This window comes from Streptomyces sp. NPDC014864 (genome assembly GCF_043081525.1).
Classification (GTDB): Bacteria; Actinomycetota; Actinomycetes; order Streptomycetales; family Streptomycetaceae; genus Streptomyces.
The window spans coordinates 1-113,713 of sequence record NZ_JBIBWT010000012.1 but is presented as its reverse complement, the minus strand read 5'-3'; the positions used below and the strand labels follow the sequence as shown (position 1 = coordinate 113,713).

Annotated in this window: 101 protein-coding genes and 2 riboswitches (1 of these 103 cut by a window edge); of the genes, 31 read left to right on the top strand and 70 right to left on the bottom strand. The window is 72.5% G+C overall.

The features are described from left to right. A protein-coding gene (locus ACF1A5_RS22285; protein ID WP_392194598.1) for an alkaline phosphatase D family protein crosses the window boundary here: on the top strand, positions 1-1,367 show its 3' portion. Its footprint begins 316 nt before the window's first position; 1,367 of the gene's 1,683 nt are visible here — the last part of the coding sequence; its start codon lies beyond the left edge, outside the window; its stop codon occupies positions 1,365-1,367. A gap of 12 nt (positions 1,368-1,379) precedes the next feature. Here ACF1A5_RS22285 and ACF1A5_RS22280 read toward each other — a convergent pair whose 3' ends face one another. After that, the gene (locus tag ACF1A5_RS22280; protein ID WP_392194597.1) at positions 1,380-1,949 is read right to left on the bottom strand and encodes a dienelactone hydrolase family protein; all 570 of its coding nucleotides are present in this window, start codon (positions 1,947-1,949) and stop codon (positions 1,380-1,382) included. Positions 1,950-2,154: 205 nt separating this feature from the next. Here ACF1A5_RS22280 and ACF1A5_RS22275 point away from each other — a divergent pair, with 205 nt between their 5' ends. Continuing rightward, entirely contained in the window at positions 2,155-3,279 is a 1,125-nt protein-coding gene (locus tag ACF1A5_RS22275; RefSeq protein ID WP_392194596.1) for a mechanosensitive ion channel family protein, read from the top strand. Positions 3,280-3,304: 25 nt separating this feature from the next. Here ACF1A5_RS22275 and ACF1A5_RS22270 read toward each other — a convergent pair whose 3' ends face one another. The 6 genes from ACF1A5_RS22270 to ACF1A5_RS22245 all read right to left on the bottom strand — a co-directional run bounded on the left by ACF1A5_RS22270 (position 3,305) and on the right by ACF1A5_RS22245 (position 9,381). Further along, the gene (locus ACF1A5_RS22270; protein ID WP_392194595.1) at positions 3,305-4,045 is read right to left on the bottom strand and encodes an SDR family NAD(P)-dependent oxidoreductase; all 741 of its coding nucleotides are present in this window, start codon (positions 4,043-4,045) and stop codon (positions 3,305-3,307) included. A gap of 64 nt (positions 4,046-4,109) precedes the next feature. Beyond that, positions 4,110-5,699 (bottom strand): Na+/H+ antiporter, encoded by a 1,590-nt coding sequence (locus ACF1A5_RS22265; protein ID WP_392194594.1) that lies wholly within the window; start codon positions 5,697-5,699, stop codon positions 4,110-4,112. A gap of 146 nt (positions 5,700-5,845) precedes the next feature. After that, positions 5,846-6,319, bottom strand: coding sequence for a GNAT family N-acetyltransferase (locus ACF1A5_RS22260; protein ID WP_392194593.1), 474 nt, complete (start codon positions 6,317-6,319; stop codon positions 5,846-5,848). Beyond that, positions 6,316-7,260 (bottom strand): RluA family pseudouridine synthase, encoded by a 945-nt coding sequence (locus ACF1A5_RS22255; protein ID WP_392194592.1) that lies wholly within the window; start codon positions 7,258-7,260, stop codon positions 6,316-6,318. The genes ACF1A5_RS22260 and ACF1A5_RS22255 overlap by 4 nt, the downstream gene beginning before the upstream one ends. A gap of 81 nt (positions 7,261-7,341) precedes the next feature. After that, complete coding sequence (lspA, locus tag ACF1A5_RS22250; RefSeq protein WP_392194591.1) at positions 7,342-8,034, bottom strand: signal peptidase II; 693 nt, start codon at positions 8,032-8,034, stop codon at positions 7,342-7,344. A 165-nt stretch (positions 8,035-8,199) separates the two neighbouring features. Beyond that, positions 8,200-9,381, bottom strand: a complete 1,182-nt coding sequence (locus ACF1A5_RS22245) for a TraR/DksA C4-type zinc finger protein (protein ID WP_392194590.1) — start codon at positions 9,379-9,381, stop codon at positions 8,200-8,202. An 881-nt stretch (positions 9,382-10,262) separates the two neighbouring features. On the opposite strand from ACF1A5_RS22245, the gene ileS reads away from it, so the two are divergent. Beyond that, positions 10,263-13,400 (top strand): isoleucine--tRNA ligase, encoded by a 3,138-nt coding sequence (ileS, locus tag ACF1A5_RS22240; RefSeq protein WP_392194589.1) that lies wholly within the window; start codon positions 10,263-10,265, stop codon positions 13,398-13,400. 251 nt (positions 13,401-13,651) lie between these two features. On the opposite strand, the gene ACF1A5_RS22235 is transcribed toward ileS, so the two are convergent. From ACF1A5_RS22235 to rsmH, 16 genes are all read right to left on the bottom strand, one after another. Beyond that, positions 13,652-14,827 (bottom strand): DivIVA domain-containing protein, encoded by a 1,176-nt coding sequence (locus tag ACF1A5_RS22235; RefSeq protein WP_392194588.1) that lies wholly within the window; start codon positions 14,825-14,827, stop codon positions 13,652-13,654. A 53-nt stretch (positions 14,828-14,880) separates the two neighbouring features. Further along, the gene (locus ACF1A5_RS22230; RefSeq protein ID WP_392194587.1) at positions 14,881-15,165 is read right to left on the bottom strand and encodes a YggT family protein; all 285 of its coding nucleotides are present in this window, start codon (positions 15,163-15,165) and stop codon (positions 14,881-14,883) included. Between the two features lie 48 nt (positions 15,166-15,213). Beyond that, a complete protein-coding gene (locus ACF1A5_RS22225; protein ID WP_392194586.1) occupies positions 15,214-15,855 on the bottom strand; it encodes a cell division protein SepF in 642 nt (213 codons plus the stop codon). Between the two features lie 129 nt (positions 15,856-15,984). Then, positions 15,985-16,704: a YggS family pyridoxal phosphate-dependent enzyme gene (locus ACF1A5_RS22220; RefSeq protein ID WP_392194585.1), complete on the bottom strand. Its 720-nt coding sequence runs from the start codon at positions 16,702-16,704 to the stop codon at positions 15,985-15,987. Between the two features lie 6 nt (positions 16,705-16,710). After that, positions 16,711-17,439 (bottom strand): peptidoglycan editing factor PgeF, encoded by a 729-nt coding sequence (gene pgeF / locus ACF1A5_RS22215; RefSeq protein ID WP_392194584.1) that lies wholly within the window; start codon positions 17,437-17,439, stop codon positions 16,711-16,713. Beyond that, entirely contained in the window at positions 17,436-18,632 is a 1,197-nt protein-coding gene (gene ftsZ, locus ACF1A5_RS22210) for a cell division protein FtsZ (RefSeq protein WP_392194583.1), read from the bottom strand. Before ftsZ ends, pgeF begins: the two co-directional genes overlap by 4 nt. A 278-nt stretch (positions 18,633-18,910) precedes the next feature. Then, positions 18,911-19,705, bottom strand: coding sequence for a cell division protein FtsQ/DivIB (locus ACF1A5_RS22205; RefSeq protein ID WP_392194582.1), 795 nt, complete (start codon positions 19,703-19,705; stop codon positions 18,911-18,913). Between the two features lie 27 nt (positions 19,706-19,732). Continuing rightward, on the bottom strand, positions 19,733-20,821 hold the full coding sequence (gene murG, locus ACF1A5_RS22200) for an undecaprenyldiphospho-muramoylpentapeptide beta-N-acetylglucosaminyltransferase (RefSeq protein WP_392194581.1): 1,089 nt from the start codon (positions 20,819-20,821) through the stop codon (positions 19,733-19,735). A 6-nt stretch (positions 20,822-20,827) separates the two neighbouring features. After that, positions 20,828-22,261, bottom strand: coding sequence for a putative lipid II flippase FtsW (gene ftsW / locus ACF1A5_RS22195; protein ID WP_392194580.1), 1,434 nt, complete (start codon positions 22,259-22,261; stop codon positions 20,828-20,830). Between the two features lie 72 nt (positions 22,262-22,333). After that, positions 22,334-23,752 (bottom strand): UDP-N-acetylmuramoyl-L-alanine--D-glutamate ligase, encoded by a 1,419-nt coding sequence (murD, locus tag ACF1A5_RS22190; protein WP_392194579.1) that lies wholly within the window; start codon positions 23,750-23,752, stop codon positions 22,334-22,336. Further along, on the bottom strand, positions 23,734-24,804 hold the full coding sequence (gene mraY / locus ACF1A5_RS22185) for a phospho-N-acetylmuramoyl-pentapeptide-transferase (protein ID WP_392194708.1): 1,071 nt from the start codon (positions 24,802-24,804) through the stop codon (positions 23,734-23,736). The genes murD and mraY overlap by 19 nt, the downstream gene beginning before the upstream one ends. Beyond that, complete coding sequence (murF, locus tag ACF1A5_RS22180; protein ID WP_392194578.1) at positions 24,804-26,219, bottom strand: UDP-N-acetylmuramoyl-tripeptide--D-alanyl-D-alanine ligase; 1,416 nt, start codon at positions 26,217-26,219, stop codon at positions 24,804-24,806. Before murF ends, mraY begins: the two co-directional genes overlap by 1 nt. Positions 26,220-26,223: 4 nt before the next feature. Then, entirely contained in the window at positions 26,224-27,879 is a 1,656-nt protein-coding gene (locus tag ACF1A5_RS22175) for a UDP-N-acetylmuramoyl-L-alanyl-D-glutamate--2,6-diaminopimelate ligase (protein ID WP_392194577.1), read from the bottom strand. A gap of 72 nt (positions 27,880-27,951) precedes the next feature. Then, positions 27,952-29,904: a peptidoglycan D,D-transpeptidase FtsI family protein gene (locus ACF1A5_RS22170; protein WP_392194576.1), complete on the bottom strand. Its 1,953-nt coding sequence runs from the start codon at positions 29,902-29,904 to the stop codon at positions 27,952-27,954. 5 nt (positions 29,905-29,909) lie between these two features. Then, on the bottom strand, positions 29,910-30,506 hold the full coding sequence (locus tag ACF1A5_RS22165) for a septum formation initiator family protein (protein ID WP_392194575.1): 597 nt from the start codon (positions 30,504-30,506) through the stop codon (positions 29,910-29,912). 82 nt (positions 30,507-30,588) lie between these two features. Then, positions 30,589-31,545, bottom strand: coding sequence for a 16S rRNA (cytosine(1402)-N(4))-methyltransferase RsmH (gene rsmH, locus ACF1A5_RS22160; RefSeq protein WP_392194574.1), 957 nt, complete (start codon positions 31,543-31,545; stop codon positions 30,589-30,591). A gap of 447 nt (positions 31,546-31,992) precedes the next feature. Between rsmH and ACF1A5_RS22155 the strand changes: the two genes are divergently transcribed. The 4 genes from ACF1A5_RS22155 to ACF1A5_RS22140 all read left to right on the top strand — a co-directional run bounded on the left by ACF1A5_RS22155 (position 31,993) and on the right by ACF1A5_RS22140 (position 37,623). Further along, positions 31,993-32,538, top strand: coding sequence for a beta-class carbonic anhydrase (locus ACF1A5_RS22155; protein ID WP_392194573.1), 546 nt, complete (start codon positions 31,993-31,995; stop codon positions 32,536-32,538). A gap of 281 nt (positions 32,539-32,819) precedes the next feature. Next, positions 32,820-33,857, top strand: coding sequence for an AAA family ATPase (locus tag ACF1A5_RS22150; protein ID WP_392194572.1), 1,038 nt, complete (start codon positions 32,820-32,822; stop codon positions 33,855-33,857). Continuing rightward, positions 33,857-35,254, top strand: coding sequence for a DUF58 domain-containing protein (locus ACF1A5_RS22145; protein WP_392194571.1), 1,398 nt, complete (start codon positions 33,857-33,859; stop codon positions 35,252-35,254). The genes ACF1A5_RS22150 and ACF1A5_RS22145 overlap by 1 nt, the downstream gene beginning before the upstream one ends. Continuing rightward, the gene (locus tag ACF1A5_RS22140) at positions 35,251-37,623 is read left to right on the top strand and encodes a DUF3488 and DUF4129 domain-containing transglutaminase family protein (RefSeq protein ID WP_392194570.1); all 2,373 of its coding nucleotides are present in this window, start codon (positions 35,251-35,253) and stop codon (positions 37,621-37,623) included. The genes ACF1A5_RS22145 and ACF1A5_RS22140 overlap by 4 nt, the downstream gene beginning before the upstream one ends. Positions 37,624-37,715: 92 nt before the next feature. On the opposite strand, the gene ACF1A5_RS22135 is transcribed toward ACF1A5_RS22140, so the two are convergent. The 3 genes from ACF1A5_RS22135 to ACF1A5_RS22125 all read right to left on the bottom strand — a co-directional run bounded on the left by ACF1A5_RS22135 (position 37,716) and on the right by ACF1A5_RS22125 (position 40,090). Continuing rightward, on the bottom strand, positions 37,716-38,108 hold the full coding sequence (locus ACF1A5_RS22135; protein WP_392194569.1) for a DUF3040 domain-containing protein: 393 nt from the start codon (positions 38,106-38,108) through the stop codon (positions 37,716-37,718). A 277-nt stretch (positions 38,109-38,385) separates the two neighbouring features. Beyond that, entirely contained in the window at positions 38,386-39,156 is a 771-nt protein-coding gene (locus ACF1A5_RS22130; protein WP_392194568.1) for a methyltransferase, read from the bottom strand. 370 nt (positions 39,157-39,526) lie between these two features. Further along, positions 39,527-40,090 carry an SAV_6107 family HEPN domain-containing protein gene (locus ACF1A5_RS22125; protein WP_392194567.1) on the bottom strand — a complete coding sequence of 188 codons (564 nt, stop codon included), beginning with the start codon at positions 40,088-40,090 and terminating at the stop codon, positions 39,527-39,529. Positions 40,091-40,340: 250 nt separating this feature from the next. Here ACF1A5_RS22125 and ACF1A5_RS22120 point away from each other — a divergent pair, with 250 nt between their 5' ends. The 4 genes from ACF1A5_RS22120 to ACF1A5_RS22105 all read left to right on the top strand — a co-directional run bounded on the left by ACF1A5_RS22120 (position 40,341) and on the right by ACF1A5_RS22105 (position 45,933). Continuing rightward, complete coding sequence (locus ACF1A5_RS22120; protein WP_392194707.1) at positions 40,341-41,105, top strand: ATP-binding cassette domain-containing protein; 765 nt, start codon at positions 40,341-40,343, stop codon at positions 41,103-41,105. Then, positions 41,077-43,161, top strand: coding sequence for a YhgE/Pip family protein (locus ACF1A5_RS22115; protein ID WP_392194566.1), 2,085 nt, complete (start codon positions 41,077-41,079; stop codon positions 43,159-43,161). Before ACF1A5_RS22120 ends, ACF1A5_RS22115 begins: the two co-directional genes overlap by 29 nt. Positions 43,162-43,289: 128 nt before the next feature. Continuing rightward, positions 43,290-43,919, top strand: a complete 630-nt coding sequence (locus ACF1A5_RS22110; protein WP_392194565.1) for a TetR/AcrR family transcriptional regulator — start codon at positions 43,290-43,292, stop codon at positions 43,917-43,919. A gap of 502 nt (positions 43,920-44,421) precedes the next feature. Further along, entirely contained in the window at positions 44,422-45,933 is a 1,512-nt protein-coding gene (locus ACF1A5_RS22105) for a phytoene desaturase family protein (protein WP_392194564.1), read from the top strand. A 90-nt stretch (positions 45,934-46,023) separates the two neighbouring features. Here the strand turns inward: ACF1A5_RS22105 and ACF1A5_RS22100 are convergent, their stop codons facing one another. The 6 genes from ACF1A5_RS22100 to ACF1A5_RS22075 all read right to left on the bottom strand — a co-directional run bounded on the left by ACF1A5_RS22100 (position 46,024) and on the right by ACF1A5_RS22075 (position 51,193). Further along, positions 46,024-47,007: a hypothetical protein gene (locus ACF1A5_RS22100; RefSeq protein ID WP_392194563.1), complete on the bottom strand. Its 984-nt coding sequence runs from the start codon at positions 47,005-47,007 to the stop codon at positions 46,024-46,026. 56 nt (positions 47,008-47,063) lie between these two features. Continuing rightward, on the bottom strand, positions 47,064-47,987 hold the full coding sequence (metF, locus tag ACF1A5_RS22095) for a methylenetetrahydrofolate reductase [NAD(P)H] (protein WP_392194562.1): 924 nt from the start codon (positions 47,985-47,987) through the stop codon (positions 47,064-47,066). 308 nt (positions 47,988-48,295) lie between these two features. Further along, positions 48,296-48,955, bottom strand: a complete 660-nt coding sequence (thiE, locus tag ACF1A5_RS22090; protein WP_392194561.1) for a thiamine phosphate synthase — start codon at positions 48,953-48,955, stop codon at positions 48,296-48,298. Between the two features lie 145 nt (positions 48,956-49,100). Beyond that, positions 49,101-49,466, bottom strand: coding sequence for an Rv2175c family DNA-binding protein (locus ACF1A5_RS22085; protein ID WP_356187738.1), 366 nt, complete (start codon positions 49,464-49,466; stop codon positions 49,101-49,103). Positions 49,467-49,529: 63 nt separating this feature from the next. Then, positions 49,530-50,786, bottom strand: a complete 1,257-nt coding sequence (locus tag ACF1A5_RS22080) for an NAD(P)/FAD-dependent oxidoreductase (protein ID WP_392194560.1) — start codon at positions 50,784-50,786, stop codon at positions 49,530-49,532. Positions 50,787-50,818: 32 nt separating this feature from the next. After that, positions 50,819-51,193, bottom strand: a complete 375-nt coding sequence (locus ACF1A5_RS22075) for a hypothetical protein (protein WP_392194559.1) — start codon at positions 51,191-51,193, stop codon at positions 50,819-50,821. 53 nt (positions 51,194-51,246) lie between these two features. Beyond that, positions 51,247-51,358: riboswitch (TPP riboswitch) on the top strand. Between ACF1A5_RS22075 and thiO the strand changes: the two genes are divergently transcribed. The 5 genes from thiO (at position 51,356) to ACF1A5_RS22050 (ending at position 56,716) form a co-directional block, all read left to right on the top strand. After that, positions 51,356-52,609 (top strand): glycine oxidase ThiO, encoded by a 1,254-nt coding sequence (gene thiO, locus ACF1A5_RS22070; RefSeq protein ID WP_392194558.1) that lies wholly within the window; start codon positions 51,356-51,358, stop codon positions 52,607-52,609. Its footprint overlaps the riboswitch before it by 3 nt. Further along, on the top strand, positions 52,606-52,806 hold the full coding sequence (gene thiS / locus ACF1A5_RS22065; RefSeq protein ID WP_392194557.1) for a sulfur carrier protein ThiS: 201 nt from the start codon (positions 52,606-52,608) through the stop codon (positions 52,804-52,806). The genes thiO and thiS overlap by 4 nt, the downstream gene beginning before the upstream one ends. Before the next feature lie 3 nt (positions 52,807-52,809). Next, positions 52,810-53,604 (top strand): thiazole synthase, encoded by a 795-nt coding sequence (locus tag ACF1A5_RS22060; RefSeq protein ID WP_392194556.1) that lies wholly within the window; start codon positions 52,810-52,812, stop codon positions 53,602-53,604. A 124-nt stretch (positions 53,605-53,728) separates the two neighbouring features. Beyond that, positions 53,729-55,657, top strand: coding sequence for a Stk1 family PASTA domain-containing Ser/Thr kinase (gene pknB / locus ACF1A5_RS22055; protein WP_392194555.1), 1,929 nt, complete (start codon positions 53,729-53,731; stop codon positions 55,655-55,657). 168 nt (positions 55,658-55,825) lie between these two features. Beyond that, the gene (locus tag ACF1A5_RS22050) at positions 55,826-56,716 is read left to right on the top strand and encodes a deoxyribonuclease IV (RefSeq protein WP_392194554.1); all 891 of its coding nucleotides are present in this window, start codon (positions 55,826-55,828) and stop codon (positions 56,714-56,716) included. Between the two features lie 42 nt (positions 56,717-56,758). Here the strand turns inward: ACF1A5_RS22050 and ACF1A5_RS22045 are convergent, their stop codons facing one another. Then, positions 56,759-57,403 carry a sulfite oxidase-like oxidoreductase gene (locus tag ACF1A5_RS22045; protein WP_392194553.1) on the bottom strand — a complete coding sequence of 215 codons (645 nt, stop codon included), beginning with the start codon at positions 57,401-57,403 and terminating at the stop codon, positions 56,759-56,761. Positions 57,404-57,557: 154 nt separating this feature from the next. On the opposite strand from ACF1A5_RS22045, the gene bfr reads away from it, so the two are divergent. After that, complete coding sequence (gene bfr, locus ACF1A5_RS22040; RefSeq protein WP_392194552.1) at positions 57,558-58,076, top strand: bacterioferritin; 519 nt, start codon at positions 57,558-57,560, stop codon at positions 58,074-58,076. Positions 58,077-58,086: 10 nt separating this feature from the next. Here bfr and ACF1A5_RS22035 read toward each other — a convergent pair whose 3' ends face one another. From ACF1A5_RS22035 to ACF1A5_RS22025, 3 genes are all read right to left on the bottom strand, one after another. Next, entirely contained in the window at positions 58,087-58,377 is a 291-nt protein-coding gene (locus ACF1A5_RS22035; RefSeq protein ID WP_392194551.1) for a bacterioferritin-associated ferredoxin, read from the bottom strand. A 151-nt stretch (positions 58,378-58,528) separates the two neighbouring features. Then, complete coding sequence (locus ACF1A5_RS22030; protein ID WP_392194550.1) at positions 58,529-59,881, bottom strand: class II 3-deoxy-7-phosphoheptulonate synthase; 1,353 nt, start codon at positions 59,879-59,881, stop codon at positions 58,529-58,531. Between the two features lie 127 nt (positions 59,882-60,008). Then, positions 60,009-61,238 (bottom strand): glycoside hydrolase domain-containing protein, encoded by a 1,230-nt coding sequence (locus ACF1A5_RS22025; protein ID WP_392194549.1) that lies wholly within the window; start codon positions 61,236-61,238, stop codon positions 60,009-60,011. A 107-nt stretch (positions 61,239-61,345) separates the two neighbouring features. On the opposite strand from ACF1A5_RS22025, the gene ACF1A5_RS22020 reads away from it, so the two are divergent. Both ACF1A5_RS22020 and ACF1A5_RS22015 read left to right on the top strand, forming a co-directional pair. Then, positions 61,346-61,447, top strand: coding sequence for a trp operon leader peptide (locus ACF1A5_RS22020; protein ID WP_392194548.1), 102 nt, complete (start codon positions 61,346-61,348; stop codon positions 61,445-61,447). Between the two features lie 127 nt (positions 61,448-61,574). Beyond that, entirely contained in the window at positions 61,575-63,455 is a 1,881-nt protein-coding gene (locus ACF1A5_RS22015) for an anthranilate synthase family protein (RefSeq protein ID WP_392194547.1), read from the top strand. Here ACF1A5_RS22015 and ACF1A5_RS22010 read toward each other — a convergent pair. The 5 genes from ACF1A5_RS22010 to ACF1A5_RS21990 form a co-directional block, all read right to left on the bottom strand. Next, positions 63,407-64,402 carry a 2-hydroxyacid dehydrogenase gene (locus ACF1A5_RS22010; protein WP_392194546.1) on the bottom strand — a complete coding sequence of 332 codons (996 nt, stop codon included), beginning with the start codon at positions 64,400-64,402 and terminating at the stop codon, positions 63,407-63,409. The two genes, ACF1A5_RS22015 and ACF1A5_RS22010, sit on opposite strands and share 49 nt — an antisense overlap. 90 nt (positions 64,403-64,492) lie before the next feature. Then, positions 64,493-65,521, bottom strand: coding sequence for a 6-phosphofructokinase (locus ACF1A5_RS22005; protein WP_392194545.1), 1,029 nt, complete (start codon positions 65,519-65,521; stop codon positions 64,493-64,495). Between the two features lie 154 nt (positions 65,522-65,675). Continuing rightward, on the bottom strand, positions 65,676-66,353 hold the full coding sequence (locus ACF1A5_RS22000; protein WP_392194544.1) for a response regulator: 678 nt from the start codon (positions 66,351-66,353) through the stop codon (positions 65,676-65,678). Then, the gene (gene macS / locus ACF1A5_RS21995) at positions 66,350-67,639 is read right to left on the bottom strand and encodes a MacS family sensor histidine kinase (RefSeq protein ID WP_392194543.1); all 1,290 of its coding nucleotides are present in this window, start codon (positions 67,637-67,639) and stop codon (positions 66,350-66,352) included. The genes ACF1A5_RS22000 and macS overlap by 4 nt, the downstream gene beginning before the upstream one ends. Positions 67,640-67,699: 60 nt before the next feature. Next, entirely contained in the window at positions 67,700-68,479 is a 780-nt protein-coding gene (locus tag ACF1A5_RS21990) for a lysophospholipid acyltransferase family protein (protein ID WP_392194706.1), read from the bottom strand. Positions 68,480-68,657: 178 nt separating this feature from the next. Here ACF1A5_RS21990 and ACF1A5_RS21985 point away from each other — a divergent pair, with 178 nt between their 5' ends. Next, on the top strand, positions 68,658-69,437 hold the full coding sequence (locus tag ACF1A5_RS21985) for an alpha/beta hydrolase (RefSeq protein WP_392194542.1): 780 nt from the start codon (positions 68,658-68,660) through the stop codon (positions 69,435-69,437). Continuing rightward, complete coding sequence (locus tag ACF1A5_RS21980) at positions 69,430-70,023, top strand: hypothetical protein (protein WP_392194541.1); 594 nt, start codon at positions 69,430-69,432, stop codon at positions 70,021-70,023. Before ACF1A5_RS21985 ends, ACF1A5_RS21980 begins: the two co-directional genes overlap by 8 nt. A gap of 34 nt (positions 70,024-70,057) precedes the next feature. On the opposite strand, the gene ACF1A5_RS21975 is transcribed toward ACF1A5_RS21980, so the two are convergent. From ACF1A5_RS21975 to ACF1A5_RS21950, 6 genes are all read right to left on the bottom strand, one after another. Next, on the bottom strand, positions 70,058-70,804 hold the full coding sequence (locus ACF1A5_RS21975; RefSeq protein WP_392194540.1) for an endonuclease/exonuclease/phosphatase family protein: 747 nt from the start codon (positions 70,802-70,804) through the stop codon (positions 70,058-70,060). Between the two features lie 134 nt (positions 70,805-70,938). After that, positions 70,939-71,892, bottom strand: a complete 954-nt coding sequence (locus ACF1A5_RS21970) for an ROK family glucokinase (protein ID WP_392194539.1) — start codon at positions 71,890-71,892, stop codon at positions 70,939-70,941. A 132-nt stretch (positions 71,893-72,024) separates the two neighbouring features. Further along, positions 72,025-72,549, bottom strand: a complete 525-nt coding sequence (locus ACF1A5_RS21965; protein ID WP_392194538.1) for a DUF5304 domain-containing protein — start codon at positions 72,547-72,549, stop codon at positions 72,025-72,027. Positions 72,550-72,606: 57 nt separating this feature from the next. After that, positions 72,607-73,776: an ArsA family ATPase gene (locus tag ACF1A5_RS21960; protein ID WP_392194537.1), complete on the bottom strand. Its 1,170-nt coding sequence runs from the start codon at positions 73,774-73,776 to the stop codon at positions 72,607-72,609. 77 nt (positions 73,777-73,853) lie between these two features. Beyond that, positions 73,854-74,297 (bottom strand): SRPBCC family protein, encoded by a 444-nt coding sequence (locus ACF1A5_RS21955; RefSeq protein ID WP_392194536.1) that lies wholly within the window; start codon positions 74,295-74,297, stop codon positions 73,854-73,856. Positions 74,298-74,455: 158 nt separating this feature from the next. Then, positions 74,456-75,253: a metallophosphoesterase gene (locus ACF1A5_RS21950; protein WP_392194535.1), complete on the bottom strand. Its 798-nt coding sequence runs from the start codon at positions 75,251-75,253 to the stop codon at positions 74,456-74,458. Between the two features lie 316 nt (positions 75,254-75,569). Here ACF1A5_RS21950 and ACF1A5_RS21945 point away from each other — a divergent pair, with 316 nt between their 5' ends. Continuing rightward, a complete protein-coding gene (locus ACF1A5_RS21945) occupies positions 75,570-77,366 on the top strand; it encodes an AMP-dependent synthetase/ligase (RefSeq protein ID WP_392194534.1) in 1,797 nt (598 codons plus the stop codon). A 132-nt stretch (positions 77,367-77,498) separates the two neighbouring features. Here the strand turns inward: ACF1A5_RS21945 and ACF1A5_RS21940 are convergent, their stop codons facing one another. The 6 genes from ACF1A5_RS21940 to ACF1A5_RS21915 all read right to left on the bottom strand — a co-directional run bounded on the left by ACF1A5_RS21940 (position 77,499) and on the right by ACF1A5_RS21915 (position 84,170). Next, on the bottom strand, positions 77,499-78,641 hold the full coding sequence (locus tag ACF1A5_RS21940) for a glycosyltransferase family 4 protein (protein WP_392194533.1): 1,143 nt from the start codon (positions 78,639-78,641) through the stop codon (positions 77,499-77,501). A 117-nt stretch (positions 78,642-78,758) separates the two neighbouring features. Continuing rightward, on the bottom strand, positions 78,759-79,949 hold the full coding sequence (locus ACF1A5_RS21935; protein ID WP_392194532.1) for a hypothetical protein: 1,191 nt from the start codon (positions 79,947-79,949) through the stop codon (positions 78,759-78,761). A 32-nt stretch (positions 79,950-79,981) separates the two neighbouring features. Beyond that, positions 79,982-80,995, bottom strand: coding sequence for an NlpC/P60 family protein (locus tag ACF1A5_RS21930; protein WP_392194531.1), 1,014 nt, complete (start codon positions 80,993-80,995; stop codon positions 79,982-79,984). 246 nt (positions 80,996-81,241) lie between these two features. Then, on the bottom strand, positions 81,242-82,282 hold the full coding sequence (locus tag ACF1A5_RS21925; RefSeq protein ID WP_392194530.1) for an NlpC/P60 family protein: 1,041 nt from the start codon (positions 82,280-82,282) through the stop codon (positions 81,242-81,244). Between the two features lie 238 nt (positions 82,283-82,520). Beyond that, on the bottom strand, positions 82,521-83,870 hold the full coding sequence (locus tag ACF1A5_RS21920) for an NYN domain-containing protein (RefSeq protein ID WP_392194529.1): 1,350 nt from the start codon (positions 83,868-83,870) through the stop codon (positions 82,521-82,523). A gap of 60 nt (positions 83,871-83,930) precedes the next feature. Then, positions 83,931-84,170 carry a hypothetical protein gene (locus ACF1A5_RS21915; RefSeq protein WP_392194528.1) on the bottom strand — a complete coding sequence of 80 codons (240 nt, stop codon included), beginning with the start codon at positions 84,168-84,170 and terminating at the stop codon, positions 83,931-83,933. 231 nt (positions 84,171-84,401) lie between these two features. Between ACF1A5_RS21915 and ACF1A5_RS21910 the strand changes: the two genes are divergently transcribed. Continuing rightward, positions 84,402-85,079, top strand: coding sequence for a rhomboid family intramembrane serine protease (locus ACF1A5_RS21910; protein WP_392194705.1), 678 nt, complete (start codon positions 84,402-84,404; stop codon positions 85,077-85,079). After that, positions 85,076-85,357: an Lrp/AsnC family transcriptional regulator gene (locus ACF1A5_RS21905; protein ID WP_037931200.1), complete on the top strand. Its 282-nt coding sequence runs from the start codon at positions 85,076-85,078 to the stop codon at positions 85,355-85,357. The genes ACF1A5_RS21910 and ACF1A5_RS21905 overlap by 4 nt, the downstream gene beginning before the upstream one ends. A 46-nt stretch (positions 85,358-85,403) precedes the next feature. Here ACF1A5_RS21905 and ACF1A5_RS21900 read toward each other — a convergent pair whose 3' ends face one another. The 6 genes from ACF1A5_RS21900 to ACF1A5_RS21875 all read right to left on the bottom strand — a co-directional run bounded on the left by ACF1A5_RS21900 (position 85,404) and on the right by ACF1A5_RS21875 (position 92,638). After that, positions 85,404-86,783, bottom strand: coding sequence for an aminotransferase class V-fold PLP-dependent enzyme (locus ACF1A5_RS21900; protein WP_392194527.1), 1,380 nt, complete (start codon positions 86,781-86,783; stop codon positions 85,404-85,406). A 201-nt stretch (positions 86,784-86,984) separates the two neighbouring features. Beyond that, positions 86,985-87,101, bottom strand: a riboswitch (SAM riboswitch). 85 nt (positions 87,102-87,186) lie between these two features. Continuing rightward, positions 87,187-88,251 carry an anthranilate phosphoribosyltransferase gene (gene trpD / locus ACF1A5_RS21895; RefSeq protein ID WP_392194526.1) on the bottom strand — a complete coding sequence of 355 codons (1,065 nt, stop codon included), beginning with the start codon at positions 88,249-88,251 and terminating at the stop codon, positions 87,187-87,189. A gap of 134 nt (positions 88,252-88,385) precedes the next feature. Continuing rightward, entirely contained in the window at positions 88,386-90,041 is a 1,656-nt protein-coding gene (locus tag ACF1A5_RS21890) for a cytochrome bc complex cytochrome b subunit (RefSeq protein ID WP_392194525.1), read from the bottom strand. Continuing rightward, the gene (locus ACF1A5_RS21885) at positions 90,038-91,096 is read right to left on the bottom strand and encodes a Rieske 2Fe-2S domain-containing protein (RefSeq protein WP_392194524.1); all 1,059 of its coding nucleotides are present in this window, start codon (positions 91,094-91,096) and stop codon (positions 90,038-90,040) included. Before ACF1A5_RS21885 ends, ACF1A5_RS21890 begins: the two co-directional genes overlap by 4 nt. Continuing rightward, positions 91,093-91,902 (bottom strand): c-type cytochrome, encoded by an 810-nt coding sequence (locus ACF1A5_RS21880; protein WP_392194523.1) that lies wholly within the window; start codon positions 91,900-91,902, stop codon positions 91,093-91,095. Before ACF1A5_RS21880 ends, ACF1A5_RS21885 begins: the two co-directional genes overlap by 4 nt. 124 nt (positions 91,903-92,026) lie before the next feature. Beyond that, entirely contained in the window at positions 92,027-92,638 is a 612-nt protein-coding gene (locus tag ACF1A5_RS21875; protein ID WP_356192853.1) for a heme-copper oxidase subunit III, read from the bottom strand. Between the two features lie 202 nt (positions 92,639-92,840). On the opposite strand from ACF1A5_RS21875, the gene ACF1A5_RS21870 reads away from it, so the two are divergent. Next, positions 92,841-93,242 carry a hypothetical protein gene (locus tag ACF1A5_RS21870; RefSeq protein ID WP_392194522.1) on the top strand — a complete coding sequence of 134 codons (402 nt, stop codon included), beginning with the start codon at positions 92,841-92,843 and terminating at the stop codon, positions 93,240-93,242. Positions 93,243-93,361: 119 nt separating this feature from the next. Here the strand turns inward: ACF1A5_RS21870 and ACF1A5_RS21865 are convergent, their stop codons facing one another. The 4 genes from ACF1A5_RS21865 to coxB form a co-directional block, all read right to left on the bottom strand. After that, entirely contained in the window at positions 93,362-94,717 is a 1,356-nt protein-coding gene (locus ACF1A5_RS21865; protein WP_392194521.1) for an Ig-like domain-containing protein, read from the bottom strand. 130 nt (positions 94,718-94,847) lie between these two features. Next, positions 94,848-95,246 (bottom strand): cytochrome c oxidase subunit 4, encoded by a 399-nt coding sequence (locus tag ACF1A5_RS21860; RefSeq protein WP_392194520.1) that lies wholly within the window; start codon positions 95,244-95,246, stop codon positions 94,848-94,850. Further along, entirely contained in the window at positions 95,243-96,967 is a 1,725-nt protein-coding gene (gene ctaD, locus ACF1A5_RS21855; RefSeq protein WP_392194519.1) for a cytochrome c oxidase subunit I, read from the bottom strand. Before ctaD ends, ACF1A5_RS21860 begins: the two co-directional genes overlap by 4 nt. Beyond that, entirely contained in the window at positions 96,964-97,923 is a 960-nt protein-coding gene (gene coxB / locus ACF1A5_RS21850) for a cytochrome c oxidase subunit II (RefSeq protein WP_392194518.1), read from the bottom strand. The genes ctaD and coxB overlap by 4 nt, the downstream gene beginning before the upstream one ends. 295 nt (positions 97,924-98,218) lie before the next feature. Between coxB and ACF1A5_RS21845 the strand changes: the two genes are divergently transcribed. Then, positions 98,219-99,601 (top strand): cysteine desulfurase/sulfurtransferase TusA family protein, encoded by a 1,383-nt coding sequence (locus ACF1A5_RS21845; RefSeq protein WP_392194517.1) that lies wholly within the window; start codon positions 98,219-98,221, stop codon positions 99,599-99,601. Between the two features lie 13 nt (positions 99,602-99,614). Here ACF1A5_RS21845 and ACF1A5_RS21840 read toward each other — a convergent pair whose 3' ends face one another. Beyond that, complete coding sequence (locus tag ACF1A5_RS21840) at positions 99,615-100,589, bottom strand: carbohydrate kinase family protein (RefSeq protein WP_392194516.1); 975 nt, start codon at positions 100,587-100,589, stop codon at positions 99,615-99,617. A 134-nt stretch (positions 100,590-100,723) separates the two neighbouring features. On the opposite strand from ACF1A5_RS21840, the gene ACF1A5_RS21835 reads away from it, so the two are divergent. After that, a complete protein-coding gene (locus tag ACF1A5_RS21835) occupies positions 100,724-100,936 on the top strand; it encodes a hypothetical protein (RefSeq protein ID WP_392194515.1) in 213 nt (70 codons plus the stop codon). Between the two features lie 268 nt (positions 100,937-101,204). Beyond that, entirely contained in the window at positions 101,205-103,103 is a 1,899-nt protein-coding gene (locus ACF1A5_RS21830) for a hypothetical protein (protein ID WP_392194514.1), read from the top strand. A gap of 97 nt (positions 103,104-103,200) precedes the next feature. Here ACF1A5_RS21830 and erpA read toward each other — a convergent pair whose 3' ends face one another. Then, positions 103,201-103,557, bottom strand: a complete 357-nt coding sequence (erpA, locus tag ACF1A5_RS21825) for an iron-sulfur cluster insertion protein ErpA (protein ID WP_100572291.1) — start codon at positions 103,555-103,557, stop codon at positions 103,201-103,203. Between the two features lie 253 nt (positions 103,558-103,810). Here erpA and nadA point away from each other — a divergent pair, with 253 nt between their 5' ends. Continuing rightward, on the top strand, positions 103,811-104,995 hold the full coding sequence (gene nadA, locus ACF1A5_RS21820) for a quinolinate synthase NadA (protein ID WP_392194513.1): 1,185 nt from the start codon (positions 103,811-103,813) through the stop codon (positions 104,993-104,995). Positions 104,996-105,090: 95 nt separating this feature from the next. Here nadA and ACF1A5_RS21815 read toward each other — a convergent pair whose 3' ends face one another. From ACF1A5_RS21815 to ACF1A5_RS21795, 5 genes are all read right to left on the bottom strand, one after another. Beyond that, positions 105,091-108,198, bottom strand: coding sequence for an efflux RND transporter permease subunit (locus tag ACF1A5_RS21815; protein WP_392194512.1), 3,108 nt, complete (start codon positions 108,196-108,198; stop codon positions 105,091-105,093). 279 nt (positions 108,199-108,477) lie between these two features. Then, positions 108,478-109,158, bottom strand: a complete 681-nt coding sequence (locus ACF1A5_RS21810; protein WP_392194511.1) for a response regulator — start codon at positions 109,156-109,158, stop codon at positions 108,478-108,480. Then, entirely contained in the window at positions 109,155-110,375 is a 1,221-nt protein-coding gene (locus ACF1A5_RS21805) for a sensor histidine kinase (protein ID WP_392194510.1), read from the bottom strand. The genes ACF1A5_RS21810 and ACF1A5_RS21805 overlap by 4 nt, the downstream gene beginning before the upstream one ends. A gap of 179 nt (positions 110,376-110,554) precedes the next feature. Continuing rightward, positions 110,555-110,833 (bottom strand): hypothetical protein, encoded by a 279-nt coding sequence (locus ACF1A5_RS21800; RefSeq protein ID WP_392194509.1) that lies wholly within the window; start codon positions 110,831-110,833, stop codon positions 110,555-110,557. Positions 110,834-110,938: 105 nt separating this feature from the next. Then, positions 110,939-111,730 (bottom strand): PspA/IM30 family protein, encoded by a 792-nt coding sequence (locus tag ACF1A5_RS21795; protein ID WP_356193273.1) that lies wholly within the window; start codon positions 111,728-111,730, stop codon positions 110,939-110,941. Positions 111,731-112,016: 286 nt separating this feature from the next. Here ACF1A5_RS21795 and ACF1A5_RS21790 point away from each other — a divergent pair, with 286 nt between their 5' ends. Next, complete coding sequence (locus ACF1A5_RS21790; RefSeq protein ID WP_392194508.1) at positions 112,017-112,616, top strand: DUF3043 domain-containing protein; 600 nt, start codon at positions 112,017-112,019, stop codon at positions 112,614-112,616. An 83-nt stretch (positions 112,617-112,699) separates the two neighbouring features. Then, positions 112,700-113,401 carry a class I SAM-dependent methyltransferase gene (locus ACF1A5_RS21785; protein ID WP_392194704.1) on the top strand — a complete coding sequence of 234 codons (702 nt, stop codon included), beginning with the start codon at positions 112,700-112,702 and terminating at the stop codon, positions 113,399-113,401. Positions 113,402-113,713: the final 312 nt, after the last annotated feature.

The window sequence follows — 113,713 nt, the reverse complement described above, 5'->3', positions numbered from 1 at the left end:
CCAGCGTCGTCGCCCAGGGCTCGACCATGGCGACCGCCGCGAGCGACCACACGGTCAAGGCCGACGTCCGGGGGCTCGCGCCGGCCACCGACTACTGGTTCCGCTTCTCGGCCGGCGGCACCGACTCGCCGGTGGGCCGGACCCGCACCGCGCCCGCGGCCGACGCGGCCGTGCCGGGCCTGCGCTTCGGCGTGGTCTCCTGCGCCAACTGGGAGGCCGGCTACTTCGCCGCCTACCGCCATCTCGCGGCCAGGAACGACCTGGACGCCTGGCTGCACCTCGGCGACTACATCTACGAGTACAAGTCCGGCGAGTACGGGACCCGGGGCACGGTCGTCCGGCCGCACTCCCCCGCGAACGAGATCCTCACCCTCGCCGACTACCGCACCCGGCACGCCAGGTACAAGACCGACCCCGATCTGCAGGCCCTGCACCACAAGGCGCCCGTCGTCGCCATCTGGGACGACCACGAGTTCGCCGACAACGCCTGGTCGGGCGGCGCGGTCAACCACACCGAGGGCGCCGAGGGCACCTGGGGAGCGCGCCAGGCGGCCGCCAAGCAGGCCTACTTCGAGTGGATGCCGGTCCGCCCGGCACTCGCGGGCACCACCTATCGGCGGCTGCGCTTCGGCAAGCTCGCCGACCTCTCCCTGCTCGACCTGCGCTCCTTCCGCTCACAGCAGGCGTCGTCGGGCAGCGGCTCGGTCGACGACCCGGACCGCACGCTCACCGGGCGCGCCCAGCTCGACTGGCTGAAGACCGGGCTGAAGGCGTCCGACACCACCTGGCGGCTGGTCGGCAACTCGGTGATGATCTCGCCGTTCGTCGTCGGCTCCCTCTCCGCGGACCTGCTCAAGCCGCTCGCCAAGCTGCTCGGGCTGCCGCAGGAGGGCCTCGCCGTCAACACCGACCAGTGGGACGGCTACACCGACGACCGCCGCGAGCTGCTGGCGCACCTGCGGGCGAACGCCATCCGCAACACGGTGTTCCTGACCGGCGACATCCACATGGCCTGGGCGAACGACGTCCCGGTGGACGCCGGCACGTACCCGCTGTCCGCGTCGGCGGCCACGGAGTTCGTGGTCACCTCGGTGACCTCCGACAACCTCGACGACATCGTCAAGGTGCCCGAGGGCACCGTCTCGGCGGTCGCCGCGCCGGTGATCCGCGCCGCCAACCGCCATGTGCACTGGGTCGACACCGACCGCCACGGCTACGGCGTCCTGGACATCACCGCCGACCGCGCGCAGATGGACTACTACGTCCTGTCCGACCGCACCAGCCCGAACGCCACCTCGGCCTGGACCCGCTCGTACCGCACCCGCAACGGCACGCAGAAGGTCGAACGGACCTACGACCCGGTGTAGCCGCGGTCGGGGCTACAGCGTGCCGAGGAAGCCGAGCGCCACCCGCCAGGTGGCCTCGGCGGCCTCCTCGTCGTAGTCCGGCAGGTCGGGGTCGGTGTAGAGGTGACCGGCCCCGGCGTACCGGTAGACCTCCACGTCGGCGCCGGTCCGGCGCATCTGGAGGTACCAGGCGCTCAGCCAGTCGTCCGTCTCGAACGGGTCCGGTTCGGCCACGTGCAGCTGGACGGGCAGCTCGTCCACCGACGCACCGGGCGCGATGTCCGACGTGCCGTGCAGGAGCAGCAGGCCGCGGGCCTTGTCGTCGCCGAGCGCGAGGGTCTGCGCGATGGAGGCGCCGAGCGAGAACCCGGCGTACACCAGGCCCCGGTCCGAGTACGGCGCCGCCGCGAGGACGGCCCGCTCGAGCAGCTCGTCCTTGCCGATCTCGTCCTTGTACGCCATGCCCTCCTCGACCGTGTCGAACGTCCGGCCCTCGAAGAGGTCCGGGGTCCACACCTCGTGCCCGGCGGCGCGCAGCCGCTCCGCGGCCCGGCGCACGGCGGGCCGGAGGCCGAAGGTCGAGTGGAAGAGCATGATGTTCATGAGGCCATGGTGCCAGCCGGGTACGGCAGCGCCCCACCACGCCGCCGGGGCCCGCGCCGCGGATCCGCGCCGGGACACCCGTGCCGGGAGATCGGTACCCGGAGATCCGTACCGGGAGATCCTCGCCACACCGCCGGGCGCCCTACCCGCGATCGCCGCGAAGACACATGTTCATGTCCCGCCGTCGCCGGTTAGGTTCGCAGGCATGGAGAACGTACTCCGCCCACTGTTCGTCGTCGGCGGCTCGGTCGTCCTCACCCTGGTCGTCGGCTGGGCCACGGACCTTCTGCTGCGCAAGGCCGATTCACGGCACCACGAGACACCCTTGTGGGGCCTGCTGCGCCGTGCCCGCGTGCCCTACCAGCTCGTCCTGTGCTCGGCTCTGCTGAGAGGGTCCTACGACCAGGCGAAGCTGCTGGAGGCCCACCGGGTCGGCATCGGCCGGACGCTGTCCCTGGTACTGATCGGGTCCGCCGCCTGGCTGGTCATCCGTATCGCGGCGGCGGTGGTCGAGACGTCGTACTCGCGCTACGCCCGGTTGCACCGGGACCCCGCCCGGGTGCGCCGGGTGCGGACCCAGGTCGAGCTGATCATGCGCGTGGTCTCGGCGATCGTCATCGTGGTGGCCATCGCCTCCATGCTGCTGACGTTCCCGGCGATGCGCGCGGCCGGTGCCTCGCTGCTGGCCTCGGCCGGCATCCTCGGCATCGTCGCCGGTGTCGCCGCGCAGTCCACCCTGAGCAACATGTTCGCGGGACTGCAGATCGCCTTCGGCGACATGGTGCGCATCGGCGACACCGTCGTCGTGGACGGCGAGTGGGGCACGGTCGAGGAGATCACCCTGACCTTCCTGACCGTGCGGACCTGGGACGAGCGCCGGATCACCATGCCGGTGTCGTACTTCACCTCCAAGCCGTTCGAGAACTGGTCCCGCGGCACCCCGCAGATGACCGGCACCATCTTCTGGCAGCTCGACCACAGCGCGCCCGTCGAGGCGATGCGCGAGCGGCTGCGCGACATCCTGCGCCACTGCCCGGCCTGGGACGGCCGCGCCTACGGTCTGCAGGTGACGGACACGACGCCGAACACCATCGAGGTGCGGGCGCTGGTGACCGCCAAGGACGCGGACGACATCTGGACGGTGCGGGTGGCGGTGCGCGAGGAGATGGTGCGCTGGCTGTGCGAGGAGCACCCCTACGCGCTGCCCCGCGTCAACACGGCGGGGGCGGTGCCGCCCCCGCGCCGTGCCGACGGCCGGCGCGAGTCCTACGAGGGCGCGCTCTGGCGCGGCTTCGAGAAGCCCGCCGCGCAGGGCCGCGGCCGCGGCTGAGCGCCCGAAGCCGTCCGCAGGGGTCTCAGTGGCCGCGCTCGGCGCCGCCGTTGACCTGGATGATCTGCGAGGTGATGTGGCCGGCGGCCGGGGAGGCCAGCCAGTGCAGCGTGGCGGCCACGTCCCCGGGCGTCCCGGCGCGGCCGTTCGAGGTCTCCGCGATGCGCTGGGCGCGCCGCTCCTCCGGCATCCCGTCCCCGAAGAAGTCGGTGTCCTCGATGTACCCCGGCGCGACCGCGTTCACGGTGATGCCGCGCGGGCCGAGCTGCCGGGCCAGGTCGTGGACGTAGGGGTGCAGGGCGGCCTTGGCGGCCGCGTAGGCACCGCTCCCGGAGCCCCGGTAGGCGGCGATGGAGCTGAGGAACAGCACCCGGCCGCCGGGTTCGGCGAGCCGGACCTTGAGCGCCTCGGTGAGCAGGACGGCGGTCAGGGTGTTGAGCCGGAAGTTGACGAGCCAGTCGTCGGCGAGGAGCTCGAGCGGGTCTTCGCGCTCGCCCCGGGGTTCGAGCTGTCCCGAGCCGCCCGCGCTGTGGATCAGCACGTCCACCGCGCCGAGCTCGTCGGCCACGAAGCGGGCGACCTTGCGCACCCCCGCCACCTCACCGACGTCGGCGGCGCAGGTCAGCGCGCCGGGCACGCCCGCCTTCTCCAGCACCTCGGCCCGCCGCCCGAGCAGCAGCACCCGGTCCCCTTCGGCCGCGAAGGCCCGCGCCGCGGCGAGCCCGATTCCCGTACCGCCACCACTGATCACGACGTTGCGAGTCATGATCCGAGCCTACAAAGGGGGCCCGCGGGCGGCGGGTGAACGCGCGTTCCGACGCGGCGGCCGGTCACCGCAGACTGCGTACGTCCAGGTGGCGCAGCACCCGGTCCACGATCTCCGGGTCGGCCCCCTCCTCGCTCCGCGCCGCCAGCACCTCGTGCCGGGCCGCGCTCAGCATCTCGTTCTGGATGCGGCGGGTCTGTTTCAGCCGCCGCACCCGGTGCTGGTGCGCCTCCCGGCGCTCGTCGTCGCCGATGTCCGGGCTGATGCGCACCCCGATCTCGAAGGCCCGCCGCAGCATCTGCTCCGCCAGGTCCTCCGGCAGGTCCTCGACCTGCTCGATCTCCCGCAGCCGACGTTTGGCGGCCTTCGCCGCCCGCACCGCGAGCTGCTTCTCGAACGCCGCCTCGCGCTCCGTGTCGGCCTGCACCCCCAGCCGCCGCACCAGCCACGGCAGGGTCAGTCCCTGGAGCACCAGGGTGGCCATGATCACGCCGAAGGCGATGAAGACGATCTCGTCACGGTCCGGGAAGGGCGCCCCGCTGTCCGTGGTCAGCGGGACGGCCAGCGCCAGCGCCACCGACGCCACCCCGCGCATCCCCGCCCACCACATCACGACGGTCTCCCGCCAGCTCAGCGGGATCTCCTCGTCGTAGTCGCCGCGCAGCGCGTGCAGCCGCTTGGTGAGCCAGGTGGCCGGGAGCAGCCACAGCAGCCGTACCAGCACCACCACCGCGACCACCGCGGCGGACCAGCCGAGCAGCTCGCCCCACCGGCCGCTCGCCGTCCGGACGGCGTTGTGCAGTTCGAGCCCGACCAGGCCGAAGGCGACTCCGGTGACGAGTGTGTCGACGACGTTCCACACCGTGTGCCCGGCCAGCCGCCTCATCACGTCGTCGGCGTGGGTGGCGTACTCGGCCAGGAACAGCCCCGTGGTGAGCACGGCCAGGACGCCGGAGCCGTGCAGTTCCTCGGCCAGCACGTAGGAGGCGTACGGCACGAGCAGGGTGAGGCCGATCTGCAGGGTGGGGTCCTCCAGCAGGTCCATCAGCCGGTTGGTGCCCCAGCCGAGGGCCAGTCCCACGACGACCGCGACGACCGCCGAGAGGATCAGGTCGAGACCGGCCCGCCACGGCGAGAACTCCCCGCTGATCGCGGCGGCGATCGCGACGTGGTAGAGCACGATGGCCGTGACGTCGTTGAACAGCCCCTCGCCCTCGAGGATCGACACCAGGCGGCGCGGCAGCCCGAGCCGCCCGGCGACCGAGGTCGCCGCCACCGGGTCGGGCGGCGCGACCAGCGCACCGAGCGCCACCGCGGCGGCGACCGGGAGGCCGGGCACGATGGCCTGGGCGACGGCGGCGACGCACAGGGTGGTGACGAACACCAGTGCCACGGCGAGCAGGAAGATCGGCCGTTTGTTGGCGGTGAACTGGCGCCAGGAGGTCCGGCGGACGGCGGCGTACAGCAGCGGCGGCAGCAGCGCGGGCAGGATCAGGTCCGGCGGGATGTCCACGTTCGGCACGAAGTCGGGCAGCGCGAGGGCGACCCCGAGCAGGGCCATCAGGACGGGGGACGGCACCCCGAGACGGTCGGCGACGGGGACACTCACCACGGCCCCGAGCAACAGCACGAACAGCAGGGCCAACTGATCCACGGCCGGCGCTCCGTTGGTGGTTCCAGATTGTTCACACAGCAGACCTCAAGCCTGCCACGTACCGGTTCCCACCTGCGCTTCGGCGACACCGACCGAAAGGGCGGCCCGGCGGGGGCGAACCGGAGGGAGGGGGCCGGAGGAGGGGGCTAGAGGGAGCGGCGCATCGCGCGGTGCGGGATGCCCGCGTCCGGGAACTCGGGGCCGTACGCCACGTAGCCGAGACGCTCGTAGAAGCCGAGCGCGTGGGTCTGCGCGTGCAGGTCCACCGCGGTCAGGCCCCGCGCGCGTGCCGCGTCCTCGACGGCCCGGACCAGGGCCGCGCCGACGCCCAGCCCGCGGGCCTCCCGGGCCACCGCGAGCCGCCCCAGCGACCCCACCGACGGCTCACCGCCGGTCTTGGCGGCGGCCGCCTCGCCGTACAGCAGCCGCCCGGTGCCGAGCGGCAGCCCGTCGTCCCGGACGGCGAGGACGTGCAGCGCGACGGCGTCGTACGCGTCGTACTCGATCTCCTCGGCGACGCCCTGCTCGGCCACGAAGACCTGCTTGCGCACCGCGAAGCACGCCTCGCGGTCGGCCGGGTCCTCGGCGACGCGGACGTCGTACGGCGCGGCCGGGCTCATCCGTACGTCTCCTCGCGGACCTGGTCCAGGGCCTTTTGCAGGTCCGCGGGGTAGTCGCTGGTGAACTCCACCCACTCGCCGTCGCCGGGGTGCTCGAAGCCGAGCCGGACCGCGTGCAGCCACTGGCGGGTCAGGTGCAGCCGCTTGGCGAGCGTCGGGTCGGCGCCGTACGTCACGTCGCCGACGCACGGGTGGCGGTGGGCGGCCATGTGGACGCGGATCTGGTGGGTGCGCCCGGTCTCCAGCTTCACGTCGAGCAGGGAGGCGGCGCGGAAGGCCTCGATCAGGTCGTAGTGCGTCACCGAGGGCTTGCCGTCGGCCGTGACCGCCCACTTGTAGTCGTGCTGGGGGTGCCGGCCGATCGGCGCGTCGATGGTGCCGCTGGTCGGGTCGGGGTGGCCCTGGACGAGCGTGTGGTAGCGCTTGTCGACCGTGCGCTCCTTGAACTGGCGCTTGAGCGAGGTGTACGCGCGCTCCGACTTGGCGACCACCATCAGGCCGGAGGTGCCGACGTCGAGGCGGTGCACGATGCCCTGTCGCTCGGCGGCGCCGGAGGTGGAGATGCGGTAGCCGGCCGCGGCCAGCCCGCCGATCACCGTCGGGCCGCTCCAGCCGGGAGACGGGTGCGCGGCCACACCCACCGGCTTGACGATCACGACCACGTCCTCGTCGTCGTGCACGATCTCCATGCCCTCGACCGGCTCGGCGACCACCTGCACCGGCGCGGGCGCCTGCGGCATCTCGACCTCGAGCCAGGCGCCGCCGCTCACCCGCTCGGACTTGCCGACCACCGTGCCGTCGACCAGCACCTTGCCCGCGGCGGCCAGCTCCGCCGCCTTCGTACGGGAGAAGCCGAACATGCGGGAGATGGCGGCGTCGACGCGCTCGCCCTCCAGGCCGTCGGGCACGGGCAGGGTACGGATCTCGGGAATCGTGCTCACCCGTCGAGTATGCCGGACGGCACCGACCGCCCTGTCCCCGGTCCGGGAGGCCGCCCGTCCCCGGCCGCGGGGTCCGCCGACTCAGTCCTTGTGCACGGTGCCGTCCGGGTCCAGGCCCCGGAAGGACAGCAGCACGATCAGGATGCCGCCGCAGACGATCGCCGAGTCGGCGAGGTTGAAGACGGCGAAGTGCTTGGGGGCGATGAAGTCGACGACCGCGCCCTCGAAGACACCGGGCGCGCGGAAGATCCGGTCGGTGAGGTTGCCCAGCGCCCCGCCGAGCAGCAGGCCGAGCGCGATCGCCCAGGGCAGGCTGTAGAGCTTGCGGGCGAGCCGGGCGATCACCACGATCACGGCGGCCGCGATCATCGTGAAGATCACGGTGAAGGCCTCGCCGAAGCCGAAGGCCGCGCCCGCGTTGCGGATCGCCTCCAGCTTGAGCCAGTCGCCGACGATCTCGATCGACGCGTGGTGCTCCAGCCTGGCGACCACGATCATCTTGCTGATCAGGTCGAGGGCGTACGCGAAGGCCGCCACCACGAACAGGACGGCGATCCGCCGCCTGCCCCGGGGCAGCTCGGCCGCGGCCGGCCCGTCGCCGGCCGCTCCTGTGGCTCCGGCCGCCCCCGTGCCGTCCGCGCCGGACCCTCCGGCCGGGGCCTGTGCCCCCTCGGCACCGGAGCGCCCGCCCGCGTCCCCGCCGGGGCGTTCCCGCCCGGCCCGCGCCGCGTCCGGGGTGTCCGGCGTACCGATGATGCGCTCCGCCTCTGCCACGTGAGTCCCTCAACCTAGGTACCTGACTGGGACGAGAGTACGGCACCCCACCCCCGCCCCATGTGCTCAGGCAGGCTTCCGGCGGGGCCGGTCGGCGCCGCGGCGGCCCGGACGGCGTCCTCCCGGCGCACGGGGCGGCCGTCCGCCCGCGTGCGGCCGGGCCGGTCAGTAGCGGCGCTCCTGCTTCTGCTTGCACTCCACGCACAGGGTGGCCCGTGGGAAGGCCTGCATACGGGCCTTGCCGATCGGGTTCCCGCAGTGCTCGCACAGGCCGTACGTGCCCGCGTCGAGGCGGTCCAGGGCGCGCTCGGTCTGCAGGAGCATCTCGCGGGCGTTGGCGGTGAGCGCCATCTCGTGCTCGCGGGCGATGTTCTTGGTGCCGGTGTCGGCCTGATCGTCGCCCGCCCCGTCCCCGGAGTCCCGCATCAGGCCCGCCAGGGAGGCCTCGGAGGAGCTGATCTCGGAACTCAGCCGCTCCATCTCGGACTGCAGCTCCGCACGGGCCTCCTCGACCTCCTCCGGGGTCCAGGGGTCCTCGCCCGGGCGCACGGCGAGGTCGCCGGGCTCCACCGCGCCGGCCCGGGCCTTGGGAACGGCGGTCTGCGCCGTCGTGGCCGTGCCAGGAGTCTTCTTCGCAACCACCGTCGTCGCTCCCGTCTGCTGCGCGGTCTGGGCCGCGCCCGCCTTCTCGGCCGTCTTCCCGGCCGCGCTCTTCTTGGTCGTGCCTTTGGCCGTGCTGGTCCTGCTCGTGCCCGTCCCGGTCGCGCTCGTCCTGGTGGCGCTCTTGGCCGTGCTCGTCCTGGTCGTGTTCTTGGCCGTACTCTTCCCGGCGGCGCTCGTGTCAGCCGCGGTCTTCCCGGCCGGGGTCTTCCCGGCCGCGGCCTTCTTCGCCGTGGTCCTCTTCACGGCCCTCTCCGCGGTGGCCTTCTCCGGCGCCGCCTTCCTCGGCGAGGTCTTCCCCACCGTGGCCTTCCCGGCCGCCGTCTTCCCGGCCGTCGTCTTCCCGGCCGTCGTCTTCTTGGCAGCGGCCTTCTTCGTCCCGGCGCTCTTCGCCGTCGTCCTCGCGGGCGCCTTCTTCGTCTCGGTCTTCGTCGTCCCGGTCCTCTTCGTCCCGGTCTTCTTCTCCTCGGCCGTCTTCTCGTCGGCCGTCTTCTCGTCGGCCGTCTTCACCTCGGCCGTCTTCGTCCGGGTCTTCTGCGTCCCGGTCTTGTCCCCCTCGGACGCCCGCACCGTCCTCGGCGTCCCCGCCGTCCCGGGTGTCTTCCCCGCGCCCGCCTTCCCGGTGGCCACCGTCCTGTCCGTGCCCGCCGGATCCCGCGTCGCCCTCGTCGTGGCCGCCTTCTTCATGGCCGCCTCCTTCGCGACCGCGTCCCCGGACGTGGCCGTCCTCCCACGCACCGCACCGCACCGCTCCCGGCCGGCCGCGTGGCCGTCCCGGCGGCCACCGTGCCGGTGCCGACGGCGGCCGCCCGCACCGCCTTGCGCGGTCTCGCCGGCTCGGCGGTCCCGGCCGGGCCACCGCCGTGACCACGGGCGGTCCTCTTCCCTCGTACGTCCTTGGCCGCGCCGCCGGAGGCACCCGTGGACCTGCCGGACGCCGACTGCTCGGCGGTCTTCTTCGCCACCATGGCCGCGGCCCCTTCACATATTGTGATCTTGCGCGCGAATCGTGCTGGGACGATAAATCGACTCGAGTCCCGCGGCAACGGGGCACGCCGCCCGATTCGCCCGCCTCGCGCGCACCGCCCGGGCGGCATGCCACCGTTGTGCCCAGCTGTCCGACCGGTAATCCGACCGGCCACATGCCCCGCGATCCGAACCGGCGCACCGCGCCATTCGGGTCAGTGCCCGCCCGCCGGGCCGCAGGACACGGCCCGGGAAAACCGGTCGGCCGCCGTCCCCGGAGCGCCGTACACTGGGCGGAGCGAGAAGCGTGGATGGGGACGAGTAGCGGCGTACGCAGCCCAGAGCGACCCGGGGACGGTGGGAGCCCGGGGGCGAGCGCGACGTGAAGATCACCCCGGAGCCGCCGGAAGAACACCCCCAGCGCAGGCGGGGGCCAGTAGAACCGGCATCGCGATCCCAATGAGGGGGCTCGTTGGTGCGGAAGGCGCACCGGGGAGCCAAGGAGGGTGGTACCGCGGGAGCGCGCCGCACACGGCGTAGGCAGCAAGCAGGCTCTCGTCCCTCCGACGGAAGGCAGAAAGTCCGTTGGAGGAAGCTCGCTGATGACAGCGCCGACGTACCGCCAGGTGCCCGCCCAGGTCGACCTGCCCGCGCTCGAGCACGCCGTGCTCGACTTCTGGCGCGAGCAGAAGATCTTCGCCAAGACCCTGGAGCAGTCCGAGGGCCGGCCCGAATGGGTGTTCTACGAGGGCCCGCCCACCGCGAACGGGATGCCCGGCGCCCACCACATCGAGGCGCGCGTCTTCAAGGACGTCTTCCCCCGCTTCCGCACCATGCGGGGCTACCACGTGGCGCGGAAGGCGGGCTGGGACTGCCACGGCCTCCCGGTGGAGCTGGCGGTCGAGAAGGAGCTCGGCTTCAGCGGCAAGCAGGACATCGAGGCCTACGGCATCGCCGAGTTCAACGCCAGGTGCCGCGAGTCGGTGACCCGGCACACCGACGCGTTCGCCGAGCTGACCACCCGCATGGGCTACTGGGTCGACCTGGACGACGCCTACCGGACCATGGACCCGGAGTACGTCGAGTCGGTCTGGTGGTCGCTGAAGGAGATCTTCCGCAAGGGCCTGCTGGTGCAGGACCACCGCGTCGCCCCCTGGTGCCCGCGCTGCGGCACGGGCCTGTCGGACCACGAGCTGGCGCAGGGCTACGAGACGGTCGTCGACCCGTCGGTCTACGTCCGCTTCCCGCTCACCTCCGGCCCGCTCGCGGGTGAGGCGGCGCTCCTGGTGTGGACGACGACCCCCTGGACGCTGGTCTCCAACACCGCGGTCGCCGCGCACCCCGAGGTGACCTACGTCGTCGCGACCGACGGCGAGGAGAAGCTCGTCGTCGCCGAGCCCCTCGTCGGCAAGGCGCTCGGCGAGGGCTGGGAGCCGACCGGCCAGACCTTCACCGGCGCCGAGATGGAGCGCTGGACCTACCGGCGCCCCTTCGAGATGGTGGAGTTCACGGAGCCCGCCCACTACGTGGTCAACGCCGAGTACGTCACCACCGAGGACGGCACGGGTCTGGTCCACCAGTCCCCCGCCTTCGGTGAGGACGACCTCCGGGTCTGCCGCTCCTACGGCCTGCCGGTGGTCAACCCAATCCGCCCGGACGGCACCTTCGAGGAGGACGTCCCGCTGGTCGGCGGCGTCTTCTTCAAGAAGGCGGACGAAAGGCTCACCGAGGACCTCCAGACCCGCGGCCTGCTCTTCCGGCACCTGCCCTACGAGCACAGCTACCCGCACTGCTGGCGCTGCCACACCGCGCTGCTGTACTACGCGCAGCCGTCCTGGTACATCCGCACCACCGCGATCAAGGACCGCCTGCTCCAGGAGAACGAGAAGACCAACTGGTTCCCGGACACGGTCAAGCACGGCCGCTACGGCGACTGGCTGAACAACAACATCGACTGGGCGCTCTCCCGCAACCGCTACTGGGGCACCCCGCTGCCGATCTGGCGCTGCGAGGACGACCACCTCACCGTCGTGGGCTCCCGCGCGGAGCTGACCGAGCTGACCGGCACCGACCAGTCGTCCCTCGACCCGCACCGCCCGTACATCGACGAGGTGACCTTCGCCTGCCCGCAGTGCGCGAAGACCGCCACGCGCGTGCCGGAGGTCATCGACGCCTGGTACGACTCGGGTTCGATGCCGTTCGCGCAGTGGGGCTACCCGTACAAGAACAAGGAACTGTTCGAGTCCCGCTACCCGGCGCAGTTCATCAGCGAGGCCATCGACCAGACCCGCGGCTGGTTCTACACGCTGATGGCGGTCGGCACCCTGGTCTTCGACAAGTCCAGTTACGAGAACGTCGTGTGCCTCGGCCACATCCTCGCCGAGGACGGCCGCAAGATGTCCAAGCACCTGGGCAACATCCTGCAGCCCATCCCGCTCATGGACCAGCACGGCGCGGACGCGGTCCGCTGGTTCATGGCCGCCGGCGGCTCCCCGTGGGCGGCCCGCCGGGTCGGTCACGGCACGATCCAGGAGGTCGTCCGCAAGACGCTCCTCACCTACTGGAACACCGTGGCCTTCCAGGCGCTGTACGCCCGCACCTCCAACTGGGCGCCCAGCGCCGCCGATCCGGCCCCGGCCGACCGCCCGCTGCTCGACCGCTGGCTGCTGAGCGAGCTGCACGCGCTGACCGACCAGATGACCGGGGCGCTGGAGGCGTACGACACCCAGCGCGCCGGCAAGCTGCTGTCCGCCTTCGTCGACGACCTGTCGAACTGGTACGTGCGCCGCTCGCGCCGCCGCTTCTGGCAGGGCGACAAGGCCGCGCTGCGCACCCTGCACGAGGTGCTGGAGACGGTGACGCGGCTGATGGCGCCGATCACCCCGTTCATCACCGAGCGGGTCTGGCAGGACCTCGTCGTGCCGGTCACCCCGGGCGCCCCGGAGTCGGTGCACCTGACGTCCTGGCCGGAGGCGGACCTGACCGCCGTCGACCCGGAGCTGTCGCGGCAGATGGTGCTGGTGCGCCGGCTCGTGGAGCTGGGCCGTGCCACCCGCGCGGAGTCGGGGGTGAAGACGCGTCAGCCGCTGTCCCGGGCACTGGTCGCGGCCGCGGGCTTCGAGTCCCTGGACAAGGAGCTGCACGCGCAGATCACCGAGGAGCTGAACGTGGCGTCCCTGGCCTCGCTGAGCGAGGTCGGCGGCTCCCTCGTGGACACCACCGCGAAGGCCAACTTCCGCACCCTGGGCAAGCGTTTCGGCAAGCGCGTCCAGGACGTGGCGAAGGCCGTCGCGCAGGCGGACGCGGCCGCGCTGTCCCTGGCGCTGCGCGAGGGCACCGCGTCGGTCGAGGTCGACGGTGAGACGGTCGCCCTCGCACCGGACGAGGTGATCATCACGGAGACCCCGCGTGAGGGCTGGTCGGTGGCGTCCGACGCGGGCGCCACGGTCGCGCTGGACCTGGAGATCACGGAGGAGCTGCGCCGCGCGGGCCTGGCCCGGGACGCGATCCGGCTGATCCAGGAGGCGCGCAAGAACAGCGGCCTGGACGTCGCGGACCGCATCGCGCTCCGCTGGACCTCGACGGACCCGGCCGTGGCTGCGGCCCTGGGCGAGCACGCCGGCCTCATCGCCGAGGAGGTCCTCGCCACGGACTTCGCGCAGGGCGAGGCGGACGGCGGCTACGGCGAGCCCTTCACCGACGAGGGCCTGTCCCTGACCTTCCGCCTGCGCAAGGCGTAACCGGTCGAACGGAGGCCTGGGGCACCGGAACCGACCGGGTGCCCCAGGCCTCCGCCTTTCCGGGTCCTCGGGGCGCCTCCTCCGCCTCGGCCCGCCCGGCTCACGCCGCCCGACGCCAGCCGCACGACGCAGGGCGCACGACGCAGGGCGCACGACGCAGTCAACGCGCGTAAAAAGGGCGGGGCCCCGGATACGTGATCCGGGGCCCCGCCCTGTGAACGCTGCCGACGCCTAGGGCGTACCACCAACTGTCAGTTGTCGTCCTCGTCGATGAGGAACCCGCGCATCGGCGAGGGAGCCTGCCCCATCGGGGAGGGGCCCTGCGGACGCACCGGCGCCATCGGCTGGGTCATCGCCGGGGACATCTGCTGCTGGCCACCGTAGGACGGACCGGACGGACCGGGCCCGCCGCCCATCGTCTGGTTGCCGCCACCGTACGACGGGGCACCCGCTCCGGCCGGAGCCATGGAGGGCGCCGGGGACGGCGGCAGCGACGCGGTCGCCGGGGTGCGCGGCGGGGCCAGCGAGTCGTCGGCCTGGGTCTCCAGCTGGCGCAGCTGCGACTCCAGGTAGGACTTCAGGCGGGTGCGGTACTCGCGCTCGAAGCCGCGCAGGTCCTCGACCTTGCGCTCCAGCGTGGCGCGGGCGGACTCCAGGGAGCCCATCGCGACGCGGTGCTTCTCCTGCGCGTCCCGCTCCAGCGCGTCGGCCTTGGCGCGCGCGTCACGCTCCAGACCCTCGGCGCGGCTGCGGGCCTCACCGACGATCTTGTTGGCCTCGGAACGCGCCTCGGCGATCGCCTGGTCGGCGGTCTGCTGGGCCAGCGACAGAACGCGCGCGGCGCTGTCGCCACCGGGACCCTGACCCATCGGTCCGGGACCGCCCATGGGTCCGCCCATCGGACCGGGACCCATCTGGCCCTGCATCGGGCCCTGGCCCATCGGACCCTGACCCATGGGGCCCTGACCCATCGGACCCTGACCCATGGGACCCTGACCCATCGGACCCTGACCCATGGGGCCCTGACCCATGGGGCCCTGACCCTGCGGACCCTGACCGCTGGGGCCGGCGGGCAACTGCGGGGCACCGCTGGGCAGCTGGGGCGGGCCACCCATGGGGCCACCCATCTGCTGCTGCGGCGGGCCCGATATCCCGGCGGGGACCGGAGCGCCCGGACCGCGCATGCCCTGCTGCTGCGGATGCTGCTGCTGGTCCTCCGGAGGCTTGCGCATGTTCTGCTGGTTCTGGGCAGCAGCGCGCGTGGCCGCAGCCAGTTTGGCGCGCAGGTCCTCGTTCTCGCGGAGCAGGCGCGTCAGCTCGGCTTCGACCTCATCGAGGAAGGCATCGACCTCGTCCTCGTCATAGCCTTCTCGGAGGCGGACGGTCGTGAACTGCTTGTTCCGCACGTCCTCGGGGGTCAACGGCATCTCTTCACCTCAACGTAGTCGTCGGCGTTCGGCAAGACGGTAGTTCACATCGCTCACAGCCGGCTCACGATAGAGATCAGGATGTAGACGATGATCATCAGCACGAAGAAGGACAGGTCGAGCGCCACGCCCCCGAGACGCAGCGGCGGGATGACCCGCCGCAGAAGCTTGAGCGGTGGATCGGTGACAGTGTAGGTGGCCTCCAGAATGACCACCATCGCCTTGCCGGGTTGCCACGAGCGGGCGAACTGGAAGACGTAGTCCATGACCAACCGGAAGATGAGCACGATCAGGAAGCACATCAACGCGATGTAGATCACGTCCAGGAACACGCTCATGACTCGTGCTTCCCTCTCCCCTGTTCCCTGTGCCTGTCGGTCTGCGTCTTAGCTCTGGTTGAAGAACCCGCCCTCTGCGATACGGGCCTTGTCCTCCGCCGTGACATCGACGTTAGCAGGCGACAACAGAAACACCTTCTGCGTCACCCGTTCGATGCTGCCGTGAAGACCAAACACCAAACCGGCCGCAAAGTCGACAAGTCGCTTCGCATCTGTGTCGTCCATCTCAGTCAGATTCATGATCACCGGAGTGCCCTCACGGAAGTGTTCCCCGATGGTACGGGCCTCGTTGTAGGTCCGGGGGTGAAGCGTGGTGATCCGGTACGGCTCACGTTCCGACACGACCTTGGGCATGATCACCGGCGCGTTCTTCTCCAGGCTCTGACGTTCTTGTGTGATGGATGCCACGGGCGCGATGCGCGCCGGACGTCCCGATTCCGCCGGGAGCGAAGCGGCGTGGGGAATCGGGTCGCGCGGCGCCGGAGGCTGCACCGCTCGTACCGGTTCGTCCCTTTGTGGCTGGTGTGTTACGTGCGGCTGGTGCGGCGGCTCGTGCCGCCGCCGGTCCCGCTCGGGCTCCGGATCCAGCTCGGGTTCGAAGTCGTCATCGGGGTCGAAACCCCGGCCGTCGTACCCATCGTCCTCCACGAGGCCGAGGTAGACCGCCATCTTGCGCATCGCGCCGGCCATGCTCTGAGTCCTCCGCTCTGTGGTGGATCATCGGCTGACGACTGCCAAGTCCCGCGATCCACGAGGTCTTTGCGCCGTCTTCGGCGGTATTGACCATATTTTCTGCTGTGGTCCGACTTCCTGGCGACGTTACCCGAGCCCGGGGCGGACTCCGAGTACCGCAGTGCCGACGCGCACATGTGTCGCCCCGGCGGCCACGGCCTCCTCGAGATCCGCACTCATCCCTGCCGAGACCATGGTTGCAGCCGGATGAGATCGGCGCAGGTCGGTCGACAAATCCATGAGCCGTTCGAAGGCGGCCCGTTGACGCCCCGCGTACTCGCCGGTGAGCGGGGCCACGGTCATCAGGCCGTCGAGCCTCAGCGCCGGCGCGCCGGCGACCAGATCGGCCAACTCCGCGACTCCGCCGGGGGCCACTCCGCCCCGCTCCCCGCGCCCGCTCGCGTCCGCGTCGAGCGCGACCTGCAGCAGGCACCCGACCTCGCGCCCCGCCCGCTCGGCCTCCTTCGACAGCGCCGTCACGAGCCGCGCCCGGTCGACGGACTGCACGACGTCGGCGTAACCGACCACGGATCGCACCTTATTGGTCTGAAGTTGACCGACAAAATGCCAAATGAGGGGCAGATCCTCACATTCGGCGGCCTTGGGGGCCGCCTCCTGGTCCCGGTTCTCGGCGACGTGACGCACACCGAGTTCCGACAGCATCCGCACATCCGACGCCGGATACGTCTTGGTGACCACGACGAGGGTCACCTCCTCGCGGGGCCGGCCCGCGGCCGCGCACGCGGCGGCGATGCGTTCCTCCACCTTCGCCAGGTTCGCGGCGAGTTCGCCCTTACGGTCCGTCATGCCCCATCAGTCCAGCCAGACATAGCTCGCGAGCCGCCCGGTGGTGCGGTCGCGACGGTACGAGAAGTGATCGCGTGACTCCAGCGTGCACACCGGTGACTGCTGCCGGTCGCGCACCCCGAGACGCTCCAGCTGCGCATGCGCTCCGGCGCTCACGTCGACGGCCGGAGTGCCCCAGCTCGTCTCGGAGTGCGCCGCCGGCTCGACGGCGGCGACCTCGGCGCGCATCGTCTCCGGCACCTCGTAGCACCGTCCGCAGACGGCGGGTCCGGTGCGGGCGACGATCCGGGCCGGGTCGGCACCGAGTTCCACCATGGCGCGCACGGCGGCGGGCACGACCCCGGCGACCATCCCGGGGCGCCCGGCGTGCGCCGCGCCCGCCACCCCGGCGACGGGGTCGGCGAGCAGCACCGGCGTGCAGTCGGCGGTGAGCACGGCGAGGGCGAGACCCCGCCGCGCGGTGACGATCGCGTCGACCTCGGGCGCGGGGTGGTCCCCCCAGGGGGCGTCGACCACGGCGACGTCCGCCCCGTGCACCTGGTTCATCCACACCACCCGGGCCGGGTCGAGTCCGAGTGCCCCGGCGGCCCGTTCGCGGTTGGTGCGCACGGCGTCGGGGTCGTCACCGACCGCTCCGCCGAGATTGAGCTCCTCGTACGGAACGGCGCTCACCCCGCCCCACCGGTCGGTGAAGGCGAAGTGCGCGCCGTTCACGGTGTCGCGCTGTCCTATCACTTCAGGAAGTCCGGTACGTCCAGTTCCTCGGCCGCGCTGTCCGAGTAGGTCCGCGACGGCGGGATCGGCGGGGTGACGGCCGGGAGCTCGGTCACCGGCTCCGGGGCGACGGGCTCCGGCTCCTCCTTCGGCGTCACGCTGCCGAGCGAACCGAAGGTCGGGCGGCTCTCCGGCTGCCGCGCCGGGGCCGGCTCCTCGCGCTTGGCCGCGGACGAGCCGAGGACGTTGTCCCGCCGGGCCGGCGGCTGACCGCCGTCGAATCCGGCCGCGATCACGGTGACCCGCACCTCGTCCCCGAGGGCGTCGTCGATGACCGCGCCGAAGATGATGTTGGCCTCGGGGTGGGCGGCCTCGCTGACCAGTTGGGCGGCCTCGTTGATCTCGAAGAGGCCGAGGTCGGAGCCGCCGGAGATGGAGAGCAGCACGCCCCGGGCGCCATCGATGGACGCCTCCAGGAGCGGCGAGGAGATCGCCATCTCGGCCGCCGCCACCGCGCGGTCGTCGCCGCGGGCCGAGCCGATGCCCATCAGGGCCGAACCGGCCTCGGACATGACCGACTTGACGTCGGCGAAGTCGAGGTTGATCAGGCCGGGGGTGGTGATCAGGTCGGTGATGCCCTGCACACCGGACAGCAGCACCTGGTCCGCGGACTTGAACGCGTCGAGCACGCTGACCTGGCGGTCCGAGATGGAGAGCAGCCGGTCGTTGGGGATGACGATGAGGGTGTCGACCTCTTCGCGCAGCTCTGCGATGCCGTCCTCGGCCTGGTTGGCCCGGCGCCGCCCCTCGAAGGTGAACGGGCGGGTGACCACGCCGATGGTGAGGGCGCCGAGCGAGCGCGCGATGTTGGCCACGACGGGCGCGCCGCCGGTGCCGGTGCCGCCGCCTTCACCGGCTGTCACGAAGACCATGTCGGCCCCCTTGAGGACCTCCTCGATCTCCTCGCGGTGGTCCTCGGCGGCCTTGCGGCCGACGGCCGGGTTGGCGCCGGCGCCGAGTCCGCGGGTCAGTTCGCGGCCGACGTCGAGCTTGACGTCGGCGTCACTCATCAACAGCGCCTGCGCGTCGGTGTTGATGGCGATGAACTCGACGCCCTTGAGACCGACCTCGATCATCCGGTTGATGGCATTGACACCACCGCCGCCGACACCGATGACTTTGATGACTGCGAGGTAGTTCTGCGGTGCTGCCACGTCGAAGGCCTCTCGCCTCGAGTTACGTGTCGTCGCATCACGGCCTTGCCGCGATCCGACGACTGATGCCGAATGGGACGGTCCGAACGCCGACCCGAACCCTAACGCTGAAGTTTAGGGTTACCAGTGTGCCTGTTCCCTGGACTCTTCCGAACAGGACACTAAGTCGACAAGTGGCGCACGTTCAACGAACACGCCGAACCTCCCGTTTTTCTTTTCACCCTATGTGATCAGGCATAGCGGTGCCCAGCCAGGGTGCTGGCCTGCGCGGATGTGCGTCAACTCCCCGCTGACGCGGGCGCGGTGGGGACGCTGACGTCGAAGTGCCGCGCGTTCGGCGCCGCTTTCATCAGGGCGGTGAGTGCGCGGGCCTTGTCGCGGCCGCCGTCGCCACTGCCCCAGGCGACGGTTCGGCCGCCGTTGAGCTCCAGTGAGATGTCGTCGTAGGTACGGACCTTGAGCACGCGGGTGTCGCGGGCGACCGCGGCCGGAATACGGCGGGCCACCGCGACCGCCTCGCGCACCAGCCGGCTCTCCGGGAAGCGCCGCAGGCTCGCGGCCGCGGATCCCGAACGGGAAAGGGACATTTCCAGGACGGGCACGCCTTTCGGCGCCCGCGGAACCGTGGCGAAACGGACACCGATGTGGTCCACTTCGACGAACTTTCCGCCCTTTTCCTCCACCAGAACCGGAGTGCGCTCACTCACTTTCAGCCCGATTCCATGGGGCCATGCGCGAACGACGTCGATCGAGTCAATTCGGGGCAGCGCACGGCGAAGACGCGTCTCGATCGCGTCGGTGTCCACGGAGACCAGTGGCGCGCCGACCGGCACGTCGGCCGCCGCGCGCACCTGGGCGGGCGTCAGCACCCTCGTCCCGGAGACGGACACGTGCTCCACGCGGGTCCACCGCGAGCCGTAGAGCAGCCAGAGGGAGCCGGCGGTGAGGATCAGTACGACAACCGCCAGGACGACGATCGTACGAGGGCGGGGGCTTCGCCGTCGGCGGGCCGGGGGCGGGCCGGACGACTCCTGCTGGCGTTCACCGCGCTCGGCGGTCGTCGGTCCGGCCACGCTTGCTGCCCTTCCGTGCATATGGTCCTAACGGCGCGAGGCGATCGCCTCGTGCACCATGCCGACGAGCAGGTCGTCGGCGTCCCGGCGGCCGAACTCCCCGGCGGCGCGGGACATCTCGTACAGCCGGTGCGGATCGGCGAGCACGGGCAGGACGTTCTGCTGCACCCACTCCGGGGTGAGTTCCGCGTCGTCGACCAGCAGGCCGCCGCCGGCCTTGACCACCGGCTGGGCGTTCAGCCGCTGTTCGCCGTTGCCGATGGGCAGCGGGACGTAGGCGGCCGGGAGTCCGACGGCGGAGAGTTCGGCGACGGTCATCGCGCCGGCCCGGCAGAGCATCATGTCGGCCGCGGCGTACGCGAGGTCCATCCGGTCCAGGTAACTTACCGGGATGTACGGGGGCATTCCCGGCATCTGGTGGACCTGCGGCAGTTCGTTCTTCGGGCCGACCGCGTGCAGGATCTGGATGCCCGCCTGCTGGAGGTAGGGCGCGACCTGCTGGACCACCTCGTTGAGCCGGCGGGCGCCCTGCGAGCCGCCGGAGACCAGGAGCGTGGGCAGGTTGGGGTCGAGCCCGAACATCGCGCGCGCCTCGGGGCGCACGGCGGCCCGGTCGAGGGTGGCGATGGAGCGGCGCAGCGGGATGCCGATGTAGCGGGCGTCGCGCAGCTTGCTGTCCGGAGTGGAGACGGCGACCCGGGCCGCGTAGCGCGAACCGATCTTGTTGGCCAGGCCGGGGCGGGCGTTCGCCTCGTGGATGACGATCGGGACGCCGAGCCGCTTGGCCGCCAGGTAGGCGGGCAGGGCCACGTAACCGCCGAAGCCGACGACGGCGTCCGCCTTGGTCCGCTCCAGGATCTGCTCGGCGGCCTTGATCGTGCCGCGCAGCCGGCCCGGGACGGTGATCAGCTCGGGGGTGGGCTTGCGCGGCAGGGGCACGGCCGGGATCAGCGCCAGCTCGTAGCCCCGCTCCGGGACGAGCCGGGTCTCCAGACCTCGCTCCGTGCCCAGGGCTGTGATCCCCACGGTCGGGTCCTGCCTGCGCAGGGCGTCCGCGAGGGCGAGCGCGGGCTCGATGTGGCCCGCGGTACCTCCGCCGGCGAGTACGACATGCACCGAAATTCACCGCTCTCCGGACGAGCGCGCCGCCGAGGCGCGCCGTCGCATCGTGTTCCATCTCCGAGGCTCCCGGCCGGGTTCCCGCCCGGAGCCCCGCTCAGGCGTCCGGCCGGACGTCCGATCGGGCTTCCGGCCGGACTTCCGGTCGGCCGCAAAGCCTCCCGCCCGCTTTCTACCAAAGCGAGGTTGCCGCATCGCAAGCGCCGCCCGCGCAGCGGGCTCGTCCCGCGCGAAGGCGATCAGCAACCCGATGGCGAACATGGTCGGCAGCAGGGCGGATCCTCCGTAGGAGAACAGCGGGAGCGGGACGCCGGCGATCGGCAGCAGACCGAGCACCGCACCGATGTTGATCACCGCCTGCGCGGTGATCCACGTGGTCACGCCTCCCGCGGCGTACCTCACGAAGGGATCCTCCGTGCGTCCGGCCACGCGGATGCCCGCATAGCCTAGAGCCGCGAACAGGGCGAGCACCGACAGCGTCCCCGCCAGACCCAGTTCCTCACCGGTGACGGCGAAGATGAAGTCCGTGTGGGCTTCGGGCAGTTGGCCCCATTTTTCCACACTCGCGCCGAGCCCGGAGCCGAAGATCCCGCCGGAGGCCAGCGCGTAGATGCCGTGCACCGCCTGCCAGCACGTCCCGCCCGGCCCGAGGTCCGTGGCTCCGATGCAGGCGAGCCGGTCCATGCGGTTCGGGTTGGTCTTGATCAGCAGCCCGCCGATCGCGGCGGCGACGGACAGCACGCCCACGAAGAGGCGTGTGGGCGCCCCCGCCAGCCACAGCAGGCCGAAGAGGATCGCGGTGAGGATGATCGCGGTGCCCATGTCGCCGCCGAGCATGATCAGGCCGAGCAGCAGGAAGGTCACCGGCACGAGCGGCACCAGCATGTGCTTCCACTGCGTGAGCAGCCTCTTGTCCTGCTTGCGCGCGATCAGGTCGGCGCCCCACAGCACCAGCGCCAGCTTGCCGATCTCGCTGGGCTGGATCTGGAAGGAGCCGCCCAGCGAGATCCAGTTCTGGTTGCCGTTGACCGACATCCCTATCCCCGGCACCTGCACCAGCGCCATCAGGAACACCGCGCCCGCCAGGATCGGGTAGGCGAGGGCCCGGTGCAGCTTGACCGGCATCCGGGAGGCGGCGAGCAGCAGCCCGGCCCCGAGGACGGCCGCGAGCAGCTGCTTGCGGAAGAAGTACGAGCCCGGCAGCGCCATCTGCAGCGCCGTGATCTGGGAGGCCGAGTAGACCATCACCAGGCCCAGCACGGTGATCAGCAGACTGCCGCCGAAGATCAGGTAGTACGCGGTCAGCGGCCGGTCCCAGGCCTTGCGGGCCCGGATGAGGAAACGCCGCAGAGGATGCTCGCGGGGCGTGCGGGGGGTCGCGGGCCGGCCCGCCGCCCGCTGCACGGGCGGCCGCCGGCCGGTGCGGCTACCGGGCATCGGCACCTCCCCTGTACGTCGGCCTTGACGGTCGCACGCGTTCCTCCCGAAGTCGCCCGGCGGGCGGCCGGGTCAGGCGCCGAGCTCGCGCACCGCCTGGGCGAACGCGTCACCGCGCCTGTTGTAGTTGGCGAACATGTCCATGGAGGCGCAGGCCGGGGCCAGCAGCACCGTGTCGCCGGGTCCGGCGAGCCGCTTCGCCTCCTGGACGGCCTGGAGCATCGCCCCAGTGTCGGTCCGGTCGAGGTCGACGACGGGTACTTCCGGGGCGTGTCGCGCGAGGGCTTCACGGATCAGGGCGCGGTCGGCGCCGATGAGCACCACACCCCGGAGCCGCTTCGCCGACCTGGCGACCAGCTCGTCGAAGGTGGCGCCCTTCGCCAGACCGCCCGCGATCCACACGATCGACTCGTAGGCCGCCAACGACGCTTCTGCCGCATGGGTGTTGGTGGCCTTGGAGTCGTCCACGTACGCCACGCCGTCCACGTCGGCGACGTGCGCGATGCGGTGGGCGTCCGGGGTGAAGGCCCGCAGCCCGTCCCGTACGGCCTGGGGCGGTACCCCGAAGGCGCGCGCCAGGGCCGCGGCGGCAAGGGCGTTGGCGACGTTGTGCGGGGCCGGCGGGTTCACGTCGGCGACCTCGGCGAGCTCCTGGGCGTTCTCGTGCCGGTTCTCGACGAACGCGCGGTCCACCAGGATGCCCTCCACGACGCCGAGTTGGGACGGCCCGGGGGTGCCGAGGGTGAAGCCGATCGCCCGGCAGCCCTCCTCGACGTCCGCCTCGCGCACCAGGTCCTCGGTGGCCTTGTCGGCGGCGTTGTAGACGCAGGCGACCCGATTGCCCTCGTAGACACGGCCCTTGTCGGCGGCGTAGGCCTCCATGGAGCCGTGCCAGTCGAGGTGGTCGGGCGCCAGGTTGAGCACCACCGCGGAGTGCGCCCGCAGCGAGGGCGCCCAGTGCAGTTGGTAGCTGGAGAGCTCCACGGCGAGGACGTCGTACCGCTCCTCGCCGAGCACGGCGTCCAGCAGCGAGACGCCGATGTTGCCGACGGCGGCCGTGCGCAGGCCCGCCGCCGTGAGGATGGAGGCGAGCATCTGCACGGTGGTGGTCTTGCCGTTGGTGCCGGTCACCGCCAGCCACGGCGGGGCGTCCGGGCCGCGCAGCCGCCAGGCCAGTTCGACGTCGCCCCAGACCGGTACGCCCGCCCTGCCGGCGGCGAGGAACAGCGGCTTGTCCGGCTTCCAGCCGGGCGCGGTGACGATCAGCTCGGTGCCCTCCGGCAGGGTCTCCCCGTCACCGAGCCGGACCGTGACGCCGAGCGCCTCCAGCTCCGCGGCCTGCGCCCGGGCCCGCTCGTCGTCGCCGTCGTTGACGACGGTGACGTTCGCGCCGAGCCCGTGCAGGACCTTGGCCGCCGGGACACCCGAGACGCCGAGTCCGGCGACGGTGACGTTCTTCCCCTGCCAGTCGGTCACTTGTCCGCTGCCCATCCCGCGTAGAAGAGGCCCAGTCCGACGATCACACAGATGCCCTGGATGATCCAGAAGCGGACCACCACCAGGACCTCGGACCAGCCCTTGAGTTCGAAGTGGTGCTGCAGTGGCGCCATCCGGAAGACGCGCTTGCCGGTCAGGCGGAAGGAGCCGACCTGGATGACCACCGACATGGTGATCAGGACGAACAGGCCGCCGAGCAGCGCGAGCAGCAGCTCGGTGCGCGAGCAGATCGCCAGGCCGGCGAGCACGCCGCCGAGCGCGAGCGAACCGGTGTCGCCCATGAAGATCTTGGCCGGCGAGGTGTTCCACCACAGGAAGCCGAGGCAGGCGCCCATCAGCGCGGAGGCGACGACCGCGAGGTCGAGCGGGTCGCGGACCTCGTAGCAGGCGCCCGGGTTGGTGAGGGTCTGCGCGTTGGCGCAGGACTCCTGGAACTGCCACACGCCGATGAAGGTGTAGGCGCCGAAGACCAGCACGGAGGCGCCGGTGGCCAGACCGTCCAGACCGTCGGTGAGGTTCACGCCGTTCGACATCGCGAGGATCATGAACAGCGCCCAGACCACGAACAGCACCGGGCCGATCGTCCAGCCGAAGTCGGTGATGAACGACAGCTTGGTGGAGGCGGGGGTGTTGCCGCGGTTGTCGGCGAACATCAGCGCGAGCACGGCGAACCCGATGCCGACGATCAGCTGGCCGGTCATCTTCGCCTTGGCCCGCAGACCCAGCGAACGGCGCTTGACGATCTTGATGTAGTCGTCGAGGAAGCCGACCAGGCCCATGCCGACCATCAGGCCGAGCACCAGCAGGCCCGAGTAGGTCGGAGGGTAGCCGGTGATGACCTTGGACAGGAAGTACGCGGCGACCGTCGCCAGGATGAAGGCGATGCCGCCCATGGTCGGCGTACCGCGCTTGCTGGCGTGCTCGCGCGGGCCGTCGTCGCGGATGTACTGGCCGTAGCCCTTGCGGGCGAGAAGCTTGATCAGCAGTGGTGTGCCGACCAGCGTCAGGAAGAGGCCAATGACACCTGCGAACAGGATCTGCTTCATCATCGGGCGGCGACCTCACCCTCGGCACCGGTCTCCAGCAGCGCCTGGGCAACGCTCTCCAGACCGACCGAACGGGACGCCTTCACGAGAACGACGTCTCCCGGGCGCAACTCGCTGCGCAACAGGTCGACCGCCGCCTGTGCGTCGGACACGTGCACCGACTCCTCACCCCACGAACCCTCGTTATATGCGCCCAGTTGCAGCCAGGACGCTTCCCTGCCCCCGACCGCGACGAGCTTGCTGACGTTGAGCCGGACGGCGAGCCGTCCGACAGCGTCGTGCTCGGCGAGCGCCTCGTCCCCGAGCTCGGCCATCTTGCCGAGCACCGCCCAGGTCCGCCGTCCCCTGCCCATCGCGGCCAGCGCGCGCAGGGCGGCCCGCATGGACTCGGGGTTGGCGTTGTAGGCGTCGTTGACGATGGTCACGCCGTCCGGGCGCTCGGTGACCTCCATCCGCCAGCGGGAGAGGGAGCCCGCCTCGGAGAGCGCGGTGGCGATCTCTTCCGCGGACATGCCCAGCTCATGGGCGACGGCGGCCGCGGCGAGCGCGTTCGACACGTGGTGCTCACCGTACAGGCGCATGGTCACATCGCTTGCACCGGAGGGTGTGTGAAGCCTGAATGAGGGCTGTCCGGTGTCCGTGAGTCTTACGTTCTCGGCGCGTACGTCCGCTTCGTCGCTCTCTCCGAAAAGGACCACCCTCGCCTTCGTACGGGAGGCCATGGCCCGGACCAACGGGTCGTCGGCGTTGAGGATCGCCGCCCCGCCCTCCTCCGCGGCGGGCAGCGCCTCGACCAACTCCCCCTTCGCCTGGGCGATCTGCTCGCGGCCGCCGAACTCGCCGATGTGGGCGGTGCCGACGTTGAGCACCAGGCCGACCTTCGGCGGGGTCAGGCCGGTGAGGTAGCGGATGTGGCCGATGCCGCGGGCGCCCATCTCCAGCACGAGGAACTTCGTCTCCTCGGTGGCGGTCAGGGCGGTCAGCGGCAGCCCGATCTCGTTGTTGAGGGAGCCGGGCGTGAACACCGTCGGCGCCTTGCGGCCCAGCACCTGGGCGATGAGGTCCTTGGTGCTGGTCTTGCCCGCGGAGCCGGTGAGGGCCACCAGGGTCGTGCCGAGCCGACGCACCACATGGCGGGCGAGGGCGCCGAGCGCGGCCTGGACGTCGTCGACGACGATCGCGGGCACGCCGACGGGACGGGAGGCCAGTACGGCGACCGCGCCCGCCTCGACGACCGCCCGCGCGAAGTCGTGGCCGTCCACGCGCTCCCCGACGAAGGCGACGAAGAGGCTGCCGGGCCCGGCCTCCCGGGAGTCCCGGACGACGGGTCCGGTGACCTGGACGGACGGATCCGGTATGTCGTGCGTCTGCCCGCCGACGACTGCTGCGATCTCGGCGAGGGAGAGGGCGATCACAAGTTCATCCCTGGGTCTGCTGGATAGCTTCGCGAAGCACCTGGCGGTCGTCGAAGGGACGGATCACGCCGGCGATGTCCTGGCCCTGCTCGTGGCCCTTGCCCGCGACCAGCACGGTGTCCCCGGGCCGCGCGCGGGAGACCGCGGCGGCGATCGCGGCGGCCCGCTCCTCGAAGAGGACCACCTCGCCGCGCTCGTGCGCGGGCACGGACGCCGCGCCCTGGAGCATGGTCGCGAGGATCGCCAGGGGGTCCTCGGAGCGGGGGTTGTCGGAGGTCAGTACGGCTGTGTCGGCGAGCCGGGCCGCCGCCGCGCCCATGGGGGCCCGCTTCGTCCGGTCGCGGTCGCCGCCACAGCCGATCACGATGTGCACCTGGCCCTTGGTGACCTTGCGCAGGGCCTTGAGGACGGACTCGACGGCGTCGGTCTTGTGGGCGTAGTCGACGACGGCGAGGTAGGGCTGTCCGGCGTCCACCCGCTCCAGGCGGCCGGGCACGCCCGGCACGGCGGCGACTCCGTCGGCGGCGGCCTGCGGGTCGAGGCCCGCGGCGGCCAGGGCGACGATCGCGGCGAGGGTGTTGGCGACGTTGAAGGGGCCCGGCAGCGGCGACCTGGCGGCGATCCGCTGTCCCTCGGGGCCGATCACGGTGAACGTCGAGTCCAGGGGCCCGACCTCGACGTCCTCGGCGCGCCAGTCGGCGTCGGGGTGGCCCTCGGCGGAGAAGGTGACGACCGGGACGGTGGCCTCCCGGACCAGCCGGCGCCCGTACTCGTCGTCGTGGTTGACCACGCCGAGCCTGCTGCGCAGGGGCGTGAACAGCTGCGCCTTGGCCTGGAAGTAGTCCTCCATGCCGGAGTGGAACTCCATGTGTTCCGGGCTGAGGTTGGTGAACACGCCGATGTCGAAGACGCAGGCGTCGACACGGCCGAGGACCAGCGCGTGGCTGGAGACCTCCATGGCGACCGCCTCGACGCCCCGCTCGCGCATCACCGCGAACAGGGCCTGCAGGTCGGTCGCCTCGGGGGTGGTGCGCTCGGACTTGATGCGCTCGTCGCCGATGCGCATCTCGACGGTGCCGATCAGTCCGGTGGACCTGGCCGTCCTCAGGCCGCCCTCGACGAGGTAGGCCGTGGTGGTCTTGCCGGAGGTGCCGGTGATGCCGATCTGGAGCAGGTCGCGGCCGGGGTGGCCGTAGATCGTGGCCGCCAGCTCGCCCATCCGCCCGCGCGGGTCGTCGACGACCAGGACCGGCAGGCCGGTCGCGGCGGCGCGCTCGGCGCCGGTCGGGTCGGTCAGCACGGCGACGGCGCCCAGGCCGGCCGCCTGCGTGACGAAGTCGGCGCCGTGCATGCGGGCGCCGGGCAGCGCGGCGTACAGGTCGCCGGGGCGCACGGCGCGGGAGTCGTGGGTGATCCCCGTGACCTCGGCGGCGCCCTCGGGGGTGGCGGCACCCAGCTGTCCGGCGAGCTCCGCGAGGGGTGTGGCGGAGACCTGGGCCGGTCGCGGCGGTCCCGGATACGTCACGGAAGCGCCCTTCTGGGTGGTTTGGGACTGATCAGCGTGTGGCACGGCGGTGAGCGTACCGGGCGTACCCGCTCCGGAGCGAAGTGAGGGCCTGGGCGGGGTGGGGTTCCCGGGGCCGGAGGTGTTCGTTGTCACGGGCTGTTTCCTGATCGGTGTGCAGCGGCGGTGCGGTCGCGTGGTGTCCGGTGGTGCGGGGCTCGGGGACGGTCACGGCTTGAAGTCGACGGGCAGGTTCGCGGCCCGCGCTCCGGTCGGCGGCACCTGGAGCGTCTTCAGCGCGAACTCCATGACCTGCTTGTAGACCGGGCCGCAGATCTGGCCGCCGAAGTAGCTGCCCCTGGTGGCGTTCTGGATGGCGCAGTACACGGTGACGCGGGGGCTGTCCGCGGGGGCGAACCCGGCGAACGACGAGGTGTAGCCGCGGTATCTGCCCGTGGCCGGATCCACGCGGTTGGCCGTACCCGTCTTCCCCGCGACCCGGTACCCCGGGATGCGCCCCTTCACGCCCGTGCCCTGCTCGTCGTCCACCACGGACTCCAGCATCCGGGCGAGCTGCTTGGCCGTCGCGGCGCTGACCACCCGCGACTTCTCGGGCTTCGGGACGGGGGTGAAGCGGCCGTCGGCGCCCTTGGCGCCGCGCACCAGGGTGGGCTGCACCCGGACGCCGTCGTTGGCGATCGTCGAGTAGACGGACGCCGCCTGCATCGCGTTGATGGAGAAGCCCTGGCCGAAAGGGATCGTGTACTGCTGCGAGGTGGACCACTTGTCGGGCGGCGCGAGGATGCCCCTGGTCTCGCCGGGGAAGTCCAGTCCGGTGTAGCGGCCGATGCCGAACTTGCGGAGGTAGGAGTAGAGGACCGTGTTGGCCTCCGCCTGGGTCTTCCCCAGCTGCCCGGTGGCCAGGATGGTGCCGATGTTGCTGGACTTGGCGAGCACGCCGTTGAGCGTCAGGTACCAGGTGTCGTGGTCGACGTCGTCCTGGAAGAGCCGGTCGCCGCGGTGCAGCCGGTTGGGCACGACGACGTGGGTGAGCGGGGTGGCCGCGTTCTCCTGGAGGACGGCCGCCATCGACATGACCTTGGCGGTGGAGCCGGGCTCGAAGGCGTCCTGGACGGCGGCGTTGCCGAGCGCGGCCGGGTTCGCCCGGGACAGGTCGTTGGGATCGAAGCCCGGCGCGTTGGCCATGGCGAGGATCTCGCCGGTCCGGGTGTCCTGCACGATGACGTAGCCGCGGTCGGCCCCGGACTTCTTCACCTGCTCGCTGATGGCGTTCTGCGCGGCCCACTGGATGTCCCGGTCGATGGTGAGCTCGACGTCGGCGCCGGGCACCGCGGGCGTCTCGGTGGAACCCGCGGTGGGCACCTGGCGGCCGCCGGACTGGGCGTAGCGGACCTGGCCGGCCTTGCCGGACAGCTGCTTCTCCAGCTGCTGTTCGACACCGCCGCCGCCCTTGCCCTCGGCGTTGACCCAGCCCAGTATCCCGGCGGCGAGGTCGCCGTTGGGGTACACCCGCTTGCTGCTGGGGTCGGCGAAGACTCCGGCGAGGACGTTGACGGTGGACTTGTCCGCCTGGGACTTCTTCACGAGCGCGGACTTCAGGTCCTTGATCTGCTTCCAGACCTGCGGGGTCCGGCGGCGCGCCAGCAGCACGTAGCGCGTGTTCGGCGTGCGCAGCTTCCGCGCGATCGTGTCCTGCTCCTGGCCGAGGATCGGGGCGAGCAGCGCGGCGGCCCGTTCGGGCCCGTCGCCGACCTTCAGCTCCCCGCGCGTGAACATGGTGGGGTCGGCCGTGATGTCGTCGGCGTCCACGCTGATCGCGAGGGCCACGCCGTTGCGGTCGGTGATGCCGCCCCGCTCGGCGGCGAGCGTGTGGACGACGTACCGGTTCTCGTCGGCCTTGGCGGCGTAGGCGCTCGCGTCGACGGCCTGCACCTGGAGCAGCCGTACGACGAACACGAGCAGCACCAGGGTCAGCGCCAGGGCGACCATGCGCAGCCGCGGGCGGGGGCTGCCGAGCCGGAGGACGCGCGACGCCGGGGGGCGGCGCGGGCCCGGGCGGCGGGCCGGGCGGGCGCCCGGGCCGGGGCGCTGGCCGCCGCGGGGGCGGGCGGGCCTTGCGGGTCCGGGCACGCGGCGGCGCGGCGGTTCCCTGTCGGACACTTCCGTCACCTGCCGGAGGTCGTGGTCGAGGCGGGCTGGGGCGGGGGCGCGGCGGCGGGGGCGGACGCGACCGGGGCGGAGGGCGACGCGCTGGCGGGGGCCGTGGGCGACGCCGTACCCGCCGCCGTCGGCGGAGTGGTCGCGGGTACGGCCGGCCGGGTGCCGTCCGTGGCGGCCGGCGACGCCGTGAGGTCCTCCGGCGGCCGTACCGACACCGGCACGTCCTCCGGATCGGGCTCGGGGGCGGGCGACGGGACGCCCTTCACGGTGCCGTCGGGGCTCAGGAAGGCCGGGTCGCCGCCGGGCACCATGCCGAGTTGGCGGGCGCGGCGCTGGAGGGCGTCGGGGGCGGAGTAGGAGTCGATGTCGCGCTGGAGGGCCTGCTCCTCGTCGGTGAGGTTCTTGGTGTCCTTCTGCAGGTCGTCGAGCTGGAACGCGCCCTCGCTGAGCGCGGAGTTCAGCACCAGGAGACCGATCAGGCCGCCGCCGAGGAGGAGCACGACGAGGAGGACGAACGGGGTGCGGGCGGCCTGGCCGCCCTTGGCCGGGAGGAGCCGCGCGAGCCGGGCGGCACGGCCCCTCAGTTCGGGTCTGCTGCTCACCGGTCCCCCCGATTTCGCCGTTCCCACTCGCCCACCGCGCGGGGGACGGCGCCGCACGCGTACGGCCGCCCCGTCAGCTCCCTCACTCGACGTCCTCCCTGATGCGCTCGGCCCCGCGCAGCCGGGCCGGTGCCGCCCGCCGGTTCTCGGCGATCTCTTCCTCGGTGGGAAGTTCGGCACCGCGCGTCAGCAGCTTGAGCCGGGGCTGGTAGCGCTCGGGGACGACCGGCAGTCCGGGCGGGGCGGTGCTGGTGGCACCGGCCGCGAACACCTGCTTCACCAGGCGGTCTTCGAGCGAGTGGTACGACAGTACGGCGATCCGGCCGCCGACGGCGAGGGCCCCGACCGCGGCCGGGATCGCCCGCTCCAGGACCGCCAGTTCGCCGTTGACCTCGATGCGCAGCGCCTGGAAGGTGCGCTTGGCCGGGTTGCCGCCGGTGCGCTTGGCGGCCTGCGGCAGGGCGTCGCGGATGAGTTCGACCAGCCGGGCGCTGGTGCTGAAGGGCTCCTTCTCGCGTTCGCGCACGATCGCGGCCACGATCCGCTTGGCCTGCTTCTCCTCGCCGTAGGCCCGCAGGATGCGGACGAGTTCACCGGGCGGGTAGGTGTTGAGCACCTCGGCGGCGCTCATGCCGGTCGTCTGGTCCATGCGCATGTCCAGCGGCGCGTCCTGGGCGTAGGCGAAGCCGCGGTCGGCCTCGTCGAGCTGCATGGAGGAGACGCCGAGGTCGAACAGGACGCCCTGGACGCGCGCGAGGCCGAGCCGGTCGAGGACCTCGGGCAGCTCGTCGTAGACGGCGTGCACCAGGGTGGCCCGGTCGCCGAAGGGGGCGAGCCGCTCGCCGGACAGGCGCAGCGCCTCCTTGTCGCGGTCGAGGGCGACGAGCCGCGCCTCGGGGAAACGGGTGAGCAGGGCCTCACTGTGGCCGCCGAGGCCGAGTGTGCAGTCGACGACCACCGCTCCCGGCCGCTCCAGGGCGGGCGCCAGCAGGTCCAGGCACCGCTGGAGCATCACGGGGACGTGTCGGCTCTGACTCAAGGGGCCCTCTCAGGTCCGGCGCGGGCCTACGCACCGCCGGGTCCCCGCCCTCCCCCGGTGGACGCCGGGGGTGCCCCCGGTGAGGGGGAGGCCCGCCGGCGCCGGAAGCGTCGGCCGACCGGCAGCGGGAGAAGGCCGAGCCGTACGTACGCGCCGCGCACGTGGGGAGACCGTCCGCGCGGGTGCCGGGGTCTCCGGGGAAAAGCAGTCCAGCAGGGAGGGCCGCGCCTCCCGCTTCGCGTCACTTTAGTCCACCCTGTCTCGCGGTCAATCAACCGGCCTGCGCGTCGCCCGCCGGAGCGTCGGCGACACCGCGCGGGGCGAAGGTTCACCCGTTCGGCTGCCGGGTCGCGATCCGTGTGGAGTCGCTCACAACAAGCCACGGAGGCCTTCTTTGTCCCCTCTCACAGCAGGACCGGACCGGGGGTGACCAGTAACGTCATGGGTATGACGACTTCTGCAGCAGTTCCCGCCGGATCCGATGGAGCCATAACGGGCGGCACGGTCACGGACCGTCTCGTCGAGGCCAACCAGCACTACGCCGACGCGTTCACCGACCCCGGGATGGACGCCCGGCCCGTCCTGCACGTCGCGGTAGTGGCCTGCATGGACGCCCGACTCGACCTGCACAAGGCGCTCGGCCTGCAGCTCGGCGACTGTCACACCATCCGCAACGCGGGCGGTGTCGTCACCGACGACGTGATCCGCTCGCTGACCATCAGCCAGCGGGCGCTCGGCACCCGCAGCGTGGTCCTCATCCACCACACCGGCTGCGGCCTGGAGTCCCTCACCGAGGAGTTCCGGCACGACCTGGAGATGGAGGTCGGGCAGCGTCCCGGGTGGGCGGTGGAGGCCTTCCGGGACGTCGACCAGGACGTGCGCCAGTCGATGCAGCGCGTGCGCACCTCGCCGTTCCTGCTGCACACCGACGACGTGCGCGGCTTCGTCTTCGACGTCAAGACGGGTCTGCTGCGCGAGATCGACCCCGCCTGACCCTCCGACCGCCCGACCCGCCCGGCCCACCCGACACCCCGCTCACATCACGCCGTCACCGTCGACAAAAGGCCGTAAGGCCCGACATATCGCAGCCACTTGTCCGCAGGCGAGTGACACGAACCGGTAACGGCAACAAGAATGCGGGGGTGACAACACGCGTTTTACCGCGTGAGGTCCGTGTTCAGGGGTGGGCCGGTCCGCACCGCGGTGTGTCGGCCCGGGAAACATTGGGGTATCCCTGCTCGTCCAGAGCTTGGGTAAGGGCCGAGGAGGGCCGGGTGACGACCTATGACGATCGAGCGAGCCTCACTGATCTGACCGCCACTGTGGAGCGCGTCCGCAGTTCGGTGGAGGGAGTGATCGAGGGCAAGCCCGAGGTCGTACGGCTTTCACTGACCGTGCTGCTCGCCGAGGGGCATCTCCTGATCGAGGACGTGCCCGGGGTGGGCAAGACGATGCTGGCCAAGGCGCTGGCGCGGTCCATCGACTGCTCGGTGCGGCGCATCCAGTTCACGCCCGACCTGCTGCCCTCGGACATCACCGGCGTGTCCATCTGGGACCAGCAGCGCCGGGACTTCGAGTTCAAGCCCGGCGCGATCTTCGCGCAGATCGTGATCGGCGACGAGATCAACCGCGCCTCGCCCAAGACCCAGTCGGCCCTGCTGGAGTCGATGGAGGAGCGCCAGGTCACCATCGACGGGCAGACCTACGAACTGCCCAGCCCCTTCATGGTGGTGGCCACGCAGAACCCGGTCGAGATGGAGGGCACCTACCCGCTGCCCGAGGCCCAGCGCGACCGCTTCATGGCCCGCGTCTCCATCGGCTACCCCAGCGCGGACGCCGAGGTGCAGATGCTGGACGTGCACGGCGGGGTCAACCCGCTCGACGACCTCCAGCCGGTCGCCCACGCGCACGAGATCGTGAAGCTGGTCGAGGCGGTCCGCGGCGTCCACGTCGCCGAGACGGTACGGCGGTACGCGGTCGACCTGGTCGCCGCCACCCGCACCCACCCCGACCTCAGACTCGGCGCCTCGCCGCGCGCCACCCTGCACCTGCTGCGCGCCGCGAAGGCCTCCGCCGCCCTCGGCGGCCGGGAGTACGCGCTGCCGGACGACGTGCAGGCCCTCGCCGTGGCCGTGCTGGCCCACCGGCTGCTGCCCACCGCCCAGGCCCAGCTCAACCGGCGTTCGGCGGAGCAGGTCGTGCAGGAGATCCTGCAGAACACCCCGGTGCCCGCGGCGCCCCAGCAGCAGAGCGGCTTCGGCCTGGGCCGGGGCACGGCGGCGTTCGGCCAGCAGCCGCCGCGGCGGCTGTGATGGCGGACGCGGGGACGGCGCGTGCGGAGGCCGACCGGGGCGACCGAAGCGGCGTACGCACCGCGCTGGCCGGTCTGACCACCCGCGGACGCTCCTTCCTGGCCGCCGGCGTGGCGGCCGCGCTCTGCGCCTACGTCCTCGGGCAGAGCGATCTGCTGAGGGTCGGCCTGCTGCTCGCCGCGCTGCCCCTGCTCTGCGCGGCGGTGCTCCACCGCACGCGCCACCGGGTCGCCGGCAGCCGCCGCCTGTCCCCCGCGCGCGTGCCCGCCGGCAGCGAGGCCCGGGTGCATCTGCGGATGGAGAACGTCTCCCGGCTGCCCACCGGCCTGCTGATGCTCCAGGACCGGGTGCCGTACGTGCTCGGGCCGCGGCCCCGCTTCGTCCTGGACCGGGTGGAGCCGGGCGGTCGCCGCGAGGTGTCCTACCGGGTCCGCTCCGACCTGCGCGGCCGCTATCCGCTGGGCCCGCTGCAACTGCGGCTGACCGACCCGTTCGGGATGTGCGAACTGACCCGGTCCTTCTCCGCGTTCGACACCCTGACCGTCGTCCCGCGCGTGACACCGCTGCCGCCGGTACGGCTGAGCGGCGAGGCCAAGGGGTACGGCGACGGGCGGCAGCGCTCGCTGGCCCTGGCGGGCGAGGACGACGTCATCCCGCGCGGGTACCGCCACGGCGACGACCTGCGCCGTGTGCACTGGCGCTCCACCGCCCGCTACGGCGAGCTGATGGTGCGCCGCGAGGAGCAGCCGCAGCGCGCCCGCTGCACGGTGCTCCTGGACACCCGGTACATCGCCTTCCGGGGCGCCGGCCCGGACTCGGCCTTCGAGTGGGCCGTCTCGGGCGCCGCCTCGGTGCTGGTGCACATGCTGGAGCGGGGCTTCTCGGTGCGGCTGCTCACCGACACCGGCGCCTCGGTGCCCGGCGAGGGCTCCGAGGGGTTCGCGGGCGCGAGCCAGGAGTCGGCGGACGCGGCCGGGCTGATGATGGACACCCTCGCGGTGATCGACCACTCGGACGGGGCGGGCCTGTCCCGGGCGTACGACACGCTGCGCGGCGGCAACGAGGGGCTCCTGGTGGCCTTCCTCGGCGACCTCGACGAGGAGCAGGCCGCGGTGGTCGCCAGGATGCGCCAACGCGGCGGCGCGGCTGTCGCGTTCGTGCTGGACAGCGACGCGTGGGTGCGGGAGCGCACCGACGTGCCCGGACCGGTGCACGGCACCGGGGAGCGGCTGCGGATGCTGCGCGAGTCCGGGTGGACGGCGGTGGAGGTGCCGCGTGGCGCCTCGCTGGAGGAGGTGTGGCACCAGGCGGACCGGGAGCGTACGGGCGTCGGCGCCGCGAGCAGGACGGGCTTCGGCACGGCGGGCGTGGCGGGCCACGGGGAGGGGCGGTCATGAGCGGCCGGACACGACTGGCGCTGTGTGCCGCGGCGGCCACGCTGATGGCGGCCTGCGCGCTGCTGCCGCTGGTCTCGCCCATGACATGGCTCCTGCAGGCCACGGTGCTGCTGGCGGCGCAGACGGGCGTGGGCGTGGCGGCCCGGCGGGTGCCGCTGGCCCGGACGCTGACGGTGGCCGCGCAGGCCCTGGTCACGCTGCTCCTGCTGACCCTGGTCTTCGCGCACGGGCAGGCCGTCGCCGGGCTGCTGCCCGGTCCGGACGCCTTCCGCCGCCTGGCCGGTCTGCTGCAACTGGGCGCGCAGGACGTCGGCCGGTACGCGATCCCGGCCCCGCTGTCCGACGGCATCCGGCTGATGCTCGTCGGCGGGGTCCTGCTGATCGGGCTGATCGTGGACACCCTCGCGGTGACCTTCCGCAGCGCGGCCCCGGCGGGTCTGCCGCTGCTCGCGCTGTACTCGGTGGCGGCCGGGCTGTCCGACGGGGACGACTGGCTGAGCTTCCTGGTCGCCGCGGGCGGCTATCTGATGCTGCTGCTGGCGGAGGGCCGGGACCGGCTCTCGCAGTGGGGGCGGGTGTTCGCCGGGGCGGCGCGCGGCGCGGGCGGGGAGGCCGGCGGGGCCACCGCGCCGGTGCGCACCGGGCGCCGGATCGGCGCGGCCGCGCTGGCGGTCGCCCTTCTGCCGCTGCCGGCGATGGGGGGCGGCCTGCTGGACAACGCCGGTGACGGCATCGGCTCCGGCAGCGGGAACGGCGGCACGATCTCCGCGGTGAACCCGCTGGTGTCGCTGCGCGACAGCCTGAACGTGGACGAGGACCGCACGGTCATGTCGCTGCGCACGAACGCCGGTGACGTCTCCGACCTCTATCTGCGGATCGTCTCCCTGGACGACTTCGACGGCACCACCTGGAAACCGTCCCAGCGGCACATCGTCGGCGTGCCGGACCGGTTCCCCGCCCCGGCCGGCCTCGACCCCAAGGTCGGCCGTACGGAGATCACCACCTCGATCGCGGCGGCCGACTGGTACGCGCAGGACTGGCTGCCGATGCCGTACCCGCCCAGCGAGGTGCGCATCAAGGGCAGTTGGCGCTACGAGCCGGTGGGCATGACGCTCGTCGGCGACCACGGCCAGAACACGCGCGGGCTGACGTACCAGGTGCGGAGCCTTCAGGTGCGGCCGACGGCGGAGCAGTTGGCCACGGCGCCCGCTCCGGCGCCGGCCCTGCGGCGCGAGTACACCAAGGTGCCCCTCTCGCTGCCCGGGATCGTGGGGGTGACCGCGCGGGCGGTCACCGACGGAGCGGCGAACCCCTACGAGGAGGCGGTCAAGCTCCAGGACTGGTTCGCCGTCGACGGCGGCTTCCAGTACGACACCCAGGTCCAGGTGGGCAGCGGCGCCGCGGGGATCGCACGGTTCCTGAAGGACAAGCGGGGCTTCTGCGTGCACTTCTCCTTCGCGATGGCCGCGATGGCGCGCACGCTCGGCATTCCGGCCCGGGTCGCGGTGGGTTTCGCACCCGGTTCCCCGCAGGGCGACGGCACGGTGGCGGTGGGGCTGAAGGACGCGCACGCCTGGCCGGAGCTGTACTTCGAGGGCGTCGGCTGGACCCGCTTCGAACCGACCCCGACCCGCGGCTCGACCCCGTCGTACACCCGGTCGGACGCGCCGGGCAGCACCCTGCCGGACCCGGCGCTGCCCTCGCAGTCGTCGTCGGCGGGACCGTCCGCCGCGCCCTCGGCCGGTCAGAGCTGCACGGCGCTGCAGCGGAAGATGCAGGAGTGCGCGAGCCCGTCCCCGCAGGTGGTGGCGGTCCCGGGCGGCGGCGGCCCGCCGTGGTACGAGCTGCTGGGCTGGGTACTGGGCGGGGCGGCCGTCCTGGCGCTGCCGCTGTCACCGATGCTGTGGCGCCGGCGGGCGCGGGCCGTACGGCTGGGCGCGCACGGGCGCGGCGCGGCGGACTCCGTGGTCCGCACCCTGGCGGCGTGGCAGGAACTGACGGACACGGCCTGGGACTTCGGGATTCTGCCGGACGAGTCGCAGACCCCGCGCGGGGCGGCCGCCCGGATCGTGCGGCTCGGCCGGCTGGACCCGGTGACCGGGGCCTCGGCGCACCGGCTGGCGCACGCCGTGGAGCAGGTGCTCTACGCCCCGCACCCGCGGCCCGCGGCCGGGCTCGCCGAGGACGTCCGCCGCGTCGTCGCCGGCCTGCGGAGCACGGCCGGCAGCGGCACGCGGCTGCGCGCCACGTTCGCGCCGCGCTCGATCGTCCGTCTGGTGTGGGGGCTGTCGGCGTGGTGGTCGGCGCTCACGTCCCGTGTCTCGGCCGCCCGGCCCGCCCTGCGCCGGCCGTCGGGGCAGCGGAGCTGAGCGTCCGGGTCCGGACATGCGGGAGGGGGTGACCGCCCGGGCGGTCACCCCCTCGGGCACCACGTGAGGAGTCCGGCGCGCCGGGGCGGGCCCTAGTGGCCCTGTTGCTCGTCGCGGCGGCGCTGCCAGCGCTGTTCGATCCGGTCCATCATGGAGCGCTTGGCGCGCACGGGACGGCGGGCCTGCTGTCCGCCGACGGCCTGTTCACCCGGCTTGGGCGCCTTGCGCCAGCCGGTCACGGCCAGCACGGCACAGCCCAGCATCACGAGGAAGCCCACCACGCTCACCCAGATCATCTGGGCGACCATTCCAGCCATGAGGAGCGCGATACCCACGAGGAAGCCCACGACCGCCTGGTAGACCCGCCGCCGGGTGTACGTACGCAGCCCGCTTCCCTCGAGCGCCGACGCGAACTTGGGATCTTCGGCGTACAGCGCTCGCTCCATCTGCTCGAGCATGCGCTGCTCGTGCTCCGAGAGCGGCACGGAGTCCTCCTCATCGTGCAGTCGCCGGGGCGACCCGGGGGGTCCCTTCAGGATAGGCAGGGAATCGCCCCCGTGAAACCCGCCCCTCTGCGCCAATTGACCAACCGGTGTCCGTCATGGCCGTCCCGGCTCGCTGAGGCTTCCTTTCCCCGGCGTCCGGCCCGTCATGCCGGGCGGTCTCCTTAGATCATACGGCGCGGAGCCCGCCACCGGGGGGCCTGTGGCGTACTCCATCTCCGGCCGAGACGCTGATCAGCGGCGCGTCACGGCCGCCGGCTCACGCCTGCGCGGCACCCCGCGTCTCGCCGAGGACGTGGAGCTGGGTGGCCACGGAGCGGAACGCGGGAAGCTCGGCGGCCGCGGCCTCCAGCTTCAGCAGCGCGTCCAGGGCGCCGGGCTCGGTGTCCACCAGGACGCCGGGCACGAGGTCGGCGAAGACCCGTACGCCGTGCACCGCGCCGACCGTCAGGCCCGCCTGCTCGACGAGTTCGGTGAGGTGCTCGGGGGTGAAGCGGCGGGGCACCGGGTCGCCCTCGCCCCAGCGGCCGTCGGGGCTCTCCAGGGCCTGCTTGGCCTCCTTGAAGTGACCGGCCAGGGCACGGGCGAGCACGGCGCCGCCGAGTCCGGCGGCGAGCAGGCTGAGCACGCCCTCGGGGCGCAGGGCGTCCACCGCGTTGCGGATGCCCTCGGCGGGGTCGTCGACGTACTCCAGGACGCCGTGGCACAGCACGACGTCGTAGCCGCCGCGCTCGACGACGTCGAACAGCCCGTGGGCGTCGCCCTGTACGCCCCGCACCCGGTCGGCCACGCCGGCCTCGGCGGCACGGCGCTCCAGCGCGAAGAGCGCGTTGGGGCTGGGGTCGACGACGGTGACCCGGTGGCCGAGGCGGGCGGCGGGCACGGCGAAGTTGCCGCTGCCGCCGCCGGTGTCGAGGACGTCCAGCGCCTCCCGGCCCGTGGCCTTGACCCGGCGGTCCAGGGCGTCCTGGAGGACCTCCCAGACCACGGCGGTACGGAGCGAAGCGCGGGGGCGGGTCGGGTCCGACACGGCAGGTGACTCCTCGGCGCGGTAACCGCCTCGTGCGGGCGGAGCGATCGGGCTGCCTCCCCGGCCCGGGGTGCGGGACGAGGGAAGGCCTCAGGCGCCCTCCACCCTATTGCCTCAGCCCCCGCGTGCGCCCCTCACCTCCGCCTCCCACCTCCACCGCGGCGCTGCGGGGCGGCCGGCGCCCAGGCGACCCCGTCCCGCGGTACGGGCACGCGACACGGCCCGCGCCGCGACCGCGGGTCGGGCTCGGCCCGTCTCCGGAATGCCACGCCGGAGCCGGCACCCTCCCCCGCGCCCGGGCCTCGGCCCGCGCCGGGGAGCGCCGCAGGACCCGGCGCCCTCCCGCGCGCCCCGACCGCCGGCCGGAGGCTCACCCCGCGTCCGGCATGTCGCGTCCGTGCCCGGCGGGCTCCCCCTCGTCCGTGTCCGGGCGCGGGCGCGGCAGCACCGGCTGGAGCACCAGCATCCGCTCGACCAGCCGGATGAACATCGCCACGTCCCGTATCAGGTCGTCGGCGTCGCGGTGGCCGGCCGCGCCCTGGACGCCGGCCTCGGCCAGCGCGCGGCGCCGGGCGCCCGAGGCGAACAGGGCGCTCCACTCGGTGAGTTCGGGCGCGATCTCGGGGAGCACTTCCCAGGCGCTCCGGATGCGGGCCCGGCGTCGTGGTGTGGTCTCCGGGCGGCCCCGCGCGGCGAGCACGGCGGCGGCGGTGCGCAGGGCGGCGAGGTGGGCCGTCGCGTACCGCTCGTTCGGCGCCCGGAGGGCGGTGGCCTCGTCGAGTCCGGTGCGGGCCTGGGCGAGCAGGTCGAGCGCGGCGGGCGGGGCCGTGGTCCGGCGCAGCACGGGGTGCACGTCGCTCGCCGGGCCGGTCAGTGAGGGGGCAGGGCCGGTGGCGCGGCGCCGACTGGCGGCGGCTGCGGACGAGTTGGCCATGACGAACCTCCTGTCGTCTGGGTACACGGCACAGGTGCCGTATGTGCCCATCGTGAGGTACGGCACTGACAATCCGTTCTGACCTGCGCTTTTGCTTCGCTCCTAGGTTCGGGGTACTTTTTGCACTGACCAGTCAGTTCAAAAAGCCGGCCCGCAAGGCCGGTTGCACCGCACAGGGGGGGAAGCCTTGGACGGCCCTCAGGAGAGCCCCGAGGAGCGCCCGCAGGACACGGCGGGCGGCCTCGGGGTCATGGCCCGCGACCTCGGGCTGCGGGGCCCGCGCGGCTGGGCGTTCCGCGGCATCGGCCTCGACGCCGGACCCGGTTCGCTGATCGCGGTCGAGGGCCCGTCCGGGTCCGGCCGCACCTGCCTGCTGCTCGCGCTCACCGGCCGGATGAAGCCGACCGACGGAGTGGCCGTCGTGGGCGGGTTCGGACTGCCCCGGCAGATGGCCGCCCTGCGCCGGGTCAGCGCGCTCGCCAACGTAGCCGGGGTCACCGACCTCGACCCGGCCCTCACCGTCGGCGAGCACCTGCGCGAACGGGCGCTGCTGCAGCGCCGGTTCCGCGACTCCCTGCGCGGGCTGCTGCGGCCCCGCGCCGAGCGGAGGGCCGAGGCGAAGCTGCTGATCGACGACGCCCTGGCCGCCGCCGGTCTCGACCCGGCCACCCTGCCCAAGGGCGCCCGCACCGCCGTACGGGATCTGGAACGCATGGAGGCGCTGCGCCTGTCGCTCGCCCTGGCGCTCATGTCGGCGCCCCGGCTGCTCGCCGTCGACGACGCCGACTTCAAGCTGTCGAACGACGAACGGGCCGAGGTCTGGGCGCTGCTCGCCTCCCTCGCCGGGTCCGGGACGACCGTGCTGACGGTGTGCAGCGAGGCCCCTGACGGCGCGGTGACCGTCTCCACCGGGCGGACGGTCCCGGCGAACCACGGCGAAGCGAACGACGACGAAGCGAACGAGGACGAAGCGAAGGGGGCGGCCGATGCGCTCGCCGAAACTGGCCGCGCTTGAGCTGAGGCGCTTCGGGCGCGGGAAGCTGCCCCGCGCCGCCCTGGTGGCGCTGCTGGTGCTGCCGCTGCTCTACGGCGCCCTGTACCTGTGGTCCTTCTGGGACCCCTACGGCCGCCTGGACCGCATCCCGGTGGCGCTCGTGAACGACGACCGGGGCGCGACCGCCGACGGCAGGAGGGTCACGGCCGGCGACGATCTCACCAAGGGCCTGCTCGAGAGCAAGACCTTCGACTGGCACCGGGTCGACGCCGACGAGGCCCGCCGGGGCGTCGAGGACGGTACGTACTACCTGTCGCTGACCATGCCCGCCGACTTCAGCAGGCGGATCGCCTCCAGCGCGGGCGACTCCCCGGAGACCGGCGCGCTCCAGGTCCGTACGAACGACGCCAACAACTACATCGTCGGGCAGATCTCGCGGACGGTCTTCAGCGAGGTGCGCACCGCCGCCTCCACCAAGGCGTCCCGGTCCTTCCTGGACCGCATCTTCATCTCCTTCTCCGAGATCCACGGCAAGACCGTGACGGCGGCCGACGGCGCCGACCGGCTCAAGGGCGGCATCGGCAAGGCCGAACAGGGCTCCAAGGACCTCGCCGAAGGCCTGGCGGAGGCCAAGAAGGGCAGCGGCAAGCTGTCCAAGGGCCTGCGCAGGCTCACCACCGGCGCCGCCTCCCTGGAGGACGGCTCGCGGCGGGTCGCCGACGGCACCCAGGCCCTCGCCGACAAGGTCAACGCGGTCGACGGCAAGGTGGGCCCGTTCGTCGAGAAGAACGAGAGGACGATCGGGGACACCGCCCGGCTGGTGGCCGACTCGGCCAAGGCCGTGCGCCACAACCTCGACACGCTGGTGAAGGTGGCCCCGGGCGCCGCCAAGGGCGCGCACGCGGCCTCCGAGGTCCTGGACGGCGTCTACGCGAGGCGCTGCGCCGAACCCGTCCTGCCGGACCCCGCCTGCGCCGACCTGAAGAAGGCCAAGGAGGCCGCCGCCGACGTGGCCGCCGTCGCCGACGACCTGAACACGCTGATCGCGGACCAGCACGGTGACCTGAAGACGCTCGACGGCAACCTCGGCACGCTCCAGAAGCAGGCCCAGGCGCTCGCCGTCCGCGCTCCGCACCTGTCCGAGGACATCGACGACGCCGTCAAGAAGATCAACCAGCTGAACTCGGGTGCCGGGAAGGTCGCCGCGGGCGCCAAGAAGCTGCACGCCGGGCTGGGCACCGCGAGCACGGGCGCGAGCGGCCTCGACAAGGGCGTGGGCAGGCTCCGGACGGGCGCCGACGACCTGAGCGGCGGCATGTACAAGCTGGTCGACGGCTCCGGCAAGCTCGCCGGCGGCCTGCACGACGGCGCCGAGCGGATCCCGGACTACGACAAGAAGGACCGCGACGCGCGCACCGGCGTCATGGCCGATCCGGTCCAGCTCGCCGCCCGGGACCTGCACCACGCGCCGAACTACGGCACCGGTTTCGCCCCGTACTTCATCCCGCTGTCCCTGTGGGTGGGCGCCATGGTGGCGTACATGCTGATCCCGCCGATGAACCGGCGCGCGCTCGCCGCGGGCGCCTCGGCCCGGCGGATCGCGCTCGCCGGCTGGCTGCCGGTGGTGGCGGTCGGCGTGCTGCAGACGTCCGCCCTGATGGCGGTGCTGCACTGGGCGATCGGGCTCCAGATGGTGCGGGCCGCGGGGACGGTCGGCTTCCTGTTCCTGGTGGCGGCGTGCTTCGCCGCGATCGTGCAGTGGCTGAACGCGCGCTTCGGTGCGGCGGGCCGGATCCTCGTCCTCGCCCTGCTGATGCTGCAGCTGACGTCCGCCGGCGGCACCTACCCCGTGCAGACCAGTCCGGGCTTCTTCAACGCGATCCATCCGTTCCTGCCGATGAGCTACATCGTCGACTCCCTCCGCAGGCTCATCACCGGCGGCGGCCTCGGCCCGGTGTGGACGGCCTGCGCGGTGCTCACGGCCTTCACCGCGGGCGCGCTCGCGCTGACCGCGCTCGCGGCCCGCCGCCGGCAGGTGTGGTCGCTGGACCGGCTGCACCCGGAGCTGAGCCTGTGACCCCGCCGACGGCCGCGGCGCCCTCGGAGCGATCGGCGTGCCCGGCCACCTCCGCGTCCCCGGAGCGTTCGAGGCCACCGGCGCCCTCGGTGCCCTGCGCGGAGTCCGTTGCTGTGAGAATCGACGCCATGGAACGCAGCAGCGCCACGCGGGGCGGCCGTACCCGCCGCGAGGCCACCCGGCAGAAGCTCTACGAGGCAGCCGTCACGCTCATCGCCGAGCAGGGCTTCTCGGCCACCACGGTGGACGAGATCGCCGAGCGGGCGGGGGTCGCCAAGGGCACGGTCTACTACAACTTCGCGAGCAAGTCGGTCCTCTTCGAGGAGCTGCTGCGGCACGGTGTGGGACTGCTCACCGCCTCCCTGCGGGAGGCGGCGGAGCGGACGGCCCGCGAGGGCGGCAGCCGTGTCGACGCCCTGGACGCGATGGTCCGGGCCGGCCTCGTCTTCATCGACCGCTACCCGGCCTTCACCCAGCTGTACGTGGCCGAGCTGTGGCGCACCAACCGGGCCTGGCAGTCGACGCTGATGGTGGTCCGGCAGGAGGCGGTCGCGGTCGTCGAGGACGTCCTGCACGAGGGCGTGGCGGCCGGCGAGTTCAGCGACGAGATCGACGTCCAGCTGACCGCGGCCGCGCTGGTCGGCATGGTGCTGGTGGCGGCCCTGGACTGGAAGTCCTTCCAGCCGGAGCGCTCCCTGGACGACGTCCACGCGGCGCTGTCCCGGCTGCTCCAGGGGCGGGTGAGCGGCGGCCGCTGACGGGCACGCACGGCGGAAGGCGCCGGTGTGCGAAGGCCGCGTCCCCCGCGGGCCCTCGCGCACCGGCGCCTTTCGCGCCCCCCGTTCTTCCCCTTGGGCCCCCGTACGGTCGTTCCCCCGGGCTCCCCCGTGTCTCGCTCCCGCCGACGTGAGCCGGCGGAAGGAGCGGTCGAGGGCCGCCCCGTTCCGCCGCCCCGTGCCGGCGGTACCGGAGCCGTGCCCCTTCCCGTGCCTCCACTCTCCCGTCCGCGCAGGCCGGGCCCCATCCGCGCGCGTACTCATCTCACCGGCTAGGTACGGGTACTCACTCCTGCGCACGCGCCCCCACGACGCCGGTGCGTCCCCCGGTGCCGGCCGCGTGCGTGCCGCTGCTCCCCGGCCGCCCGGGGCGCGCTCGCGGCCATCGGCCGGGACGGCCCGCGCGCTTCAGCCCGTTGCGGGGAAAGCGCTGGTCAGCGCCCCGCCGCCGGAGCTGTCGGTGGCTGCCGATAAAGTCGCCGGCATGGCACGGATTGCGGTGATCGGCGCCGGGATGGGCGCGATGGCGGCCGCCGCCCGGCTGGCCGTCGCGGGCCACCGGGTGACGGTGTACGAGCAGACGGAGACGTACGGCGGAGCGGTGCGCCGTGTCGAGCGGGACGGCTTCGCCTTCGACACCGGCCCGGGACTGCTCCCGCTGCCCGCGGTCTACCGCGACCTCTTCGTCAAGACCGGCAAGGAGACGCTGGAGGACGTCGTCGAGCTGGTCCAGGTCGACCCCGCCGCGCGGCACGTCTTCGCGGACGGCACCGAGGTGTCCCTGCCGAACGCCTCGCGCGCGGGTGTCGTCGCGGCCCTGGACGAGGCCCTGGGCGCGGGCGCCGGTCAGCGCTGGGGCGACTTCCTGGTGCGGGCCCGCGAGACCTGGGACCGCACCCGGCGGCCACTGCTGGAGGAGCCGTTGTGGCCCGACTGGCGGGTACTCGCCGAGCGGGAGCCGTACCCGGCCGTACCGCACAAGCGGCTGCTGCGCACACGGCGGGCACGGACCCTGCGCGAGATCGGCTCCTGGGAGCTGCGTGACGAGCGGCTGGCCGCCCTCCTGGAGACCCAGGTGCTCGCGTACGGTCTCGATCCCCGGACCGTGCCCGCGAGCGCTGCCGTGCTGCCGTACATGGAGCACGCCTTCGGCACCTGGTACGTACGCGGCGGCATGCGCGAGCTGGCGCGGGCGGTGTACGAGCGGTGCGTGCGGCGCAAGGTCGAGTTCGTCTTCGGTGCCGAGGTCATCCGGATCCCGCAGAAGGACGGCCGGGCGGCGGGGGTGGAGCTGGCCGACGGTACGGCGGCGGGGGCCGACCACGTGGTGGCCGACGTGGACCCGGTGCGGCTGCGTGCCCTGACGGATCGTCCGCTGGACGAGGAAGGGGACGTGCGCGCCGACACGGTCTCGCCCCCGTTCGCCCGGTTCACCGTCCTGCTGGCCCTGCGCGGCGAGCGGGAGGCCGGCGCCGCGCACCGCACGGTCGTCCACGCACCGGACTTCGAGTCCGAGCTGGATCTGCTGGTCGCACCCGGCGGCGAGCGACCCGGGCGTCCCACGGTGACCGTGCTGCGCCCCGACGACCCCGCGCTCCGGCCGGACGGGGCGCACGAGTCCGCGGTGCTGTCCGCCGTGATGTCGGCCGAGGCCGGCTGGGAGGACGAAGCCGTGGTCCGGCACTGTGCCGACCTGCTCCTCGAAGCCGCCGGGTCCGCGGTGCCCGGCCTGCGGGAGCGTCTGCTGTGGCACGAGGTGCGCACGCCCGCGCACACCCAGGCCGAGACGGGCGCCCGCCACGGGGCCGTGCCCGCTCCCGCGCTCGCCGCCGGAGGCGGCCGTTTTCTGCACCCGGCGAACATCACGCGCCTGCCCGGTCTGTACCGGGTCGGCGGCTGGTCGCATCCCGGGGGCGGCCTTCCGCACGCGGGAATGTCGGGGGCGCTGGTGGCCGGACTGATCGTGGAGGGGCCGGAGTTCAGGGGCTCGCAGTGAGCGCGGGCCGGTCCTGACCGGGCGGCCCGGAACCGTCCCCGGCGGGTCGCGCCGGACGCGGGCCGGACGCGCCGGAAACGGTACTGCCCGTCAGAAACGGTACTGCTCGTCGAACCCGTTGCCGTGCGCCTGCCCTTGGTCCTGGCCCTGGCCGTTGCCCTGGTAGGGGTAGGACTGCTCGGGCGGGAGTTCACCGCCGTAGGTGCCGTCGCCGCGCTGCTGCGGGACCCAGACCCCGCTGGACGGGGTCTCGCCGCCGTAGCCGCCGGTGTACGCGTCCTGGCCGTAGCCCTGCTGGCCGTAGCCCTGCTGGTCCGCGTAACCGGTGTCGTAGGAGGCGTCGCCGTAACTCTGGGTGCCGATGTACGGGTCGGAGTAGGCGGCGTACTGCTGCTGGCCGGCGGCGTCGTAGCCGTAGCTCTGCTGTGCGTAGCCCGAGTAGTCGTACGCGTAGCTCTGGTCGGCGCCCTGGGCGGCGGTCGCGTACTGGTCCTGGGGGTGCCCGGCGGTGGCGTAGGCGGAGTCGGGGCCGCCCGGGTAACCGGAGGCGGAGTTGCCGTACACGCCGTAGGAGCCGGTGTCGTCGGGCATGGGCTGCGGCTCGTACACGGCGGTGGTCTCGGCTGCCGAGGGGCCGTCGGACCGGGCGGGGGTGAAGACGTCCTCGTGGTCGTACTCGTCGCCGTACGGCAGGCCGTCGCGGCCGTGGACGCCGTCGGCGTGGGCGCCGTCCGCAGCTTCGGGGTCGGAGACCTCCAGGGACGGCTCGTGGTGGTCCGCCGCCTCACCGCGGCGGCGCTTGCTGCCGGCGTCGGCGCCCGGGCCGCGGACCGCCCAGCCCGCCGCGAAGCCGCGGCGGAAGGACAGCGTGACGTAGGTCTGCCCGACCGCGAACGCGGCGGCGCCCAGACCGATGACGACGACGGACGGGATCAGCACGCCGAGCACGACGCCGAGGAAGCCGGCGAAGGCCAGCAACCGCCAGCGCAGGCGCGCCTTGTACTGCAGCAGCACCTCGCCGAGCAGCCACAGCGCGACGACGCCGAACGCGATGTAGAGGACCGTCCAGCCCATGTACGCCCCTCTCCCAGTGGCCGCTACGCAGTGTGTCCCATCGCGGTGCGGCCGGTCTAGGCCTGCGGGGGGTGGTGCAGGCCCAGGTTTTCGTAGATTTCCAGGGTCGCCGTGGAGTTGTTGAGCGTGATGAAGTGCAGTCCGGGGACTCCCTCGGCCAGCAGCCGCGCGCAGAACTCCGTGGCGAACTCGATCCCGATCGAGCGTACAGCCGCCGGATCGTCCTTGGCTGTGAGGATCCGCTCTTTCAGCTCGCCCGGGATCGAGGCGTTGCTGAGCTGCGGCAACCGCTCCAGCATCTTGACGCTGGTGACCGGCATCACTTCCGGGATCACCGGGGTCTCGCAGCCGGCCGCGGCGACCCGGTCGCGCAGGCGCAGATACGATTCGGGCTGGAAGAACATCTGCGTGATGGCGTAGTCGGCCCCGGCGCGGCACTTGTCGACGAAGTGCGCGACGTCGGTGTCCCAGTGGTCCGAGCGCGGGTGCATCTCGGGGAAGGCGGCCACACCGACGCAGAAGTCGCCCGACTCCTTGATGAGCCGGACGAGCTCGGCCGCGTACGTCACGCCCTGCGGGTGCGCCACCCACTCGCCCATCGGGTCGCCGGGCGGGTCGCCGCGCACGGCCAGCATGTTGCGGATCCCGGCGTCGGCGTACTGGCCGATGATGTTGCGAAGTTCCGCGATGGAGTGGTTGACCGCGGTGAGATGGGCGACCGGGGTGAGCGTCGTGTCGGAGGCGATCTGCTCGGTGGCCCGCACGGTGCCCGAGCGGGTGGAACCGCCGGCGCCGTAGGTCACGGAGACGAAGTCGGGGGCGACCGCCTCGACCCTCCGGAGCGCGTTCCACAGGTTGCGCTCGCCCTTCTCCGTCTTGGGCGCCCAGAACTCGAACGAGTACGTCGCCTTGCCTGCGGCGAGGATGTCGCGGACGGTCCGGGCGCGATCTGTCCGGGTGGATGCGGTTCCGAGGGCCATACTCGCAGGTTATCCAGGGTGCGCCGGTCCCCCAACCGAAAGCCGGAAATTTGCCTGATTTGTCGACTCGTTGTTCACCCCTTGGACATCCGGACCCCGCGAAATCCCCTCCGCACCCGTCGGTGTCCACGGAATGAGACGGCTCGGCACGGACCGCCGGCACCGAGACGGCTGAGACCGAGCGCGCCGGGACCGGGCCGGACGGGAGCGGGCGGAGGCCGAACCCGGGCCGGACGGGAGCGGGCGGAGGCCGAACCCGGGCCGAGCGGGACCGCGGCCGAAGGGCGGGGCCGGCCGGCCGATGACGCCTACGCGGCCCCGCGCAGCCGCTCGGCGAACTGCGCCGCCGCCGCGCCGGGGTCGTCCGCCGCGGTGATCGCCCGGACCACGACGACGCGGCGGGCGCCGGCGTCGAGGACCTCGTCCAGGTTGCCGAGGTCGATGCCGCCGATGGCGAACCAGGGCCGGGCGGTGCCGAGGGCGGCGGTGTGGCGGACCAGGTCCAGGCCGGGGGCGGGGCGGCCGGGCTTGGTGGGCGTGGGCCAGCACGGACCTGTGCAGAAGTAGTCCACGCCGTCCTGCGCGGCGGCCGCCTCGGCCTCCGCCTTCGAGTGCGTGGAGCGGCCGATCAGCACGTCGCCCCCGAGGATCGCGCGGGCCGCGGGGACCGGGAGGTCGCCCTGGCCCAGGTGGAGCACGTCGGCGCCGGCGGCGTGCGCGACGTCCGCCCGGTCGTTGACCGCGAGCATCCTGCCGTGCCGGGCGCAGGCGTCGGCGAAGACCCGGAGGTGCTCCAGCTCCTCGGCCGCCTCCATGCCCTTGTCGCGCAGCTGCACGATGTCCACCCCGCCGGCCAGGACCGCGTCCAGGAACTCGGGCAGGTCGCCCTGGCGGGTCCGGGCGTCCGTGCACAGGTAGAGCCGGGCGCCGGCCAGCCGGTCACGGGCGCGGGCGGCGGTGTCGGGCATACGTGGATCCCCCCGGTGTCGGTGCGGTGTGTCGTCGGCGTACGGGACGCGCCCCGGAGGGGCCGTGACCCCGGCGGGCCGCAGCCCGCCGCGGCCGCGGCCCCGGTGGGCGCGGCCCGTACGCCGTGGGAACGGTTGTACTGGATCAGACGGCGAGCGCCTGGGCGCGGCGCTTCACCTCCGTGCCGCGATTCTCGCTCAGCGCCTGCGCGGGGGTGCCGGGCAGGGTCGGGTCGGGGGTGAAGAGCCACTCCAGCATCTCTTCGTCCGTGAAACCGTCGTCCCGCAGGAGCGTCAGGGTCCCGGACAGTCCCTTGACGACCTTGTCCCCGTCGATGAAGGCGGCGGGGACGTGCAGCGCGCGGTTCTCACCACGGCGTACGGCGATGAGCTGGCCGTCCTTGACCAGCTGCCGCACACGTGTCACCTCGACGCCGAGCTGTTCGGCGATGTCGGGGAGGGTGAGCCAGGCGGGGACGAGAGCATCGATCTTTGCGTCAATCTCGGTCACGGGATCAAGCGTGCCATCTGGGACCGACAGTCGGAAGTCAGGCCCGTCCACCCGGGGAGGGTCCTACGTCGGCGCCGTGGGCGGCGCTCCCTCGGCGGTGGCGGTCTTCAGCGGGCGCGCGGGGTCCTCCAGCAGGCCGGGATCCATCGGCGTGCCCGCCTCGATCAGGCGTCTGCCCTGGGCGAGGTCCCGCGGACGGCCGACCGCCAGCAGGGCCACCAGGCGGCCCTCGCGCAGCCAGCACACCGTCCACGCCGGTCCGGACGGGTCGCCGCGCAGGACGGTGGTGTCGGCGGACGCGTGGTGGCCGGCGTACTGCACGAAGCGGCCGAACTGCTCGGACCAGAAGTACGGGACCGGGTCGTAGACCGCGGGGGTCTCGCCCAGGATGTTCGCCGCGACGGTGCGCGGACCCTGCAGGGCGTTGTCCCAGTGGTGGACGAGCAGGCGCTCCCCGTACCGGCCCGAGGGGAAGGAGGCGCAGTCGCCGACCGCGTACACGTCCGGCGCGCCGGCGCGCAGGTGGTCGTCGGCCAGGACCTCGCCGTGGGCGCCCAGGGGGATGCCGGAGCCGGCCAGCCAGCCGGTGGCGGGGCGCGCGCCGATGCCGACCACGACGGCGCCCGCGGGCAGCCGCGTGCCGTCGTCGAGGACCACCGCGCCCGGTTCGACGCGCGCCACGCGCGCGTGGGTGCGCAGCACGGCGCCGGAGTCGGCGTACCAGGCGGCCATCGGTGCGGCCACCTCGGCGGGCAGCGCCCCGGCGAGCGGGCGGTCCGCGGCCTCGACGACCGTCACCGCGCAGCCCGCCTCGCGGGCGGCGGTGGCGAACTCGGCGCCGATCCAGCCGGCCCCGACGACCACGACGTCGTGCTGCCGGGCGAGGACCGGACGCAGCCGTTCGGCGTCGTCCAGGGTGCGCAGCAGGTGGACGCCGGGGACACCCTCGGCACCCGGCAGCCGGACCGGTTCGGCGCCGGTCGCCAGCACGAGCACGTCGTAGGGCACGGGACCGGTGGAGGTGTCGAGGACGTGCGCGTCGACCCGCACGGCGAGCGCCTCGCGGCCCAGCTGGAGTTCGATGCCGAGGGCCTCGAAGTCGACGTCGAAGGCGGAGTCCTCGGCCTTGCCGAGCAGGACGGCCTTGGACAGGGGCGGCCGGTCGTAGGGCTGGTGGGGTTCGGCGCCGATCAGCGTCACGGTGCCGGTGAAGCCCTGCTCGCGCAGGGCCACCGCGGTCTGCACTCCGGCCATGCCCGCGCCGGCGACGACCACGTGCCGTGGCTGTGACGTGCCGTGTTCCTGCGTCTGCTCGCTCACCCGATCACCTTAGACACCTGACGGAGGGTCAGTCAGGGTGCGGACCGCGTGACCTGCTGCACAGCGGGGCCGGTCACCTCTTCCACCACGCTCGTCCCGCTCCCCGGCTGCGACTCCCACTGCCAGCTCTCCTCCAACCGGACACGCCCGTCGGGCAGTTCGACCACCGTCGACACACAGTGCCCGCAGGACGTGGTCCCGTCGTGCTTGAGCTGCACGTACCGGAAGTCGAGGCGGTCCCCTTCCCGGATACCCACCAGATGGCCGCGTACGACGTCACCGCCCGCGTATTCGGCCCAGATCTCCCCGTTCCGCTCGTGGTAGGTGAACCGGGTGCGGGTGCCCACCTGGCCGGGGGCCTGGTCGGCGACGGGGGCGAGGACGAGGCCGTCGAGCGAGCGCGGCATGGGCGAAGGCTCCCTTACGAGGTCGGTGCCCGGCGGGCTAGGGTGGCCACCGTACAAGCACTCGCGGGAGCCCGGACGCACCGGGCTGAGAGGGAGGCTGGCGGCCTCCGACCGTACGAACCTGATCCGGGTCATGCCGGCGAAGGGAGGGGCTGGACGCCCATGTCGTCTTCAGGTACGCCGTCTCCGAGTACGTCGCCTCCGGGCACCCCGTCGCCGGGCACGTCTCCGGACATCTCGGCCACGGGCACCTCGTCCCCGGGCACCGCGGACGTCCTGGTCGTCGGGGGCGGGATCATCGGGCTCGTGACGGCCTGGCGGGCGGCGCAGCGCGGCCTGACCACGGCCGTGGTGGATCCCGAACCGGGCGGCGGGGCCGCGCAGGTGGCGGCCGGGATGCTCGCCGCCGTCACCGAACTGCACCACGGCGAGCAGACCCTGCTCGGGCTGAACCTGGCCTCGGCCCGCCGCTATCCGGACTTCGCGGCCGAGCTGACCGAGCTGACCGGCCTCGACCTCGGCTACCGCCGGTGCGGCACGCTCGCCGTCGCGCTGGACGCCGACGACCGGGCCCATCTGCGGGAGCTGCACGCGCTGCAGCAGCGGTCGGGCCTGGACTCCGAGTGGCTGTCGGGGCGCGAGTGCCGGCGGCTGGAGCCGATGCTCGCGCCGGGTGTGCGGGGCGGTCTGCGGGTGGACGGCGACCACCAGGTAGACCCGCGGCGGCTGGCCCGCGCCCTGGTGACCGCGTGCGAGCGGGCGGGCGTGGTCTTCCACCGCGCCTGGGCCGAGCGGCTGACCGTGGTCCGGGACCGGGCGGCGGGCTGCGTGCTGCGCGACGGCACGGTGCTGGGCGCGGGCCGGGTGGTGCTCGCGGCGGGCAGCCTCAGCGGCCGGCTCGCGGGCGTGCCGGCCGACGTGCTGCCGCCGGTGCGGCCGGTGAAGGGCCAGGTGCTGCGGCTGACCGTGCCGAAGCGGTACGCGCCCTTCCTGAGCCGGACGGTACGGGCCGTGGTGCGCGGCAGCCAGGTCTACCTGGTGCCGCGGCTGAACGGCGAGCTGGTGGTCGGGGCGACCAGCGAGGAGCTGGGCTGGGACACCGCGGTGACCGCGGGCGGTGTGTACGAGCTGCTGCGGGACGCGCACGAACTGGTGCCGGGGATCACCGAGCTGCCGCTGACGGAGACCCGGGCCGGGCTGCGTCCGGGCTCCCCCGACAACGCGCCGCTGCTCGGCCCGACCGACCTGGACGGGCTGCTGCTGGCCACCGGGCACTACCGCAACGGCGTGCTGCTCACCCCCGTCACCGGGGACGCCCTGGCACACGCCCTGGTCACCGGGGACCTGCCCGACGACGCCCGCCCCTTCAGCCCGCGCCGCTTTCGCGCCGCCGCACTCTCGGAGCAGCCCGCATGAACATCTCGGTCAACGGGGAGCCGCGCGAGGTCGCGTCCGGCACGGCTCTGGACACCGTCGTGGCGTTGCTGACCGCCGCCCCCGCCGGAGTGGCCGCCGCCCTCAACGAGACCGTCGTCCCGCGCACGCGGTGGTCGTCCACGGCCCTGGCCGAGGGCGACCGCGTCGAAGTGCTGACCGCCGTCCAGGGGGGCTGACCCATGGCCGACGACCACCTCGTCCTCGGCGGAACGTCCTTCACCTCCCGGCTGATCATGGGCACCGGCGGGGCGCCCAGCCTGGAGGTGCTGGAGCGGGCGCTGGTCGCCTCCGGCACGGAGCTGACCACGGTCGCGATGCGGCGGGTCGACCCCTCCGTGCACGGATCCGTGCTGTCGGTGCTGGACCGGCTGGGCATCCGGGTGCTGCCGAACACCGCCGGCTGCTTCACCGCGGGTGAGGCGGTGCTCACGGCGCGGCTGGCGCGGGAGGCGCTGGGCACCGACCTGATCAAGCTGGAGGTCATCGCCGACGAGCGGACGCTGCTGCCGGACCCGATCGAACTGCTGGACGCCGCCGAGACGCTGGTCGACGACGGGTTCACGGTGCTGCCGTACACGAACGACGATCCGGTGCTCGCGCGGAAGCTGGAGGACGCCGGCTGTGCGGCGATCATGCCGCTGGGATCGCCGATCGGGTCCGGGCTCGGCATCCGCAACCCGCACAACTTCCAGCTGATCGTGGAGCGGGCGCGGGTGCCCGTGATCCTCGACGCAGGCGCCGGTACGGCCTCGGACGTGACGCTCGCCATGGAGCTGGGGTGCGCGGGGGTGATGCTGGCGTCGGCGGTGACGCGGGCGCAGGAGCCGGTGCGGATGGCGGAGGCGATGCGCTGCGCGGTGGAGGCGGGCCGGCTGGCCCGGCTGGCGGGACGCATCCCCCGGCGCTACCTCGCCGAGGCGTCGTCCCCCACGGAGGGCATGGCCCGGCTGGACCCGGAGCGGCCCGCCTTCTAGGCGTCCGCCGCGGGGTGCGGCCGTGTCCGGGGTGGCGTGCGAAGCGTCACAGGTCGGTCGCAGTACCGCTCCTCCTTGCGGACGAGGCGGCGTGGCGCCGGTGACGGCTCGTAGACTCACCTGCGTGGATACGACCCTTCAGGACCCATTGGTCGGGCAGGTGCTCGACGCCCGTTATCGCGTGGACGCGCGGATCGCGGTCGGCGGGATGGCCACGGTCTACCGGGCCCTGGACACCCGCCTGGACCGCGTCCTCGCGCTGAAGGTGATGCACCCGACGCTCGCGGCCGACGGAAGTTTCGTCGAGCGGTTCATCCGGGAGGCCAAGTCGGTCGCCCGGCTCGCCCACCCGAACGTGGTGCAGGTCTTCGACCAGGGCACCGACGGGTCGTACGTCTATCTGGCCATGGAGTACGTCGCGGGCTGCACCCTGCGCGACGTGCTGCGCCGGCGCGGGGCGCTGCAGCCGCGCGCCGCGCTGGACATCCTGGAGCCGGTGCTCGCCGCGCTCGGCGCCGCGCACCGGGCGGGCTTCGTGCACCGCGACATGAAGCCGGAGAACGTCCTGATCGGGGACGACGGCCGGGTCAAGGTCGCCGACTTCGGGCTGGTGCGGTCCGTGGACACCGTCACCAACACCACCGGCACCGTCCTCGGCACCGTCTCCTACCTGGCGCCGGAGCAGATCGAGCAGGGCACCGCCGACCCCCGGGTCGACGTGTACGCGTGCGGGGTCGTCCTGTACGAGATGCTGACCGGTGGCCGCCCGCACCAGGGCGAGACGCCCGCGCAGATCCTCTACCAGCACCTGCACGCGGACGTGCCGGCGCCGTCGGCCGCGGTGCCGGGGCTGCCGTCCGAGCTGGACGCGCTGGTCGCGACGGCCACCGCCCGCACCCCCGCCGACCGGCCGCACGACGCGGTCGCGCTGCTCGCGCACGTCCGGCAGACGCGGGCCGCGCTCGGCCCGGAGCAGCTCGACGCGGTGCCGCCGCAGGCGCTCACCGCGGAGCACAGCAACGCCGAGGACCGTACGAGCGTGATCCCGCGCGCGCTGACGGTGCCGCGCCCGCTGGCCTCCGAGGAGGGCGCCGAGGCCGGCGCGCTGCACCGCACCAGCCGGCTGGAGTCTCCCGCGCCGCCCGCACCGGCGCGGCGCACGGGCCGCCCGCGGCGGGGTCTGGTGACCGTCCTCGCCGTGGTGCTGCTGGTCCTCGGGGCCGGCGCCGGGGTCTGGTACATCAACTCCGGCCAGTTCACGAAGGTCCCCCCGGTGCTGGCGAAGACCGAGGCGCAGGCCAGGGAGCGGCTCAGGGCGGCCGGTCTCGAGGTCAAGCAGGTCAAGCACGCCTACAGCGACACCGTGAAGCGCGGCACCGTCATCAGCACGGACCCGGAGACCGGCGCCCGTATCCGCAGCAACGACTCCGTCTCGCTCACCCTCTCCGACGGACCGGAGACCGTGAAGGTGCCCTCCGTGCGCGGCTACCGGCTGGACAAGGCGCGCAGCGCGCTGCGCGAGGCCGGGCTGGAGCCGGGCATGGTGAGCCGGACGTTCAGCGAGGACTTCCCCCAGGGCTTCGTGGTCGCCACGGAGCCGGCGGCCGGCATCGAGCGGCGGGCCGGCTCGGCGATCGCGCTCACCGTGAGCAAGGGCGCCCCGGTGGACGTGCCGGACGTAACCGGGGAGAGCCTGGAGGAGGCGAGGTCCGACCTGACGGGCGCGGGTCTGCGGGTGCGGGTCGCCGCGGAGCAGGTCACCTCCGAGTTCGACCGGGGACAGGTCGCCCGGCAGACCCCGGGCGGTGGCGGACAGGCCGCCGAGGGCGACACGGTCACGCTGACCGTGTCCAAGGGCCCGGAGATGGTCGAGGTGCCGGACGTGACCGGCGACAGCGTGGACCAGGCGAAGAAGGCGCTGGAGGGCGCCGGCTTCAAGGTCGAGGAGGACCGCGGTCTGCTCGGGCTGTTCGGCGACACCGTCAAGAAGCAGTCCGTGGCGGGCGGCGACCGGGCGCCCAAGGGGTCGACGATCACGATCACCATCCGGTGAGACGCGTGGGGCACCGAGGCACGCCAGGCGCGTGAGGCGCCTCCGGGAGCCGTCCGTGACACGGTGGCTGGGGACGCGGTGGCCCGGGACGCGGTGGCCGGGGACACGGTGGCCGGGGAGGCGGTGGCCGGGGGCCGGGGGCCGCCGGGCGCATGACACCCTGAACGGGTGAGCAGTCAGCAGTCCCGCGCCCTCCCCCGTCCCTCCCGCAACCCCGTCGGCGCGCACGTCCCCGTCGCCGGCGGACTGCACTCCGTGGGCCTGTCCTACGCCCGCGAGCTGAAGGCCGAGGCCGTGCAGGTCTTCGTCGCCAACCCGCGCGGCTGGGCCACGCCGACGGGCAGTCCGCGGCAGGACGAGGCGTTCCGGGCCGCCTGCGCGGAGGAGTCGATCCCGGCGTACGTGCACGCCCCCTACCTGATCAACTTCGGCTCGCACACCGAGGCCACCGTGGAGCTGTCGGTGGCCTCGCTGCGGCACTCGCTGCGGCGCGGGCGGGAGATCGGCGCGCTGGGCGTGGTGGTGCACACCGGCAGCGCGACCGGCGGCCGGGACCGGGCGGTGGCGCTGCGGCAGGTGCGGGAGCGGATGCTGCCGCTGCTGGACGAGCTCACCCACGACGACGACCCGTACCTGCTGCTGGAGTCGACCGCGGGACAGGGCGCCTCACTCTGCTCGCGCACCTGGGACTTCGGGCCGTACTTCGAGGCGCTGGACGCGCATCCGAAGCTGGGCGTGTGCCTGGACACCTGCCACATCTTCGCCGCCGGGCACGACCTGACCGGCCCGAGCGGTATGCACGGGACGCTGGACCTGCTGGTGGACACGGTGGGCGAGGGCCGGCTGCGGCTGATCCACGCGAACGACTCCAAGGACGTGGCAGGCGCGCACAAGGACCGGCACGAGAACATCGGCGCCGGTCACATCGGCGAGGACCCCTTCCGCGCCCTGATGACCCACCCGGCCACCGAGGGCGTACCGCTGGTCATCGAGACGCCGGGCGGCAGGGCGGGTCACGCGGCGGACGTGGAACGGCTGAAGAAGCTCAGGGACGGCTGACCGCCCGGACGGGACCGCCGGTCCGTCGCCGCCTCCGTGCCCTCAGAGCTCGGGGCCGTCCCCCGGTCCCTCCTGGTAGGAGTAGCGCTGTTCCTTCCAGGGGTCGCCGACGTTGTGGTAGCCGCGCTCCTCCCAGAAGCCTCGGCGGTCCGCGGTCATGTACTCCACGCCGCGGACCCACTTCGGGCCCTTCCAGGCGTACAGGTGGGGGACGACCAGGCGGAGCGGGAAGCCGTGCTCGGCGGTGAGCAGTTCGCCGTCCTTGTGGGTGGCGAACAGGGTGCGGTCGGCGGCGAAGTCGGACAGCCGCAGGTTGGAGCTGAAGCCGTACTCCGCCCAGACCATCACATGGGTGACCTCGGGCGCGGGCGGGGCGATCTCGAGGATCGCGCGGGCCGGGATGCCGCCCCATTCGGCGCCGATCATGCTGAACTTCGTGACGCAGTGCAGATCGGCCACCACGCTGGTGTACGGCAGGGCCGTGAACTCCTCGTGCGTCCAGCAGTGCTTCTCACCGTCGGCGGTGGCCCCGAAGACCCGGAACTCCCAGCGCTCGGGGCGGAACTTGGGCACCGGCCCGTAGTGCGTGACCGGCCAGCCCCGCTGAACACGCTGCCCCGGCGGAAGCTCCGTTCGCGCTGCTGCTCCAGACGCGTCTCCTGATGCGCGTTCCGCCGGCTGACCCATGACTCCATCCTGACAGACGGAAGGGGGTGCACCTGACCAGCCCCGGCCCGATCCGTGCAACTCGCACTAAGTGTGCACTTACTGGACCACCCCGAGAGCCGGTGTCATGATTCGGCACACTATGCCCAGTTTCGTCCGGAAGGAGCCCCCCGCGATGCAGGGCGACCCCGAGGTCATCGAACTGCTCAACGAGCAGCTCACCGCCGAGCTCACCGCGATCAACCAGTACTTCCTGCACTCCAAGCTGCAGGACCACAAGGGGTGGACGAAACTCGCGAGGTACACCCGGGACGAGTCCTTCGAGGAGATGCGGCACGCCGAGGTGCTGACCGACCGCATCCTGCTCCTGGACGGCCTGCCCAACTACCAGCGGCTCTCCCACATCCAGGTCGGGCAGACGGTGACCGAGATGTTCCGGGCCGACCGGCAGATCGAGGTCGAGGCGATCGACCGGCTGCGCCGGGGCGTCGAGGTGATGCGCAACAAGGGCGACATCACGTCGGCGAACATCTTCGAGGCGATCCTGGCCGACGAGGAGCACCACATCGACTACCTGGACACCCAGCTGGACCTCGTCGACAAGCTGGGCGAGGCGCTCTACCTGGCGACGGTCGTCGAGCAGAGCCAGCCCGACGCGTCGGGCCCGGGCACCTCAGGCTTCTCGACCCGCTAGGGCCGGTCCCTCAGGCGGCGTCGCCGAGCTCCACCGGAGCCGTCGCGGGCGTCGCCCCCGGGGCGAGCCGGGCGAGCGCCGGGAGTGCCTCGCCGGCCGGCTCGCGGCGCGGGCCGGCGCCGCGGCCGAGCAGAGCCTGGATACGGCGCACACATCCGCCGCAGTCGGTCCCGGCCTTGCAGGCGGAGGCGATCTGGCGGGGGGTGCAGGCGCCGTTCTCCGCGTGCCGCTTCACCTGCTGGTCGGTGATGCCGAAGCAACTGCAGACGTACACGCGGTCCACCTCCTGCCGGGGGATCATCTGGTCCTGCCGCATCCGGAGGGACCGGGTGACCCGTCCTCGGGTGAGGCAAACCTAACCTTACCCGGCACCCAGAACCCGCGAAAGTGGCGAGGGGCGCGAATCGGGTGTGATCCGCGCCCCACTCACCCGCCCGCGCCGGGCGGCCGGCTCACTGGTCCCGGTACATCTCGGCGACCAGGAACGCCAGGTCCAGCGACTGGCTGCGGTTGAGCCGCGGGTCGCAGGCCGTCTCGTAACGCTGGTGCAGGTCGTCGACGAAGATCTCGTCGCCGCCGCCCACGCACTCGGTGACGTCGTCGCCGGTCAGCTCCACGTGGATGCCGCCCGGGTGGGTGCCCAGCGCCTTGTGCACCTCGAAGAAGCCCTTGACCTCGTCGAGCACGTCGTCGAAACGGCGGGTCTTGTGGCCGGAGGCCGCCTCGAAGGTGTTGCCGTGCATCGGGTCCGTCACCCACGCCACCGTGGCGTCGGACGCCGTGACCTTCTCGACCAGCTCGGGGAGCTTGTCGCGGACCTTGTCGGCGCCCATCCGGACGACGAAGGTCAGCCGGCCCGGCTCACGCTCGGGGTCGAGGCGCTCGACGTAGGCCAGGGCCTCCTCGGGCGTCGTCGTCGGACCGAGCTTGATGCCGATCGGGTTGCGGATCTTCGAGGCGAACTCGACGTGCGCGTGATCCAGCTGCCGGGTGCGCTCACCGATCCACACCATGTGCGCGGAGACGTCGTACAGCTGCCCGGTGCGCGAGTCGACCCGGGTGAGCGCCGACTCGTAGTCGAGCAGCAGCGCCTCGTGCGAGGAGAAGAACTCGACGGTCTTGAACTCCTCCGGGTCCGCCCCGCAGGCGTGCATGAAGTTCAGCGCGTTGTCGATCTCCCGCGCGAGCTGCTCGTAGCGCTGGCCGGACGGGGAGGAGCGCACGAAGTCCTGGTTCCAGGCGTGCACCTGGCGCAGGTCGGCGTAGCCGCCGGTGGTGAAGGCGCGTACCAGGTTCAGCGTGGAGGCCGAGGCGTGGTACATCCGCTTCAGCCGCTCCGGGTCGGGGAGGCGGGCCTCCTCGGTGAACTCGAAGCCGTTGACCGAGTCGCCCCGGTAGGTCGGCAGGGTCACTCCGTCGCGGGTCTCCGTCGGCTTGGAGCGCGGCTTGGAGTACTGGCCGGCGATGCGGCCGACCTTCACCACCGGCACCGAGGCGGCGTACGTCAGGACGGCGCCCATCTGGAGCAGCGTCTTGAGCTTGTTGCGGATGTGATCGGCGGACACCGCGTCGAAGGCCTCGGCGCAGTCGCCGCCCTGGAGGAGGAACGCCTCTCCCTTGGCGACGGCCGCCAACCGGGCGCGCAGCTGGTCGCACTCGCCCGCGAAGACGAGCGGCGGATACGACTCGAGGTCCGCGATCACTGCGCGCAGAGCCTCGGCGTCGGGGTACTCGGGCTGCTGCGCCGCGGGCAGGTTTCGCCAGGTGTTGCCAGCGCTCGCGCTGGACTTAGCGTTCACGGTCACCTCGTAAACATTACGTGGTCGTGTCGCGGGTCCCTTCATCTGCTCATCAATTGAGACAGATGGTGCACAGGCGTGGACGGCACGGCAGGGGTCAGGAGGGACGGGCGGGTCGAGAGGGCCCGACGGGTCAGGAGGGACCGGCGCCGACGTCCAGCTGGTTGCGGTCGATGTTGATCGTCACGCCGCCGTAGGTCTCCTTGCGGTTGCCCGCGTACTGGTGGATGCGCTGGTGGTCGGCCCACAGGGTGGCCGGCAGGGCGGGGTCGTCGGTGCCGCTGTCGCCGTTCCAGCGGGCGAAGTGGATGACGTCGGGCAGGGTGGTCTTCTTCGCGTTCGCGACCAGGTCGGCGACCAGTGAGGAGACGCTGCCGTAGGCGCCTGACCGGTAGCCCAGCTCGTGCAGGCGCTTGGTCCACGCCTCCAGGTAGCCGAGCACCTGGGCGGTGGCGGATCCGCCGCGGTCGTACTGCTCCAGGTCGTTGTAGATCACGGTGCCCTGGCCGAGCCCGAGTGCGGAGGCCTGGGCGACCGCGTCCTCGGCGGCCTCCCGGCCCTGCGGGACCGGGTCGGTGATGGGGGCGCAGGCGTCCCCGCAACTGCTGGCGGCCGACTGGAGGCCGACGTAGAGCGGGAAGAAACGCCAGCCCTTCGTGTACTGGGCCTGCACCCACGGGGCGGTCAGCCGCGCCTGGCCGCAGGCCCGGTTGACGCCGCCGATGTAGATGCCGACCGCCCCGTAGGGCGAGGCGGACTTCCAGGCGTTCATGGACGACTGGCTCGGGGCGGTGCAGGCGTCGAAGCCCCGGCCCTGATGGGTGGAGGCGATGGCGGGGACGGTGAGCGCGGCCGGCACCCCGCCCGGCTTCTCCGCGCGGGCCGCGGCGATGGGCAGCCCGGCGCTGTCCAGCACCCTCCGGATGGTCTCGCGGTCGCCGCCGTAGGGAGCCGTGACGGCGATCTGGTCGGCGGTCGCCCGGTAGACGCGGGCCGTGCGGTTCTCGGTGACGGCGCTCTTCGTCCCGGCGGCCGCGGGCTGCACCCAGAGGGACTCGGTGCGGCCCACGGCGCGCGCGGGGCAGTCCTGCCGCTCGCCCGGCGTGCCGAGGTAGACCGCGTGCCGGTCGAAGCGGACGCAGGCGGTCGGGTGCTCGGCGAGGTCGATGACCGGCCAGGCGGCGGGGACGGAGAACGTGTGACCGCGGTAGGTGACGGTCCGGGTGTCGTCCGTCGTCGCCCGGGCGGCGGGCCCGGCGGCGCCGAGGACCGCGCAGGCGGTCACGGCCGCGAGCGTGGCGAGGGCGCGCGGGGCGCGGCGTCCGTTCCGGGCGGGGGTCCGTGGTGATCGTGGTGCGGACAAGGTGCTCTCCTCCGTCGGGGTGTGCCGCGGGAAAACCGGGGTGGGGATCCGCGCGCCGTGACGGACGCCCTCCTTCCACGCGGCGAACCCGCCGGAAACCGGCAGTGATGCGTATGGGCGACACCGGGTGGGGTAAAGTGCGGCGCATGTTCGCGCATTCGACCCGTAACCAGAACTGGTGGTGGACCGCTCGTCCGGCGGCCCACTGACTGCGCGTCGACCACACTTCGCGAAGGCCGCCCGAGGGGCGGCCTTCGGCGTTCTCCGCGACCGGCCGTTCCTCCCGATCACGACAGCGATCACCGACCTCGGTGCCCACCGACGGAAGAGGAACCCATGGACCTGGCGCATCTGCCGTACGACGACCGCCCGTTCGCCCTGCTGCGCCGCCGCACCCCCGGCCGCGACCACGACGTGGTCGAGGTGCTGCGCGGCCCCGTCACCACCTGCGACCGCCTCGCCGGCCTGCCCGACGAGTGCCTCGCCCTCGTCCCCTTCCGGCAGATCCGCGAGCGCGGCTTCGACGTCCGCGACGACGGCACCCCGCTGGCGGTGCTGACGCCCGAGGAGCGGTACGAGATCCCGCTCGCCGAGGCGCTGGACCGGCTGCCGGCGCACGAGGTGCCGGTCGAGGGCGGCGCCTTCGACGTCGCCGACGAGGAGTACGCCGGGATCGTGGGGCGGGTGCTGCGCGAGGAGATCGGCGCGGGCGAGGGCGCCAACTTCGTGATCCGGAGGACCTACCAGGGGGAGATCCGGGGGTTCTCCCGCGTGGACGCCCTCGCGCTGTTCCGGCGGCTGCTGGAGGGCGAGCGCGGCGCGTACTGGACGTTCGTGGTGCACACCGGGGAGCGCACCCTCGTCGGGGCCAGCCCCGAGGTGCACGTCCGCATGTCCGGCGGGACCGTGGTCATGAACCCGATCAGCGGGACGTACCGCTATCCGGCGGACGGGCCGACGCCCGAGCACCTGCTCGGCTTCCTCGCCGACGGCAAGGAGATCGAGGAGCTGTCGATGGTCGTCGACGAGGAGCTCAAGATGATGTGCACCGTCGGCGACATGGGCGGGGTCGTCGTCGGCCCGCGGCTGAAGGAGATGGCGCATCTCGCGCACACCGAGTACGAGCTGCGCGGACGTTCGTCGCTGGACGCGCGCGAGGTGCTTCGGGAGACCCTGTTCGCCGCCACGGTGACCGGCTCACCGGTGCAGAACGCCTGCCGGGTCATCGAGCGCCACGAGGTGGGCGGGCGCGGCTACTACGCCGGGGCGCTCGCGCTGCTGGGCCGGGACGCCGCCGGGGTCCAGACCCTCGACTCCCCCATCCTCATCCGCACCGCCGACATCGACGCGGCCGGCCGGCTGCGGGTCCCGGTCGGTGCCACGCTGGTGCGCGGCTCCGACCCGGCGGGCGAGGTCGCCGAGACGCACGCCAAGGCGGCGGGAGTGCTGGCGGCGCTGGGCGTGCGGGCCGGCCGGCCGGGCGCGGAACGGGCGCTGCCCCGGCTCGCCGACGATCCGCGGGTGCGGGCGGCGCTGGACGGGCGCCGGGCCTCGCTGGCGCCGTTCTGGCTGCGGATGCAGGAGCGGCCCGCGGAGCCCGGCGGGCACGCCCTGGTCGTGGACGGCGAGGACACCTTCACGGCGATGCTCGCGCACGTGCTGCGCTCCTCCGGTCTGACCGTCACCGTCCACCGCTACGACGCGCCGGGGCTGCGGGACGCCGTGCGCGCGCACGAGGGCCCGGTCGTCCTCGGTCCCGGCCCCGGCGACCCCAGGGACGCCGCCGACCCGAAGATGCGCCTCCTGCGCGCGCTGACCGCCGAGGTCCTCGCGGGGCACCGGCACGGGGTGCTCGGCGTCTGTCTCGGGCACGAGCTGATCGCGGCCGAACTGGGGCTGGACATCGTCCGCAAGGAGGTGCCGTACCAGGGCGCGCAGACGACGATCGACCTGTTCGGCCGGGAGGAGACCGTCGGCTTCTACAACAGCTTCGTGGCGCGCTGCGACGACGAGGCGGCGGCGGAGCTGGCCGCGCACGCCGTGGAGGTCGGTCGCGCGGGCAACGGCGAGGTGCACGCGCTGCGCGGGCCCGGCTTCGCGGGCCTGCAGTTCCACCCGGAGTCGGTGCTGACGCTGAATGGCGCCGCGATCGTGCGGGAGGCGGTCGCTCAGGCGCGCGGCACCAGGACGTTCTCCGAGCGGCGGCCCGCCTTGTAGTCGAGGACGTTCTTCACCGTGGTGTCGACGATCTGCCGGAGCGCGTCCTCGGTGTAGTACGCCTGGTGGGAGGTGACCAGCACGTTGGGGAAGGTGACCAGGCGGGCCAGCACGTCGTCCTCGATGGCGTGCAGCGACTTGTCGAGGTAGAACAGGCCCGCCTCCGCCTCGTAGACGTCGAGGCCGACGCCGGTGAAACGGCCCTCGCGCAGTTCGGCGACGAGGGCCGTGGTGTCGATCAGGCCGCCGCGGCTGGAGTTCACCAGGATCGCGTCGTCCTTCATCGTCTTCAGGGCGCCGGCGTCGATGAGGTTGTGCGTCTCCGGCATCAGCGGGACGTGCAGGCTGACCAGGTCGGACTCGGCCAGCAGCTGGTCCCGGGAGACGTACTTCATGCCCAGCTCCATGCAGGCCGGGTTCTCGGCGACGTCCCAGCCGAGCAGCCGCATGCCGAAGCCGTGGGCGATCCGGGCGAACGCCTCGCCGATCTTTCCGGTGCCGAGCACGCCGGCGGTACGGCCGTGCAGGTCGCGGCCCATGAGCCCGTCGAGCCGGAAGTCGAAGTCGCGGGTGCGGATGGAGGCGCGCACGATGCGCCGGTTGACCGCGAGGGCCAGGGCCCAGGCGAACTCGGCGACCGAGTAGGGCGAGTAGTACGACACCCGGGCGACCGTCATGCCGAGCCGCTCGGCCATCCGGAGGTCGATGTTGTTGAAGCCGGTGGAGCGCTGGGCGATCATCCGGGTCCCGCCGGCCGCCAGGATCTCCAGCGTGCGCGGACCGAGGTCGGCGTTGACGCTGCTGGAGACGACCTCGGAGCCGGCGGCGATGGGGGCGGTGTCCTGGTTGAGGAAGACGTCCAGGCAGCGGACCTCGTGGTGGTCCCGGAAGGCCTGCTCGATCAGGGGCTTCTCGTCGGCCTGCACGCCGAAGGCCAGGATCTCCACGGGTCCCCTCCCGGGGTTGGCGCCGGAACTGTCTGGTACCGGCGAATATACGTGCCACCCGCCCCCGGTGCGCCGGACGGCCCGGACGGGTCAGCCGAAGAAGACGCCGATCTCGGCGTAGAGCTTCGGGTCGACCGTCTTCAGCCGGGCTGTGGCCTCCCCGATCGGGACACGGACGATGTCGGTGCCGCGCAGGGCGACCATCTTGCCGAAGTCGCCGTCGTGGACGCAGTCCACGGCGTGCAGCCCGAACCGGGTGGCGAGCCAGCGGTCGAAGGCGCTGGGCGTGCCGCCGCGCTGGATGTGCCCGAGCACGGTGGTGCGGGCCTCCTTGCCGGTGCGCTTCTCGATCTCCTTGGCCAGCCACTCGCCGACGCCGGACAGCCGGACGTGCCCGAAGGAGTCCAGCGACTCGTCCTTGAGCACCATGTGGCCGTCCTTCGGCATGGCGCCCTCGGCGACGACCACGATCGGGGCGTACGACGACGTGAACCGGGAGGTGATCCAGGCGCACACCTGGTCCAGGTCGAAGCGCTGCTCGGGGATGAGGATGACGTTCGCGCCGCCCGCGAGACCGGAGTGCAGGGCGATCCAGCCGGCGTGACGGCCCATCACCTCGCAGACCAGGACCCGCATGTGGGACTCGGCGGTGGTGTGCAGCCGGTCGATCGCCTCGGTGGCGATGCCGACCGCGGTGTCGAAGCCGAAGGTGTAGTCGGTGGCCGACAGGTCGTTGTCGATGGTCTTCGGCACACCGACGCAGGGCACGCCGTACTCCCCGGAGAGCCGCGCGGCCACGCCGAGGGTGTCCTCGCCGCCGATCGTGATGAGCGCCTCGACCTCCTGCTTGGCGAGGTTCTCCTTGATCCGCCGGATGCCGTTCTCCTGCTTGAGCGGATTGGTGCGCGAGGAGCCGAGGATGGTGCCGCCGCGGGGCAGGATGCCGCGCACCGCGGAGATGTCGAGAGGGACCGTGTCGCCTTCGAGGGGGCCCCGCCAGCCGTCCCGGAAGCCGACGAAGTCGTAACCGTACTCCTGCACGCCCTTGCGGACGACGCCCCGGATGACGGCGTTGAGCCCGGGGCAGTCGCCGCCTCCGGTCAGTACTCCGACCCGCATGGAAATGTCCCTTCGCCTCGGTTGCCTGATGCGGGTCACGTTAATGGTGACGCACGTCACTTCCGCAGGGGCGGGAGGGTCAATTCCAGTGAAATGTCCGGTAGTTGATTCCAGCAAATCCACCCGAAAGGGTGAGCTCGCCGCGTACGCGGGTTTACTCCCCGTCGAGTCCGCGCTCGATGGCGTACCGGACCAGCTCCACGCGGTTGTGCAACTGGAGCTTGCCGAGGGTGTTCTGGACGTGGTTCTGCACCGTGCGGTGCGAGATGACCAGGCGCTCGGCGATCTGCTTGTAGCTCAGGCCCTTGGCCACCAGGCGCAGGACCTCGGTCTCGCGCTCGGTGAGCCGGGGGGCCTTGGGCTCGTCCGCGTCCGATGTGGGCGCCGGCTCGGAGGCGAGGCGGCGGTACTCGCCGAGCACCAGACCGGCCAGGCCCGGGGTGAACACCGGGTCGCCGACGGCCGTGCGGCCCACCGCGTCCAGCAGTTCCTCCGTGGAGGCGGACTTGAGCAGATAGCCCGTCGCGCCGGACTTCACCGCCTCCAGGACGTCGGCGTGCTCGCCGCTGGCGGACAGCACCAGCACGCGCAGCGCCGGGTCGGCGGCGACGAGTTCCTTGCAGACCTGGACGCCGGGCTTCGCGGGCAGGTTGAGGTCCAGGACCAGGACGTCCGGCGCGGCCGCCATGGCCCGCCGTACGGCCTGCTCGCCGTCGCCCGCGGTGGCGACCACCTCGAAGCCGGCCTCGGCCAGGTCGCGGGCGACGGCGTCCCGCCACATGGGGTGGTCGTCGACCACCATGACCCTGATCGTGCCCCGCTCCTCGCTCATCGCCGCTCCGCCTTCCCCCGTGGTCCGTCCGTGATCCCGCCCCCGCGCCCGGGCCGGCGCCTCCCGGCGCCACCACCCCCGTCGCCGCCCTTGGGGACGGTCAGTTCGACCTCCGTGCCCTGGCCCGGGACCGAGATCAGCTCGGCCGTCCCGCCGAGGTCGCGCAGCCGGCCGCGGATCGACTGGGCCACGCCGAGCCGTCCCTCGCCCTCGGCCTCGGCGAGCCGTCCCGCGGGGATGCCGGGCCCGTCGTCGCGCACCGTCACGGTCACCGACTCCGGCTCGTCCTCCAGCAGGATCCACGCCCGGGCGTCCCGGCCCGCGTGCCGCCGGACGTTGTCCAGCGCGGCGCCGACGGCCGCGGCCACCTCACGGGCGGCGGCGGGCGGCAGGAGCACCGGGGCGCCCGGTTCGGCGAGCGCGACCCGCGCACCGGCGTACGGGGCGAGCAGGGAGCGCAGATCGACGGGACCGGCCGCCGCGCCGTCGTCCGGGCCGTCCTCCACGACGTGCACGACGGCGCCCTCGGCCGCGTCCCGCGACACCCGGGAGACGGGGACGAGCCCGCCGGAGACCAGGGTGCGCAGCGCCACCTCCTGCTCGCCCGCGAGCCGGCCCAGCTCCGCCGCCTCGCCGCCGACCACCGCGCCGCGCCGCTGCACCATGGCCAGGACCTGCAGGACGCCGTCGTGGATGTCCCGGGCGAGCCGCTCCCGTTCGCGGGTGGCGGCCTCGATCTCCAGGGCGCGGGCGAGGGTGCGCTCGGAGGCGCGGGCGACCTCGACGACGTAGCCGATGGCGATGGCGGCGACCCAGACCAGGATCACGTTGTGCACGGTGTCGCGGGCCGGGGTGCCGCGTTCGGCCAGGTTGACCAGGGCGACCGCGGTGGAGGCGAAGGCGGCCCAGCGCCAGCCGCCCCTGAGGGCGAAGGCCAGGACGGACCCCGCCGTCCATATCGACGGCAGCGTCGGGCCGCCGTCCGCGACCCGCTCGGGCGCGTCGGCGACGAGCGTGAGCAGGATGCCGGTGAGCGCGAGGGTGAGGTCGGCGGCCAGGAAGCGCTTGGTGCAGCTGGCCGCGTTCGCCACCTTCGGCAGGGTGGCCAGGGTCCACACGAACAGGACGCCGTAGTACCCGATGGCCACGCCAGGGCGGGGGAAACGGCCGTAGGCGGTGGCGAACAGGCCGACCGCGTAGAGCATCGTGAGCACCCGGTAGGCGCAGAGCGCACGCCACAGCGGCTGCTCGACCGACATCCTCATGACTTGTTCGCGCCTGGCCATGTCCCCCCTCGTCCGGCTGTCCGCCCCCGGCGCCGGTCCCACCCGCTCCCAGGACGGGTTCTACTCCGCGCGGTCGCCCTTCGCGGCGTTCTTCTCCTTCTCCGCCTGCTCCTTCTCGGCCTGCGCGAGCGCGGACCTCGCCGCCTTCTCCGCCTCCTTCTCGGCCTTGGCCGCCTCCGCGATCTGCCGCTTGGCGGCGGTCGCGTACATGTCGACGTACTCCTGGCCGGAGAGCTTCATGATCTCGTACATGACCTCGTCGGTCACCGCGCGCAGCACGAACCGGTCGTGCTCCATGCCCTGGTAGCGGCGGAAGTCCAGCGGCTTGCCGATGCGGATGCCCGGGCGCATCAGCTTCGGGAGGATCTTGCCGGGCGGCTGGATCTTCTCCGTGTCGATCATGGCCACCGGGATGACGGGCGCACCGGTGGCCAGCGCCACGCGCGCGAGGCCGCCCGGCTTGCCGCGGTAGAGGCGGCCGTCCGGTGAGCGGGTGCCCTCCGGGTAGATGCCGAACAGCTCGCCGCGCTCCAGCACCTCGATGCCGCTCTTGATCGCCGCCTCGCCGGCGCCGCGGGCGCCCGAGCGGTCCACCGGAAGCTGGCCGACGCCCTTGAAGAAGGCGGCGGTGAGCCGGCCCTTCACACCGGGCGTGGTGAAGTACTCGGCCTTCGCGATGAAGGTGACCTTGCGCTGGAGCATCGTGGGCAGGAAGAACGAGTCCGAGAAGGACAGGTGATTGCTCGCCAGTATGGCGGGGCCCTCGGCCGGAATGTTCTCCAGGCCCTCCACCCAGGGCCTGAAGGCGACCTTCAGCGGGCCCCCGATGGCCACCTTCATCGTGCCGTACAACAACCTGGTCCTCCTGTGTGTGTCGATCAGACCATAACCCCAAGTGCTGTCGAACGGACCGACGACCCTGGTCGGTGTCGGTGCCGTCGCGTACGGTGAAGTACCTGCACTCGACGACGTGCCAGCGGTCGACGTGCCCCGACCACACCACGAACAGGAGACCGACGTGCCGGTCCTCCCGGGAGCCGAGCCGTTCCGCCACGAGGGCGGGGAGGTAGGCGTCCTTCTCTGTCACGGCTTCACCGGCTCCCCGCAGTCGCTGCGGCCCTGGGCCGAGTACCTGGCCGAGCGCGGCCTGACGGTGTCGCTGCCGCTGCTGCCCGGCCACGGCACGCGCTGGGAGGACCTCCAGCTCACCGGCTGGCAGGACTGGTACGCGGAGGTGGACCGCGCGCTGTACGGCCTGCGCGAGCGCTGCGCGCGGGTGTTCGTGGCCGGTCTGTCCATGGGCGGCGCCCTGGCGCTGCGGCTGGCCGCCCGGCACGGGGACGCGGTCGGCGGCGTGGTGGTCGTCAACCCGGCCAACAAGGTGCACGGCCTGTCCGCGTACGCCCTTCCGGTCGCCCGCCACCTGGTCCGTACGACGAAGGGGATCGCGAGCGACATCGCCCTGCCCGGCAGCGCGGAACTGGGGTACGACCGGGTGCCGCTGCACGCCGCGCACTCGCTCCGGACCTTCTTCCGGCTGGTCGACCGCGAGCTTCCGCAGGTCACCCAGCCGCTGCTGCTGCTGCGCAGCCCGCAGGACCATGTGGTGCCGCCGGCCGACTCGGCCCGCGTGCTGGGCCGGGTCTCCTCCACGGACGTGACGGAGATCCTGCTGGAACACAGCTACCACGTGGCGACGTTGGATTACGACGCGGACCGGATCTTCGAGGAGAGCCTCGCCTTCGTCGGCCGGCTCGCACCCAGTGTCGGCAAGGAAGGGACGACCGCCGGTGGCTGAGCACGACTCCGACCGCGAGGGCCGCGAGCCGGACGAGAGGGGCGTCCCGCTCGACGAGGCCGCCGCCTGGGCTGCGATCGTCGCGGGGTACGGCGAGGAGCCGCCGGACCCGCCGGGCGCGAAGCCGTTCAAGCCGGTCGAGGACCTCGCGCTGCCCCCGTTCGGGACGAACGACGACGAGCCCGGCGAGGAGCGGCCGAGGTCCGCGGAGGAGCGGCGGCGGCCCGAGCGGGAGACGCCGGCGCCCGGCGGGTCGCTGGGCAACTCCGTCTCCTTCGCGCCCGGGGTCGGTCCGCGCGACTACACCCCGCGCGAGCCGTCCGGCGACGAGGACGACGAGGGCCACTTCGTACCGCCGGAGCCGCCGCCGCTGCCCGCCGCCGACGTCACCGCGAAGTTCGCGTGGCTGGCGGTGATCGGCGGGCCGGTACTGCTGCTGCTGGCGGTGCTGTTCGGCTGGGACATGACATGGTGGCTGGCCACCCTCGGCATCGGCGGCTTCCTCGGCGGGTTCGCGACGCTGGTGATGCGGATGAAGCCGGACGACGAGGACGACGACAATCCGGGGCGCGGGGCGGTGGTCTGACGGCCGCCGCCGTGCCCCTCGGGGCCGCGCGCCGTCAGGCGGCCGGGATCCGGAGGGCGGCCAGGACCGGGAGGTGGTCCGTCGCGGCCCTCAGGTCCGCCTCGCTCACACCGGGGTGACCGTGCGGCACCCCGCAGCCGAGCACCTCGACGCCGCGGGTGGCGAAGACGGCGTCGATCCGCTGGTAGGGGTCGGCGGGCGTCCAGGTGTGCTCGCCGCCCCAGGGTTTGGTGGCCCAGCCGTCCTGGAGGCCGTCCGCGAGACGCCGGAACGTCGGCCCGTCCGGCCGCTCGTTGAGGTCGCCGCCCGCGATCGCGTGCTCCACGCCCATCCCCGCCAGCCGGTCCAGGAGCATCCCGCCCTGCTCGTACCGCTCGTCCGGCCGGAGCGAGAGATGACAGCTCAGGACGCCCAGCCGGGCGCCGCCGAACCGGACCACCGCCGTCGCGAGACCGCGCCGGTGCTCGCCCGGGGTGAGCGGCAGCAGCACGTCCTCGGTCCGCTCCACGGTGGCCCGCAGCCCGCACAGCAGGGCGGGCCCGGCGGCGGGGGCCCCGCCGGAGAGGATCACCAGGCCGGACGCGGCGGCCAGCCGGGCCAGCTTCTTGCGCCAGCGGAAGAACCGGGGCGCCTCCTGGACCAGGACGAGATCGGGCGCGCAGGCGCCGATCACCCGGGCGAGGGCGCCCGTGTCGTCGCGCATCGAGCGGATGTTGTAGCTCAGGACGCGGACGACGGCGGAACCGTCGGGCTCGGTGCGGGAGTTGGGAAGCAGCTCCATGTGGATCAATGTACGCCCCGTGGGTCGGGGGGCGGGGTCGGCGCGCGACCGCCGGTGGTCGCCGGCCGGTCGCGCCCATGCGGCACAGCTCATGTCCGCGGGACCCCGCGCCCCCCGTGCACCCCACGGGCTCCCTACATGATCGGGTCCGGCTCCCGGGCCAGGTCCGCCGCGCCCACCAGGCCGGCCTTGTTGCCGAGCTGGGCGGCGATCACGTCGGCGACCGGGCGCCAGTTGCCGCCCACCAGCCAGCGCTTGTACGACTTGCGGATCGGGTCCAGGACCAGCTCGCCCTCGTCGGAGAGGCCGCCGCCCACGATGAAGGCGGACGGATCGAAGAGGGAGGCCAGGTCGGCCAGGCCCGCGCCGGCCCAGCGGGCCAGCTCGCGGTAGGAGTCCACGGCCACCGGGTCGCCCTGGCGCGCGGCCATCGAGATGTGCTTGCCCTCGATGCCGTCCGGGGTGCCGTCGCCCAGCGACAGCAGCACGTCCGCGTTCTCCGGTGTGGCGTTGGCCCGCTGCTTGGCGTACCGCACCAGGGCGCGGCCCGAGGCGTACTGCTCCCAGCAGCCCTGGCTGCCGCAGCCGCAGAGCAGGCCGTCCGGCACCATCCGGATGTGCCCGAACTCCGCGGCCACGCCGAAGTGGCCGCGGCGCAGCTTGTTGCCGGTGATGATGCCGCCGCCGAGGCCGGTGCCGAGCGTGATGCAGATGACGTTGCGGTGGCCCTTGCCGGCGCCGAACTTGTACTCGCCCCAGGCGGCGGCGTTCGCGTCGTTCTCCACGACGACCGGCAGGCTCACGCGGGCCTCGACCTCGTCCTTCAGCGGCTCCTGGCGCCAGTCGATGTTGGGGGCGAAGTAGACCGTCGAGCGCTGTCGGTTGACGTAGCCCGCGGCGCCGATGCCCACACCGACGATGTCGTGCCCCGCGCGTGCGCCCTCCACGGCCGACGCGATGGCGTCCACGATGGCCTCGGGCGTGGTGGGGGTGGGCACCTTGAAGGTCGAGAGGATGTTGCCTTCCTCGTCGACCACGCCGGCCGCGATCTTCGTGCCGCCGATGTCGACGCCGATGGTGAGTCCCATGAATCCCTCAGTTCCGGTCGAGCCCCGCTACGGCCAACCGTACCCGAGGCCCCGCTGTCGAATTCGCGTCGTCCGCACGGCGGACCGGCCCGGCGGCGGCCGGTGCGGGCCGGCGGGCGGGACCGGGCGCCATCAGTCCAGGTCGATGCGCTGCCCCGGGCCGGTGCCCTCGCCGGGGTCGCGGCGGTCGCGCGGGTCCGCGGGGCCGTCGGTGCGCGGGGGGCCCGCCGGGCCGTCCGCGCGGCCGGTCCAGCGGCGCTCCTGGGCCTGGACGGCGCTTCGGTAGGCAGCGAGCAGCTCGCCGCCGGCCGCCGCCAGGTGGTCGAAGACGTCGGGGTTGCGCTCGATGACGGGCTCGACGGCCGCCTTGGCCTGCTGGACGGCCTGGCGCACCATCTCCTGGGCGGCCGGCCCGGCGATCGCGCCGAACAGCGGGGACCGCATCGACGACAGCCGGTCGGCGACGGTGTCGACGAGCTTGCGCAGCTCCTCGGCGGCCGAGCCCGGGGGCGGGCCGTACTCCGAGCGGCGGCGGGCCTTCTCCGCGGCGAGATCCTCCGCGCACGCGGTGGCCCAGGCGTCGGCGGCGGCGGCGCGGGGCGCCTCGCCGGCCGCATCCTCTTGAGCGGTGCCGGGCGTGGGGCGCTCTTCGCTCATGACGGACTCCTGACTACGGTTCGTCCCTACGACGTTACCCGAACGGGCGTATGCGGTTCACCTCTCCCGGGGCCACAGCCGCGGGTCCGGCACGAAGCGGACGCGCAGCTCGTCGTCGCGCAGCGCGGCCCCGTCCACGGTGCAGCGGCGCAGCGCGGAGGGCAGCGGGACGATCCGGCGGAACTGTCCGGCGGTGACGACGAGTTCGTCGCCGCGGCGGACGAGGTCCAGCTCGTCCCGTATGGCGCCGGGCAGCGGCAGGTGCCAGACCAGCACGCCGTCCTCGGCGAGGCGGTCGGTGACGGGCCACTCGACCGGGGTGGGCTCCGGGTTGACGCCGGGCACGGCGAGGGCGGCCAGGTCGTCCGCGCCGCGCGGGTCGCGGCCGAGGTGGGCGGCCGGGTGGACGGTGTGGGACTCCTGCCACTCGTCGAGGGTCTTGCGCTGCTGGGCGACGGGGCCGGCGAGCCAGGAGTCCGCGGCGGACTCGGGCAGGACCCGGGTGGCGACCAGGAACTCGGTGCGCAGCCCGCGCAGGGCGAGGCCGAGGGCGGTGGTGCGGACGGCCTCGGCGCCGGCCGGGCCGGGCTCGGCGACCAGGCGTACGGCGGTGCCGCGGTCGGCGACGACCGCTTCGACGGCGGCGAGTTCGACGTCCCAGCGGGAGGCCGTCTCGTAGAGCCACTCGGCGGGCATGGGGACGCCGGCGAGGCGGCCGAGGACGGGGCGCAGGGCGCGGGCCGCCTGACGCTCGGGCGGCAGCAGCCGGCGAAGGTAGCGGCGCAGTTCCTCGGGGAGGGAGAGCAGGGCGAGGGCCTGCGGTGCGGGCGGCAGGTCGACGACCAGCAGCTCGAACCGCTCCGACAGCGCCGCGTCGCGCAGCGCGCGCAGCAGGGCGAGTTCCTCGGCGCCGGGCAGCGGGGTGACCTCCTCGGCGTCGAGGCGCGCGGCCCCGAGGAGGTCGAGGACGCCCGCCGCGCGGCTCTGGAAGGCGGCGAGGTCGTCGCGGAATCCGGCGGCGGCGTCGGGGCGCCAGGCGGTGAGGCCGGGCTCGACGGGGACCGGCCGGGCGCCCGTGGCCACGCCGAGCGCCGCGCCGAGGCTGTCCGTGCGGTCGGCGCTGAGGACGAGGGTGGGCGTGCCGTCACGGGCGGCGGTCAGGGCGGTGGCGGCGGCGACGGTGGTACGGCCGCTGCCGCCCGGGCCCGTGATCAGGAGGGTGCGCATGGAGGTGAACGGTACCCGCGCACGCGGCCCGTGGACCGTCGCGAACGCCGCGCGCCCGCTCCCGGATCACCGCCGGGTCACGCGGCGCCGGACTCCACGCGCTTCTTCAGACCCGCCAGCGCCCGGTCGATGATGACCTTCTCGGCCTTGCGCTTGATCATGCCCAGCATGGGGATCTTGACGTCGACGGTGAGCCGGTAGGTCACCTCGGTGGCGCCCACGCCCGCCGGCTTGAGGAGATAGGTGCCGTCCAGGGAGCGGAGCATCTGCGACTTGACCAGGGTCCAGGAGACCTCGTTGTCGCCGGTCCAGGTGTAGGCGAGGGTCTGGTCGTCCTTGATGGCGCCCGCGTCCATGACGAGGCGGACCTGTTCGGCGCGGCCCTGGGGGTCGGTGACGAGGACCTCGGCCTCCTTCACCTCGCCGGTCCAGTCCGGGTAGCGGGCGAAGTCGGCGATCACCCCCATGACGTCGGCCGGTGCCGCCTCGATCGTGATGCTCGAGCTGGTGTGTTCCGCCATCGCCGTGGCTCCTCCAGATGCGGGCCGTATGGGGTCTCCCCCGCCCGCGCGTGGAGGGCTCGGGGAAGAGGTCGTCGTGCGCACGTGTGTGCAGCGTGAAGGCTACCGCGCGGCCGTACGGCGGACGTCACCCCCGTCCGGGCTCATCGGCCGGATCCTCACCACCGCAGGACCCACGGTTTGCCGGTCCCGGCGAAGTGCCCCACGTTCACGCACTCGGTGGCGCCGATCCGCATCCGGCGCACCAGTGGCTGGTGGACATGGCCGAAGAGCGCGTACCGGGGCCGGGTCCGGCGGATCGCGGCCAGCAGCGCCCGGCTGCCGCGTTCGAAGCGGCGGGCCACGGTGTCGTAGACGAGTTCCGGCACCTCCGGCGGGATGTGCGTGCAGAGCACGTCCACCTCGCCGACGGCCTCGATCTTCGCCGCGTACTCCTCGTCGTCGATCTCGTACGGCGTCCGCATGGGCGTTCTGAGTCCGCCGCCGACGAAGCCGAAGACCCGGCCGTGGATCTCCACCCGTTCCCCGTCGAGCACGCGGGTGCCGGGGCCGGCGTACTCGCGCCACAGGGGCGGCATGTCGACGTTGCCGTAGGTGGCGTACGTAGGGGTGGGGAACGCGGCGAACAGCTCGGTGTACTGCTTGCGCACCGCCCGCTCGATCACCGTGGCCCGGTCCCCGTCGATGCCCGCCCACAGCCGGGCGCCGAGCTCGCGGGCCTCGGTGAAGCGGCGGGCGGTGCGCAGCTCGACCAGCCGCCGGGCGTTCTCCGCACCGAACAGGTCGGGGAAGATGCCCCGCGAGTGGTCGGCGTAGTCGAGGAAGAGGATCAGGTCGCCGAGGCAGACCAGCGCGTCCGCCCCGTCGCCGGCCCGGGCCAGGTCACGGGCGTTGCCGTGGACGTCGCTGACCACGTGGACGCGCGTCCCCCGCCCACCGGCTGATGTGGATGCCATGGTGATCAAGCGTAGGCCTGTGCGGCATACGTGAACAGTGACCGCCGAACCATGGGTTACTGGCCAGTCAGTTCATACGTCGACTACTGTGCGCGAAGGAACATCAATCCGTGTGACGCAGCGAACATCTCGCCGGGACCCCCTGTCGAAGAAGCCATACCGGCGGGTAACGTCCGGGCCGTCCAGTCGTGCTCTGGATTTCAACCACCGCGCCCTCGCGGCCGCTGGCGAAGCCCCGGGCATCCGACCGAGCCTTGGACCGGACCGTCGCATCACACAACGTCGTGGCGCCGGCGCCCTATGAGGAGCAGCAGTCTTGCGCGAGTTCAGCCTTCCGGCTTTGTACGAGGTCCCTGCGGACGGGAATCTGACCGACATCGTCCGCAGAAACGCCGCGCAGCACCCCGACGTCGCCGTCATCGCGCGCAAGGCGGGCGGCACGTGGCAGGACGTGACCGCCGCCGCCTTCCTGGCCGAGGTGCACGCCGCCGCCAAGGGACTCATCGCCTCCGGCATCCGGCCCGGCGACCGGGTGGGCCTGATGTCCCGCACCCGCTACGAGTGGACGCTGCTGGACTTCGCGATCTGGTGCGCGGGCGCGGTCACCGTGCCGGTGTACGAGACCAGTTCGCCCGAACAGGTGCAGTGGATCCTCAGCGACTCCGGCGCGACGGCCTGTGTCGTGGAACTGGACGGTCACGCCGCCGCCGTCGAGTCGGTGCGCGCGACACTGCCCGCGCTGAAGCACGTCTGGCAGATCGAGGCCGGCGGCCTCGGGGAACTCGCGCGCGCCGGACAGGACATCAGCGACGCGACCGTCGAGGAGCGCAGCTCGCTGGCGAAGGCCGACGACGCGGCGACCATCGTCTACACGTCCGGCACCACCGGCCGCCCCAAGGGCTGCGTGCTCTCCCACCGCAGTTTCTTCGCCGAGTGCGGCAACATCGTCGAGCGGCTGCGCCCGCTGTTCCGCACCGGCGAGTGCTCGGTGCTGCTCTTCCTGCCGCTCGCGCACGTCTTCGGGCGGCTGGTGCAGATCGCGCCGATGATGGCGCCGATCAAGCTGGGCTGCGTCCCGGACATCAAGAACCTCACCGACGAACTGGCCGCCTTCCGGCCGACGCTGGTGCTGGGCGTCCCGCGCGTCTTCGAGAAGGTCTACAACTCCGCGCGCGCCAAGGCCCAGGCCGACGGCAAGGGCAAGATCTTCGACAAGGCCGCGGACACCGCGATCGCGTACAGCAAGGCGCTGGACACCCCCTCGGGCCCCTCCCTCGGCCTGCGGATCAAGCACAAGACCTTCGACAGGCTCGTCTACAGCAAGCTGCGCGCGGTCCTCGGCGGCCGCGGCGAGTACGCGATCTCCGGCGGCGCCCCGCTCGGCGAGCGCCTCGGACACTTCTTCCGCGGCATCGGCTTCACCGTCCTCGAGGGCTACGGCCTGACCGAGTCCTGCGCGGCGACCGCCTTCAACCCCTGGGACCGGCAGAAGATCGGCACGGTCGGGCAGCCGCTGCCCGGCTCGGTCATCCGCATCGCGGACGACGGGGAGGTGCTGCTGCACGGCGAGCACCTGTTCAAGGAGTACTGGAACAACCCCGGCGCGACCGCGGAGGCGCTGGCCGACGGCTGGTTCCACACCGGTGACATCGGCACCCTCGACGAGGACGGCTACCTCAGGATCACCGGCCGCAAGAAGGAGATCATCGTCACCGCGGGCGGCAAGAACGTCGCTCCGGCCGTGATCGAGGACCGCATCCGGGCGCACGCGCTGGTCGCGGAGTGCATGGTGGTGGGCGACGGGCGGCCGTTCGTGGGCGCGCTGGTCACCCTGGACGAGGAGTTCCTGGGCCGCTGGGCCGCCGAGCACGGCAAGCCGGCGGGCTCCACCGCGGCGTCGCTGCGCGAGGACCCGGATCTGCTCGCGGCGATCCAGGACGCGGTCGACGACGGCAACGCCGCGGTGTCGAAGGCGGAATCGGTACGGAAGTTCCGCGTTCTGTCCTCCCAGTTCACGGAGGAGTCGGGCCACCTCACGCCGTCTCTGAAGCTGAAGCGGAACGTGGTGGCGAAGGACTACGCGGACGAGATCGAGGCGATCTACGCGAAGTAGCCGCCCCCGCGGCGGCCCATGGCGCGGTGTCCTCGGCGAGGACCCGCGCCATCGTCCGTTCGGCGCGCGGTGACCTCGCGGTTCCGCCCAGGGGCGCGGCAGGGCGGAGGCCCGCGCGGCGGCGCGGACCCGCTACAGCAGCTCCTCCAGCGCCCCGGCCAGCAGGTCCCAGCGCCACTTCGTCTCGACCCACTGCCGCCCCCGCTCCCCCATCCGGCGGCGCAGCGCGGCGTCGCCGAGCAGGGCGACGACGCGGTCGGCGACGTCCTGCGGGGAGCCGCCGCGCACCACCCAGCCGGTCTCGCCGTCGAGCACCGCGTCGGGCGCGCCGCCGGAGTCCCCGGCGACCACGGGCAGTCCGGTCGCGGACGCCTCCAGGTAGACGATTCCCAGGCCCTCCACGTCCAGCCCGCCGCGCCGGGTGCGGCACGGCATGGCGAAGACGTCACCGGCGCCGTAGTGCGCGGGCAGCTCCGCCCAGGGCACCGCGCCGGTGAAGCGGACGGAGCCGGCCACCCCGGTCTCCTGCGCGAGCCGGCGCAGGTCCCTCTCGTACGGCCCGCCGCCGACGATCAGCAGCACGGCGTCCGGCTCGGCGGACAGGATCCGGGGCAGGGCACGGATGAGGGTGTCCTGGCCCTTGCGCGGCACGAGCCGGGAGACGCACACGACGACGGGCCGGTCGGTGAGCCCGAGCCGGGCCCGCACCTCGTCGCCGCCGGAACCGGGGTGGAAGGTCTTCTCGTCGACGCCGGGCGGCAGTTGGACCATCCGCCCGGCGGCCGCGGGGGTCAGCGCGCCGGCGATCCGGGAGCGGGTGTACTCGCCGAGGTAGGTGAGGGTGTCCGTCGCCTCCCCGATCCGGCGCAGCAGCCCCCGGGCGGCGGGCAGTTGCGCCCATCCCGCCTCGTGGCCGTGGGTGGTGGCCACCAGCCGCTTCGCGCCGGCCCGGCGCAGTGCCGGCGCCATGAGGCCGAGCGGCGCGGCAGCCCCGAACCACACCGAGCTGCATCCGTGCTCGCGCAGCAGCCCGACCGCGCGCCGGGTCGCCCCCGGTGTGGGCAGCAGCATCGTGGTGCGGTCGCGTACGACGGTGAAGGGCTGTTCCGCGTCGAAGGCCGCTGTCGCCTCGGCCCCCTCCCGGCCGCGCTTCCAGGTGGAGGCGTAGACGACCAGCCGCTCCGGGTCCATCCGCAGCGCCATGTTGTGCAGGAACGCCTGGATGCCGCCCGGGCGGGGCGGGAAGTCGTTGGTCACGATCAGGGTCTTGTGCATCGCCGCCGACCCTATCCAACCCCGGGTGGACGGACCGACACGGCCGCCGCCCGTCCGCCGGCGCCCGCCGGAGCGGGCCGTGCGCCGCTCGCCGGGCCGCTCCCGCGGACACGCCGCTCACCCGAGCCGCTCCCGCAGATACGCCCGCCACCGCGCGGTGAAGTCCGCCAGGGTCGTGCCCAGCACCCGGTGCAGGGCGTCCTCGACCGCGCCGGGCCGCCGGTGGTGCCCGCCCACGGCCTGGTAGAAGGCGCGCAGCCGGTCCTCCCCCCACTGGCCGGCGATCATCCGGCAGGCCATCCAGCCGCTCTCGTAGGCCTCCGCGAGCCGGGTCGCGTTCCCGGCGAAGCCGAAGGCCCGGTCGGCCGGGAGCGCCGCCGGCACCCGTCCCTCGGCCACGGCCTGCCGCAGCTCGGGCGCGGCCTGGACCGGGGTGCGCCCGGTGCCGCGGTAGCCGACCCAGTCGGCGTACCCCTCGGAGAGCCACAGCGGGGTGGCCGGGTTGGTGCGGGCACGGGTGGCGACATGGGTCGTCTCGTGGGTGAACACGACCTGTCTGCCGAGCGGGCCGAGCATCCCGTAGGCGTCGGGGTTGACGATGATCCGGTCGGCGGGGGCGCGGCCCGAGCCCCCCGCCTCGCCGGTGGTGACGGCGGCGATCCCGCGGTAGCCGGAGGCGGGCGAGCCGAGCAGCCCGGCCATCCCCTCCAGGGACCGCGGGACGAGCACCACCACCTGGCGGCTCCAGTCGGTGCCCCACGCGTCGGACACCGCCGGCACCGCCCGGTCGGCCAGGTCCGCGTAGCCGTGCAGCGCCCGGCCGCTCTGCCCGACCCCGAGGACGATGCCGCGCCGTCCCCGGACCACCGAGACCGCGCCCTGGTCCCACAGCTGCTGGACGGCCTTCGTCGCGGGCCGGTCGGAGTTCACGTGCCACGTCCCGCCGGGCCCGGCCGACAGGGTGAGCGTGCGGCCGGCGACGACGGGGGCCCGGTCGTACCCGGTCACCCGGTAGCGCAGCTCCGCGTCGGCGGTGGCCGTGCCGCCCCTGCGGCGCAGTCCGGTCAGGCGGTAGGACCAGTCGGCGAACGGCACCGCCCGCAGGTCCGCGTACGAGGCCCGGTCGCCGGTGGCGGCGTACGCCCGCTCGTCGTGGTGGAGGACCGCCCGTGCCCTGCGGTCGAGCACGTCCTGCACCTGCGCCCGGGCGGTGTCGGCCGCGGACCGCCCGCCGCAGGCCGTCAACGACGCGAGCAGCAGGCAGAGCGCCACCGCCACAGATCCCGATGCCCGCCGTCGACCAGCCATTTCACGATCGTACGGCGGTGTACCGGCCGCCGTCAGACCCTGGTGACCGACGAGATCGGCATCATGTCCACCCGGTCGTAGCGCACGGGCGCGCCGGGGTGGGGGGCGTGGATGACCCGGCCGCCGCCGGCGTACATGGCGACATGGCCGGCGTCGGACCGGTAGACGACGAGGTCGCCGGGGCGGGCCTCGGACAGCGGGATCTGCCGCCCGGCGTAGCGCTGTTCCTGCGAGGTGCGCGGCAGCTGCACCCCGGCCCGCGCGTACGACCACTGCATGAGGCCCGAACAGTCGAAGCCGGAGGGGCCGTTGGCGCCCCAGACGTAGGGGCGACCGAGGGCGGAGCGGGCGGCGGTGAGGGCGGCTGCCGCGCGGGCGGAGGCGGCCGGGCCTTCGATCAGGCCGGAGAGCTCGTCGCGGCCGGAGCGGGAGGCCCGGTCGTAGGCCGCGCGCTCCGCCGGGGGCAGCGCCCGCAAGAGCAGCCGGGCGCGGGCGAGCTTCCGCTCGACGGTCCGCTTGTGGGCGACGACGGCCTCGCGGCTCTTCTCCAGCTCGCCGAGGGCGCGGGAGGTCTCGGCGCGCTCCTGGGTGAGTTCGCGCAGCGCCCTGCGCAGGTCCGCGAGCTCGCCGGCCTGATGGGCGGTGATCCGGCTGAGCACGGACGCCTTGTCGAGGTAGTCGGCCGGGTCGTGGGCGAACAGCAGGGCCAGCGACGGGTCGAGGCCGCCGGAACGGTACTGCGCGCCGGCCAGCGCGCCCAGCGTCCCCCGCAGGTCGTTGACGCGCTGCTGCTGCCGGGCGACACGGTCCCGGGAGTCGCGCACCTGACGGCGCAGCAGGCCCGCGCGCTCGCCGGCCTGGTTGTACGCCTCGGTCGCCTTCTCGGCCTCCTCGTACAGGCGGTCCACCTCGGCCCGGGTGGGTGCGTGCGGCGCGGCGGCGGCCGGGACGGCGCCCAGCGCGGCGGCCGCGGCGGACAGCGCGCAGAGCGCGGCACCGGCGCCCCGGTCGAACCCGGACGGTGCAAGGCGGCGATGAGACCCCACGGGAAGCCGACTCCTTCCGCTGGCGAACATGACCGTCTCCCGGCGCCGGGACGGAGGGCCGCCCCCGCGGCTGGGGGAAACGCGCCAGACAGTAGCCGCGCGGAACCGCCCGGGCCACGTGCGGCGGGCGGGCGCACAACGCGGCGCCCCGTCTCTGACGCAGGTCATCGGCGGGGCGCGGGGGTCAGCGCGGGTCGTGGTGATTCGCCCGTTCGGAGGGCACGACCGCTTGATCCGGGAGCGGTGTCAGACGCGGACGCCGAACATGAACGGGCCGCCGATGGTGCTCATCGACTCGTAGCGGACGACCGTGCCGGTGCGCGGGGCGTGCAGGATCTGGCCGTTGCCGGCGTACAGGCCCACGTGGTGGATGTCGTTGAAGAAGAACACCAGGTCGCCGACCTGGAGCTGGCTCTGCGAGTAGATCCGGGTGCCTATGTTGGCCTGCTGCTCGGAGGTGCGCGGGATGGAGACGCCGGCCTGGGCGTACGCCCAGGAGGTCAGGCCCGAGCAGTCGAAGGAGGAGGGGCCGGTGGCACCGTAGACGTAGGGCGAGCCGATCTTGGTCTGGGCGGCGGAGAACGCGGCGCCCGCGCGGCCCGAGGCGGGAGGCGTGTTGCCGTCCAGGACGCTGCGCTCACTGGCCCGGGTGGCGCGCTGCTGCTCGGCCGCCAGCTCCGCCTTCTCCTTGGCGGTCATGGAGTTGAGCAGCTTCTGCGCCTCGGCGAGCTTGCTCTGGACTTCCTTCTTCTTCTTGCCCAGCTCGGTGCGGGTGGAGGCGAGGTCCTTGAGCTTCTCGGAGGCCTCGGCGCGCTGCTGGGCCAGTTCGCGCTGTTTGTCCTGGATCTTCTTCAGCGCGTCGACCTGCTGGCTGCTCAACTGGTCGAGCGTGGAGGCCTTGTCGAGGTAGTCGTCCGGGTCCGAGGAGAGGAACAGCTGGACGGAGGGGTCTATCCCACCGGTGCGGTACTGGCCGGCGGCCATCGAACCGAGGCCGTCACGCAGCTTGTTGAGCTCCTCCTGGCCGCGGGCGACGTTGTCCTGGATGGTGGAGATCTCCTTCTGGAGCTTCTCCTGCTTCTCCTTGGCCCCGTTGAACTTCTCGGTGGCCTGCTCCGCCTGCTCGTAGAGGGCGTCGACCTTGGCCTTGACCTCGTCCTTGCTCGGCTTGGCGCTGGGCGCCGCGTTGGCGGCCTGAGCACTGATGGCTACGGCTGCAGCCGCCGCGGTGGTGAGTACGGTCACGCGCGCACGGCTGGGCTGCTTGGGTCGACGGTGGGACGCCACGAAAGCGAGCTCCTTCTTCTGAGTGATAACCCGCTCGGAGGTTCGACGCCCGACCTTAGTGACCTCATCGTGATGAGTTCAAATCCTCACACCAAAAAATCCCGTCCCGCAATGCATTCTTTGCACTCAACTCACATCAAGTGAGCCCCGCTTGACGCTACGTGCCGCGACGCACCCACCAATTCGGGCATTGCGGCGCTACGTTGCGGTTGGGGCACAGGGCGCCTTACGCCCGATTTCAGCCGCGGGACAGGCGCTTGAGGAGCACCGCGGACGCCACCGGTCGCGCCCCCGCCCTGGCCACCCCGTCGGCCACCTCACGGTCGGTGGAGACGACGATCACCGGCCGCCCGGGCGGTTCGGCGCGCACCAGCTGGCGGATCAGCTCGTCGGCGGTGACGCCCGGCTTGGAGAACAGCACCCGCACCCCGCGCGGCGGCGCGAGCAACACCGGGGCCGCCAGCTCCGCCCCGTCGAAGACGCAGGTGACCTCGGCGCCGGTCTGCGCGGCGAGCTGCGAGAGCTGGCCCAGCAGCCGTAGCCGCTGCTTCTCCAGCGGCATCTGCGGATAGCCGGTCTTGGTCACGTTGTAGCCGTCGACGACCAGATGGGCCTGCGGCAGCGCGAGGAGCTGGTCGAGGATGGCGGGGTCGTTCTCGGACAGCGCGCGGGCGGCGATGTCCTTGGGGGTCATCCGTCCGGGCTCGACCGCGTCCACGGTCTCCGCGGGGCGTACGGAGACCGGCGGCAGCGCCAGTTCCCGGCGCAGCCCCTGGGCCGCGTCCAGCACGGTGTCCAACAGCAGCCGTACCCGCATGTCCTCGACGCTGCGTCCCTCGCGGGCGGCCCGGCGGGCGGCCTCCAGGGCCGCCTCCGTCTCGCCTAGGCGGGCCTTGAGGCGCCGGGTCTCGCTCTCCGCGGCCGACACCTGCGCCTGCCCGTCGGCCCGCAGGGCCTCGGTCTCGCCCCGGACCTTGCGCAGCGCGGCCTCGCCCCGCTTGACGTCGCTGAGCGCGGCCCGCAGCTTGCGGTGCAGGGACTCCGCCTCCTTCTTGGCCGCGTCCAGCTCGGCCCGCAGCCGCTCGGTCTCGGCCCGGGTCTGCTCGCGGGCCCGGTCGAGCTCCTCGCGCAGCCGCTCCAGCTCGGCCCGGCTCTCCTCGTCGGCGCGCTCGGCGTCCGCCCGCTGGGCCTCCTCGCCGGCGGCGGTCACCAGCTTCACCCAGCCCGTGGGGCGCAGCACATAGGCCGCGGCCGCCACGTCGAGCGGGTCCGCGGCCGGAGGGGGCGAGCCGGAGTCCAGGGCGCCGGACAGCTCCGGATGGGCCTCTCTGAACTTGTCCCCGACGCGCTGCCGGAACAGCGCGTCGGTCTCCAGCGCCGCCGCCATGGCGTTTCCCGCGAACTTCGCCCGCCGGTTCGGGGTGAACCGGGCGTACTGCCGCAGTTGCGCCGGCAGCTCGGTGAAGGTCAGCCCGCCGAACGCGTCGGACACGATCTGCACCACCCTGCGGCGCACACCGTCGGGCAGCGGACGGTCGAGCACCTCAGCGGCGCCGTCGCCCGGCCCCCCGCCTTGTGTCTCCACCATCCGTCACCCCAATGTCCGGTGTGATCCCCGCGGGGATCACGGTTGCGGGGCCGGTTCCGCTCAGGAGGCGGCGCCCGGCCTGTCCACGAGTTCGACCTGGTCCACCGCATTGCACCAGCGGCAGCGCACCGACTCGATGGTCTCACTGACCACTTCGCGCTCCTCGACCGTGGGCTCTCCGGCCAGATCCAGGTGGACGTACTCGACGACCTTCGACGAACGCGTCACGTCGAAGCGGGTGAGATTGCCGCAGAGGGCGCAGCGCCACCGCGTCGTGGCGGTCGGCAGGGGAACCGTCATCGTGGCTGTTCGCTTTCCTTCTAGTGTCCGTGACGCGCCGGCTTCCCCGGCGCGTGTGGCTCGTAACCCTACGGCGTGGCACCGCCTCGCCGCCCGTCCGTCCACGGCGGCGAGGCAGTCTGTGCGGGTGCGTCCCGTTACGCCATGCTCTGTTCCGTGAGTGGCAACGGGAGTGCGGTGGCGGGCGGGGCGGTCCGGGTGGTCAGGGCGGTGCGGAGCGCGCCGGCGCCGATGACGTACGTCCTGATCGTCCTGTGCTGCCTGGTCTTCCTGGCCGGACCGGCGGCGGGACTCGATCCGGCGTACGGGACCGGCGACGGGCTGCTCGCCGCCCAGCGGGCCTACTTCCGCCGCTGGGGGGTGATCCCCGCCGTGCTGTTCGAGGGCACGCCGCGGGCCGCCCTGACCCCGGCGACGGCCCTGTTCGTGCACGGCAGCTGGGTGCATCTGCTCGGCAACATGCTCTTCCTCTACGTCTTCGGGACGATGACCGAGGAACGGATGGGCCGCCTCCAGTTCACGCTGTTCTACGTCGGCTGCGGCTACCTGGCCCTCCTTGGCTACGCGGCCGCCAACGCAACGTCCGGACAGACCCTGGTGGGGGCGTCCGGCGCGATCTCGGCGGTCCTCGGCGCGTTTCTCTACCTGTTCCCCAGGGCCCGGGTGACCAGTCTCTTCCCGTTCCTGTTCTTCCTGCCGCTGCGCTTCCCGGCCTGGGTCGTGCTGCCCTTCTGGGCGGCCCTGCAGTGGATGGCGGCCGGGCGGGCCGCCCAGGGGCCACAGGTGGCCTACCTGGCGCACCTGGTCGGCTTCGGGCTCGGCTTCGGCTTCGCGTGGGCCCGGTTCGGCCGGGCGACTATTGTGAGGTCCGCCCCTGCTCCGGCCCCCGAGGGAGAGAACCAGCCGTGATCACCGCGATCGTCCTCATCAAGACCAGCGTGGACCGGATCCCCGAGATCGCCGAGCAGATCGCGTCGCTGGACTCCGTGAGCGAGGTCTTCTCCGTCACCGGCACCTACGACCTGATCGCCATGGTGCGGGTGCGGGAGCACGAGGACCTCGCCGAGGTCATCCCCGGGCGGATCAGCAAGATCCCGGGGGTGGAGGGGACGGACACCCACGTGGCCTTCCGCACGTACTCCCAGCACGACCTGGAGGCGGCCTTCGCCATCGGGCTGGACTCCTGACCGGCCCCTGGGGCCCGGACAGGACCCCGGGACCACCGGCACGAAGCTAGACCACCGGCACGCAGCGCCCGCCCTCCGTGCGGTACGTCCAGCGCGCGCCGTCCCGGACGAGTTCCCGCACCGCGGTCAGGAAGCGGTCGATGTGCTCGTCGGGGGTGCCGGCGCCGAAGCTGACGCGGACGGCGTGCAGGGAGCGCTCGCCGGGGGCGGTCTCCGGGGAGCCGCACCCTCCCCGCGCCCCCGCGCCCGCGCCCGCGCCCGCGCCGAGCAGCGTGCGGAGCAGGGGGTGGGCGCAGAAGAGGCCGTCACGGACGCCGATGCCGTACTCGGCGGAGAGCGCGGCCGCGAAGTGGGAGCTGTTCCAGCCCTCGACGACGAAGGACAGCACGCCGACCCGCGGCGCGTCGTCGCCGAAGAGGGAGAGCACCCGCACCTCGGGTACCTCGGCGAGGCCCGTCCTGAGCCTGCGCAGCAGGTGCTGCTCGCGGGCGACGAGCGTGTCGAAGCCGGCCTCCGTGAGGGCCCGGCAGGCCGAGGCGACGGCGTAGGCACCGATCACGTTGGGCGAGCCGGCCTCGTGGCGGGCGGCGCTCTCGTGCCACTCCACCTCCACTCCCCCGTCGGCGCGCCGGGCGACGCTACGGCTCGCACCGCCGCCCGCGAGGTACGGCTCGGCCGCCCGCAGCCAGTCGGCGCGGCCGGCCAGGACGCCGGAGCCGAAGGGGGCGTACAGCTTGTGGCCGGAGAAGGCCACCCAGTCGACGTCGAGGTCGGCGACCGACACCGGGTGGTGCGGCGCGAGTTGGGCGGCGTCCAGGACGATCCGGGCGCCGTGCGCGTGCGCGGCGGCGGCCAGCTCCCGCACCGGCCACAGCTCGCCGGTGACGTTGGAGGCACCGGTGACGCAGACCAGGGCCGGGCCGTGGGGGTCGCGGTCGGCCAGGGCCCGCTCCAGGGTCTCCACGGCCTGCCGCGGGGTGCGGGGCGCGTCGAGGACGGTGACGTCGGCGCCCGGCCACGGCAGCAGCGCCGCGTGGTGCTCGGTCTCGAAGACGAAGACCCGGCAGCCGGGCGGCAGCGCGCGGGCCAGGAGGTTGAGGGAGTCGGTGGTGGACCGGGTGAAGACCACCTGGTCGGCCGGACGGCAGCCGAGGAACCCGGCGACGGTCGTCCGGGCCTTCTCGAACAGGTCGGTGGAGAGCTGGGAGAGGTGGCCGGCGCCGCGGTGGACGCTGCCGTAGTACGGCGCGTAGGCGGCCACGTCGTCCCAGACGCGCTGGAGGGCGGGGGCGCTGGCCGCGTAGTCGAGCGCGGCGTACCCGGCCTCGCCGCCGGTGACGAGCGGAACGGTGACGTCCCGGCCCAGCACGGGCAGCGGGGGGCAGACGGCAGGGGCAGCGGCGGGGGCAGCGGTGACGACGGACATGGCGGACTCCTGGGAGAGGCAAGCGGAATCACCGTGCGAGCACGACTACGGCTCAAGCACGCAGGGAGCTCCAGCACGGCGGAAGGAGAAAGGGGTGTGCGGAGGCGGGGCTCGACGCCCTAACGCATTCGCTTGCTCACGGAAGGCTCCCTCGAACGACCAGGACCCCTGGCCCCACGCTCATTCAGAAAGCGTGCGAGGGGTCCGCGCTTGCCGCGGACCTTGCTGTCCACGACCTGGTCCTCACCCGGGGCACCCCGCCACGGACGGAGGGTTGCCGGACAGCCGGCCGGGGCCGCATGGCTGTCGCTCATGACCTGGTCCACCATCCTGCCACACGATCTTCGACGCGCAAGGCGTGGTCCGGAATGCGGACCACGCCCTGCCTCGTGCCGTGTGCGGATCAGGCGTTGCTGGCGGCCACCCAGCGCTCCAGCACCCGCTTCGCCGCCCCCGAGTCGATCGACCGCGCGGCCCTGTCCATCCCGGCGCGCAGCTGCTCGGCCAGCGTCCCGGACCCCGGCTCCAGGGCGACCAGCGCGGCCGCCGAGTTCAGCAGCACGGCGTCGCGCACGGGGCCGGTCTCTCCGTCCAGCAGCCGGCGGGCGACCTCGGCGTTGTAGGACGGGTCGCCCCCGCGCAGGGCCTCGACGGGCACCGGCTCGATGCCGACGTCCCGCGGGTCGAAGGTCTCCTCGGACACCTTGCCGTCCCGGACCACCCAGACGTGGGAGGTGGAGGTCGTGGTCAGCTCGTCCAGGCCGTCGTCGCCCCGGAAGACGAGGGAGGAGTTGCCGCGCTCGGCGAAGACGCCCGCGATGATCGGCGCCATCCGCGCGTCGGCCACGCCGACCGCCTGCGCCCGCACCTTCGCCGGGTTGGTCAGCGGACCGAGGAAGTTGAAGACCGTACGGATGCCCAGCTGGCCCCGCGCCGCCGCCACATGGCGCAGCGCCGGGTGGAACTTCACCGCGAAGCAGAAGGTGATCCCGGCCTCCTCCGCGACCTGGGCCACCCGCCGCGGCGTCAGCTCCAGATTCACGCCCAGCTTCTCCAGGACGTCGGACGCCCCGGAGGCGGAGGAGGCGGCCCGGTTGCCGTGCTTGACGACCTTCGCGCCCGTGCCGCCGACCACGATCGACGACATCGTGGAGATGTTGACCGTTCTGGCGCCGTCGCCGCCGGTGCCGACGATGTCGACGGTCTCGCCCGGCACCTCGATGACGTTGGCGTGGTCGTACATCGCGCGGACCAGGCCGGTGATCTCCTCCACCGTCTCGCCCTTGGCCCGCAGCGCCACTACGAAACCGGCGATCTGGGCGTCGGTGGCCTCGCCGCGCATGATCCGGTCCATCGCCCAGGCCGTGTCGTCGGCGCTCTGGTCACGGCCGTCCAGCAGCCCGTTCAGCACCTGGGGCCAGGAACGGCCCGCCGCGGTGTCGCCTCCAGCGGGGTTCACAGCGCTCATCAGCCGCTCCTGGGTCGGTGTCCCGGACTGGGGACACGGGTCTCGAACAGGTTCCACCCTATCCAGCCCGGGGCACGGGAAAGGGCCCCGTCCGTATGGAGGACAGGGCCCTTTCCTTGTGGCGTGCGCAGCGATCAGTGGTGGCCGTGGCCGCTCGTGATCTCCTTGTACTCCTCGACGCTCGGCTTGGTGATCTGGGAGTCCTCGCCGTAGTAGGCGCCGCTGAGCTTGGCGCGCAGCTTCTCGGATCCCTTCACCTTGCGCTCGACGCCGTTCTCGTCGACCGTCGGGCCGATCTCGGCCGGCTCGTACTGGTGGTGCGCCGTGAGGGTGTAGAGCTGCTCCTGGCTGAGCGGCTCGTGGACCTCGATGAACTCACCGTGCGGCAGGCGCTTGATGATGCCGGTCTCGCGACCGTGCAGCACCTTCTCCTTGTCCCGGCGCTGGAGGCCGAGGCAGATCCGCTTGGTGATGACGAACGCGACGACCGGGCCGAGGAAGAACGCGATCCGCACGAACCAGGTGACAGCGTTGATCGACAGGTGGAAGTGGGTCGCGACCAGGTCGTTGCCGCCGCCGATCAGACCCACCATGTAGATGGTGATCCAGGCGACACCGAACGCGGTACGGGTCGGGGCGTTGCGCGGGCGGTCCAGGATGTGGTGCTCGCGCTTGTCCCCGGTGATCCAGGACTCCACGAAGGGGTAGACCGCGATCATCATCAGCACGACGCCGAAGAGGACCAGCGGGATGAACACGCCGAGGATCAGCGTGTGACCCCAGAAGTTGATCTCCCAGCCCGGCATCGCGCGGATGAGGCCCTCGGCGAAGCCCATGTACCAGTCCGGCTGGGCGCCGGTGGACACCTGGTCGGGCCGGTAGGGGCCCATCGCCCAGATCGGGTTGATCGAGAACAGCGCCGCGATCGCCGCGATCACACCGAAGACCAGGAAGAAGAAGCCTCCGGCCTTGGCCATGTAGACCGGCAGCAGCGGCATGCCGACGACGTTCTCGTTGGTCTTTCCGGGGCCCGCGAACTGCGTGTGCTTGTGGTAGAAGACCAGGATCAGGTGGGCGACCACCAGGCCGAGCATGATGCCCGGCAGCAGCAGGATGTGGATCGAGTAGAAGCGGGCCACGAAGTCGCCGCCCGGGAACTCGCCGCCGAAGAGGAAGAACGAGATGTACGTGCCCACGATCGGCACGGACAGGACCGCGCCCTCCATGAAGCGGACACCGGTGCCGGAGAGCAGGTCGTCCGGGAGCGAGTAGCCGGTGAAACCGGTGAACATGCCCAGGACGAACAGCAGGAAGCCGAACAGCCAGTTGATCTCACGCGGCTTGCGGAACGCGCCGGTGAAGAAGACGCGCATCATGTGCACGAACATGCCGCCGAGGAAGATCAGCGCGGCCCAGTGGTGGATCTGCCGGATGAGCAGACCACCGCGCACGTCGAAGGAGATGTGCAGGGTCGAGTTGAACGCCTCGCTCATCAGCTGTCCCTGCAGCGGGACGTACGAGCCGTGGTACTCCACCTCGTTCATCGACGGGTGGAAGAACAGCGTCAGGTACACACCCGTGAGGATGATGATGAGGAAGCTGTAGAGGCAGACCTCGCCCAACATGAACGACCAGTGGTCGGGGAAGATCTTGCGCATGTTGGCCTTGGCCAGGGAGTAGATCCCGAGCCGGCCGTCCGCCCAGTCGGCGAGGCGCTCGCCGGCCGGTGCCTTGCCGCGGGAGCGTCCCGCGGCGTCGGCCGGATTCGTGTTGCTGGATGCAGTGCTCATCCGCGCTCCCAGAATGCAGGACCGACGGGCTCCTCGAAGTCGCCGAGCGCCTGGAGGTAACCCTCGCTGTCCACGCCGATGCGCAGCTGCGGCAGGGCGTGGCCGGCGGGGCCGAAGATCACTCGGGCACCGTCGGAGAGGTCGAAGGTGGACTGGTGGCACGGGCACAGCACGTGGTGCGTCTGCTGCTCGTACAGGGAGATCGGGCAGCCCACGTGGGTGCAGATCTTGGAGTAGGCCACGATGCCCTGGTGCGACCAGTCGAGTTCGCGCTTGTCCTTGATGTTGTCCGGCTGGAGCCGGATGATCATCAGGGCCGCCTTGGCGATCTCCTTCTGGAAGTCCTCGTCGGTCTCCTCCAGGCCGTCCGGCTTGGCGAAGGTCAGCGAGCCGACGACCACGTCCTCGGGACGCAGCGGCTCGTTGGTGTTCGTGTTGACGAGGCGCTTGCCCTTGGCCCACAGCGTGTGGCGGAGCTTGGTCTCGGGCAGCGGACCGAGGTCGCGCAGCAGCACGAGGCCGGACAGCGGCACCAGGGTGAGCGCGCCGAGCATCGTGTTGCGGATCAGCTTGCGGCGGCCGAGCTGCGACTCCTTGGCGCCCTCCGCGAAGTCCGCGTGGACCTTCGCACGGACCTCGGGGGAGGCCGCGATCGGGTGACGCTCGTCGGCGATCTCCACGTCGGACATCAGGGTGCGGGCCCAGTGGACCGCGCCCGCGCCGATGGTGAACAGCGCGGTGCCCAGCGTCAGGCCGAGCGCGAAGTTCAGCGCGCTGATGTGGCCCAGCGGGAAGACGTAGATCACCTGGTCGGCCGGGATCGCCACGTAGGAGGCGATGAAGCCGACGGTGGCCAGCATCGACAGCGTGAACAGCAGGGCGACGGCGCGCTCGGACCGCCGGGCGGCCCGCTCGTCGATGTCCTGGACACGGTGCTCGTGCGGCGGCAGACCGGGATCCGCAAACGGGTTCCGCTCGTCCGCGACGCCTACCGCGCCGTGCGCGGGGGCCTGCTCAGCGGGCAGGTTCTCTTCTGGCATGTCTTGGCTACTCATGACTTCTTGGCCTTTGCGGTCCGAGCGGCGACCCAGACGGCGACGGCGATCAGCGCGCCCAGTCCGAACACCCAGGCGAACAGACCCTCACTGACCGGACCGAGGCCGCCCAGCTCGTAGCCGCCCGGGGTCACGGTGTCGTCGCCGTTGACCGCGTTCAGGTACGCGATGATGTCCTTCTTGTTCTTCTCCGTCATCGTGGTGTCGGGGAAGGACGGCATGTTCTGCGGGCCGGTCTGCATGGCCTCGTAGATGTGCTTCGGGCTCACGTTCTCGAGGTCCGGGGCGAACTTGCCGTGCGTCAGCGCACCGCCCTTGCCGACGAAGTTGTGGCACTGCGCGCAGTTGGTGCGGAACAGCTCGCCACCCTTGGCGATGTCCGCGCCCTCCGGGCTGTAGTCGTTCTTGGTGGGCACGGCGGGGCCGGCGCCCAGGGACGCGACGTAGGCCGCGAGCTGGTCGATCTCGGCCTGCGAGTAGATGACCTTCTTCTTCGGGACCTGCGCCCCGGGCTGCTGGGCCGGCATACGGCCGGTGCCGACCTGGAAGTCGACGGCGGCGGCGCCGACACCCACCAGGCTCGGACCGTCAGTGGTGCCCTGGCCACCGGTGCCGTGGCAGCTGGCGCAGCCGACCTCGTAGAGCTTCTTGCCCTGCTCGATCGTGAGGGACTGGGCGGTGTCCTCGGCCTTCGCCTTGCTCGCGGGCGCGAACGCGGTGTACAGCCCCCCGGTGGCCGCCAGCGCGAGGAGTAGGACGACGACCGCCGCCAGCGGATGGCGTCGTCGTGCGGAGAGCTTTTTCACGGATTACCCCGGTGTCAGGATCTTCTGCGTCGATGCTTCTGGGACTTGGATCGGTTCGTCGCGGGTGCTCGGTCGCCGGCCTCCCCGTTCGGGTGACACCGACACCGCCGCGGACGGCGGCCGATTACCGGATCAGGTAGATCGTGGCGAAGAGGCCGATCCAGACGACATCGACGAAGTGCCAGTAGTAGGACACGACGATCGCGGCGGTCGCCTGCTCATGGGTGAACCTCCGGGCCGCGTAGGTACGGCCGAGGACAAGCAGGAAGGCGATGAGACCGCCTGTCACGTGCATGCCGTGGAAGCCGGTGGTCAGGTAGAACACGGAGCCGTACGGGTCGGAGGACAGCGAGAGGCCGTCCTTCTTGACCAGTTCCGTGTACTCGAAGATCTGACCGCCGATGAAGATCGCACCCATGATGAAGGTGACGATGAACCAGCCCCGGAGCTTCTTCACGTCACCCCGCTCGGCCGCGAACACGCCGAGCTGACAGGTCAGCGAGGAGAGCACCAGGATCGTGGTGTTGGTCGCCGAGAACGGAAGGTTGAGATGGGACGCCATCTCCTTCCAGTGCGTCGGACCCGTCACCGATCGCAGGGTGAAGTACATCGCGAAGAGGGCCGCGAAGAACATCAGCTCGGAACTCAGCCAGATGATGGTTCCGACACTGGTGAGGTTCGGCCGATTGACCGACGGGTGCGCGTGCCCGGTTTCTACTGTCGTTGCTGTCGCCACGCCGACATTATGTCGCTCGCTTATCCCGCCCTCACTCCGGGGGGTGCCGTTCGGAGTGTCCATGGGGTGTGTCCAGCCCGTATGGCCCATCGAAGCGGCGTTCCAGCCGCTGTCGACCACGAGTTGAAGGGAGTAGCATCCGCGCCATCGGTACCCGGAAGTTCCCGACCAAGGCTGTGTCTCTGAGAGGCGTGGAGGAACCATGCAGGCGACCGCGACGGTGCTGGTGTACAGCGACGACGCCAACACCCGTGAGCAGGTGCGGCTGGCGACCGGACGCCGGCCGGCTCCGGACGCCCCCGTCGTGGAGTTCGTGGAGTGCGCGACGCCGGACGCGGTGCTGCGGGAGCTGGACCGGGGCGGCATCGACGTGTGCGTCCTGGACGGCGAGGCCGTGCCCATGGGCGGCATGGGCATGTGCCGGCAGATCAAGGACGAGGTCTTCCAGTGCCCGCCCGTGCTCCTGCTGATCGGCCGGCCCCAGGACGCCTGGCTGGCCACGTGGAGCCGGGCGGACGCGGCGGTGACGCTGCCGGTGGAGCCGGTGGAGTTCGCCTCCTCCCTGGCCTCCCTCCTGCGGGACCGCACGGCGCTGAGCGCCTAGCGCCGCGCGCCCGGACCGATCCCGTCCTCCGGGCTCCCGGCCACGGGGGACGGGGCGTACGGCGGGCGGGGCGTACGGCGGACGTCGACGTACGGCCGGCTCCTGCGCTCCGGTGGGCCTCACAGGCCCTGCGGGCTCAGTCGTGCCTGCTCGGTCCGGGGCCGGTCGGCCTTGCCCCCGGTGGTGAGCGCGCTGCCCTGCAGCCACTTGGTCCAGGACACGTTCCAGTCGCCGAAGCCGTTGCCGAAGGGCTCCATCATGTGGCCCTTGGAGTTGACCACCTGGACGACGTCGCCCTCGTGGACGGTGTCGAAGAACCACGCGGCGTTGCGGTCGCTCATGCCGGTGCAGCCGTGGCTGACGTTGGCCAGGCCCTGTGCGTCGACCGACCAGGGGGCGGCGTGCACGTACTCGCCGCTCCAGGTCACCCGGGTCGCGTAGTAGACGTCCAGGTCGTACGCGTCCGAGGAGTTCGCGGCGATGCCGACGGTCGAGCTCTTCATCCGGACGAGGTACTGCTTGGCCAGGATGACCTTGACGCCGTTGCGGGTGTCGAAGCCGGGCTTTCCGGTGGTGACGGGAAGCTGCTTGATCATCTGGTCGTTCTGGTACACCGACATGGTGTGGGCCGCGGCGTCCGTCACCGCGACGATGCGGTCACCGGTGGTGATCCGCAGCGGCTTGGCGGTGCCGCCCCACAGCCGGTCGCTGATCTTGATGTTCTCCAGGTTGCTGTGCACCCGGATCTGCGCGTGGGCGGGCCAGTACTCCTTGGGCCGGTAGTGCAGGTGCGTGTCGTCCACCCAGTACCAGGCGCCCTGCGCGCTGGGCATGGAGTCGACCCGGAGGGCGCTCTCCACGACGGCACGCTGGGCCCTGTCCCGGATCGGCTGGTCGAGCTCGGCCGTGATGGGCTGACCGACGCCATAGGTGCCCGCCTGCGGCCCGAACTTCACGTTGACGCGCTTCTGGGTCCTGGGCTTGCTGGTGTCCACGCTGAGGACCTTGCGGCCGGGTGAGCCGTCGTCGTCCTCCGTGCTCACCCTCAGCGTGTAGTGGGCGCCGGCGGCCAGCGGTGAGGTGCTGTGCCAGCGGGTGCCGTCGGCGGAGAGTTCGCCGGACACGTGGCGGCCGGCGGTGTCGACGGCCGTGACGTCCGTGATGCGCCCGTCCGAGCCGTCGACCGTGACCTCCAGGGGCTTGTCCGGGTCGGCCTTCTTGCCGGTCTCGGTGGGGCCGTTGAAGGTGATCTGGTCCGCCGCGTCGTACGGGTCCGCGGCCAGCGGGTTGCCGTCCGCGCCGCAGGCGGTGGCGCCCGCACCGAGGGCGGCCACCAGCAGCGCGCTGCCGACGACGCCACGGGTGCGCAGGCGGGCCGATGGAGAGGAGGCGGATGCGCCGGGGCCCGAAGGGCCGAGCACGGTCGCCTCCTCGGCACCGGCTCCCGCGCCGCGAATAAACCCATTGGTGCTCATGGCCTCACGCTAGGGAGCCGGGGCGCCATCGGCGCGGTGGGCCACCCGTCCGAGGGAGCGTCGCTGCGCCGAAAGCAGGAGCCCGGACCCTCCTGACGGAGTGTCCGGGCTCCCGGTGCTCGGTGCTGTGCTACTGGGTGCGGTTCTCACCGCGGTAGTACTCGAAGACCCAGCCCCACAGGCCGATCAGAATCACCGGCAGCGAGACGTACAGCAGCCACCAGCCCACCGCGACGGCGAGGAAGGCGAGCGCGCCGCCGATGCCGAGCGCGAGCGGCTGCCAGCTGTGCGGGCTGAAGAAGCCCAGCTCGCCGGCGTCGTCCGCGACATCGGCCTCCTTGTTGTCCTGGGCGCCCACGTCGACCCGCCGGGCGGTGAAGCCCAGGTAGAAGCCGATCATGATGCTCAGGCCGAAGGCCAGGAAGAGCGCCGTCGTACCGGCCGGCTCCTTCGACCACATACCGTAGGCGATCGCCACGATGAGGAAGAAGACGCTCAGCCACATGAAGAGCTTGCCCTGGATCTTCACTTGCCGGCCTCCTTGCTGCCGACGAGGGCCTCGTTGCCGTGGCCGGCGTTCTCGAGGTGGTCGAGCGCTGCGATCTCGGGGTGGTGCAGGTCGAACGCCGGGGATTCGCTGCGGATCCGCGGCAGGGTGAGGAAGTTGTGCCGCGGCGGCGGGCAGGAGGTCGCCCACTCCAGCGAGCGGCCGTAGCCCCACGGGTCGTCGACCTCGATCTTCTTGCCGTACTTGGCGGTCTTCCACACGTTGTAGAAGAACGGCAGGAGCGACAGGCCGAGCACGAAGGAGAAGATCGTCGAGATGGTGTTCAGCGCGGTGAAGCCGTCGGCCGCCAGGTAGTCGGCGTACCGGCGGGGCATGCCCTCGACGCCCAGCCAGTGCTGGATCAGGAAGGTGCCGTGGAAGCCGACGAACAGCATCCAGAAGGTCATCTTGCCCAGGCGCTCGTCGAGCATCTTGCCGGTGAACTTCGGCCACCAGAAGTGGAAGCCGGAGAACATCGCGAAGACGACGGTGCCGAAGACGACGTAGTGGAAGTGCGCCACCACGAAGTACGAGTCCGAGATGTGGAAGTCCATCGGCGGCGAGGCCAGGATGACACCGGTCAGACCACCGAAGGTGAAGGTGATCAGGAAGCCCGTCGCCCACAGCATCGGGGTCTCGAAGGAGAGCGAGCCCTTCCACATGGTGCCGATCCAGTTGAAGAACTTCACACCGGTCGGGACCGCGATCAGGAAGGTCATGAACGAGAAGAACGGCAGCAGCACACCGCCGGTGACGTACATGTGGTGCGCCCACACCGTCACCGACAGGCCCGCGATGGCGATCGTCGCGCCGACCAGGCCCATGTAGCCGAACATCGGCTTGCGGGAGAAGACCGGGATGACCTCGCTGATGATGCCGAAGAACGGCAGGGCGATGATGTACACCTCTGGGTGCCCGAAGAACCAGAAGAGGTGCTGCCACAGCAGGGCTCCACCGTTGGTGGCGTCGAAGACGTGGGCGCCGAACTTGCGGTCCGCCTCCAGCGCGAACAGCGCCGCCGCCAGCACCGGGAAGGCCAGCAGGACCAGCACCGCGGTCAGCAGCACGTTCCAGGTGAAGATCGGCATGCGGAACATCGTCATGCCCGGGGCGCGCATGCAGATGATCGTGGTGATGAAGTTGACCGAGCCGAGGATGGTGCCGAAACCGGAGAAGGCCAGACCCATGATCCACAGGTCGCCGCCGAGGCCGGGCGAGTGCACCGCGTCGGACAGCGGGGCGTAGGCGAACCAGCCGAAGTCGGCCGCGCCCTGCGGGGTGAGGAAGCCGCCGACCGCGACCAGCGAGCCGAACAGGTACAGCCAGTAGGCGAACATGTTCAGCCGCGGGAAGGCGACGTCGGGGGCGCCGATCTGGAGCGGCATGATCCAGTTGGTGAAGCCGGCGAACAGCGGCGTCGCGAACATCAGCAGCATGATCGTGCCGTGCATCGTGAACGCCTGGTTGAACTGCTCGTTCGACATGATCTGCAGGCCCGGGCGGGCCAGCTCGGCGCGCATGAGCAGCGCCATGACGCCACCGATGCAGAAGAACGCGAACGACGTGACCAGATACAGCGTTCCGATCGTCTTGTGGTCGGTGGTCGTCATCCACTTCACCACGACGTTACCGGGTTGCTTGCGCCGGACCGGCAGCTCGTTCTCGGCCGCCGCGGCACCCTGAGGTTCGTTGAGGATGCTCACAGGTTGTTCGTCTCCCGGTTCTTCTCGTGGCTCGTCTGCGCGATGCCGGCGGGAACGTAACCGGTCTGCCCCTTCTTCACGAGGTCCTTGAGGTGCTGCTCGTAGCGCTCCGGGGAGACGACCTTCACGTTGAACAGCATCCGGGAGTGGTCCTGGCCGCAGAGCTCGGCGCACTTGCCCCGGAAGGTGCCCTCCATGGTGGGGGTCACCTGGAAGGAGTTGGTGTGGCCGGGGATGACGTCCTGCTTCATCAGGAACGGCAGCACCCAGAACGAGTGGATGACGTCCCGCGAGGTGAGGACGAAGCGGACCGTCTTGCCCTTCGGCAGCCACAGGGTCGGACCCGGGTTGCCGTTCTGCGGGTTCCGCTCGCCCGGCACGCCGACCTCGTACACGCCGCCGGCGTTGGCCGGGAAGTCGTTCTTGAACCGGTCCGGGATGGCGGACAGGTTCGGGTCGGTCTTGGCGTTGCCGGAGGAACCGGGAACGGGCTCGATGTAGTTGAAGCCCCAGCTCCACTGGTAGCCGACGACGTTGACCGTGACGTCCGGCTTCTTGGAGAGGTCGAGAAGCTTCGACTCGTCACGGGCCGTGAAGTAGAAGAGGACCGAGACGATGATGAGCGGAACGACCGTGTACAGCGCCTCGATGGGCATGTTGTACCGGGTCTGCGGAGGAACCTCGACCTTGGTGCGGCTGCGCCGGTGGAACATGGCGCTCCACAGGATCAGGCCCCACACCAGCACGCCGACGGCGAGCGCGGCAGCCCAGGAGCCCTGCCACAGGGAGAGGATCCGCGGAGCCTCTTCCGTGGCCGGGGTGGGCATACCAAGGCGGGGGAAGTCCTTGTATGTGCAACCGGTTGCGGTCGCCAGGACCAGGCCCGCGGTCAGTGCCTGCAGCAGCTTCCGCCGCATCGGGCGCCGCGGCGAGCGGTCGGAGCCGTTGGGACTCACGTAGCGCCTTCCCGAGAGTCTCGCCCGCGCTGTTCGGCTGCGGCCTTCTCGCTGGTCGGTCGCCGCCCTGCGTCGGGCAGGGGTTTGATGTTTATGCGGACCAAACCCTACTGGACGCCATCCGGCGGGTCGCGGGGAGGGTGCCATACGCGCCGCGGGTCACCCCGAAGGGGTGGGACGACCGGGCGGCGGACCGTGAATTGACGGAGTTCGAGAGCCTTTTGGCCCCGGCGGAACCGCCTGCGGGCACGGTCCCGCGCCCCGCTCGCGCCCGCGCGGGACGTAGCGTTGGCGTGTGGCTTACTTCGACGCTGCTTCCGCCGCTCCGCTCCATCCCGTCGCCCGTCAGGCGCTCGAGGCCTCCCTCGACGAGGGGTGGGCCGATCCGGCGCGGCTGTACCGGGAGGGCAGGCGGGCGCGGCTGCTGCTGGACGCGGCGCGGGAGGCGACCGCCGAGGCGGTGGGCTGCCGGCCCGACGAGCTGACCTTCACCCCGTCCGGCACCCGCGCGGTGCACACCGGTGTCGCGGGCGCGCTGGCCGGGCGGCGCCGCGCCGGGCGCCACCTGATCGTGTCAGCGGTCGAACACTCCTCGGTCCTCCATTCGGCCGAGGCGCACGAGGCGGACGGCGGCACCGTCACCCGGGTCCCGGTGAACCGCGCGGGCGCGGTGGCCGTGGGGGCGTACCAGGCGGCGGTACGCCCGGACACCGCGCTGGCCTGCCTGCAGTCGGCCAACCACGAGGTGGGCACCGAGCAGCCGGTGGCCGAGGTGGCCGAGGTCTGCCGGGCCGCGGGGGTCCCGCTGCTGGTGGACGCGGCGCAGTCGCTGGGCTGGGGCCGGGTGGCGGGCGACTGGTCGCTGCTGGCGGCGAGCGCACACAAGTGGGGCGGACCGTCGGGGGTCGGGCTCCTGGTCGTACGCAAGGGCGTGCGGTTCGCGCCCCGGGGGCCGGCGGACGAGCGGGAGTCGGGCCGGGCCGCCGGGTTCGAGAACATCCCCGCGATCGTGGCCGCGGCGGCGTCGCTGCGGGCGGTGCGGTCGGAGGCGGCCGCGGAGGCCGTACGGCTGCGGGAACTGACGGAGCGGATCCGGGCGCGGGTGCCGCGTCTGGTGCCGGACGTGGAGGTGGTGGGCGACCCGGTGCGCCGGCTGCCGGGCGTCGTCACCTTCTCCTGTCTCTATGTCGACGGGGAGACACTGCTGCACGAGCTGGACCGTGCGGGCTTCTCGGTCTCCTCCGGCTCCTCCTGTACGAGCAGCACCCTGACGCCGAGCCATGTCCTGCGGGCGATGGGTGTGCTGAGCGAGGGCAACGTACGGGTGTCGCTGCCGCCGGGGACCCCGGAGGAGGACGTGGAGCGGTTCCTGTCGGTGCTGCCCGGCACGGTCGCCGGGGTCCGGGAGCAGCTGGGGGCGCCGGTGGCGGCGCCGGCGGCCGGGCCGGGCGGCGACGCGCTCGTCGTCGACGCCCTCGGCCGGCGCTGCCCGATCCCGGTGATCGAGCTCGCGAAGGTCTTCGGGGACGTCCCGGTGGGCGGCACGGTCCGCGTCCTCGCGGACGACGAGGCGGCCCGCCTCGACATCCCGGCGTGGTGCGAGATGCGGGGGCAGGAGTACGTCGGTGAGGAGCCGGCGGACCGGGGCTCGGCCTACGTGGTCCGCCGGGTCTCCTAGAACGTGCGGTAGGTCAGGCGAGGTGGGCGCGGACCTCGCGGGCCGCGTCGTCGCCGTACGCCTTGGTGAAGCGCTCCATGAAGTGGGCGCGGCGCAGCTGGTACTCCTGGGTGCCGACGGTCTCGATGACCAGCGTGGCGAGCATGCAGCCGACCTGGGCGGCGCGCTCCAGGGAGACGCCCCAGGCCAGACCGGAGAGGAACCCGGCACGGAAGGCGTCGCCGACGCCCGTGGGGTCGGCCTTGCGCTCCTCGTCCGGGCAGCCGACCTCGATCGGGTCCCGGCCGGCGCCCTCGATGCGCACGCCCCGGGCGCCGAGGGTGGTCACCCGGTGGCCGACGCGGGAGAGGATCTCGGCGTCGCTCCAGCCGGTCTTCGACTCGATGAGCCCCTTCTCGTACTCGTTGGAGAAGAGGTAGGTCGCCCCGTCCAGCAGTATCCGGATCTCCTCCCCGTCCATGCGGGCGATCTGCTGGGAGAAGTCGGCGGCGAACGGGATCGACCGCGAGCGGCACTCCTCGGTGTGCCGGAGCATCGCCTCGGGGTCGTCGGCGCCGATCAGCACCAGGTCCAGGCCGGCGACGCGATCGGCGACGGTCTTGAGCTCGATGAGGCGGGCCTCGCTCATCGCGCCGGTGTAGAACGAGCCGATCTGGTTGTGGTCGGCGTCCGTGGTGCACACGAAGCGGGCGGTGTGCAGCGTCTCGGAGATGCGGACCGAGTCGGTGTCGACGCCGTGCCGCTCCAGCCAGGCGCGGTACTCGCCGAAGTCGGGGCCCGCGGCGCCGACCAGGACGGGCCGCGTGCCGAGCTGCCCCATGCCGAAGGCGATGTTGGCGCCGACCCCGCCGCGCCGCACGTCCAGCTGGTCGACCAGGAAGGAGAGCGAGACCGTGTGCAGCTGGTCCGCGACGAACTGGTCGGCGAAACGGCCGGGGAAGGTCATGAGGTGGTCGGTGGCGATGGAGCCGGTGACTGCGATGCGCACGGCGTGGACTCTCCTGGTTGGGAGAAGGCGGGTTGACACTTCACGCTACCCGTTCACCGAGGGGCGTTGAAGCAGGCAAAAATACCCGATAGTAGATCTTTCTTCGTGCGCCTCGACGTGCTTACGGTTTCGGCATGACGAACCTCAAGGTGCACCCTCACCCCGGACCGGCCGACCTGGAGGGCGATCTGGCGTCGCTGCGCGGGGACTGCGTACGGATGGTCCCCCACTGGGCGGCCCCCGGACCGGATGTCGCGCGGCCGGTGCCGCCGTCCCGTATCCACGGGGTGGACGTTCCGGCCTCCTCGGCCCGGCTGCTGGACGCGATGTCGGACTACGGGGACTGATCACCAGAGCTGATACCCGGGACTGAACGCCCAGGACCGATTCCGGAGACCGATCCCGGAGGCACCACTCCGGTGAAACGAGCCCGCCGCGCCCGCCCGGGCCGGGCCCCGCGCCCGGGCGGCGCGTTCCGGGAACCGTGCGCTCCCCCGCTGCGTCCCATCGCTGTCCCCCGTCTGGGGGATGCGGGATACGACCCGCCGACCGGTCAGTTTTGACAGGGCCGGGTCAGGGTCACAGGGACAGTTGTGCAGCCGAAGGAGCGATGCGGTGAACACCGAGCGACCCGACCACGACGACGCGGCCGCGGGTACCGCCGACGGAGCCTCGCGGGAGAAGGCGGCTCCGAAGTCCGGGGGCGGGGCCGGGAACGCCGATGTGACCGGTGCCGAGGCCCGGGAGCCCCGCGCACCCGAGGCCGGAGCGTCCGAGGCACCCGAAGCCGACGCGTCCGGAGCGTCCGAGGCGTCCGAAGCCGAGGCCCCAACGTCCGCGAGCGCGGAGAAGGCCCCGGAGGCCGAGCAGCCCCAGCAGCCCGCGAAGACCGAACAGGCCGAACAGGCCGAACAGGCCGAACAGGCCGAACAGGCCGAACAGGCCGAACAGGCCGAACAGGCCGAACAGGCCGACGTCGGGCTCGACGTGGGCGGCCCCGGGGCCCCCAGGAATGCGGGGCCCGAGGACGAGAGGGCGGGCCGGGGCGGCCGGGGGCGCTCGCCGTTGGCGGCCGCCGCAGTCGCGGCCGCGGTGCTGCTGGTGGGCGGCGGGGGTGCGTATCTGGCCACGAGCGTGTCCGGCGGCTCGGGCGGTCCCACGGACGCGGCGGCCTCCGGCGGCCACGGCACTCCCCCGCCGCTGATGCTCGACGGCTACTCCCCCGCGGGCGCCGGCCGCGGTGGCGGCGCGGACGGCGACGGCGGGACGAACGGCATCGCGCCCGGCGAGCCCAATCCGTACGGCGCGTCCTACCGCCCGGCGGGCGCCCTGCCCGACGGCCCGGGCTCGGCGCCGGTGTACCGGCCGCGGGGCGAGGTCACACGGGACGAGGTGGCCCGGCTGGCCCGGGCGCTCGGCGTCGACGGGACGCCGGTCGCGGACGCCCAGGCCTGGACGGCGGGCAGCGGCAAGGACGGTTCCGGCCCGATGCTGCGGGTGACCCGGCAGGCGCCGGGGACCTGGACGTTCAGCCGGTACGCGCCGGGCACCGACAACTGCAAGGGCGTGCTGTGCACGCACGACCCCGCGGCCCCGGCCGTCCACCCGGTGAGCGCGGCGGACGCCGAGAAGGCGGCGGCGCCGGTGCTCAAGGCCCTGGGGCAGGACGACGCGAAGGTGGACGCAGGGCAGATCATGGGCGCCCAGCGGGTCGTCAACGCCGATCCGGCGGTCGGCGGACTGCCCACCTACGGCTGGACGACCGGCCTGACCGTCGGCCCGCGGGGTGAGGTGGTCGGGGGCAGCGGGCAGATGAAGGCGCCGGTGAAGGGGGACACGTACCCCGTGCTGAGCGCGCGGAAGACGCTGGAGCTGATGAACGCGGCCCCCCGGACCGACCACCGCATGGGCATCGGGGGCTGCGCGAGCCCGGAGCCGCTGAAGGACCGTCTGGAGGCGCCGTGCGGGGCGTCCACCACGGCCCAGGACGTGCTCACCGTCGACAAGGCCGTCTTCGGTCTGGCCTCGCACTACTCCGGCGGGCGGCAGACCCTGGTGCCGTCCTGGCTGTTCCAGGTGCGCGGGCCGGCCGGGCAGGACGGCTTCACGGTGACGTATCCGGCGGTCGACCCCAAGTACCTGGCCCCGTCGTCGGCCACGCCGTCCGGGCAGCCCACCCCGCCGCCGAGCGGGTCCGGCGACGCCCCGAAGACCCACGACGTCAAGGTGACCGGGTACGGCACCGAGGGCGACGACCTGACCGTCACCTTCGAGGGCGGGGTCTGCTCCGACTACAAGGCGTCGGCACGGGAGAGTTCCGGCGAGGTGACCGTGACGGTGACCGAGACCCGGCGGCCGGGCAAGGTCTGCATCATGATCGCCAAGATCCAGCACCGGACCGTGCACCTGGGCCGGCCGCTCGACGGCCGGCAGGTGGTCGGCTCGGACGGCCGGGAGATCCCGCGGGAGAAGCCGGGCGCGCGGCTGCCGCGGTCCTCGTCGCAGGCGCGCTAGCGGCGGGCGCCGGACTGGGCGTCACGGACGCGTGAAGGCGGCGGCCCCCCTGGACAGGGGGGCCGCCGCCTTCATGTCGTTCGCGTGGCCCGCCGGCTCAGCTGAAGGAGTCGCCGCAGGCGCAGGAGCCCGTCGCGTTCGGGTTGTCGATCGTGAAGCCCTGCTTCTCGATCGTGTCCACGAAGTCGATGGTGGCACCGCCCAGGTACGGGGCGCTCATCCGGTCGGTGACGACCTTGACGCCGTCGAAGTCCTTCTCCACGTCGCCGTCGAGGGAGCGCTCGTCGAAGAAGAGCTGGTAGCGCAGGCCGGAGCAGCCGCCGGGCTGGACGGCGACGCGCAGGGCGAGGTCGTCCCGGCCTTCCTGGTCGAGCAGGGCCTTGACCTTCGACGCGGCGGCGTCGGTCAGGATGATGCCGTCGGTGACGGTGGTGGTCTCGTCCGATACGGACATCTACATCTCTCCCGGGTTGTACGGAGACTGCTTGCCGACGAGTGCAACCGGCAGGGCCGCGGATTCATTCCGGGCCGAGCGCGTGGTTTCTCTCTTCTGCATGCTCGTCATCTTCATGCTCGCACATGCGCCGTGGAGCCAACAGCGACCACCGGGATTCCCGTCACATCGACGCTATGGCCATCGTCAAAGTGACGTGAAGCGGTTATGATAAATAGCGTCAGTTCGACGAAAAGTAGAAAGGGTGCGTGTCGTGACCACCGCCCAAGCCCAGGAGCTCGACGTACAGCCGACGCCCCTCGCCCTGCTGCTCCTCGGCCGTGAGGCCGACCCGAAGAGCGAGCGCGGTGTCGAGTGTCCCGGCGACCTGCCCTCCCCGTCCGACCCGGACCTGGTGGAACGCGCCCGCGCCGCCAAGGAGAAGCTCGGCGACAAGGTCTTCGTGCTCGGCCACCACTACCAGCGCGACGAGGTCATCCAGTTCGCCGACGTCACGGGCGACTCCTTCAAGCTGGCGCGGGACGCGGCGGCGCGCCCGGAGGCCGAGTACATCGTCTTCTGCGGTGTGCACTTCATGGCGGAGTCCGCGGACATCCTGACGTCCGGCGACCAGAAGGTCGTCCTGCCGGACCTGGCGGCGGGGTGCTCCATGGCCGACATGGCGACCGCCGAGCAGGTCGCCGAGTGCTGGGACGTGCTGACCGAGGCCGGCGTAGCCGAGCAGGTCGTGCCGGTGTCGTACATGAACTCCTCCGCCGACATCAAGGCGTTCACCGGCCGGCACGGCGGCACGATCTGCACCTCCTCCAACGCGCGGCGGGCCCTGGAGTGGGCCTTCCAGCAGGGCGAGAAGGTGCTGTTCCTGCCCGACCAGCACCTGGGCCGCAACACCGCGGTGCGGGACATGGGCATGTCCCTGGACGACTGCGTCGTCTACAACCCGCACAAGCCGAACGGCGGGCTGACGACGCAGGAGCTGCGCGCCGCGAAGATGATCCTGTGGCGGGGTCACTGCTCGGTGCACGGCCGCTTCAGCCTGGACTCGGTCAACGACGTACGCGAGCGCGTCCCGGGCGTCAACGTCCTGGTCCACCCCGAGTGCCGGCACGAGGTCGTGGCGGCGGCGGACCACGTCGGCTCGACCGAGCACATCATCAAGACGCTGGAGGCCGCCCCGGCCGGCTCCAAGTGGGCCATCGGCACGGAGCTGAACCTCGTACGGCGGCTGGCGAACCGTTTCGCGCCCGAGGGCAAGGAGGTCGTCTTCCTCGACCGCACGGTGTGCTTCTGCTCGACCATGAACCGCATCGACCTGCCCCACCTGGTCTGGGCCCTGGAGTCCCTGGCCGAGGGCAACCTGGTCAACCGCATCCAGGTGGACGAGGAGACCGAGGCGTTCGCCAAGCTGGCGCTGGAGCGGATGCTGGCCCTTCCGTAGTCCGTACGGTCCTCGAGGGAGGCCGGAGTCTCACGGCGAAGGCCCCCGCACACCGGTCGGTGCGCGGGGGCCTTCGTCCGCCGCGGAGGGAGCGGCTACACCGTCACCGGCTCCCGGGGCTCCTCCGCCCTCGCCTCCCGCCTTGCCGCGCGCTTCTTCGCGCGGCGCTCCTTGCGAAGCTCCAGCATCGCGTAGAGCGTCGGGACCAGGAGCAGGGTCAGCAGGGTGGAGGTGACCAGGCCGCCGATCACCACGACCGCCAGGGGCTGGGCGATGAAGCCGCCCTCGCCGGTGACGCCCAGGGCCATCGGGAGCAGGGCGAAGATCGTCGCCAGGGCGGTCATCAGGATCGGGCGCAGCCGGTGGCGGCCGCCCTCGATCACGGCCTCGACCACGCCGTACCCCTGCGCGCGGTACTGGTTGATCAAGTCGATCAACACGATCGCGTTCGTCACCACGATGCCGATGAGCATCAACATGCCGATCATCGCGGGGACGCCCATCGGCGTGCCGGTGGCGATCAGCAGGCCGAGCGCGCCGGTCGCGGCGAACGGGATGGACACCAGCAGGATCAGCGGCTGGGCCAGCGAGCGGAAGGTCGCGACCAGCAGCATGAAGACGATCGCGATGGCCGCGAGCATCGCCAGGCCGAGGTTCTTGAAGGCGTCGCTCTGGTCCTGCGTGACCCCGCCGATCTCCGCCGTGGCACCCGCCGGGAGCTTCAGCGCCTTGAGCTCGGACTGGAGGTCCGCGCTGACCGCGCCGGTGTTGTCGCCGACGGGCTTGGCGGTGACGGTCGCCGCGCGCCGACCGTCGATGCGGGTCATCGACACCGGGCCGTCGACCAGCTTCACGGTGGCGACGTCGCCCAGCTTCACCGGGCCCAGGCGCAGGTTCTTCAACTGGGCCAGCGTCTCGGCCGGCCTGGCCGAACGGACGACGACGTCGCGCTCGGTGTCGTCCAGGGTCGCCTTCGCCACGGTGGTGCCCTTGACCGCCTGGGCGACGGCGGTACCGAGCGTCTGCTCGGTGAAGCCCGCGGCGGCCGCCCTGCCGTTCGCTCGCACCGAGACGCGGGGCACGCTCCGCGACAGGTCGCTGGTGACGTCGGTGACGTCGTCCAGGCCGGAGACCGTCTCGCGCACCCGCTCCGCCGCCCGGCGCAGGACGTCCCCGTCGGCCGCCTTGACGACGACCTTGAGGTCCTGGTCGCCGAAGCCGTCGCCGGCGGCGACCGTGGTGGTGCCGATGCCGGACAGCCGGTGCAGGCCGTCCTCGATGTCCTCGCGGACGTCGTCGGCGGACGCCGAGTCCTCCAGCATCACCTGGTACGACGCCTGGTTGCTGTCCGTGCCACCGCCGAAGGCCGCCATGAAGCCGGACGAGCCGACCGTCACCTGGTAGTCCTTGACGCCCTTCACCCCGGCGAGCAGCTTCTCGACCCTCCTGGCCTGCGCGTCGGTGGCGGCCAGGCTGGTACCGGGCTTCAGCTCCTGCTTGACGGTGAGGACCTTCTGGTCGCCCTGGTCGAAGAAGTTGGTCTTCAGCAGCGGGGTCATGCCGAAGGTGCCGACCAGCACCACGACCGCGATCAGCACGCTGGTGAGGCGGCGGCGGGTGGCGAAGCGCAGGACGGGGACGTAGAACCGCTGCAGGCGGCTCCTCGCCTCCTTCTCCTCGGCGAGACGGCGGGCCTCCGCGGCCTCGGCGGGGGTCCCCTTCGGGGCACGCAGGAACCAGAACGACAGCACCGGTACGACGGTCAGCGACACCAGCAGCGAGGCCAGCAGCGCCGCGGTGACGGTGATGCTGAACGGGCCGAACAGCTCGCCGACCATGCCTCCGACCAGGCCGATCGGCAGGAACACGGCGACCGTGGTGAGCGTCGAGGAGGTGACCGCCCCGGCCACCTCGCGGACCGCGTTCAGGATGGCCTCGCGGCGCTCCTCGCCGTAGCCGAGGTGCCGCTTGATGTTCTCCAGGACCACGATCGAGTCGTCGACGACCCGGCCGACGGCGATGGTCAGGGCGCCCAGCGTCAGCATGTTGAGCGACAGGTCGCGGGTCCACAGCACGATCAGGGCCAGGACCACGGAGAGCGGGATGCTCACCGCCGTGACGAGGGTGGAGCGCACCGACGCCAGGAAGACCAGGATGATCAGGACCGCGAAGAGCAGGCCGAGCGCGCCCTCGGTGGTCAGGCCGTCGATGGACTTGGCCACCGCCGGCCCCTGGTCGCTGACGACGGTGATCCTCGCGCCGGAGCCGAGACTCGCGCGCAGGGCGGGCAGCTTGTCCTCGATCGCGTTCGAGATCGTGACCGCGCTGCCGTTGTGGTCCATGGTGACGGCGACGGCGAGGCTCGGCCTGCCGTCGGTGCGAGTGATCGAGTCGGCCTTGGCGGGCTCCTGCTTCACCCCGGCCACGTCGCCGAGGCGGACCGGCTTCTTCGCGGCCGCGCCCTCGCCGGTGACGCTCAGGTCCTCGATCTGCTTCAGCGAGGTGAGGCCGCCGCCGACCTGGACGGTGCGGTTGGCGCCGCCCTCGTCGAAGGAGCCCGCGGGGACGGTGGCACCGCCCGCCTGCAGGGCCTGGCCCAGGGCGGCGGGGGTGAGGCCCGCCCCGGCCAGCTTCGCGTCGTCGGGCGTGACGGTGATCTGGAGGTCCCGCACGCCGTTCACGGTGACCTGGCCGACGCCGGCGATGTTCTTCAGCTCCGGCACCACCGTCCGGTCCAGCCGGTCGGCGAGCGCCTGCTGGTCCTCGCCGGAGGTGACGGCGAGGACGACGGTCGGGATGTCGTCCGTGGAGCCCGCGACGACCTGCGGGTCCACGGCGTCCGGGAGCCGGACGCGGGCCCGGTTGACGGCCTGCTGGACGTCGGCGACGAGCTGCTCGGTGTCGTTGCCGTAGTCGAAGGAGGCCATGATCACGGCGTTGCCCTCGCTCGCCGTGGAGGTGACGCCCTTGATGCCGTCGACGGCCTTGAGGGTGTCCTCGACGGGCTCGACGACCTGCTTCTCGACCACGTCCGGGGACGCGCCCTGGTACGGCGCCAGAACGGACACCACGGGAAGTTCGATGCTGGGCAGCAGCTGCTGCTTGAGCTGGGGGATCGCGATCGCCCCGAAAACGAGCGCGATGATCGAGATCAACCCGATCAGGGCCCGTTGCGCGAGGCTGAACCTGGACAGCCAGGACATGGTCAGGGTCTCTCTTCGGTGAGCTGAAGGCGGCGGCACGGAGCCGGATGGGCACCCGCCTCTACACCTTCGGGCATCGACGGACGGTGATCCGTAGGCCCCTGGTCCATTTCCGTGCGGGCGCCCTACTCCGGCCGCAGTACGCCCGGGCGGAGGCCGCTCCACCCGTGGGCGTACGGTCCGGGCACCGTCCCGCTCCACCCCGGGCACCGTCCCGCTCCACCCCGGGGACCGGGCTCGGTCGCTCGGCACGCGGGCTCAGCCGTCCGGTGCGCGGGCTCACTCCGCCCGCGGCCGCACCAGCCCCGACTCGTAGGCGATGACCACCAGTTGGGCCCGGTCGCGGGCGCCCAGCTTGGCCATGGCCCGGTTGACGTGGGTCTTGACCGTCAGCGGGCTGACCTCCAGCCGCTCGGCGATCTCGTCGTTGGAGTGCCCGCCCGCGACCAGCACCAGCACCTCGCGCTCCCGCACGGTCAGTGCCTCCAGCCGGGCGGACCGGGCCGGGCGGCCGTCGTCCGCGGCGTCGCCCTGCGCGAGGAAGCGGGCGATCAGCCCCTTGGTGGCCGCCGGGGACAGCAGCGCCTCGCCGCCCGCCGCGACCCGGATGGCGGTGAGCAGTTCCTCTGGCTCGCTGCCCTTGCCGAGGAACCCGGAAGCGCCCGCGCGCAGCGAGCGCACCACGTAGTCGTCGACCTCGAAGGTGGTCAGGATGACCACGCGGACGTGCGCGAGGGCGGGGTCGGCGCTGATCAGCCGGGTGGCCGCGAGGCCGTCGGTGCCGGGCATCCGGATGTCCATCAGCACCACGTCGGCGCGCTGCTCCCTGGCGAGCCGTACCGCCTCGGCGCCGTCGGACGCCTCGCCGACCACCTCCATGTCGGGCTCGGAGTCGACGAGCACGCGGAAGGCGCTGCGCAGCAGCGTCTGGTCGTCGGCGAGCAGGACACGGATCGTCATACGGGTTCCCCCGGGGCGCGGCTGCGGGTCTTGACCGGCAGGATCGCATGGACCCGGAAGCCCCCTCCGTAGCGGGGACCGGTGGTGAGGGTGCCGCCGAGGGCGGTGACCCGCTCCCTCATGCCGAGCAGTCCGTGGCCGCCTCCGGGCAGCGGGCCGTCGTCGTCGCCGGTCCCGTCGTCCAGGACGGTGATCTCGGCGTTGGGTCCGACGCGTACGACGCTGACCTCGGCCCGCGCCCGGGTGCCGGCGTGCTTCTGGACGTTGGTGAGCGCCTCCTGGATGACGCGGTAGGCGGCCAGGTCGACGGCGGCGGGCAGGGTGGTGCCGTGGTCGGAGCGGGCGACCTCGACCAGGAGGCCGGCGTTGCGGAAGGTGGCGACGAGGTCGTCGAGGCGGTGCAGGCCGGGGGCGGGTTCGGTGGGGGCCTCGGGGTCGCCGGACTGTCTGAGCAGTCCGACGGTGGCGCGCAGTTCGTTCAGCGCGGAGCGACCGGCCTCCCGGACGTGGGCGAGGGCCTCCTTGGCCTGGTCGGGGCGCTTGTCCATGACATGGGCGGCGACGCCGGCCTGCACGTTCACCAGGGCGATGTGGTGGGCGACGACGTCGTGCAGGTCGCGGGCGATGCGCAGGCGTTCCTCGGCGACGCGGCGGCGGGCCTCCTCCTCGCGGGTGCGTTCGGCCCGCTCGGCGCGCTCCCTGATCGCGTGCACGAAGGCGCGGCGGCTGCGGACGGCGTCGCCGCCGGCGGCGGCCATGCCGGTCCAGGCGAAGAGGGCGAGGTTCTCCTGGGCGTACCAGGGCAGGGGGCCGGCGAGCATCGCGGCGCCGGTCAGCACGGACATGGTGAGCAGGCCGAGGCGCCAGGTGGTGGGGCGGTCGGTGGCCGCGGCGACGGTGTACAGCGCGACCACGGCGGACATCGCGACGGGGGCGCGGGGGTCGCCGGTGAGGCACTCGACGAGGGAGACGGTGCCGGTGACGGCGAGCACCGTCCGCGGGGCGCGGCGGCGGAAGACGAGCGCGGCGGCGCCGACGGTCATCAGGAGCAGGCTCAGCAGGTCCGGCCTGCGCACGCCCCAGCTGACGCCGTTCTCGCCGTTCGGGCCGGCGAAGGAGCCGACCACCATGCACACCAGCACGCCCGCGGCCAGCGCCGCGTCCAGTGCCAGGGGGTGCGCCTTCAGCCGGCATCTGGCGCGGTCGAGTGTGCTCACGGGGGTCAACGGTAAGGGCAGCCCGGCGCACCGGGAACCGCGGCCGGGAACGCGACGGACGCGCACCGGGGGCGCGCCCGCGCCGAGCCGGGCGCACGCCGGGGCACGGCCGCCGCGAGGGGGGCGACGGCGGCGCGGTCGCGGCGAGCGGCGAGGGCGAGGAGCTTCGCGGACGCCGCTCAGCCCGGGATCAGGCCGTCGTCGCTCAGGAGGTCCCGGACCTCCTCCAGGGTGGCGTCGGGGGAGGGCAGGATGAGCTCGGACGGCTCCAGGGAGTCGTCCGGCAAGGGCTCGCCCAGCTCACGGACGGTGGACAGCAGGGCCTGGAGGGTGCGGCGGAAGCCGGGGCCGTCGCCCTTCTCCATCTCGGCCAGGAGTTCGTCGTCCAGTTCGTTCAGGCCGGCGAGGTGGCTCTCGGCCAGCCTCACCTGCCCCTCCCCCATGATCCGTACGATCATGTCGCCCTCCTCGGCGTGGGCCCCGGCTGTCGATGACGTGACGTGCTGCCCAGTGACGTACTGGCTGGTGACGTACTACCCCGTGACGTACCGCTGGTCGCAGACCTACTGCTTGTCGAAGCGGGGAGTGTCCTGCGGCTGCTGCTGGTTCTGCCCCTGACCGGTGCCGCCCTCGATGGCCTGCTGGGGCGTGCCTCCGGCCAGCTCCGCCTTCATGCGCTGGAGCTCCAGCTCCACGTCCGAACCACCGGAGAGCCGGTCCAGCTCGGCCTGGATGTCGTCCTTGGCCATGCCGGACTGGTCGTCCAGGGCGCCGGAGGCCAGCAGTTCGTCGATCGCGCCGGCGCGGGCCTGGAGCTGCGCCGTCTTGTCCTCGGCGCGCTGGATCGCGAGGCCGACGTCGCCCATCTCCTCGGAGATGCCGGAGAACGCCTCACCGATCCGGGTCTGCGCCTGGGCCGCGGTGTAGGTCGCCTTGATGGTCTCCTTCTTCGTACGGAAGGCGTCCACCTTGGCCTGGAGCCGCTGGGCCGCCAGGGTGAGCTTCTCCTCCTCGCCCTGGAGCGTCGCGTGCTGGGTCTCCAGGTCCGTCACCTGCTGCTGGAGCGCGGCACGGCGGGACAGCGCCTCGCGGGCCAGGTCCTCCCGGCCGAGCGCGAGCGCCTTGCGGCCCTGGTCCTCCAGCTTGGAGGACTGCTGCTGCAGCTGGTTCAGCTGGAGTTCGAGCCGCTTGCGGGAGGTCGCCACGTCCGCGACGCCGCGGCGCACCTTCTGCAGCAGCTCCAGCTGCTTCTGGTACGAGTAGTCGAGGGTCTCGCGCGGGTCCTCGGCCCGGTCAAGGGCCTTGTTCGCCTTCGCGCGGAAGATCATCCCCATACGCTTCATGACACCGCTCATGGGCTTCGCGCGCCCCCTTCTGACGGACTCCGGCTCACAGATCCTGCGACAGAACCCACAGTACGGGCCCTGCCTCCATTACCGCACTGTCCGGGGACGGATGCGGTCATCCCCGAGGACGACTCCGTACGCTCCCTCTCCGGCGCGGGGAGTAGGTGATCCCCGGGTGCCGGCGACGGGCCGTGTGCGCGACGTCCGCTCTGTCCCCCTAGAGACGTCCGGTGTTGCCGGATCGTTCCCCGCCGGAGTGGGGCCCGTGCGGGGGAAGCCCGTACCCTTGGGTTTTGTGTTCCGTAGCCGTGCCAAGGAAGAGAAGACCCCGGCCGCCGACAAGGCCCCGGTGAACTTCTCCAAGCAGCCCCGTGACCCGCAGGCCCCGAAGGGCCGGCCCACGCCCAAGAGGAGTGAGGCCCAGGCCCAGCGCCGCAGCGTGGCCCAGACGCCGACGAATCGCAAGGACGCCGCCAAGCGGCAGCGCGAGGAGCGCCGTGCCGCGCTGGACCGTCAGCGCCAGGCGCTGGCGGGGGGCGACGAGCGGTACCTCCCGGCCCGGGACAAGGGACCGGTGCGCAGGTTCGCGCGCGACTTCGTCGACTCGCGATTCAACATCGCGGAGTTCTTCCTCCCCATGGCCGTGGTCATCCTGGTGCTGAGCATGGTGCGGGTGGCTTCTCTGCAGAACATCGCGCTGCTGCTGTGGCTCGTGGTGATCGTCCTGATCGTGCTGGACTCGATCCTCAGCGCCGTCCGGCTGAGGAAGCGGCTCGCCGAGCGCTTCCCGGACCAGAACAAGCGGGGCGCGGTCGCCTACGCCCTGATGCGCTCGCTGCAGATGCGCCGGCTCCGGCTGCCGAAGCCGCAGGTCAAGCGCGGGGAACGGCCCTGAGCGCGACCGCTTTCACCGGGGGAGCCGCCGACGCGTGGCTGAACAAGCTGGGCGGACTGCGCGACATGGTGCGGCAGGAGCTGGTGGCCCGGCAGCTCGACGAGCAGGTGGCCGGGCGGTTCCCGGTCGGGCGGCGGCTGCGGGTGCTCGACGTGGGCATGGGCCAGGGCACGCAGGCGCTGCGGCTGGCGCGCGCCGGGCACCAGGTGACGGGGCTCGAACGGGACCGGACGATGATCTCCGTGGTCCGGGAGGCCCTGGCCGCCGAGCCGGAGGGCATCCGGGCGCGGATGCGGATCGTCGAGGGCGACGGCCAGGACACCGGGGTGCACTTCCTGCCCGGGAGCTTCGACGTCGTGCTGTGCCACGGCGTACTGATGTACGTCGAGGAGCCGGACCCGCTGCTGGCGGGGCTGGCGCGGATGCTCGCGCCGGGCGGGCTGCTGTCGCTGCTGGTGCGCAACGGGGACGCGCTGGCGCTGCGCCCCGGGCTGTCCGGTGACTGGGCGGGAGCGCTGGGCGCGTTCGACACGACGGCGTACCGCAACCGGCTGGGGCTCGACGTGCGCGCGGACCGGCTGGCCGACCTGACGGCGACGCTCGCCGGGATCGGGGCACCGCTGCGCGCCTGGTACGGGGTGCGGGTCTTCACGGACACGGCGGCGGACGGCACCGAACCCCCGGCCGACCCGACGGCGCTGCTGGCCGCCGAGGAACGCGCGGGGCGGACCGATCCGTACCGCGGCGTCGCGGCCCTGCTGCACCTGTGCGGCGTCCGCGGCTGAGCACGTGCCGTGCCCGCGGGACCTCACGGGCGGTGAGAGGGGACCTCACGGGCAGTGAGACGGGACCTCACGGGCAGTGAGAAGGGGGGCGGCCCATGGTGGCCGCCCCCCTTTTCCCGCGCGACGTCTAGTAGTGCTTCGTTAGGTTCTGCTTCTGCTTCTGCGGCTGTTTCTGGGAAGGGTCCGGCCGCAGGTGGTGCAGGTGCCGGTCCAGCAGCTCAGCAGGTCCTGGAGTGCGTCGAGGACCTGGTAGAGGGTCAGGCCGGCGTCCGGGCTTTTGGGTCGAGCCGCCTGAGGGTGAGGAATGCCTGG

What these genes read in the sequence shown, in the direction of transcription:
- ACF1A5_RS22225 (WP_392194586.1), bottom strand. Translation starts at nt 15,855, where the DNA reads ATGGCCGGCGCGATGCGCAAGATGGCGGTCTACCTCGGCCTCGTGGAG.
- ACF1A5_RS22245 (WP_392194590.1), bottom strand. Translation starts at nt 9,381, where the DNA reads ATGAAGAAGGCGGCCACGACGAGGGCGACGCGGGATCCGGCGGGCACG.
- ACF1A5_RS22020 (WP_392194548.1), top strand. Translation starts at nt 61,346, where the DNA reads ATGCGTATGGGCGACACCGGGTGGGGTAAAGTGCGGCGCATGTTCGCG.
- murD (WP_392194579.1), bottom strand. Translation starts at nt 23,752, where the DNA reads ATGGGCAGCGGACAAGTGACCGACTGGCAGGGGAAGAACGTCACCGTC.
- ACF1A5_RS21965 (WP_392194538.1), bottom strand. Translation starts at nt 72,549, where the DNA reads ATGAGCGAAGAGCGCCCCACGCCCGGCACCGCTCAAGAGGATGCGGCC.
- ACF1A5_RS22230 (WP_392194587.1), bottom strand. Translation starts at nt 15,165, where the DNA reads ATGAGCGTGTTCCTGGACGTGATCTACATCGCGTTGATGTGCTTCCTG.
- ACF1A5_RS22015 (WP_392194547.1), top strand. Translation starts at nt 61,575, where the DNA reads ATGGACCTGGCGCATCTGCCGTACGACGACCGCCCGTTCGCCCTGCTG.
- ACF1A5_RS21795 (WP_356193273.1), bottom strand. Translation starts at nt 111,730, where the DNA reads ATGAGCGGTGTCATGAAGCGTATGGGGATGATCTTCCGCGCGAAGGCG.
- ACF1A5_RS21870 (WP_392194522.1), top strand. Translation starts at nt 92,841, where the DNA reads ATGCAGGCGACCGCGACGGTGCTGGTGTACAGCGACGACGCCAACACC.
- ACF1A5_RS21920 (WP_392194529.1), bottom strand. Translation starts at nt 83,870, where the DNA reads ATGGTGGAGACACAAGGCGGGGGGCCGGGCGACGGCGCCGCTGAGGTG.
- ACF1A5_RS21800 (WP_392194509.1), bottom strand. Translation starts at nt 110,833, where the DNA reads ATGATCGTACGGATCATGGGGGAGGGGCAGGTGAGGCTGGCCGAGAGC.
- ACF1A5_RS21815 (WP_392194512.1), bottom strand. Translation starts at nt 108,198, where the DNA reads ATGTCCTGGCTGTCCAGGTTCAGCCTCGCGCAACGGGCCCTGATCGGG.
- ACF1A5_RS22155 (WP_392194573.1), top strand. Translation starts at nt 31,993, where the DNA reads ATGACGACTTCTGCAGCAGTTCCCGCCGGATCCGATGGAGCCATAACG.
- ACF1A5_RS21935 (WP_392194532.1), bottom strand. Translation starts at nt 79,949, where the DNA reads ATGGCTGGTCGACGGCGGGCATCGGGATCTGTGGCGGTGGCGCTCTGC.
- ACF1A5_RS21955 (WP_392194536.1), bottom strand. Translation starts at nt 74,297, where the DNA reads ATGGCGGAACACACCAGCTCGAGCATCACGATCGAGGCGGCACCGGCC.
- ACF1A5_RS22110 (WP_392194565.1), top strand. Translation starts at nt 43,290, where the DNA reads ATGGAACGCAGCAGCGCCACGCGGGGCGGCCGTACCCGCCGCGAGGCC.
- thiO (WP_392194558.1), top strand. Translation starts at nt 51,356, where the DNA reads ATGTCGTCTTCAGGTACGCCGTCTCCGAGTACGTCGCCTCCGGGCACC.
- ACF1A5_RS22105 (WP_392194564.1), top strand. Translation starts at nt 44,422, where the DNA reads ATGGCACGGATTGCGGTGATCGGCGCCGGGATGGGCGCGATGGCGGCC.
- ACF1A5_RS22235 (WP_392194588.1), bottom strand. Translation starts at nt 14,827, where the DNA reads ATGCCGTTGACCCCCGAGGACGTGCGGAACAAGCAGTTCACGACCGTC.
- ACF1A5_RS22060 (WP_392194556.1), top strand. Translation starts at nt 52,810, where the DNA reads ATGGCCGACGACCACCTCGTCCTCGGCGGAACGTCCTTCACCTCCCGG.
- thiS (WP_392194557.1), top strand. Translation starts at nt 52,606, where the DNA reads ATGAACATCTCGGTCAACGGGGAGCCGCGCGAGGTCGCGTCCGGCACG.
- ACF1A5_RS22125 (WP_392194567.1), bottom strand. Translation starts at nt 40,090, where the DNA reads ATGGCCAACTCGTCCGCAGCCGCCGCCAGTCGGCGCCGCGCCACCGGC.
- metF (WP_392194562.1), bottom strand. Translation starts at nt 47,987, where the DNA reads ATGGCCCTCGGAACCGCATCCACCCGGACAGATCGCGCCCGGACCGTC.
- macS (WP_392194543.1), bottom strand. Translation starts at nt 67,639, where the DNA reads ATGGCCAGGCGCGAACAAGTCATGAGGATGTCGGTCGAGCAGCCGCTG.
- ACF1A5_RS21990 (WP_392194706.1), bottom strand. Translation starts at nt 68,479, where the DNA reads ATGAAGGTGGCCATCGGGGGCCCGCTGAAGGTCGCCTTCAGGCCCTGG.
- ACF1A5_RS22005 (WP_392194545.1), bottom strand. Translation starts at nt 65,521, where the DNA reads ATGCGGGTCGGAGTACTGACCGGAGGCGGCGACTGCCCCGGGCTCAAC.
- ACF1A5_RS22100 (WP_392194563.1), bottom strand. Translation starts at nt 47,007, where the DNA reads ATGGGCTGGACGGTCCTCTACATCGCGTTCGGCGTCGTCGCGCTGTGG.
- ACF1A5_RS22120 (WP_392194707.1), top strand. Translation starts at nt 40,341, where the DNA reads ATGGCCCGCGACCTCGGGCTGCGGGGCCCGCGCGGCTGGGCGTTCCGC.
- ACF1A5_RS21950 (WP_392194535.1), bottom strand. Translation starts at nt 75,253, where the DNA reads ATGGCATCCACATCAGCCGGTGGGCGGGGGACGCGCGTCCACGTGGTC.
- ACF1A5_RS22145 (WP_392194571.1), top strand. Translation starts at nt 33,857, where the DNA reads ATGGCGGACGCGGGGACGGCGCGTGCGGAGGCCGACCGGGGCGACCGA.
- erpA (WP_100572291.1), bottom strand. Translation starts at nt 103,557, where the DNA reads ATGTCCGTATCGGACGAGACCACCACCGTCACCGACGGCATCATCCTG.
- trpD (WP_392194526.1), bottom strand. Translation starts at nt 88,251, where the DNA reads ATGAGCGCTGTGAACCCCGCTGGAGGCGACACCGCGGCGGGCCGTTCC.
- ACF1A5_RS21975 (WP_392194540.1), bottom strand. Translation starts at nt 70,804, where the DNA reads ATGGAGCTGCTTCCCAACTCCCGCACCGAGCCCGACGGTTCCGCCGTC.
- ACF1A5_RS22000 (WP_392194544.1), bottom strand. Translation starts at nt 66,353, where the DNA reads ATGAGCGAGGAGCGGGGCACGATCAGGGTCATGGTGGTCGACGACCAC.
- ACF1A5_RS22220 (WP_392194585.1), bottom strand. Translation starts at nt 16,704, where the DNA reads ATGACGGACCGTAAGGGCGAACTCGCCGCGAACCTGGCGAAGGTGGAG.
- ACF1A5_RS21890 (WP_392194525.1), bottom strand. Translation starts at nt 90,041, where the DNA reads ATGAGCACTGCATCCAGCAACACGAATCCGGCCGACGCCGCGGGACGC.
- ACF1A5_RS21910 (WP_392194705.1), top strand. Translation starts at nt 84,402, where the DNA reads ATGACGTACGTCCTGATCGTCCTGTGCTGCCTGGTCTTCCTGGCCGGA.
- ACF1A5_RS22280 (WP_392194597.1), bottom strand. Translation starts at nt 1,949, where the DNA reads ATGAACATCATGCTCTTCCACTCGACCTTCGGCCTCCGGCCCGCCGTG.
- ACF1A5_RS22075 (WP_392194559.1), bottom strand. Translation starts at nt 51,193, where the DNA reads ATGCCGCGCTCGCTCGACGGCCTCGTCCTCGCCCCCGTCGCCGACCAG.
- ACF1A5_RS21900 (WP_392194527.1), bottom strand. Translation starts at nt 86,783, where the DNA reads ATGTCCGTCGTCACCGCTGCCCCCGCCGCTGCCCCTGCCGTCTGCCCC.
- ACF1A5_RS22045 (WP_392194553.1), bottom strand. Translation starts at nt 57,403, where the DNA reads ATGGGTCAGCCGGCGGAACGCGCATCAGGAGACGCGTCTGGAGCAGCA.
- ACF1A5_RS21970 (WP_392194539.1), bottom strand. Translation starts at nt 71,892, where the DNA reads ATGGGACTCACCATCGGCGTCGACATCGGCGGCACGAAGATCGCGGCC.
- ACF1A5_RS21810 (WP_392194511.1), bottom strand. Translation starts at nt 109,158, where the DNA reads ATGACGATCCGTGTCCTGCTCGCCGACGACCAGACGCTGCTGCGCAGC.
- ACF1A5_RS22275 (WP_392194596.1), top strand. Translation starts at nt 2,155, where the DNA reads ATGGAGAACGTACTCCGCCCACTGTTCGTCGTCGGCGGCTCGGTCGTC.
- thiE (WP_392194561.1), bottom strand. Translation starts at nt 48,955, where the DNA reads ATGCCCGACACCGCCGCCCGCGCCCGTGACCGGCTGGCCGGCGCCCGG.
- ACF1A5_RS22270 (WP_392194595.1), bottom strand. Translation starts at nt 4,045, where the DNA reads ATGACTCGCAACGTCGTGATCAGTGGTGGCGGTACGGGAATCGGGCTC.
- ACF1A5_RS21885 (WP_392194524.1), bottom strand. Translation starts at nt 91,096, where the DNA reads ATGAGTAGCCAAGACATGCCAGAAGAGAACCTGCCCGCTGAGCAGGCC.
- ACF1A5_RS21865 (WP_392194521.1), bottom strand. Translation starts at nt 94,717, where the DNA reads ATGAGCACCAATGGGTTTATTCGCGGCGCGGGAGCCGGTGCCGAGGAG.
- ACF1A5_RS22260 (WP_392194593.1), bottom strand. Translation starts at nt 6,319, where the DNA reads ATGAGCCCGGCCGCGCCGTACGACGTCCGCGTCGCCGAGGACCCGGCC.
- ftsW (WP_392194580.1), bottom strand. Translation starts at nt 22,261, where the DNA reads ATGCCCGGTAGCCGCACCGGCCGGCGGCCGCCCGTGCAGCGGGCGGCG.
- ACF1A5_RS21940 (WP_392194533.1), bottom strand. Translation starts at nt 78,641, where the DNA reads ATGCACAAGACCCTGATCGTGACCAACGACTTCCCGCCCCGCCCGGGC.
- ACF1A5_RS21915 (WP_392194528.1), bottom strand. Translation starts at nt 84,170, where the DNA reads ATGACGGTTCCCCTGCCGACCGCCACGACGCGGTGGCGCTGCGCCCTC.
- ACF1A5_RS21835 (WP_392194515.1), top strand. Translation starts at nt 100,724, where the DNA reads ATGACGAACCTCAAGGTGCACCCTCACCCCGGACCGGCCGACCTGGAG.
- ACF1A5_RS22035 (WP_392194551.1), bottom strand. Translation starts at nt 58,377, where the DNA reads ATGATCCCCCGGCAGGAGGTGGACCGCGTGTACGTCTGCAGTTGCTTC.
- mraY (WP_392194708.1), bottom strand. Translation starts at nt 24,804, where the DNA reads ATGAAGCAGATCCTGTTCGCAGGTGTCATTGGCCTCTTCCTGACGCTG.
- ACF1A5_RS22115 (WP_392194566.1), top strand. Translation starts at nt 41,077, where the DNA reads ATGCGCTCGCCGAAACTGGCCGCGCTTGAGCTGAGGCGCTTCGGGCGC.
- ileS (WP_392194589.1), top strand. Translation starts at nt 10,263, where the DNA reads ATGACAGCGCCGACGTACCGCCAGGTGCCCGCCCAGGTCGACCTGCCC.
- ACF1A5_RS21960 (WP_392194537.1), bottom strand. Translation starts at nt 73,776, where the DNA reads ATGCGCACCCTCCTGATCACGGGCCCGGGCGGCAGCGGCCGTACCACC.
- bfr (WP_392194552.1), top strand. Translation starts at nt 57,558, where the DNA reads ATGCAGGGCGACCCCGAGGTCATCGAACTGCTCAACGAGCAGCTCACC.
- ACF1A5_RS22140 (WP_392194570.1), top strand. Translation starts at nt 35,251, where the DNA reads ATGAGCGGCCGGACACGACTGGCGCTGTGTGCCGCGGCGGCCACGCTG.